Here is a 111,943-nt window from a genome sequence, read left to right on the forward strand (position 1 = left end):
GGCGCACGGTGATATCCTCACTCATGCTATTTGGTAGCATCGCCGAATCACTTCACTGTTACTCTCACTTCCCACTGTTCGTCCGGATTTAAACCACACTGCTTGCCGGCGATTCCGACGGGCGGGCCGTCGAGATAAGAATCTTTTTACGATCGAACTCCGATGAATCTCACGATGAAAATTCTCGTTACGGTCAAAGAGGTAGCGACCGTCGAAGACGAGTTCGAAATCGAGGGAACGGAAATCGCCGACCAATACCTCGGTGCCGATCTCAATGAGTGGGACGACTACGCGATCGAAGAGGCCGTTCAGCTTCAGGAAGACGGTATCGCCGACGAAGTCGTCACCGTCACCATCGGTCCAGAAGAGTGCGAACAGACCATCCGCCAGGCGCTCGCAAAGGGTGCCGACCGCGCTGTCCGCGTCTGGGACGACTCCCTCGAGGGCGTCGACCTGCTCGACGTCAACGCCAAGACGGAGATCCTCAGCGCCGTCATCGAAGCGGAAGATCCCGACCTCGTCCTCTCGGGCGTCCAGGCCGGCGACGACAGCTTCGCCGCGACCGGCGTTTCCGTCGCCGAGAACCTCGGCTTCCAGTGGGGTGCGGTCGTCAACCACCTCGAACACGACCTCAACGACGGCGTCGCCTCCGTGCGACGCGAACTCGAGGGCGGCGTCGAGGAGCTCACCGAACTCGAGCTCCCGGCCATGTTGACGATCCAGACGGGGATCAACGAGCCACGCTACGCCAGTCTTCGCGGTATTCGGCAGGCACAGCGGAAAGAACTCGACGTCAAGGCCCTGGCCGACATCGGCGTCGACGAGGCGACCGTCGAATCCGAACTCGACTTGACGGCCATGTACGAGCCCGAAAGCGAGAGCGACGCGACGTTCTGGGAGGGCAGCGCCGACGAAACGGCGTCTGAGCTGGGTGAACTGCTCCGTGACAAGGGGGTGGCACAATGACGGATGTCCTCGCGGTCACGGACCACCGCCGCGGCGACCTGCGCGACGTCAGCTACGAGATCATCACCGCCGGGCGCGAACTCGCCAACGAAACCGGTGGCGACCTCCACCTCGTGGTCATCAGCGGCACCGTCGACGACTTCGCCGACAAGTGCAATCGCGACGGCGTCGACGCCATCCACACCGTTTCCCACGGCGAGGAGTTCAACCACGACGTCTACACGCAGGCGATCACGCAGCTCTACGACGACCTCGCCCCGCAGTACGTCCTGACGCCCAACAGCGTCAACGGACTCGACTACGCCCCTGCCGTCGCGAACCAGCTCGATCTCCCCGTCGTCACCGACACGATCAACCTCGAGACGGACGGCGAGACGCTCGTCGCGACCCGCGAGATGTACGGCGGGAAGGTCGAGACGACCAACGAACTCGAGGGCGAGGCGGTCGTCACGATCCGAAGTGCCGAATGGCCCCAGGCCGAAGGCACTGGCGACGCCTCGATCGAGGCCTTCGACGCCGACATCGACGAGGACGCCATCGGCTCGACGGTCAGCGGCTTCGAAGAGGTCGGCGGCGGCGACGTCGACATCAGCGAGGCCGAACTCCTCGTCTCGATCGGCCGCGGGATCGAAGAAGAGGAGAACCTCGACCTGATCCGCGATCTGGCGGACGCACTCGGTGCGACGCTGTCCTCCTCGCGTCCGATCGTCGACAACGGCTGGCTGCCCAAGAACCGACAGGTCGGCCAGTCCGGAAAGGTCGTCACGCCCGACGTCTACATCGCCATCGGTATCTCCGGCGCAGTCCAGCACGTCGCCGGCATGAAGGGCTCCGATACGATCGTCGCGATCAACACGGACCCCAACGCGCCGATCATGGACATCGCCGACTACGCGATCGTCGACGACCTCTTCGACGTCGTTCCCGAACTCATCGACGAGTTCGAAGGCTGAGCAATTGTACCGCGAGCGTCAATGACGCTCGCGGGTTTTTTGGTCCAGATTTTTTGTACGAGGGTAAGTAGCGCGGGACCTCCGGTCCCGCAGACCGTTCGCGCAGCGATACCGCGCGAAGACGAAGCGAACTCGAGTGGAAAAAGGGTCTGACTGAATTCTCGTCGGACTATAGTAGCCACTGAAACGAGTTACACACTGATCGGACAGCTGTCGTTCGATCAGGTGTGCAATGACTGTCAGTGGCTACTATAGGTGTGCAGTGACGGTCAGTGGCTACTATAGAGGGACACTGTCGAGTTGGGTGCAGGGCCTCTTACTGGCGGTAGTCGTATGGAATCGCGTTGCATCCCTGAATCACTCAAAATAGATGATGATTGTGAACACAGCGAACGATCCATAGTCGGGATGTTACTCTGCCAACACTCTCTGGACCGAACTGGAGACGGCGCTGTTTGCCACCGCTAACAGGGAGAGGATACCCGCTGTTGCTGCGATCTGAACCACGAGCGGACCCGCGATTGCGAGGGCAGAGAGGACGAGATAGATCGCTCGTCGCGGCAGGCCGATCCGTTCGCCCCCGTCGTAGCCGATCGTGGCGACCGAGAGTGCGACGACGCCAGTAAAGACGAAGACAACGGCAACGATCGTCTCCGGGAACGACCAGGAAATAAGCGACTGGTTCGCGATGAACGAGTAGGGAATGACGAACCCGGGTGCACCGATACGGAGCGCCTGTTTACACGCTGCCGTAAAGCTAGCGCCCGATATCTGCGACCCGATCGCCACGGCGACGGCAACGGGCGGCGTGATCGCAGAAAGCATCGCGAAGTAGAAGACGAACATATGGGCCGTAAGCTGGTCGACGCCGAAGCTGACCATCGATGGTGCCACGAGGATGACGACGAGAATATACGCTGCGGGCGTTGGCATCCCGAGTCCGAATAGAACGCTCGTTACCATCGAGAGAACGAGGAGCAAGATGAAAATCCCAGCGGCGAGATCGAGCATCTGCGTGCTGATCTTCTGACTGAGCCCCGTCTGATTGACCAGGCCGAGGACGACGCCGAGCGATGCGAGCATCCCGACGAGCGGGGCCATATCTACTGCCCCCTGTCTGAAGCCATCTATCGTCTGTTTCGTCGTGGCGACGGCCGTTCCCGACTCGAGACCGTCGACGACGAAGTTCCGGAGATACATCGTGACGACCAGCGAGATAATCGTATACAGACCCGCTCCCAGCGGGGTGAGTTCCAGTACGACGAGCGTGTATATGAGGACGAAGAGCGGGACGCTAAAGTGGATCCCCTCGGCGATCACACTTCTGTCGAACGTTCCCCGTTCGGGCACCGTCCATCCGAACCGGAGTATAACGAGGTGTACTGCGACGAGGACGCTGAAGTAAAAGAGAAGCGCCGGAATCAACCCCGCTCGGATGACAGTGAGGTAGGAAACCCCGAGAATATCGGCCATCAGGAAGGCCGCGACGCCCATCACCGGCGGCATCATCTGGCCGCCGCTAGATGCAACGCTCTCGATCGCGGCCGCATAGTCCGGCCGGACGCCCTGGTCTTTCATCATCGGAATCGTGAAGCTTCCGGTCGTTGCCGTATTCGCGGCCGCACTCCCGGTGATCGAGCCCATAGCCATACTTCCGAGCACGGCGACGTGAACGACACCACTGTGGAACACTTTCCGTACTTCACGGCTGATCTGCGTGATGAAGTCCATCAGGCCGTAGGCTTTCGCCATACCGGCGAACATGATGAAAATCGCGACCCAGGTCGTCCCAACGCCGAAGATAAAGCCATACGCGCCGCTGAGACCAATCGCACCCTCGCGGCTGATCTGTTCCCAGCTCATCCCCGTGTGTCTAAATATCCCCGGAAACCAGGGGCCCGCAAATGCGTAGAACACCGAACTCACCACGACCAACCCGATCGATTTTCCGTACGCCCGCCACGTCGCGTCGATCACGAGATAGATTATCAACCCGCCGACGATCAGATCCAGTTGCGTCCAGCCGAGGATCGATGCCTCCTCCTGCAGTCGAGTGAAGTGAAATTCGACGTATCCCGCTGCGAATACGGATGCGAGGGCTAACAACCCATAGACGAACGGGTTCAGTCGTTGGACGAGCGAACGGACGGACGACGGAACGGTGACCCACGACTGCGTCTCTCCGTCGTCAGTCGATCGCGTCGAAGAGCCCGTTTCGTTCGAGACGGTCGACCTGATCTGTAGGAGGTAAAACAGGGTCAGTCCCGCCCCGAGAAATATATTCGAGTATCTGAGTCTCGACATCGGGTATTCGTACGCGTAGTAGATCGTAAATAGCGTGAGCAGTACGCCGATACCGTAGATAGCGGAGTTTAGAAACCGGTCCGTCTTCGTATCAGGGGCAGCATTCATCATTGTTATCGGAAGGACGGCAGTCGTTGCTCTCCTTACTCCTCTCCGCGTACGAAGTCATCACTCCAGATGCCCCACTCCTCGTATAGATCGGCGGCAGCGGGATGGAACGGGACATCTTGGTACGAGCTCTCGACCCAGTACTCCGGCTCCTGCATGAACGCCAGAAGGTCGTGGTACTCCGCCAGTCCCTCGCGGTTCTCGTAGAGGATTGTCAGTGCTTCCGTAAGCGTGTCGTAATCGATGTCATTACGGACGACCCAGTTATACGAGAGTCGGAGCGTGGTCACCTCGTCTGGGGTGTGTGCGTAGCCCTCGAAGCCGGTCATATCCAGTTGGGAGACCTCAAGCAATGAGTCGTCTTCGAGTTCGCTCACAGCGTCGTCCGGCCACTCCAGCACGCGGAGATCGACGCTACTCTTCTGTTCTTCGACGTACGACGCCTCGATGTTACCGTTAATGATCGGAAGGGCACCGACGTCGAGCCGTCCTTCTTGCATCGGGCCGGACTGTTGGGTGTAGGAGACGCTGACTCGGTCGTAGTCGTCGACCGCATAGTCGAGACCCAACTCCAGATAGGGTGCAGTTCCGGCACCTTCTTGGGTCGGCGAGACGCGCGTGTCTGACTGGATATCGGCGAGTGACGTCAGATCTTCGTTCGCGGTCACGAAAACCCAGTCGGTATCGAGGAAGTGCAGGAGTTGATTGATATTGAACGAGAGCTGATCGAACGGTTCGATTCCCTGATGAACGCGTTGTACGGTGTAGTTCTGGTTGTACGCGACCTGCGCTTCCTCGCGCTGTAGCCGTCCGATATTCGCGTCCGTTCCATCGCTCGTCCGGGCCTCCATGTAAACGTCGTCGCTGTTCTCGTTTACAACGGCAGCCATTCCCGTTGCACCCTGATATCCACCGCTGCCTTCGGACGTCGTCGTCCAAATCAGGTTTCCATCGTCCGAATTAGAGCCGCCCGAACAGCCGGCGAGGCCAGCAATTCCTGCGACACCAGCTGCTTTAACGAAGTTTCTCCGGTTCGTATTGCTGTCGGCCATTCCTGTCTACCCCATACAATTGTGTGATAATAATTGTTTTGGTCGCTGTTAGCATGTGATGACTGCGCCGTGCGAGAGAGCGGTTCTACGGAGAAACGAGCCGGCGAGTGATTTCGAACGGCTGGACGGTGGGATAGCTGTAGTCGGCAGTCTAGGCGTCGAGTTCCGACCGCTTGATCTTCCCGCTCGACGTTTTCGGAAGTTCGTCGACGAATTCGATTTCGCGAGGATACTCGTGCTTTGAAAGCCGAGACCGAGCGAACGACTGCAGTTGTGATGCGAGCGATTCGGAGGGAGATGCACCCGAGGCGGGAGCGACGATTGCTTTAACGACTCGCCCGCGCGTTTCGTCCGGTACGCCGACGACTGCGACTTCCTCAATAGCGTCGTGTTTCAGGAGCGTTTCTTCGACTTCCTCGGGGCCGATTCGGTAGCCCGAGGAGATAATGACCTGATCTGCCCGTGATACGTACCAGAAGTAGCCGTCCTCGTCGCGTTTTGCGAGGTCACCCGTCCGCCACCACAGGCCGCTGTAAGACGTGATCGACGATTCCGGGCGTCCCCAGTACCCGCCCGTTCGGGCGTCTCGGTCACGTTTGACGGCGATTTCGCCGGTTTCACCCACTCCAACGTCCTCTCCGTCCTCGTCGAGCAGCGCGACCTCGTGGCCGGGAACCGGCTTTCCCATACTACCGGCCTTGACCTCCCAATCGGGAAAGGCGAAATTGGCGACGACCATTCCCGATTCGGTCTGCCCGTAGGCGTCGAGGGGCCGAGCCCCCAGTGCGTCCTCACACCAATTGACGGTCGCCTCGTCCAACGACTCGCCGGCGGAGACGAGTACTCGAAGGTCGACCTCGTACTCGTCGGGCGAAGCGGACGACGACCGGAGCTTGCGAAGTCCCGTCGGCGGTAACATCGCGTTCGTGATCTCGAAGTCCTCGAAGGTCGCCAGCAACTGCTCGGGATCGAACGGCCCGCGGTAACAGCCAGCAGCGGTACCGCGCAATCCCGCTGCGAGCGTGCCGGCAGTGAAGCCGTACGACCACGCCGGCGACGCGGCAACGAAGTAGTTGTCCTCCGGCTGCAGGTCTACGACGTACTCGAGGTACGCGTGAAGGTGAATCGTTCCTTCGTGCGTCGACGGACACCCCTTCGGTTGCCCCGTCGTTCCGCTCGTGTACTTGATTGCGTAGACGTCGCTCGGATGGCTCTCGACCGACTGAAAATCACCGTCTGCCCGTTCGATCACGTCGTACGATTCGAGAGCGACGTCCGCCGGTCGGTCGTCGGGATCGAGACCGTCAGTTCCGTCGACGACGATCACGGTCTCGAGTTCGGGGAGCGCCTCACCGTCGAGTTTCGACACGTGTTCGGACGACGTCACCAATACCGACGCGCCGGAGTCGGCGAGTCGATACTGCAACGCCTCGTCACCGAACAGCGGTGCCAATGGCACGTACACTCGCCCGGATTTAATAGTGCCGTACGCGGCGGCGTAGAGTTCTATCTGCGCGGGAAGCATCGCAGCAACCCGGTCACGCGAGCCGACGGTCGCTTCGAGATAGGTCGCGACCCTGTTAGCGGCAGTGTCGAGCTCCGCAAACGAGTACGTCTCGTTGGCGCCGGTTTCGAAATCCCGCAGTCGGAGGCCGGTTTCATGCGAGTCACCGTGACGGCCGAGGGCCTCTTCAGCGATGTTCACCGACTCTCGATCACCGACCGTGACGAGTTCGTCCCAGCAGCGGTCACGATCGTACAGTTCGGAAACGGATCCGTGGATGCTTTCATATGTCATCGCTTGGGTGTGGTATTCAATGTCGTTTGTTTTCGGAAGGGTGTCCGGGAATGCCTCTGCAGCAATCGGTTTCGTACGATCACAGTGACTGGCATTCGCACACACGCACATAACGTTTCGGAATGGATCGGCGTTCGTCGCGACGAAAAAACGCCGTCGACCGCCGACATCACCGTCGTCGGTCGCTGTCTCGTCAGCTGGCCGGATCGTGACGGCACGCAGCTCCCGGCCGAGCTAGCCTCGGATATAGCCGCCGTTGACGCTCACGACCTCTGCGGTGATCCACTCGGCGGCGTCGCTCGCGAGGAAGGCGACCGTGTTAGCGATGTCCTGTGGCTTCCCGAGTCGGTTCAGCGCATACGACTCGAGGACCTTTTCCCGATACTCTGCGAGCCACTCCTCGGTCGCGGGCGTCTCGGTTGTTCCGGGAGACACGACGTTCATCCGGATACCGTGTTCACCGACTTCCTTGGCGACGTTCTTCGTGAACGCGACGTTCCCGGCCTTCGCGCCGCCGTAGACGGCGAGGGACGGATCGTTCCCCTTGTACGAATCGCTGGCGTAGTTGATGATGCAACCGCTTTCCTGGTCGACCATGTGCGAAAGGGCGGCGTGCGTACAGTTCATCGTCCCGAAATAGGTCACGCCGACCGCTCGATCCCAGTCTTCGGGCGTCGACTCGAGGAACGAAGACGTGCCCGTACTCAAGCCAGCGTTGTTAACGAGGACGTCGATCGAGCCGAACTCGTCGACGGTCGTCTCGATCATCTCGGTGGCGTCGTCGTACGACGAGACGTCCGTCTCGATCGCCAGCGCTCGAGTATCGTACTCCTCTTCGATGGTCGCCGCGACCGTTTCGGCGGCATCGATGTCGACGTCGGCGATAGTGACGTTCGCGTCGTGTGCGGCGAAGGTTTCACAGACTGCCCGACCGATACCGCTCGCACCGCCGGTCACGGCGACACTGTCATCTGTAAAGTCGAACTTCTCGGCAAGTGATTTTTCAGACACGATTCGTATTTTATTGCCTTCTCACATAATAGTACTGTTGCGAGTCATCGCGGCCGGAACAGCGGATCCCGACGAGATACACATCGGCCATCCGAACCCGGTGAATCGTTAGAACGTATTCCCACCAGTAGCAGCGCCGATCGCGGTCTACGAAACGCGTTCAGTGTGAATGGGGCTCCAATATGCGTTCCGTATTACGGAACTACTATCGTGATAGAGAGTTGCGACTGACGGACCCCTCGCCTCGTTACTCCGGCAAGTACGGGTACTGTGCGTATCGACGGCCGACCTCGACGAGAGACGACCAGTACTTTACAATCATATACTTGGAAAGGAGATGGGTAGAACGAGCAACGGAGGGATACTATTGATATGCATGCCATTCTGTATCAGGGAACAGAGATTGGAGTGACGAACATCCCGAGAAAGCGACGAAGAGTGGCTCTTGGACGGAATGAGAACGGAATCATGGGAGAAATTCCGTTCCGTACTCCGGAATGCCGAGAGAAGGGAATGGCTGCCCCACTCGAGTCGGTCCACGGTGAGTGGCCTCGGTCGTTCGCTCGAATCGACGACCGAAACTCGAAATACTATCAGCGTGCATACGAGTTGGTTGAACGTTCGACGCTGTCGTCCGTGTCCGGGCGCGCTTCCGAGATCGGTTCTCGAGAGTTCGCGATATCCCCCGAAACGGCGCCGTGAGTCGGAAGTAACCCAACACAAAGTTTTAGGATAACCGACCCTCTCAGTAGACGTGATGACAGAACGCGAACCAGCGTACATAGCTGGAGCCTTCGAACATCCGACGCGGGAGGCACCGGACAAATCGACGATGCAGTTACACGCGGAAGTAGCCAAAGGAGCACTCGCTGACGCGGGCCTGTCGAAAGACGACGTCAACGGGCTCTTCACCGCTGGCGTCCCCGAGTATCAATCCGGACTCTCCCCGCTCGTTATCGCGGATTACCTCGGTGTTGACGCGTCGTACGTCGACACGACCGACTACGGTGGTTCGTCGTACATCGCGCACGTCGGCCACGCGGTCAGCGCGATCCGTGACGGAAAGTGCGACGTTGCGCTCATCACGCTTGCCGGCCGGCCGCGGTCGCGCGGCCAGGCGACGGGGTCCGGAGCGCGAGAGATACGGACCGTCCAGGACAGCTTCGAGCGGATCTACGGCGCGACGAACATCACGATGTACGGCATGGCCGCACAGCGCCACATGCACGAGCACGGGACGACGGCCGAACAGCTTGCGGAAGTCCGCGTCGCTGCGTCCCAGCACGCCCAGTACAACGACGACGCGATGTTTCAGGACCCGGTGACCGTCGAAGATGTCGTCGAGTCTCGAGTCGTCGCCGATCCGCTCCATCTGCTCGACTGCTGTGTCATCTCGGACGGCGGCGGCGCGCTGGTACTCGTTTCCGAAGACGTCCGCGACGATCTCGATCGCGAGGCCGTCGAAGTACTCGGCCACGGTGAAGCGCCCTCACACCACGATGCCGGACGCATCGATATCACGCGTACCGGGGCCGAGTCATCCGGCGAACGCGCCTTCGCGGAAGCCGGTCTCGGTCCCGCGGACATCGACTACGCGTCGATCTACGACTCCTTCACCATCACCGTTCTCGAGGCGATCGAGGATCTAGGGTTCTGCGAGAAGGGCGAGGGCGGCGAGTTCGTCGAAGGCGGCACGCTACAGGCACCGGACGGAGACCTTCCGTTCAACACCGACGGTGGCGGCCTCTGCTCGAATCACCCCGCGAACCGTGGCGGGATGACCAAAGTCATCGAGGCCGTTCGCCAGCTCCGCGGCGAGGCGAACCCCGAAGTGCAAGTCGATGCCGACATCGCACTCGCCCACGGAACGGGCGGCAGCATCGCGACTCGTCACGGTGCGGCGACCGTCGTTCTCGGAGGGGAAGGCCGATGACCTGGGAACCCCGGCCCGTTCCCGAAGTGAACCCCGAAACCGACCGCTACTGGCAAGCCGCCTCAAGCGGCGAGCTGCTGGTCCAGGAGTGTGCCGATTGCGGACTCGTGTACCACTACCCGCGATCGCTCTGTCCCGACTGCTTCAGCGAGAAGGTGGAATGGCGTGAAGCCTCGGGCCGCGGCGAGGTCTACTCGTACTCGACCGCTCGAACGATGAGTGGCTGGCCCGAAGACGACCTGCCGCTCGTCGTCGCCTACGTGGAACTCGACGAGGGGCCCCGGATCATGACGAACATCGACGCCGACCCCGAGGACGTCGCCATCGGAGCGCGCGTCGAGGTCCGGTTCGTCGATACCGAGGACGAGGATGTCTCGATTCCCGTCTTCGTTCCGGCGGACGCGTAGTCGAAACCCGGCTCGAGCGTCGCCTCGAGCCGAAACCGCCGACCGAGAGAAGTGACGACCGAGAGAAGCGTCGGGAGCTGGGAACTGCGATACCAGCGGCGGACGATCGCGATACCGTCGACCCCCTGCGGAAGGTTTAATCGGTGTACCGGTGAGTAGGAGACGAGGTACGTGATATGACAGATGCCAGTCCCGCGGTGTTACGAGAGTTCGAAACGTGGTTGAGTCTGTTCACCGACGGTGAGCTGCCGGAACGACACCGGTGGAAAGCGTGGTTCTGCGTCGCAGAATACGAACTGGCGGACTTCAAGCGGGTCTCGGCGCTGCTCCGGGAAAACGGTGCGACGGGGAGCTTCGCGTTCCTTGGCCGGGATGCGGAGGAACAGGCCGAGATCATCGAAACGCTCGACGCCGACGGCCACGAGATCACGTTTCACTCTCATCGACACCACGCGTACGCCGACCTGTCGTACGACACGGCACACGATGCGATCACCACCGGAATGGCGGCCATCGAGGATGCGACGGGTATCTCGCCAAGCGGGTTCTTCGTCCCGTTCCGGCGACTCAGCGATGGTGCAGTTCGGGCCGTCGAGGACGTCGGGTTCGACTGGGTACTCGGACGAGCGGATCGGGATCTCACGGACGTCGAACTCGTGGAACCGGTAACGCCGTTCGACACGAGGCTACTCGAGGAGCATCCTCCCGCGGAGGCGACGAGCCGACTGCGAGCGAAGGCCGAAGCCGGCGAGACCCCGTTTCTCTTCCACCCGCCGGTCCTCGAGTATCACGAGGGGCTTCCAGCGCTCGAAGACTGGATACGCGCCGTCGAACCCGTCTCCGTCGCCGAACAGATCGAACGAGGTGGGACGGGAATCGTCCTCGACTGCGTTCGACCGGTACGCGTGGAATAAGGGCGGTCACACCTCCATGTGAACGAGCCCCAAATACTTTTGTCCGTTGAGCGAGTCCTCTCCGTGAGATGTCGACACAAACACGCGGGAAGTACTACGAAGAGCTAGCCGTCGGTGACGTGTACGAACACCGGCCCGGTCGAACCGTCACCGAATTCGACAACACGCTGTGGTCGTTGCTATCCGTCAACCTGCAACCCTTGCACCTCGACGCTCACTACGCGGCGGGGACCGAATTCGGGCAGCGTCTCGTCAATAGCATGTTCACGCTCTCGACGGTCGTCGGCCTGCAAGTTCACGATCTCACGCTCGGAACGACCGTCGCAAACCTCGGATTCGAAGAGATTGCATTTCCACATCCCGTCTTCATCGGCGATACGCTCTACGCCGAGACCGAGGTGCTCGAGAAGCGACTGAGCGATTCCCGAGACGACAGCGGCATCGTCACGTTCGAGCATCGGGGCCACACACAGGACGGAGAACTGGTCTGTGAGTGCACGCGGATCGCACTCATGCTCCTCCAACCGGAGGACGAGTGACGATGCGTCCGATTCGATCGATTCTGTACATCCCCGCAAACAACGAGGACTGGGTGCTCGAGGCGCCCGAAAAGTACGACGCCGACGCGTTCATCTTCGACCTCGAGGATTCCGTCCCCCCCAGCGAGAAGGAACACGCACGCGAGGTCGTCGCCGATGCGTACGAGCAGTGGGACACTGACAAGACCATCACCGTCCGTCTCAACGCACCCGATACCGGGCTGTTCGAAGCTGATCTCGACGCGGTCGTTCACGACCGACTGGACGCCGTCATCGTCCCGAAACTCCCGCGAACGGAGTATATAACGCGCACCGATCACGTCCTCTCGTATCTCGAAGCGAGGCGCGGAATCGACAGTCCAACCGAAATCATCGCGCTCCCGGAGACGCCGCGCGGGTTCTACAACGCTCACGAACTGTGTCAGGCGAGCGACCGGGTCGCCGCCATCGTCGGCGGAACCAGCCGCGGTGCTGACGTCGAGCGGGCGCTCGGCTGGGAGTGGACCGAAGAAGGAACCGAAAAACTCCACATGCTATCGAAAGTTCTCCTCGACGGCAAAGCGGCCGGCGTCGAGCAGTTCTTCGGCGGGGCGTGGACGAACGTCGAGGACGTGGACGGGCTCAGAACGGAAGCAGAGCGGCTTCGGTCGCTCGGCTACACCGGCTACCAGGTCATCCATCCGAGCCACGTCGAGCCGATCAACGAGATTTTCACCCCCGACGAGGACGACGTGGCGTTCTGGCAGCGGGTGATGGAAGCGATGGAGACGGCGGAACTCGAGGAGTCCCGCGGCGCTGTCCGGTTCGAGGGGGAGATGATCGATATCGCACACATCAAGCGTGGCGAAGACATTTTAGAGCGCGCTCGAGCGTTCGGTATGATCGATTGACAGCGCAGCGACCGTCGGGTGACACTGTCTCACCACTCCGGTTCCCTGCCCTCGACGTAGGCTCGGAGGCCTTCCTGTGCCTCGTCGGTCTCGACGATGTTGCAGATCGTCTCGACGACGTTCTCGATGTTCCGTCGGTAGTCTAGATCCTGCGAGCGCATGTAGGAGTCTCGCGCGAGTTCCATCACGAGCGGCGATTTCTCGTTGAACGACGCCGCCAGCTCGCGGGCGGTCTCGAGGACCTCGTCCTGCGGGACGACGCGATTGAAGATCCCCCTGTCGGCGGCCTCCTGTGCCTCCATGGGATCGCCCGTAAACAGCAACTCGAACGCCTTGTGCCGGCCGATCTGTCGCGGCAGGTGGACGAAGTGCATCGCCGGGATGAGCCCGACGTCGATCTCGGGATAGCCGATCGACGCCGTTTCGCTGCCGACGATCACGTCGCACGAGACCGCCAGCGTCACCCCCGCCGCCCGTGCCGGTCCGGTGAGCGCGGCGATCGTCGGCTTTCCCATCCGGTATTGGAGATCGTGCATGTCGAAGTACAGCGTCTCGAGGAACCGACGCAGTTCGAGACCCGAGCCGCCCGCCATCATCTCGAGGTCCATACCGGCGCTGAACGCGCGGTCGAAGGCGCTCGTCAGAATGATCGATCGGACCGAATCGTCGTCGGCCGCGAGCCGATACGCGTCGTTGACCTCCTCGGTGAGGTCGTGATTGATCGCGTTGACCGGATCTCGGTGCATCGTCAGTTCGGCCGTGTGGTCGGTGACTTCGTAGTCGATGAGTTCGAACGACATCACTCGAGGTACAGCGAAGCGTCCCTTAACCGTTTTGTTGTATGTTATCAGTTACCACTTACTTTGATCTGTCTTCACCCACCTAGCTCCTCGTTTTGAGCGGAAGAGAGCACGGGGCGCCACGACGCCATCGGAGTGACTGTGCTGGTGCTGTTGTATAAATAACACAAGTGTGATATGGACGCATTGGGTAGGGAACCCATGACAGTTGGCCTGATGCTACCGACGTATCTCGACCGCGAGGAACGACTGCCGCTCGCCGAGTCCGCCGACGAACTCGGCATCGACGCGGTATTCACCGGCGAGTCCGCGAGTTCGAACCTCTTTATCGACCTAACGTGGATCGCCTCGAAGACGTCGACCGTCACGATCGGAGCGGGGATCGCCAACGTGTTCTCGCGTTCCCCCAGCCTCATCGCCCTCAGCGCGGCCGAACTCGACGGAATATCCGACGGTCGCGTCGTCCTCGGCCTCGGAACGAGCACTCCGCCGCTGATCGAAGGCGTTCACGGACTGCCGTTCGAAGGGCCGGTGTCACGGACGGCGGAGTACATCGACATCATCCGAGCGGGGTGGACCGGCGACCGTCTCGACTACGACGGTGACTTCTACTCGCCGTCCGGCGGCCGGCTGCTCGAGACCCCGGTTCAGGACGAGATTCCGATCGCGGTCGCGGCCCTCGGTCCGTCAAACCGCCGGCTGACCGGTGCGAAGGGCGATATCTGGCTTCCCCACCTCGTTCCGAAGACCGTCCTCGGCGATCTGGCCGAAGACGTGTACGGCGCCGCTCGAGATCGCGAGCGGTCGGCCGACGCCATCGACGTCTACGCATACGTTCCGACGGCCATCGATGAGGACATCGACGCGGCCTACGATCGCGTGCGACGACACGTGGCCACGTACGCCGGCTCCGCGGAGCCCTACCGTGACGCGATCGCCGACGCGGGCTACGACGTTGTGATGGAGGTCCACCGAACGTGGCAAGACGGTGACCGTGACGCTGCGGCGCAGTTGGTCACCGACGAACTGGTCGAGGACATCGGCCTCGTCGGAACGCCCGATGATGCGTCGAGCGCCTGCTCGCAGTGGCACGACGCCGGCGCCGATATGGTCGTGATGAACTTCCCGCCGGGCTCGAGCGCGGACGACATTCGGACCGCGCTGGCCGCCGTCTCGTAGACCGAGCCCTCGGTCTCGGTGCGTTCGACAACCAACCAGCGTATCGGCTACCGATCAGCCAATCGGCCATGAGACGACGGACCATCGAATTCTGCAGCAATTTTCCCGCCGTACGGGCCCGGAAGCAGTCACGTGAGATCGAGAACGCAAACGTCGTCGAGGAACGGTTACATGGTCTTGAGAAACACACTCGTCGTCAAATGTGTTCGCATCGGACCGTCGCGGACGGGTTCGTATCGGATTCCCGCGGACGTCGAACGGAACCCGACGCCCAAACACGTAATTGGGTCCGGGATAATCCACCGTCTATGAGCTTCCTGAACGGGATCAAAGTGGTCGATCTGTCTCAGATGGTGTCCGGACCGGTGGCGACGATGCACCTCGGCGACATGGGTGCAGACGTGGTGAAGGTCGAACGGCCGGAGTCCGGGGACATCTCCCGAAATCTGGCGCCGTTCGTCGACGGCGTGAGCTCCCAGTTCGTCGCCCTCAATCGCAACAAGCGCTCGATCGAGGTTGACCTCCGCTCGGATCGCGGGCAACGCCTCGTGATGGAACTCCTCGAGGAGGCGGACGTCTTCGTCGAGAACTACAAGGCCGGCACCGCCGAGGGGTTCGGCCTCGATTACGACGCCGTGTCGGCGGCGAACCCGGAGATCGTCTACTGTTCGATCAAGGGGTTCGCATCGGATTCGATTTACGAGGACAACCCCGCGTACGACATGGTGGCACAGGCGATGAGCGGTTCGATGAGTATCAACGGCTGGCCCGACGGACCGCCGACGAACACGTCCATCCCAATCGCCGATATCGCGGCGTCGATGTACGCCGTCCAGGCGATCACCGGTGCGCTGTACGATCGAGACGTCAACGACGCCGGCGGGGAGTACATCGAGGTCTCGATGCTCAACTGCATCATGTCCTGGCTGGGGATTCGGGCGACTGCGAGCGGCGTGGAAAACGAACCGTACCCCCGTGTCGGAAACAGACACTCGACCGTCGCGCCGTACAAGGTGTACGAGACGGCCGACTCGTACGTCGTCGTCGCCGTTGCGAGCGACGGACTCTGGCCGAAGTTCTGCCGCGCGATCGACCGAGAGGACCTTATCACCGATCCGCGATTCGAGACCGGAGCCGATCGAACGGCGAACATGGACGAACTGTACGAGATCACGGACGACATCATGCGGCGGAAAACGACTGCGGAGTGGTTCGACATCCTGCAGGAACACGGCGTTCCGTCGGGCCCCGTCCGGAATACCCTCGAGGCGCTCGAGGACGAGTACACCGAACAACAAGGGTTGGTGCAGGAACTCACCACCGCTGCCGGCGACGACTCGATTCCGGTGATCCGCTATCCGGTCGACTTCGGCGAGTTCGACGCGCCGGTCCACACTGATCCGCGGCCGCTCGGTGCCGACACGTCTCATGCCCTCCGCGAACTCGGCTACGACGACGCCGAAATCGAGGCGCTACACGAAGCGGGAATCATTGGCTGAGCGGAGTGCAACCGTCGAAAACGGTCGTTCGATCACTCCGTCACAGAACGAGTCGAACGACCGGGCTGCTCGTCGGATGCCGATCGAATACTTCTGATTTCATCCAAACGCGCGAGTGACTCGAGCGGATCGGCGACCAGTCCGTGGTCGGAACCCGATTGCTCCGACGCGCGGAGACCGATGGGTCGGACTAGTTGCTCGGAAGGTTTATTCCGATCTCCGATGACGGTACACGCGTGAAGTTTGACGCAAATCTCGCCTCACCGGCCATCACGGAGGCGGACGACCTCTCTGGGGCGGCGGAGGATGTGGGTTTCGACGGCGCGTGGGTCACCGAGACGACACACTCGCCGTTCACGCTGACGACGCAGCTGGCGAACGGGAGCGATCGAATGGATCTCGGAACGGCCATCACGGTCGCGTTCCCCCGCAGCCCGATGGTGACAGCCTACACGGCGTGGGATGTCCAGTCCCTGGCGGACGGCCGATTCGTGCTGGGGCTCGGGACGCAGGTCAAGGGTCACATTGAACGACGGTTCGACGTCGAGTGGGATTCGCCCGGCCCGCGACTCCGCGAGTACGTGGAGGTGCTTCGGGAGATCTGGGCGTCGTGGGAGGAAGACCGCCATCCCAGCTACGAGGGTGAGTTCTACTCGATCACGCTCTGTCCGGCGGACTGGCGTCCGGAACCGATCGAGCACTCCCACGTCCCGATTTACATCGCGGGCGTCAATTCCTACAACGTCACGCTCGCGGGAGAGTGCTGTGACGGACTGCACGTGCACCCGCTCAACTCCCCAGAGTATATCGAACGGGAAGTCGTTCCGGACATCGAAACGGGTGCGGCTCGAGCCGATCGAGACCCGGACGACGTGACGCTGGTGACCAACGTGTTCGCGATCACCGGCGAGACCGACGCGGAGCGAGAGCAGGCGCGGGAGGAGATCCGACGGCAAATCGCGTTCTACGGGTCGACGCGGACCTACAAGCGAATCTTCGCAGTCCACGGCTGGGAGGACGTCTGCGACGACCTCCACGAGCTGTCGGTCGAGGACCGCTGGGACGAGATGCCCGCGCTCGTCACCGACGAGATGGTCGAGACGTTCTCCGTCGAGGGGACGTACGACGAACTCAGAGACGAGATCGAAGAGCGGTACACACACATCGATCGGATCTCGCTGTACGCGCCGTACCGCGGCGAGGAACACTGGCAGCGCGTCCTGTCGTAGTTCGCGGCCGACGACCGGACTTGTGCTTAGATGGCGACCGCCCGCGCCGACCGGCTGTCGCTTGCGTCGTCTCGTCCGTTTCAGGCCTGCGGGTCGCTTCGCTCGGTCGAACGATGTTTTACTCGGTCGGACGGACGACGAAGCACTAACGAAACGGTATTAGTAGACGTTACCCTATCACATAGAACGATGATGCGAATCGAGCAACTCCTCGAGTCGCGGGTAGAAAAGACGCCGGAAAAACCGTTCGTGACGGTTCCCGACGACGACGGACCGGCCGACTGGACGTTCGAGGCGGTTGCCGACAGATCGAAACGATACGCGAACGCGCTCTCGGCGTTCGGTGTGGAATCCGGTGATCGGGTCGGCGTGTTCCTTCCGAACCGGCCCGAATTCGTGTTTTTGCTGTTCGCGAACGCCTACCTCGATAGCGTTACGGCCCCTGCCAATCCCCAGTACACGGCGTCCGAACTCCGTCACTCGGTCGAACTCTCGCGGCCGTCGGTTCTGGTGACGACGGCCGACCTGCTCGAGGTCGCCGTCGAAGCGACGGACGAGACGACCGTCGAGCGAATCGTGACAGTAGACCCCGTCGAGGGGTACGACGCGTTACCGGCGGCGGCCGACGAGCAGTCGCCGGCGCGTCCGACCCACGACGGTACCGCCGAGTCGATCGGCCTCCACATGTACACGTCGGGGACGACCGGCCCGCCGAAGGCCGTCGAGTGCCAGCACGAAAACTGGACGGTGAGCGCCGTCGATTTCCAGAAGCGGATGGGACTGACGGGCGCGGACACGCTACTGACGGCGCTTCCCCTCTTCCACGCGAACGCCCAGGTGTACTCGCTGCTCGGAGCAGCCGCGGCGGGCGCGGCGGTCGTCATTTACGAGCGGTTCTCCTCCTCCCACTGGTGGGAGTGGTGCCGAGCGCACGACATCACCGAGTTCAATGCCATGGGAAGTATGTTGAAGATGTTGGACAACCGCCCCGAATCCGGCGATGACGCGGACAACCCCGTCGAACGAGTCTTTTCGGCGGGGACGCCGCCGGAACTCATCGAATCGTTCGAGGAGCGATTCGGTCTGCGGGTCGTCGAAGGCTACTCCCTCACCGAGGATCCGCTGTTGGTGCTCAACCCCGTCGACGAGGGCAAGCGCCGCATCGGTAGTATCGGATTGCCGCCGGCCGAAAAGGGAATTCGAATAGTCGACGAGGACGGAACCGACGTTCCGCGCGGTGAACGGGGCGAAATCGTCCAGCGGTGCCCGGCGGTGATGGCCGGTTACCATCGCCAGCCGGAGAAGACCGCCGAGGCGATCGTCGACGGCTGGTTCTACACCGGCGACTACGGAAAGATCGACGAGGACGGGTTCGTCTACTTCCTAGACCGGAAGAAGGACATCGTCCGACGAGGGGGCGAGAACATCTCCTCATACGAGGTCGAGGGCGTCATTAAGTCCCTCGACGCGGTCGACGAAGTCGCCGTCATCCCGAGCCCGGATGAGTTCTACACCGAGGTCGTGAAGGCGCTCGTTCGAGTCGAGGCGGATCGCGAACTCTCCGAAGCGGCGATCGTCGACCGGTGTCGAGATGACCTCGCACCGTTTAAATTGCCGCGGTACATCGAGTTCGTCGAGGAGTTTCCGTACACGCCGACGGGCAAAATCCAGAAGGAGAAGCTTCGAACTCGAGAGAAGGCGGAGAACCCCGTTCACTGGGATCGGGAGGCGAAAGACGACTGATTTCGACGCTGAAGCGGCGCCATCGTCGGTTTCAGTCGATTCGGTTCCACGCTGTCAGTAACTGGTTGCAAATCGGGGATCGCGATCGGCACTGGAGCACCCCGTTCGGAACCCACTCGCAACGCGACCTCGCCTTCACCGTACTCACGCCCAACGGTCGATCGATAATGCGAATCGTCTCGGATCCCCCATCGCGGTTCGAGGGTAACTGGCGCGGAACGCCGGAAGGTCTGCGCCCCCGGTATCAACGCCCCTCGAAGGCCGGATCACGCTTCTCGAGGAACGCTTCTGCGCCCTCCTGCTGGTCCGCCGTCCCGAACAGGAACGCACACGCGATCCGCTCGAAATCGAGCCCCCCTTCGTCGTCCAACCCGCGGTTGATCGACTCCTTCGCCAGTCGGAGCGCCAGGGGCGCGTTCGCGGCGATGGTTTCCGCCAACTCGCGGACGGAGTCGTCGAACTCGTCCGGTTCGTAGACGCGGTTGACGATCCCGAGAGTCGCGGCCTCCTCGGCGTCGACCGCACGGCCGGTGAAGATGAGATCCTTCGCGACGCCGGCACCCGCGACGTGAGCGAGGCGCTGGGTGCCGCCACCGCCGGGGAGGATCCCGAGGCCGACTTCCGGGAGCCCGACCGTCGCGTCCGGCGTCGCGACGCGCAGATCACAGGCGAGCGAGACTTCGAGGCCGCCGCCGAAGGCGTAGCCGTCGATCGCGGCGATCGTCGGCTTGGTGAGATCAGCGACGTCGTTGTACAGCCCCTGTCCGTAGTTCGTCAGGTACTCGAGCGCGTCGACTCGGTCGAACTCGGCGAACGCCTCGATGTCGCCGCCGGCGATGTACGAGTCGCCTTTTCCCCGGAGGACGACGACCCCGATATCGTCGTTCGCGTCGATATCGTCGAGCCGGTCGCGGAGCGCGGTCCGTGTTTCCTGATCCATCGCGTTCCGTTTGTCCGGATTGTTGACGGTCAGCGTAGCTATTCGATCCGAAACGTCGAGCAGGACCTTCTCAGACATCAGTGGCCCTACGACCGGTCGCTAGTTAGTCGTTAGCATTGCCAGCAGTACGGTTCGGAGGTCCCGAAACGGGCGTTCGGCGTTCCGACCACCGGTGCATATAAGTCCTCTTCCCGAAACTGACACAGTATGGACTTCGAGCTCAGCGATGAGCAACGACTCATCAGAAGCGAGATTCAGGACCTCTGCAACCAATTCGGCGACGAGTACTGGCGCGAAAAAGACATGCAACACGAGTTCGGGTGGGAGTTCTACGAGGAGTTCGCCGACGGCGGCTGGTGCGGCGTCACGATTCCAGAGGAGTACGGCGGACAAGGGTACGGCGTTCAGGAGGCGAGCATCATCCAGCAGGAGATCGCCCGCTCCGGCGCTGCGATGGCCGGCACGTCGATCACGTCACACCACGTCTTCAGCGCCGCCCCGCTGGTGGAGTACGGGTCGGACGATCACAAGGAACGGTACCTGCCGGATATCGCCGATGGAGCGGTCATGGTCTGTACGGGCGTCACGGAACCGAACGCGGGGACCGATACGTCACAGATCGAGACGTTCGCGGAGCGAGACGGCGACGAATACGTCGTGAACGGCCAGAAGATCTGGACCTCGAAGGCGCAGGAGGCGGACGTCATCATGCTCCTCGCGCGGACGCAACCGCGCGAGTCGAGCGACCGATTCGGCGGCCTCACGCTGTTTTTCACCGAGTTCAACAAGGACATGGACAGCGTCGACGTGAGCGAGATCCCAAAGGCCGGCCGCGGCGCAGCGGACTCGAACGAGGTCTGGTTCGAAGACTTCCGCGTTCCGGCCGCGGATCGAATCGGCGAGGAAGGAAACGGGTTCAAATACCTCCTCTCGTTCGCGAACTCCGAGCGGATCAGCATCGCTGCGAACGCCGTCGGAACCGGACAGGCCGCACTCGAGACAGCCGCATCCTACGCCAGGGAGCGCGAAGTCTTCGACAACTCCATCGGCAGCTATCAGGCAATTCAGCATCCGCTCGCGGACTCGTGGACCAAACTGACGCAGGCGGAACTGATGATTCGGAAGGCCGCGTGGCTGTACGACAACGACAAAAATTCGGGTCCAGAGGCTAACGCCGTCAAACTCCGCGCGAGCGAGGACGCGATCGAGGCCTGCGAGCGCGCCGTTCGCGTTCACGGCGGAATGGGGTACGCGAGGGAGTACGACGTGGAGCGATACTGGCGCGAAGTCATGATCAACGTGCTCGCACCGATCTCGAACGAAATGGTCAAAAACTACATCGCACAGCACGTCCTCGATCTTCCGCGCTCTTACTGAGTCGGTCACGGATACCGATATTTTCCGTCAGAGACGCATTATCGGTCGTTTTGACGGCTTCAGGCCTTCGATCGGGAACGGGGATTCGAACCGCCCCACGACTTCGAGGGGGAAGAACCTCGAGCGGTATCGCACCGGACTGACAGCGGACCCCCGCTCGTGGACGGTCAGCTGTCCTCGTCGGCTGCTCGTCGCCGAACGATGTTGTGCGAGATGACCGACATCACTTCGTCTCCGTCGTCGTTATAGACCCGGCGCTTGAAGTCGACGTATCCGCGATCAGGGTGGCTGTCGCTCGGTGTCTTCTCGAGAATCTCCGCGCGAACGGTGAGCGTGTCGCCGGGACGAACCGGCGTGTACCATCGAAGTTCGTCCATGCCGCTACCGCCCATGTTTGCTATTTCGCTGAGACAGTCGTCGACGGTCAGCCGGGTTGCGAGACTGAGCGTGTGCAGTCCGCTGGCGACTAACCCGCCGAACATCGAGTCCTCGGCCGCCGCTTCGTCGACGTGAAACGGCTGCGGATCGAACTGTTCCGCGAACGAGACAATCTCCGATTTCGTCACCGTGTGCGTTCCGCTCTCGAACGTCTCTCCTTCGTCCAGGTCTTCGAATAACTTCGACATGGACGGTCCGACGAAAGCGACCGATAAATAGCTAGCGTCGTTTCCGTCGTCGCGTTCGGATCGCCGGACCGCTTACCGCCCCTGAAACTCCGGCTCCCGGTTCTCGAGGAACGCCGTCATCGCCTCCTGTTGATCGTACGTATCGAAACAGGCGGCGATCGTCTCGAGGCTGTGATCGATACCCGATTCGACGCCGTTCGATCGGAGCGCCCGAAAGACCTGCGTCTGCCACTGGATGATGCGCGGACTCTTGCTCGCCAGCGTTTCGACGAGGTGGTCGACGGTCTCGTCGTACGCGTCCGGCGCGACCGCCCGGTTGACTAACCCGAGTTCCTCGGCGTCCAGCCCGGAAACCGGTTCACCCGTGTAGACGATCTCCTTTGCGGCCTGAAGGCCGACCAGTCGAACGAGGAGTCCGCCCTGGATGCCGGTGACGAGCCCCGCGTCGATCTCCGGGAGTCCGAGCGCGGCGTCCTCGGTCGCGACGCGAAAGTCACACGACATCGCGAGCTCGAGCCCGCCGCCGAGTGCGTACTCGCCGCACCGACAGACGGTGACTGCGTCGAGGTTCCGGACCCCTTGCATGAGTTCGTACAGGTTCGTCAGCATCGCCCGTGCTTCGGAGACGGAATAGTCCTTCACCTCGTCGAGTTTCAGACCGGCGGTCAGTCCCCCGACGCCGTCGTCGGCATCGGGGCCGATAGTGAGGACCGAAACGTCGTCGGGGACGGTTTCGACTCGGTCACGGAGGGTAACGATCGCGTTGGGGGAGAACAGGTTCAGATCGCCGAAGTCCAGTCGGAGGTGGGCGACGCTATTCAGGTCGGTGTCGCGGTCGAGGGTTACGGACATGCACACGAGTTCACGGGAAACGCACGTTAACCTTTGTGCCGCGGTCACGCGAGTCGCGGACGAGCGGACGTAGATTGCGGCGGCGTCAGTCCGATCACGGCGTTGTCAGCCTGTCCGGTCGACTCAAGGGGCGATAGTCGCGTGTACAGGACCATCTCCCCGATAGCGATCGAATGGGACAAAGTAATTATTGCGACGGCTACCGTGACCTCTATTGTATGTCATCCTTTGACAATATATCGGTGACGACGGCCGAGGCGAACGACAGAGTCGCCCGCGTCTCGCTCGACAACGAGGCCGAGCACAACACGCTCGATCTACGAACGATCCAGGAGTTAGACGACGCGTTCACGGCGGCCGACCGCGACGCGGAGATCGATGCAATCGTCCTCGGGACGACTGGCGATGTCTTCTGTTCGGGAGCCGACCTCGGCGACCTGACCGAGATGGCGTTCGAGGAGGGAACGCGCTGGATGAGCCAGTACTTCGAGACGATCGACGTACTCAGGGATACGGGCAAGCCCACGGTCGCCGCCATCGAAGGGGTTTGCGCCGCCGGCGGCAACGAGCTCGCGATGGGGTGTGACCTGATCGTCGCGGGCGAATCGGCCAAGTTCGGGCAGCCCGAAGTCGGTGTGGGCTCGACCGCTGCCGGCGGCGGCGTGCAACTGCTCCCGCTGCTCGTCGGTGAGAAACGGGCGCGAGAGATGCTGCTGCTCGGGGAGATGTACCCCGCGTCGCAGATGCAGGAGTGGGGCCTGGTCAACCGCGTCGTCGATGACGGGGCCGCTCGAGACGAGGCGGTTTCCCTCGCGAACGAGATCGTCTCCACGAAAAGCCCGCAGGCGTACCGCGCCATCAAGACGATCATGAAGACCTGGACGAACATCGGCATGGTCAATCAGGAGATGGCTCGAGACATGACGGCCGCGGTCTGGGACTCCGATGAATTCCGCGACCGCGCCGAGGCGTTCGTCGACAGGGAGGAGCAAACCTCGCGATCGTTCACCGGATCACAACCCGTGGAGAAGGAGTGACGCCGCGGTCGGGAGCGGAATTCGATCGGCTGCCGTCCAGACTCGAGCGATCGTATTCCTGTTCGATCGACCGTAATCGGGTTCTATCGCCGCATATGGGCTTGAACGTTGGACTTTCGGCGTCGGGTTTTCGTTCGACCGCAATCGTTATGCGGTGTGTTATCATTGACGAACGGCATGCGTTGACTCAGCGACAAGCGCGTCATCGTCACCGGGAGCGGCCGCGGTATCGGTCGCGGTATCGCACGGCGACTCGCCGAGGAGGGCGCGGTCGTCGTGGTGAACGACATCGACGAAGCGAACGCCGACGAAACGGTCTCGTTGATCGGGAACTGGGGGACAAGATCCTCGGTAGCATGGCGGATCAGATCCCCTTCGGACGGATGGCAGAACCGGAGGACATCGCGGGTGCCGTCGCGTTCGTGGCATCGGACGACGCGGCGTTCGTCACCGGCCAGGTGCTGAGCGTCTCCGGCGGGCTGACGATGGTCGGATAGGTTACTCGCCCCGGAACTCGGGCTCTCGTTTTTCGTCGAACGCGGTGATGGCCTCCGCGTGGTCGTCCGTTTCGCGACACTCGCCGAGCGCCTCGATCGCGTGCTCGAGCCCCGTCTCCATGTTGACGTCGTGGGCCTCGTTGACGAGTTGCTTCGCGTTCCCGAGCGCGACGGTGGGCCCGTCCGCCAGCTCGCGGGCCCGGTCGAAGGCGACCTCTCGAGTGCGCTCGGCGTCTCCATCGATGACCGTCGAGGCGATACCCAGTTCCTTGGCCTCCGTCCCGGAGATGCGGCGACCGGAGAAGATCAGGTCCTTCGCGACCTCTTCGCCGACGAGGCGGGGAAGCATGTACGCGCCGCCGTCCCCCGGCGACAGCCCCACGTTCACGTACGATTGGCTCAGTTCGGCGTCGGCTCGGACCACTCGGATGTCACAGCCCAGCGCGAGATCCATCCCAGCACCCATCGCGTAGCCGTTGACGCCGCCGACGACGGGAAGCGGCGTGCGTCGGAGCGCCTTGAGCACGCGCTGTGCTCGGTGGACGGTATCCAGCGCCTCCGGCGTCGATTCCGAGAGCCCGCCTTCGTCCCCGAGATCGACGCCGGCGCAGAACGCCTTGTCACCGGCGGCCGTGAACAGGATCGCACGGACGTCGTCGTCCGCTTCGAACGACCGAATCGCGTCGTGTAACTCCTCGAGAACGCGCGGGGTGAACGCGTTCAGGCTCTCCGGACGTTCGATTTGCATGCGACCGACTCCTTCCGTAACGGTGGCGGTAACTACGTCATCGGACATGAGAGAGTCCACGGAACGTCGAGGAATAACGTTTTCCCTCGATCGCGATCGCTGCACGATCGGGACCGTCGTCTCGAACTCGAGTGGCGCTCGTGCACTGTCCCGCGTCGCAGGGAGTCGTGACGCATACCGGCGGCAGCGTAACAGATATGGTTCCGGTCGCAGAACGGTACACTGTGATAATTGATAACAATCCATCCCTCCGAATGTGGCGGGACATCGTCCACGAGTTCATGGATGAGAAAATCGGCGTCGAGTACTGTCGGGAGTGCTACGCGAACCGGGAGTATCCACACCGAATCTACGACGGTGTCGTCGAAAACGACTGGATCGGGTTGCTCGTCCCGGAGGAGTACGGCGGGCAGGGCGGCGATATGATCGAACAGGTGATCCTGCTCGAGGCGCTGGGCAAGTACGGCTACGATCTCGGCATCCCGGTCGCTATCTCGTCGTTTTCATACGGGAACCTCATCGAGTATGGGACCGAAGAACAGAAACAACGGTTCATTCCGAAGTTGCTCGACGGCGAGGTCCGGTTCTCAATCGGCGTCTCCGAATCCGGCACCGGAAGCGACGCCGCGAGTCTGCAGACGAGAGCTGAACGGGACGGCGACCACTACGTCGTCAACGGCGAGAAGATGTGGCAGTCGGCCGCTCACGTCGACGGAAACATCATCAACTTGTACGTTCGAACCGATCCGGACGCGGAGAAGCACGAGGGGATCAGCGCGCTCCTCGTTCCGAACGACCTCGACGGTATCGAGATGACCAAACTCGACACCGTCGTTCGCAAGGCGACCGGCACGAACCAGGTCTTTTTCGACGACGTCCGGGTGCCCGCCGAGAACCGGCTCGGCGCGGAAGGACAGGGCTGGGAGATACTCACGGACCATTTCGCGAACGAACGGACCCAGATTTCGGCCGCGATGGTTGGCAACGCCCAGACGGTCGTCGACACGGCGCTCGAGTACGCGCTGGAACGGGAACAGTTCGGTACCTCGATCGCTGAGTTCCAAACCATCAAACACCGGCTCGCGGACATGCAGACGGAGGTCGACGCCGCGCGCCAGCTCGTGTACCACGCGGCGGAACACATCGATCATGGCACCAGCCCTCGTCGCCTCGCCGCACAGGCCAAACTCAAGGCCAGCGAGACGTTTCAGACGGTCGCGCAGCAGGGGATGCAGATCATGGGCGGTGCCGGATTTCTCCCCGAGAACGACATGGAACGCTACTGGCGCGAGGGGAAGATTTCCACCGTCGGCGGCGGAACCAGCGAGATCCAGCGAACCATTATCGCGAGCGATATGCTCGAGAATCGATGAGTCGCCGTTCATCGGAACGCCGCGAAGCCGAACGCCGACGGGCTACCGACCGACCGACGAGTACAGTACGATTCAACACCGAGAACCACATCGTCAGAGACGAACACGCATACGATGACAACTACTGAATCAGCAAGGCAACTTCCGCTGTCCGGAATCACCGTCGTCGAACTCGGCAACCTCGTCGCGGCACCCTTCACGGGACTCATGCTCGGCGACCTCGGTGCCGACGTGATCAAAGTCGAACGGCCCGGAACCGGCGACATGATTCGCCAGTCCGGCGACTCCGGCGACGCAATCTTTACGGCGCTCAACCGGAACAAGCGCAGCGCGACGATCGATCTCCAGAGCGACGCCGGACGCGAGGCCTACCACGAACTCGTCGCGGTGGCCGATATCGTCGTCGAGAACCTCCGACCCGGCGTCACCGAACGACTGGGTATCGGGTACGACGCGCTCAGCGACGATCGCGACGACCTGATTTACGTCTCCATCGCCGGCTTCCTGCAGGGGGGCCCGTACGAGGACCGGCCGGGGATGGACGTTGTCGGCCAGGCCATGTCGGGGATGATGCGGATGACCGGCCAGCCGGGCGGAAAGCCGCTTCGGGCGGGAACGTCGGTGATCGACATCGGAACCGGCGTCTACGGTGCGTTCGGGGCGATGCTGGCGCTGTGGATGCGCGAAACGACCGGGACTGGCCAAAAGATCGACGCCGGGCTCTTCGAAACGGCCTCTCACTGGTCTCACTACTGGACGATCTTCGCGCAGCTCTTCGGCGACCATCCGCCGCTGGGCTCCTCCCATCCCGCGTTCGGCCTCTACGATGTGTTCGAGACCGAACCGGACGAGTGGCTGTTCGTCGGCGTCATCACCGAACGCCACTGGCCCGCGTTTTGCGAGGCCATCGACGCGCCGGAGTTACTCGCGGACGAGCGCTTCGAGACGAACGAGGGGCGACAGGAGAACGACGACGCGCTCTACGATCTGATTCAGAAGACGCTTCGCGGCCGCGATCGGTCAGCTGTGGTCGACGCGCTACTGGACGCCGGCGTCCCATCAGCTCCCGTCAATCACCCGTCGGAACTGCTCGACGATCCACACCTGACTGCGCTGGACCTCCTCGTGGAGACTCAGTCGGACGACGACGAAACGGTTCAGGCGATGCTCACGCCGTTGGCGGGGACCGACATCGGCGTCTCACACCGTCGCGACCCCCCGAATCTCGGCGAGAACACGGCGGCTGTTTTCGAATCGGTCGGACTGAGCGATCGGTACGCCGAACTCGAGGCGAACGGCGCGTTCGGCGACGAGTCGGCGAATAACGAGTGAGGTCAAGGTCGTCCGATGACTGAGTCGGACGAGCAGTTCCAGGGGTAAACGCGTGCCCTCGATCGAGAGTTGCGACCTACTCGTCGTCGCGATCGTACGTCTCGATCGTCTCGTCGTCGGGCTCCCAGCCGACGAACGCGGTCTCCGGACGCAACGAGAGCGCGTCGATGACGACGGCAGTGCCGAGGTAGTGGCCGACCAGCGACGCGATACCCGCGATCGTCTCGTCGTCGAAGTGGGCACCGATCTCCGCGTGCGCCTCGTCGTCGACCGTCCGTCTCACAGCGAGTTTCGCGTACCTGAGCAACGCGCTGTCCGCGGTGTCGAACTCGTCGACGCGGTCGGTGCCAATCGCTCTGATCTCCTCGTGCTCGACGCCGACGTCTCGAGCGAGTCCGACGTGCTGGTGCCACTCGTACTCGTTTTCCAGTTCTCGAGCGATCGTCAGAATAACCAGTTCGACCTCCCGTGAGGTGAGTCCGGCGTGTTCCCACAGTGCGGTCCCGTGGCGCATGTACGTCTGGAGGACCGGCGGGTTGGAGCCGATCGCCTGCAGCAATTCGAGTTCGCCGAGCGCGTCTTCGCTCAGGAGATACTGATACTTCGCCGGGAGATCCGACTGTCGCGGGAGCGGGATGCGAGCCATACCTGAGAGGGGCCGCAAATCGACTTAGTTCTTCGGTCCCGAGCGGAATGGGGCCGATCGACGCCAGACGCGGTCATGGGTCACCGTCAGTCACTCCGGAATAGCTGCGGGCCTCCGTCACCTCGTTACGGCCCCGGTTCCGGTCTCGGTCTACTACTGGATGACGCCGTCCTCGCGAAGCTGGGAGAGTTCGTCCGCCGAGTAGCCGTGGCGCTCGAGGATCGAGTCGGTGCTCTCTCCCAACTGCTGGGGTGCGACCTCGAGTCGGGTCCCGAGCTGGGCGAAGTGGACGGGTTGATCGATCACATCCGCGTCCTCCCGGTCGTCGCGTTCCATGACCCGATGGAGTTCGCGCTGTTTCACGTGTTCGTCCTCCCAGACCGTTTTCGTATCGTAAATCGGGCCGGCGGGAACGGTTTCCGCGTGAAGGCGATCGATCCAGTACTCGCTCGGTTCCGATTCCAGAATCGGTTCGAGGATGTCGTCCAGTGCCTCCCGGTTTTCGACCCGGTCTTCCATCGTGGCGAACCGGTCGTCCTCGAGCAGCTCCGGCCGCTCGAGCGCGCGGCAGAAGCCGCGCCAGAAGTCCGGCGTCCCCGCTGCGATGATGATCGGCCCGTCGGCGCAGTCGTACTTTCCGAAGGGGACGATCGACGGGTGGTGCGTGCCGAGTCGCGGGAACGGCTCGTCGTAGCCGAACGTGTAGCCGGCGCGAGCGGTGAGCCAGGTGATGGCGGCGTCCAACATGGGAACTTCGATCCACTCGCCGTCGATGCGGCCTCGCTCTCGAGCGTACAGCGCGGCGAGAACGCTCTGGCTGGCGTAGGAACCGGCGATGAGATCGCCGCTGGGTAGTCCCGACCACAGCGGTTCTCCGCCTTCTTCACCGGTGATGCTCATGATCCCGCTCATTCCCTGGATCAGCATGTCCCACGCCGGCAGGTCCTCGTACGGGCTGTCGCGGCCGAATCCGGAGATCGAACAGTAGATGAGCTCAGGATTCAGTTCGGCCACGGTCTCGTATCCGAGTCCGAACGACTCGGCGCGTCCCGGTTTCGTGCTCTCGATGAACACGTCGGCGTCGGCGACGAGCCGCTGAGCCGCTTCCTGCCCCGCGTCGCTCTTGAGGTCGATGGCGACGCTGTACTTGTTCCGATTCAGGGTGTCGAAGTAGGCTGGTGTGGGCTGAATGTCCCGGCTTCGGTCGCCGCGTCCGACCGCTTCGATCTTGATCACTTCCGCGCCAAGGTCGCCGAGGGCCATCGTCGCGAACGGGCCGGCTGCGACCTGGGTCAGATCGACAACGGTGATTCCGTCGAGGGGTAACACGTCCGTCTCAGGGGATTTCGATGCCTCCATACCTGTCCCTACTCTTGATCTGGGGTAAGTGTTTGGGAGCGACACCCACTGGTCGCCGTGTCGGGGCCGTGATACCGACGACACCGATCGGGATGGGTATCGACTCCGTCAGTGCTGGACGGAGAGTCTGAAAAATCGACAGCGATCACTCCGCGAGTTCGAACTGGTACAGCTGCTGGTCGCCGCGTTCCTCCCAGATCAGCTCCACCGGATCACCGACGGAGACGTCCGCCGGCTCCGCGAGGACGTTCGCCATCACCGTCACATCAGCCCCCATCGCGACGAGCGCGACGACGTACGGCGTCTCTCCCTCGAACGCCTCCGTCGGAGCGCGGTGGACGACGGTGAACGATTCGACGGTTCCGCTCCCGTCCAGTTCGACTTCTTCGGACGCCGTGTGCCAGCAGTTCGGACAGGCGGCCGCCGGGTAAAATCGCTCGTGACCGCAGTCGGTACATCGCTGGACGACGAACCGCCCGTCGTTGCAGGCGTCCCAGAATCGGGTCGTGTCTTCCGACGGCGTCGGGACGGGTTTGTCGGCCATTTTACCACGCCTCCATCAGCAGCGTCGCGTTCGTAGACAGGACGCCGCCGACGCCGTGAGCGAGCGCGAGGTCGGCGTCCACCTGCGTCTCCGCTGCATCCCCTCTGATCTGGCGTGCGGCCTCGAGAATGTGAAAGACGCCCGCGCCGGCGTAGGAGAGTTCCCCGCCGTGCGTGTTCACCGGTAGTTCGCCGTCGATCGTGATCCCCCGCTCGCGAACGAACGAGCCGCTTTCGCCTTTCTCGCAGAATCCGAGATCCTCGAGGAGGAGGAGCGGCGTGATCGTAAAGCAGTCGTACAACTGCGCGACGTCGACATCGTCGGGGGTGCGATCGGCCATCTCGAACGCCGTGGTCCCGCTCGCTGCCGCGGGCGTCTCCAGCAGGTCGTCGCGCCGGTGGATGTACTCCGACCCGTGTCCCTCCCCGTAGCCGGTCAGCTCGACTGGGGCTCGCGTCTCCTCGGCCGCATCGGCCGAGGACACGACGACGGCGCCGGCACAGTCGCTAATCAACGCGCACTCGAGTTTGTGCAGCGGCGACGAAATCAGCCCCGAGGAGAGGACATCGTCGACGTCGATCGGTTCGGTGTGCTGTCCGGCCCCGCGCATCGACGCGTGTTCGCGGCAGGCGACCGCGACCGTTGCGAGCTCTTCCGCGGTCGTTCCGTACGCCGCCATGTGCTTCTGTGCGATCAGCGCGTACATCGACGGCACCAGCGGCCCGAACGGGTTCTCGAACTCGGGGTGGCCGACCTCCGTCGCGAGACTGCTGACCCCGTCGTCGCCCTTGGAGAATCCCGTTCGCCGATTATCGCCGAACGCGACGACGACGTTTTCACACTGACCCTGTCGGACGGCGTTCGCAGCGTGACAGACCCCGACGAACGGCGTCGCACCGCCGAGTCGAAGGCTCTCGTTGTACGTGAGATTCAATCCCAGGTAATCGGCGACGACCGTACTGTGCATCAGCTTCGGATCGACGAGTGAGTACCCGGTGACGAGTCCGTCGATATCCGCTTTCTCGAGGCCGGCGTCGTCGACCGCCTCGAGACAGGCGTTCGCATAGAGGTTGATCGAATCCATATCCGGTGTCTTCCCGATCGGCGATTCCCCGATACCGGTCACTGCGACCCGCTGTGTCGAACCCATGTACTGTTACCCGCCACATGTCCACATAGTTCTTGTTGAAGCGAGGGTCTCGCTCGCGAAAAACGGGCCAGAGAAGTCGTTCGGATCGACCCGGTGGTCGCGACACCGCCGATCGGCTCGGTTACTCGTCGTCGGCGTACTGGACCATCTTCCGATGGTCCCAGACGACGCAGACATCGTCGTCCTGATTGGAAACGGTCGTCCGGAGCGTGACGACGCCGCCTTTCTCCTTCTCCTCGAGGTCGGTGACTTCCTGGACCGTTCGAACGGTATCGCCCGGGAAAACGGGGGTCGGGAACCGCATGTTGTCGATCCCGTAGAGACCGACGACGGTCCCCTCCGTGTAGCCAATCTGCGTCGTCAGCCCGAGCCCGATACTGAACACGAGCGGGCCGTGGGCGATCCGAGAGCCGAAGATCGTCTCCTCGGCGTACTCCTCGCTGACGTGTATCTCGTTGTAGTCACCCGAGAGACCCGCGAAGGACGTCACGTCGGCTTCGGTGATCGTCCGGGTTCTCGATTCGAACGTTTCTCCGATCTCGAACTCCTCGAAGTATTTGCCGCTCATCTACGCGTCGACTCTAGCGGGGAGGGGGTATAGAGCTTGGTGCGACTGGTCCGTCGGCCGTCACTGAGCGTGCGATCAGCAGCGGCCGAGCTGAGATCGAATCGGCATCCTGCGCCTTCCCGATACCGGCGAGTAAGAAGTGATAACCCATTGCGCCACGTGGATCGAACTGTTCGCATGCAACCACTGAGAGGAATTGACGTGCTTGACTTTACCCAGTCGATCGCCGGCCCCATCTGCACCCAGTCGCTGGCCGTCCTAGGCGCAAACGTTGTGAAGGTCGAACCGCCCGAAGGAGACGCCTTCAGACCCCTTATCGAGGGCTCGATGTTCGCGTCGTGCAATCGGGGAAAGAGAAGTATCAGTCTCGATCTGAAAAGCGAGTCGGGGCGGGCGATCGCTCGCGACCTCGCGGCCGACGCGGACGTCGTCGTCGAGAGTTTCCGACCGGGAGTGATGGAGGGCTTCGGCCTCGGATACGAGGACCTCAGCGCGGAAAACGACGACATCGTCTACTGTTCGATCACCGGGTTCGGGCAGGACGGACCGTACGAGGAGTACCCGGCCTACGACCCGGTCGCACAGGCGATGTCCGGCCTCATGAGCGTCACCGGTCCCACCGACGGCGACCCGGTTCGAGTCGGAACGAGTGCGATCGATTACTCGACCGGGCTGACCGGCGCGATGCTCGTCATGGGCGGATTGATCGGCGACGGATCGGAGAGCGGGACCCACATCGACCTCTCGTTGTTCGACGTCGCCACGACGTGGATGGGGTACTGGGTCGCCCACTATACGTCGACCGACGAACTCCCCAAACGCGCCGGAGCGGGGCTCTACGGAATGGCCCCGTACGGTATTTTCGAGGCCGGAGACGGACAGCCGTTTTACCTCGCGACGGCCTCGGAGAAACTGTACGGCCGACTCTGTGACACCCTCGAGCGGCCGGACCTGCTCGAGGACGATCGCTTCGGGACCGCCGAGGACCGATGGGAGAACCGCGACGTCCTCCGGGCGGAACTCGAGTCCGAGTTCGGTGCGTTCGATCGCCGGGAACTCGTCGAATCGCTAGCCGACTCCGGCATTCCCGTCGGACCGCTTCAGTCCATCGACGAACTGGTCGACGACGACCCCCATGCCGACCACCGGGACCTGTTCGTCGAGACGTACAATCAGCACCTCGAGACTGAGTGTCGGACGACGCGAATGCCGTTTCACTTTGCCGAACACTCGCTCGAGCCCGCGTCGTCGCCGCCGCGAAACGGCGAACACACGCGAGCCGTCCTCGGCGAAAACGGCTACGACGAGGAGACGATCACCGAGCTACTTGATGCGGGTGTCGTGGGAGACTCGGCGTAATTCGGTCTCGCTGACGGCACTGCCCGTTACTGGCCGCCGTTCGAACCGAGTAGACTCCGATTGCCGGCCGAGAGACCAGCTCGAATCGCGTCGGAAACGGTCCGCATTCCGCTCGCGATGCTGTCGATTCGCTTCTTCGAGACACGGTCGAAACGGGAGAGGATTCTCGCGTTCGAATCGGTACGGATCACGGTCGACGGAGCACTGTCGACCGTCCGTCGGTTGACGCGTTCGTCCCGCAGTGTTCCAGCGGACGTATCCAATGAGCCGCACTCGAAAAAAGAGAGGTCTTCAGGCGGGAGCGGCCGTTGCCGACTCCTGACGTTCCATATAATGGAACGCGACGACAACGAGGACCGCCAGAACGAATCCGCCCGCCTGGATGGTGGACGTTCCCCAGAACATGATGGCAACGAGCACGCCCACTCCGACGGTTTTGATGCCGACGGAGACGTACCTGTTGTAGTCGATGTTGAAGTGGATGATGGTGACGATCGCGATGAACGTCGCGAGCAGGTAGATGAACGTCAGCGGTGTGTCACTCCCCCACTGAGCGATGCTTGGGTGGTAGATAATCGTGTACGGGAGGATGAACAGCGGCGCTCCCATGATCATCGCCTTCTTCGCCACCTGGGTGAAATCCGCTTCGGCGATACCGCTGGCGATGACGGCCGCGAGTGCGACCGGTGGCGTGATTGCCGACAGGATCGCGAAGTAGAACACGAACAGGTGCGTGTTGAACTCCGAGATGCCGAGGTCTCCGACGGCCGGTGCGACGAACACCACGACGACGACGTACGCGGCGACGGTCGGCATCCCCAGGCCGAACATGATCGACAGGATCATCGCCACGAGGAGTAGCGGGAAGAGGAGTTCTCCCGAGAGGCCCAACATGAGGAACGACAGTTCCTGCACGATGTTTCCGCTGCCGAGCATACTGACGAAGATCGCAATCGCACCGAGGACGACCATGATCTCCGCGCTGGCTATCGCACCCTTCTGGAGGCCAACCAGCAGGTTACGACCGTAATCCTGGAGCGCAGACCGTCTGTCACTCATGAGGATCATGTTCCAGACGAGTTGGAGTCCGATGAGGGAGATGACCGAGTGGAAGCCGGCGGTAAGCGGCCCGGTCTGTCGGATTCCGAGGTCGTAGATGAGGATCAGCACGGACGCGAGCAGAGGCAAGTAGACGTACCACGGTTGGTCCGCGTCCTGCGTCGTCTCCAGGACCTGCTCGTCGTCCGCGTCGGACTTGCTGAGATCGTACCCTTTACTGACGTAGTAGACGGTGATCGACACGGTGAGGTAGAAGATAACCGCCGGGAGCAACGCCCCCACGACGACGTCGAGGTAGCTGATGTTCAGGAAGGAGGCCATGACGAACGCCGAGGCCCCCATGATCGGGGGAAGGACCTGGCCGCCCGACGAGGCGTTCGATTCGATGGCCGCAGCGGTTTCGCCGTCCATCCCGTAACTCTTCATCAGCGGAATCGTCACGGCACCCGTCGTCGCGGTGTTGGCCGCTGCACTGCCCGATATCGATCCCATGACGAAGCTCGTCACGACCGCCAGTTGCGGCACGCCTGACTGCAGGTGTTTGTTCATCCGTCTCCCGAAGTCGATGGCCAGTTGCAGCGCACCGAACTCGATCAGGAGACTCGCGTAAACGAGGAAGATGACGATCCACTGCGCGCCGACGCCGGGGAGGAATCCGAAGAGTCCGATGTCGAACACGAGGGAGGACCGCTCGAGGACACGCATTAGCGTGATGCTGCTGTGACCGAACGTCCCGGGAATGTACGATCCGAACATCGCGTATCCGACCGACAAAACGACGATCCCGGAGACGAAGAACCCGTATCTGAGGTACGTGAAGAGGAGTATTAATACGACTAATACGAGCGCGAACATGTACTCCATCTGCGTGTAGTTGAGAATTCGAGACAGCATCTCGGAGTACGTCGTCACGAAATAGTACGTGATGTAGAGCATCAACGCTGACGTGGCCAACTTCGCGACGAACAGCACCTTGCCGGAGATCACATCCAGATCGGCTTCGACCAGCTGGACCATCAAAAACACCGATAGGCACAGCGAAATGATGGTATGTTGGTCGCTATTTACGAGATACGTATACCCGTATGCGATGTGATAGACAGAGAAGACGAGTGCGCTGAGGGTGAGTAACAGCCATTGTGCGTTCTCGAGCGTGAAATTCAGTGCCGGTAACTGGTCCCCTTTCTCTTCTAAACTCAGCTCCTGATCGGAAGATGTGTTCGACATAATTGGAGAGTGAAAGGACTGCTACTTATCCTTCGATCAGGTCTTCGTTCCAGAGATCGTTCTCCTGGTACCACTCGACGGCTCCCGGATGGACCGGCGACTGCGTGAGCCCCTCTACCGCGTACTCCTCGTTGAACAGTCCGAGGGCGTCGTGGACCTCCTGTATCTCGTCAGTGTTGCTGAACGAGATTTCACAGAACTCCTTGACGAGTTCGTTACTGAGGTCCGGGTGAACGTACCACTGGTACGGCGCCGTCGGCGATTGGACCGTGTCGATGTTCGTTTCGAACCCGAAGACCTCGTTGACCGGCACCTCGGTGACGTTGAGGTACGGGTCCTCTTCGATCGTCGAAAGCTGATCGTCGCTGAACTCGAGGACTCGCAGGCTGTCCATGCTGTTCAGCTGTTCGGCCCACCCGGGAAGCGACGTCCCGCTCGCCATCACGTACGTGTACGCGGCGTCGACACGCCCTTCCTCGAGAGCGAAGGGAATGTCCGACCAGTCGCCCTGTGTGAGTTCGATGTCTTCGTAGAGTCCGACGCTGTCGAAGGGAATCGCACCGACGAAGCGGGACCCGGCAGCGCCGTTGTGAACGGTCTTCCCCGCTAAGTCGTCGATCGATTGGATGCTATCGTCCGCCGTCACCCAGAACGGACGGATATCGGCGATCGCCATGACCTGTTGTGGGACGGTCGGAACGGTGTTGTCACCGCCGAACTGGGCGCCCGGTCGACTCTCTTCGTTATAAGAGGCCATCCCCATCGCGCTCGTCCCCCGAGTGATGTGGTTCTCACCCGCGGCACAGAGCCTGTAGGCCTCTTCCGACCCACCAGTCGTGTTGAGGGTCAGGTTGATATCTGTATCAGCGTTCTCGAAAAGCTGGGCCCACCCGCTTGCCTTTATGTATCCGATCGTTCCCTCGCGCGTAATCCCGAAACTCCAATCGGTGGTATCACTCTCAACGCTACTATCACCGTTCCCCCCACCGATGCAGCCCGCTAACCCTGCTAGTCCCGCTACACCTGCGGCCGTCATAAAGCGCCGTCTGTTGTACGACATCCGTGTCATGATGACCCAACCCAGACCATATATACTTATTTGTATATATTATATGTATTCTCCCAGAATGGAAAGGGACGATAAAAGTCTTCGCCAGTTCGTTGGAGACAGGACCGATCTGGAAAAAGCGAGCGTCCCGCCACAACCGATTGATATCGTACTCCTCGGTCACCGACCAGCCGCCAAACGTCTGCATTCCGTGGTTCGCCGCCTCGTATGCGGCGTTCGATGTCGCGACTTTCGCCGAATTCACAGCGATCCCGACGTCGTCGCCGTCGTGTTCGTCGCGGTCGACGAGAAACATCGTGATCCCGTGGGTCCGGTCCCCCTCGTCGGGCGGACTCGTCCGGGCCACGACGAGTAGAAGATCGGCTCGAACCGCGTTCGAAATGTAGGTTTTTTCGCCCTCGATTACCCATTCATCGCCGTCTTTCGCGGCCGACGTCTGCATCGAAAGCGTATCGAATCCAGTCCCCGGTTCGGTCAGAAAGAACGCGACGTTCGCCTCACCGTCCGCTAATCGCGGGAGATACGCTTCCTTCTGGGCCTCCGTTCCGTTCCCCGCGAGTGCGAGCTGTGCAAGCCCGTGAATGCTATCTCTCGTCGGCTATCGGACGCCCGTCCGATCGGCGCTCACGCGTGGGCGATCTCGAGTTCGAGTTCGTTCACCGTCTCCAGCAGTGTCGTCGAAAGCTCGTCTTTCACGCCGGGTCGGCCGAGTCGGTTCGCCGGCACCGAGACGCTCATGCTTCCGAGGACACGCTTCTCGTCGTCGAACACCGGAGCGCCGACGGACCAGAGTCGCTCGACGTATTCGCCGTCGTTGAACGCCAGTCCCCGCGAACGGACGTTCCGAAGCGCTTCCCGGAGCGCGTCCAGGTCGGTGATCGTGTTCGGCGTGACCTGCCGTCGATCGGATTCGGAGACGATCGTCTCGATTCGTTCCGGCGGGAGGTTGGCGAGTATCGCCTTGCCGCTCGCCGTCGCGTGCAACGGCACGAAATCACCCGTGTGAACTCCGGTTCGGACGGCGTTCTCGCCGGTTTCCGAGTAGAGGAACACCGCGTTCGTTCCCTCCCGGACGACGTAGTGGGCGCGTTCACCCGTCCGTCGAGCCAGTTCCACCACCTTCTCACGGGCGGCGATCCGGTGTGGTTCGCGACGGCGCGTGTCCAATCCGAACTGAAGAAACCGAAGCGAGAGTTCGAGATCGTCGCCGGACTGGACTAGGTAGCCGGCGCGTTTGAGCGTCTCGACGTGGCTGTGAACGGTGCTTTTTGCGAGGCCGGTCTCGTCGGCGAGCGCCGTCACGCCGGCCCGGTCGTTTTGGTGAACCGCCTCGAGGATCGCCAGCGAATTCTCGGTTGCGTCGATCATGTGTTCCTCCGGCGGGGTCTCACGGCCCGTCGATCGGTAGTTCGCCCCTGCCGAACGTGATGAGGTTCGACCAGTTGCCACATAACGGTGCTGTTTCCCGTTCGGGAGGCCCTGCCGAACGAGTTCCGGGTGGACGTTCGTCTCGCATCGATGCGCGTCGTCGAGAATTCGGTCCGAAGATGTACGCTGGCGGTCGACAGCGGGCAAATTCCGCCGAACGATCGTTCCGTGGACGCGTTCACGCCTCCCGAACACCGAATCCTCACGAACCCTGTCCCGTCGCATTATTTTCGAGTGTTTCTGGCGTTTATTTTCTGAAACACTTATGATCGTGGGTCATGTCAGATGAGGCATCCGCTATGATCGGGGAAGACACGGTCCTGACAGACGAGGAAGAGGAGTATCTGGCCGACGCGATAACCACCCTCGAGACCGAGGTGTTCGTCGATGGGCTCGGCCACGACCACTTCCGAGCACTCGACGAGAACGAGGGCTCTCGAGAGGAGTGGCAGGAGTACGTCAGTCGCATGGGAGACGCCGGCTTCAATGCGATCTCGGTCCCCGAAGCGCACGGCGGTCCGGGCGGGACCATCATCGAGACGGTGCTGGCCGAACAAGCGATCGGCTACTGCGGCAACATCGTCCACGCCTGCCAGACATCGCTGACGCAACACGTCGGACGGACGATGTACGAACACGGCAACCAGCACATCACGAAGAACTATCTCGAGCCGATGGCCGCGGGCGACCTCGTCGTGGCGCAGGCCTATACGGAACCCCGGAGCGGAACAGATCTCGCCCATCTCGAGACTGACGCCGAGAAGGACGGCGACGAGTGGGTGATCAACGGCGAGAAGCGATTCATCGACTTCGCGCCCTACGCTGACTTCTACTTCACGCCCGTGCGTACAAGTGGCGAAGACGGCGACCGTGAGGGCGTCTCGATCATCGTGATCGATCGTGATACCGACGGTATCGAACTCCTGCAGGACCAGTCCGATTGGCACGGCTTCCGGGGGACTGGAGCGTCGTGGATGCAGTTCGACGACGTCCGCGTGCCCGAGACCAACCTCGTGGGGAACGAGGGCGAGGCGTGGTCGTACATCACCGACGAGCTCAACCTCGAACACCTGACCGTCGCCCGTTACTGCCTCGGGGCGAGCCAGCAAGCGCTCGAGATTGCCGCCAACTACACCGCCAACCGAGAGGTCAACGAACGACCGGTCTCGCGGTACCAGGCCGTCAATCACAAGGTCGCCGAGATGGTGACGAAGCTCGACGGGGCGTACCTGCTTAACACCCGTGCAGCCCGGATTATGGACGATCGCGGCGTCTCCGCCGGCCGGATGGAGAGCGCGATGGCGAAGTGGCTCGGCAACGAGTTGGCTCACGAGATCGCCGACACCTGCATCCAGATCATGGGCGGAATCGGGACGACCACGTCGTATCCGGTCGAGCAGACCCAGCGCGACGTCCGCGCTGGCAGGTTCATGGGCGGTGCGACCGAGGTCATGAAGAGCGTCGTCCAACACGACGCCTACCAGCTGCTTCTGGACGAGGAGTTCGACGCCGACTTCGTCGGCAACGAACGCGAGGGGCTCCCCTGGTTGACCGAAGACGAGCAGCCGGCCCGGATAGCGGACGAGTAGCACCGCCCAACCTCACCGCAGACGGATCGAAACGATCTATCGCGCCGTTTGCACGGGAAAACAGCGGGCTGCGAACTGTGACGCCAAACCACCGACTCATCGACTCGCCCCGTCCGGTCACTCGACGAGCTCGTTCAACAGGCCGCCGGGTTCGGTCTTCGACCGCGGCTCCCCCTCGAGCAGGTCGTCGAACGCGGCAGCGAGGTCCGACGGATTCCAGCCGCCTTCTGTCGTCAGCGATCGATCCAGTTCGGGATCGGTGACGGTGAAGACGGTATCGCCGCCGATCGCGAACGTCCACCCGGTGACGTCGGTTGTGGCGTCGGACAGCAATACGATGGGCAACGCGACGACCTTCTCGGGACCCAGTTCGTCTCGCGGCAGTCGCTCGAGAACGTCGTCCGGAACGTTCGCGTCGAGCATTCTGGTGATCGCCGCCGGCATCATCGCGTTGACGCGGACGTTGTACTGATGGAGTTCGCGGGCGGCCGTTCGAGTGAGCCCGAGCACGCCCGCCTTCGCCGCGGAGTAGTTGAGCTGTGCGGGACTCCCTCTGGACGACGCAGACGATACCGAAACGAACGAGCGCTGGGTCTCGAGCCCCTCGGCGTTGCTGCGTTGACGCCAGTGACTCCCCAGGTGGTGAACGAGGTTGAAGTGACCGGTGAGGTGGACGTCCGTCACCGCGCTCCAGTCCGCCGGGTCCATATTGAATAGCATGTCGTCCCGAAGGAAGCCGGCGTAGTTGACCGCGCCGTCGATGCGGCCGTACGCCGCGACCGTTTCCTCGACCAGCGAGCCGACGTACTCGTAGTCCGTGATGTCCCCGAAACTCGCCGTCGCCTCGCCGCCGTTCTCGGTGATTTCGTCGACGACGTCGCGAAGCGGTTCCTCGTTCGCTCCCTCGCCGTGGGGCTCCGAACCGAGGTCGCTGACGACGACGCTCGCCCCCAGCTCGGCCATCCGAACCGCCGTTTCGCGTCCGAGACCGCTGGCACCGCCCGTGACGATGACCACCTTGCCGTCGATCATCACGGCTCACCCCGGTAGTCGACGTTCTCCTCGACGACGTCCCAGATGTCGCGGGCCATCGGCTCACGGGCCTCCTCGTTGAGATGGCCGACGAGTCCCGCCGAACGGGAGACCAGCGCGATTCCGCGGGCGACGAGCGGATCGAGCCCGAGTTCGGACACCCCGACGCCGATCGCTCCCGTCGCATTGATCAGCGGACGAGACCCGAACCGTTCTTCGGCCGCATCCTGAACGTCGAAGATGAACTCGAGGTATGGACCGTCCATCCCTTCGGCCTCGAGAATGTCGAAAATTCGCTCGGTCCGAGGGTCGGTCGGGTCGTGTTCGGGATGTCCGAATCCCGGCAAGCGGTCGTGCGTGGCAACGATGTCACGTGCGACCGCGTCGCTCGGCTCGCCGTCGTCGATCCGCGAGACGCCGTCCTGGACCATTTCCGCGACGTCCTGCATCGATCCGAGGAACGTCTTTCCCGCGCCGAGCAGACCGCTCGCGACCGCACCCTGTACCGCCTCTGGCGCGGAGTCGTACGTGAGCCGCGCCGCGATCACGCTCGGAGTGATTCCGTGTTCGACGACCGTGACCAGGAGCGTGTTGAACACTCGGGACTCCGAGTCGGTCGGCATCTCGCCCGTCAGGTGGAAGTAGAAGAACTCGCCGAAGTCGAGGGTTCCCATCAGGTCCGCCGTGAGATCCGCCCCTCTGACGGTGATACGCTGCTCGTCCGACGTCGCAATCGATGTTTGCAAGGGTTTCTCACTCATGCGAAGACCGTCTCCGAACTGCGGCTTATATCTACTCCCCGTGGAACTCCGGATCGCGGTCCTCGAAGAACGCGTCGACGCCTTCGCGGTGGTCTCGAGTCGACTGGAGTAACCCCTGTGACGTCGCTTCGTTCCGAATCGCCGTCGCGAAGTCGGCGGTAGCCCCCGCGTTGAGGTCTCGCTTCGCCAACGCGAGCGCCTCCGTCGGCGCCGATGAGAGGTCCGAAACCCACTCGTCGACCAGATCGCCGAGGTCCCCTGGCGGGACCGCATCGTTAATAAGTCCGATGTCGGCCGCCTCTTCGCCCGAAATCGGTTCGCCGGAGAACACGAGTTCCTTGGCTTTGTGGAGACCGACGAGTTGCGGAAGCAGGAACGAACCGCCGAAATCGACCGACAGTCCGACGTTCTTGAACACCTCGCCGAACGTCGCGTCCGTCGCGGCGAACACCAGGTCACCCGCCAGTGCGAGGTTCGCGCCGCCGCCCATCGCGACGCCGTCGACTTTGACGATCACCGGCTTCTCGAGGGAGAACACTCGCTCGACCGTATCTCTGACCTGATACAGGACTTCTCGCCGCATTTCGGGCGGCGTGACGTTCCGTTCGCGACGGCCCTTCATCCGGCCGATGTCGCCGCCCGCACAGAACGCACCGCCGGCGCCCGACAACACGACGCAGCGGACGTCGGGATCGCGCTCGACCGTCTCGAGGACGGCCGACAGGCGCTCGACCAGGGCGTCGTTCAGCGCGTTGTACTTGTCCGGTCGGTTCAACTCGACGCGTGCCGCGCCGTCGGTCACGTCCAGGAGAACGGGTTCATCAGTCATTGCGTCTCGCCTCCGTCTCGGAGCCGGTTTCGTTTTATCTTGCCGGTTATCGTCTTCGGCAGGTCGTCGACGAACTCGATCTCGCGGGGATACTGGAAGCGGGCCAGATTCGATTTGACGTGTTCCTGGAGCTCCTCGACCAGGTCGTCGGACGGCTGGACGCCCGCCGCCGGCTCGAGGACGGCTTTGACGACGTTCGTCCGCTCGGCGTCGGGAACGCCGACTACCGCCGCCTCCTTCACCGCCGGATGTGCGTTCAGGCTGGATTCGACTTCCGCCGGGCTGATCCGATAGCCGGAACTGATGATCATGTCGTCCCTGCGACCGAGGTACCAGACGTACCCGTCGTCGTCGATCCTCGCCGAATCGCCGGTCCGATGCCACCGTCCCTCTCTGACGGCCGCCGTCTCCGCCGGTCTGTCGAAGTATTCGAGATACATTGTCGGGTTGTCGTCCGTCGCGACCGCCAGTTCGCCCGCCTCGCCCGCGGGGAGTTCGGTCCCGTCGTCGTCGAGGATCGTCACCTCGCAGCCCGGCAGCGGCTTGCCGAGCGCGCCGAGCTTCTCCGCTCGCTCGTCGCCGAGCGGCGGATACCCGACGCTGTAACACTCGGTCTGGCCGTAGCCGAGCGTCCCGAACGCGTCGAAGCACTCCTCGGCCCACTCGAGCATATCGGGCGTGACGCGCTCCCCGCCCGCCGAGACGACGCGAAGGGAGAGATCGTACGAATCGATCGTCTCACGGGGCAGATCCATCATCTGCCGGAGGGCTGTCGGCGCGGTGACGAAGATCGTCACGCCATAGGCCTCGAGTAGCGCCAGCGCGCGCTCCGGATCGAACTTGCCGTCGTACTTCACGATCGGCATCCCGAGCGTCCAGGCCTCGAGCAGGTTCGCGAAGCCGCCCGCCCAGGCGAGGTCTCCCGAGTGCCAGAGGAGATCGGTCTCGTGGAAGTCGCGCATGTACTGGCCGACGTACCGGTGTCCCAGGGCGTACCGGTGAGCGTGGAGGACACCTTTCGGATCGCCGGTCGTTCCGGACGTGTAGAACAGTTGAGCCGGATCGCTCGGCGACGTCTCGACGGGGTCGAACGAACTCGAGCGATCGGCGAGCAACTCCGCGAACGGAATCGGCCGGTCGTCGAGAGCGACTCCGGTATCGGTCTCTGCTCCATCGTCGGAAGCGACTCCGTGACCGTCGTCGCCCCGAACGACGACGACGTCGAGCGACTCGGGAGTGTCTATTTCCGCGAGTTTCTCGAGGCCGCGCTCGTCGGTGACGACGAGTTCGGGCGATGCGTCTCGGATGCGGTCCGCGATCCCGTCGGGCGCGAACAGGTGATACAGCGGCATGTTGATCGCGCCGAGCTTGTGACCGGCCAGCGTCGCGATCAGGGATTCGGGAAGCGTCGGGAGGAAGATCGCGACGATATCCTCGCGGCCGATCCCGCGGTCGCGAAACGCGTTCGCGCACCGATTCGACAGCCGAGAGAGTTCGTGAAACGTGTAGGACTCCGCATCGCCAGTGTCGTTCTCCCAGTAGAGGGCTACGGCGGACCGGTCGGCGGCCCACCGATCGCAGACGGCCTCCGCCATGTTGTACGTCTCCGGGCTCTCCCACTCGAACGACTCGTAGATCTCGTCGTAACGCCCCGGTTCCAGGTGCCGCAGGTCGTACGCGCTCTCGGTCATTCCGGGCCTCCCGCCGACGCGATCGGCTGAAGGCGAATCTCGGAAAACTCGCCCGGTGTCAGCGTTACCGGTTGTCTCTGCTCGATAAGTTCGAACGGTGCCATCGTGACACGATTTCACACACCAGCGCATAAAACTAGGTCACGACCGGCTCCGAGCGGGGCTACTGGTGGGAAACCGACGAACACCTCGGAGACCGCTCGTCGGTGACATCGGATAGGTTCGCCTCGACGGTGCCGCCGGCACAGTGTGGCCGCTGACGGAGAGCGGACCGGACTCGTCGCCTCGTGGTCGAACTCGCGCCGGAGCTTACTCGATGACGCCGTTGTTTCGGAGGGTTTCGATCCGTTCGTCGGAATACGCGAACTCCTCGAGCACTTCCGTCGTGTGCTGCCCCTTCGTCGGCGGTGGACTGCTGTATCCGGGCCGTTCGCCGTCGGACTCGAACGTGAACGGGAGGGCCGCGATGTCGACCGGCTCGTCCACTTCCGGGTTGTACGATTCGGTGAGCATGGATCGCGCCTCGAGATGCGGCAGTTCGACGACCTCGTCGATCGAGCGCACCGCGGCCGCGGGAACGCGCGCCTCTAACAGGAGCTGCTCGAGTTCCTCGGCGGTGTACGAGGCGAACGCCTCGTGTAGTTCCTCCCGCAACTTCGGCCGGTGTTCGATCCGATCGTCCATCGTTTGATACTCGGTTCTGTCGAGCAGATCGGACCGATCCACGGCCTCACAGAGTCGTTCGAACATGGTCTGGGTCATCGTGATCAGATACACGTAGCCGTCCGCTGCCTCGAAGAGTCCGTTGGGGGCGCTTCCGATTCCCAGCTCGCCGTTCCGTTCCGGCACCTCTCCCGTCGTGTCGTAGTTGGCGATCCAGTAGGACATCCAGGAGATTCCGACGTCGAACAGCGAGACGTCGATGTGGTCCCCCTCGCCCGTCTTGTCGCGCTCGCGGATCGCGGCCATGACTGCGAAGGCGGCGTTGGTCCCGGTGCCGCAGTCGATCAGGCTCGAGCGGATTCGGACGGGCGGTCGGTCCGGGTAGCCCGTCGTCGCCATCAGGCCCGACATCGCCTGAATGCACGGATCGTATCCGGGAAAGCTGCGGTTCGGACCAGTCTGTCCGTACCCCGACAACGAGCAGTAGACGATGTCCGGATTGTCCGCGGAGATTGAGTCGTAGTCCAGACCGTACTCGTCCAGGACGCCCGGGCGGAAACTCTCGATCAACACGTCGGCTTTCGCGGCGAGGTCCGTGAGGAGCTCCTGTCCTTCGTCGGTCTTTAGATCGACGCAGATGCTCTTCTTCCCGTTATTGTAGGCGGAAAAGAGGCTCCCCTTCATCAGGGGTCGAAAAGCGTCCCCGTTCGGCGGCTCGACCTTGATCACTTCCGCACCCATCTCACCCAACATCTGCGTGCAGACCGGCCCGGCGATCGACTGGGTAAAGTCTATGACATCTATGTCTGCTAACGGTTGCATGCGAAGTAGTCGCAGAGATGGATATATAAACATTCGGTCGCGGCCGCTTCGGAGCGTTCGTCCCGCCGGGCTGATCGTCCGCGTTCGGACTGCGGGCCGATAATTCCCACGTCACTGACGGACTGCTCCCTCTCTCGAGCACACCGGCCGACGGGACGAATATCGCCCCGCTCGAGACGGGATGGACCGTGCTCACCGGTAGTACGATAACGGTGGGGGCCTAGTATCGAGGAGAAGATCATGAAAGTCCACGACGCAGTCATCAGACTGTTCAACGAGGAGGGGGTCGAGACGCTATTCGCGCTGATGAGCGAAGATACGATGAGTACGCTCTCGACGATACAGGAGCAGTGGAGCGAAGAGATGCACGTCGTCCACACGCGCCATGAGCAGGGTGCCGTCGCGATGGCCGACGGCTACTCGCGGGCAAGTGACGACGTCGGCGTCTGTCTGATCGGTCGAGGGCCCGCCGTCGCACAGACCGGTACCTCGCTCGTCACGGCTCAAAAGAAGGGGTCGAAGTTGCTCGTCATCGTTCCGGAGATGTCCGTGTCCGACTCCTACGATATCAAGGACTTCGAACAGGAGTCCTTCCTGAAGTCGACGGTCGGTACCGTCCGTACCGCTCGAAGCCCCGAAACACTGCTTTCGACGCTCGAGGAGGCCTTCCGGAGCCTCCGAGTCGGAGAGGGGCCGATAGCGGTCCAGGTTCCGTGGGACGTACTCGACGGCGAACTGCCCGACTCTGACGTCGAGACCGACCGAAATCGATCGGTAGCGGCGACGGACGCCGCCACATCGAACGCTCGACTCCACCCCGACGACGACGCGATCGATGCGGCCGTCGACCTGTACCTCGATTCGGACGCGACCAAAGTCCCGATAGTCGTGGCCGGTCGCGGCGCGATTGCGGCGGACGCGAAGGATGCGATCGAGTCGTTCGCCGAGCGGACGAACGCCGTGCTCGCCACCACCCTGCAGGCTCGAGGCTACTTCGACGATCATCCGTTCTCGCTCGGGTTCGTCGGCGATTTCGGGAGCAATATCGCGAACGAACACCTGCACGAGAGCGACTTCGTGCTAGCGGTCGGCTGTAGCCTGAACCCGTATACGACGGATTCCGGCCACCTCGTCGAGGACGAGACCAAAGTCGTCCACGTCGATACGGACCCGAGCGCCATCGGGCGGTACGAGCCCGTCGATCTCGGCGTCCGAGGGGACGCCCGGCTGACGGTCGACGCGCTGACCGAACGGCTGGAGGCACACGGGATCGACCGAAGCGACGAGTTCTGGACCGATCGGTTCCGGAACCGGATCGCGGACACGCCGTCGCTAGACGAGGACGAGTTCCCCGAACAGGAGGGGCGAATCGATCCGCGAGAACTGGTCCGGGGTCTCGATTGTATCCTGCCCGAAAACCGCGTGGTCGTCAGCGACGGTGGACACTTCTCACGATGGGTCCTCGACGGAATTTCGACGCCGGAGCCGGCCGATTTCCACTGGACGCTCGACTTCGCGGCGATCGGACAGGGACTGTCCCACGGGATCGGCGCGGCGCTGAACTCTGGCGACCGCACCCCCGTCACGTTCTGTGGTGATGCGGGATTCATGATGGCGCTTCAGGAGGTGGACACCGCCGTCCGCCACGAGATCCCCGTAACGATCGTCGTCATGAGCGACAGCGCGCTCGGAACTGAGTATCACAGTCTCCAAACCGCCAACAAGTACGCCGACGTCGCTCTCCTGGAAGCACCCGACATCGCGGACGTCGCACAGTCGCTCGGCGCGGACGGCTACACCGTTCGCTCGAGCGATGATCTGGACGCTCTCAGTGACGTTCTTGACCACCGACCGGACGGACCGGTCGTCGTCGACTGCAAGACCAACAGCGCCGTCCGCCATCGAAGCAAGATGTAGTGGATGCTGAAAGCGTGTGACGCCGAATCGATGTCGTTTCCACCGTCTCCCCTGTCGAACCCACATCGTCCGTCCGACCACATCCGTCAGTAAACCGAGTGAGGTCGTTGGCGGATATCCGCCATAGTTCCGTTTCAGCGCCGGCACCGGTACGTTTTCGTTCGTGTGCAGTCATGGTGACGTATGGATCTCGGACTGGACGGTACCGTCGCGCTGGTTACGGCCTCAAGTAGCGGTCTCGGAAAGGCGTCCGCGAAAGCCCTCGCGAGGGAGGGTGTACACGTGGTTATCAACGGGCGAGACGAACAGCGGTTGGCCGACGCCGCCGAGGAGATTCGGGCGGTCGCCTCGGGAGACGTGATCGCACAGTCGGGCGATCTCACGGACCCCGAGGACGTCGAAACGCTCGTGGCGCGACCCGTCGAGGAGTTCGGACGATTGGATCACCTCGTGACGAGCGCCGGCGGACCGACGCCGATGCGCCCGCTCGAGCCGGACGACGACGAGTGGTACGAGGCGTTCGACCTGCTGACGATGAGCGTCGTTCGGGTCGTCCGCGAAGCGGCGGAACACCTCCGGAGCGGTGACGGCGGCTCCATCGTCGCCATCGCCTCGATAGCCGCCAAGCGAGCGGACGGTGGGAACGTCCTCTCGAGTTCGGTGCGGACGAGCGTCGTCGGCCTCGAGAAGGTGCTCTCGAAGGATCTCGGTCCCGACGTTCGCGCCAACGCTGTCTTGCCGGGCGTCCACGAAACGCCGCGTCTCCAGGACGTGTTCGAAGCGGCGGTCGAACGGGGCGAGTACGACTCCTACGAGGAGGCGAAGGCCGCTAGAGTGGCATCGATTCCGGTCGAGCAGATCGGCGATCCGGACGCCTTCGGCGACGCCGTCGCGTTCCTCTGCTCCGACCGGGCAGGCCAGATAAACGGTGCGGCGGTCCCGATCGACGGCGGGGAGAGCGACTCCATTTTCTGAGGGGGTAACCGTTTGCAGTGGGTTCGACTACGGAACACCGGTTCGCAGCCCTACGCGGTCGGAGGTGGCAGTTGTTTCTGCCTCATCGGCAATCCACGTCGGCGGTTTCGTCCGTCGCTGAGATCGTGATGCGTCGCTGAGACGGGAGCACTCGAAATACTCGCGCCTGACACTGGAACCCGCTCCACTCGATCCGGAGCACGGAGTACGAGCGTTCTATTCAGGGTGGAAGCACAGATAGTTACAAAACCGCCCGAATTCTCCGGAATAGTTCGGAAAGTGTGGGTCTCGATCGGGGCTGATGGGTGTTCGAGTATACGGAATATTTATGCACCAAGATACGCTATCTGTTCCCATGGAAACGTACACCGATCCGGGAACGGTGAAGGCGACGCGGACGACGTTCGAGATCATCGAAACGCTCGCCGAAGCGGACGGCGGTCAGGTCACCGAGATCGCGGACGAACTCGGCCTCGCGAAGAGCACCATCCACCGGCATCTGGCGACGCTCGAGGACCTCGAATACGTCGTCAAAGACGGGAACAGGTATCGGATCGGCTTTCGGTTCCTGAAGCTGGGTGAAGAGACGAGAAAGCACACCGATACGTACCAGATGGCGAGTCAGAAAGTCGAGAAGATCGCCGAGCAAACCGCCGAGCGAGCGCAGTTCGTTGTCGAGGAACACGGAAAGGCCGTCTACGTCTTTGGAGCGACCGGTGAACACGCCGTGCAAACGGACTCCGTGATCGGCAAGTACCGGCCGCTTCAATCGATGGCCGCGGGAAAGGCGATCCTCGCACACCTCCCCGAGGAGCGCGTCGAAGAGATCGTTCGGCAGCACGGATTGCCGTCGCTGACCGAGAACACGATTACGGACGAGGACGAACTCTACGAGGAACTCGCGGAGATCCGAGAGCGAGGGTACAGCATCAACAATCAGGAGACGATCCCCGGGCTCCGGGCGATCGGCGTCCCGATCGAGTGCCCGGACGGCGGCGTTTTTGGCGCGTTCAGCGTGTCCGGCCCCACACACCGCGTGCAAGGCGACCGCCTCGATGAAACGATTCCGAACGTTCTCCTCGGGACGGCGAACGAACTCGAACTGGATATGAAATACTCCTGAACCCGGACTGTAACGTTCGTTTCCGGGAGAACACCGTGGTCCGAATTTCGGCCCGATCTGACCGTCTCATCCCAAAACACGTCCCGATCGGTCCGTAGCGTCTCTTCCCCAAACCCGTTCTAATCGGTCCGCAGCCGTTCGATTTACCGACACGGCGCTATCGCTGGGTTCTCGATAGAGAACGGAATCCCGCTGTCGCGTCGGGACGGGCTAGCCGGAAAACTTGTCGCGACGGTACAGGTCCAGTTCGCTCACCGTGTTCGGCGTCTCCTGACGCGCGGCGAACGCGATCGCGTCGGCGACTGCTCGAGGACCGGTGACTTCGTCCCGTTCGTAGCGTTCCTCCGAGGTCTGTTCTCGGAACTCCTTGCCGAACTCCGTCCGGACTTCCGACGGGTTGACGATGCTGACGGCGATATCGTCCGTCCCGACCTGTCCCGCGAGGCTCTTCGCGAACCCCCGGGTCCACCACTTCGTCGCCGCGTACAGCGGCGCGTCCGGACGGGGGTTCTTGCCCGCGTAACTCGCGACGAAAATCGCCGTTCCGTTCGTCTCGCGCAGGTACGGAATCGCCGCCCGGGCCGCGTAGAACATCCCGTCGACGTTCACCCCCATGACGGTTCGATACTGGTCGGTCGGAAACTCTTCGACGGGCGTCTCGGAATCGGTCGCGATCCCCGCGTTGTTCACCAGCACGTCGAGATGCCCGAACTCCGAGACCGTCTTCTCGACGGCCGCTTCGACCTCGTCTTCGTCGCTCACGTCCGCGGGACAGACGAGCGCCGACGCGTCGGTCTCGGATTCGATTTCGGCAGCGAGTTCCGTCAACCGATCCGCTCGACGGGCGACGAGTGCGACGTCGGCACCGTCGGACGCGAGTGCGCGAGCCGTTTCCCGTCCGATTCCCGCACTCGCGCCGGTAACGATCGCTCCGTTGTCTGCCAGTGGGTTGGTTGCCATCGGTGAGACATTGTCGCAGTGATGCTAAACTCTACGTGTTACTGCTGTGACCGTATTCAGCCCCGTGTCGTTTCCGACGGGGCCGCTCGAGGGGCTTTCCCGACTCACGGCGCATGCGTTCCATCAGCGGTGGAGATCCGATGATCGACCGCCGGAAGAGGATGAAACGGTCGGCTACAATCCGAGCCGAAAGAGACGGTTCGCCACGAGGATACCGAGTCCGAGGATCATGATTCCGGCGAGCAACGTGAACGAGACGTCCCACCCGTACAGGTCGGCGAGAATACCGACCACGACGCTCCCCGTCGCGCCCGTCGTCATGTACGCGGTCCTGACGAGCCCGAATCCGGTACCGCGCTCGGACGCCCCAAGGAGATCCATGAATCGCGACTGGATCGGCGCTCCCCAGCTCATCGCGAGGCCGATGAACAACACCCCCGCGACGAACTGTGGGAGGCTCCCGGCGACGACGAGCAGTCCGTACCCGACGATGCCGGCGCTCATCGTCACGATCGCGGCCGAATCGCGACCGATTCGATCCGAGAGCCCGCCCATCAGCGGTTGCGTGAGCCCGTGGACGACGAAATACAGCGAGAAGAGCGCGCTCGCGATCGCCGGCGAGAGTCCTTGCCCCTCGGCGAAAAACGTCGGCAGGAACGACGCCGTCGCCTGCCAGACGAACGCACAGAGAAACGAGAGCAGCGTCGTGTACGCGATCGACGGCCGGGAGAGCAGTTCGACCATCGCGCCGAGTTCGGCCCGTTCGCGCATCGGCTGCTCGGGTCGGTCCGGCTCCGTCGGGCGGATTCGCCACGCGAACAGGACGAAAATCGGGGCTGCGACGAAGAATCCGAGTAACACGCCCGCTCGCCACCCGTACCGAACGGCGATCAGCGTCGCGGCGATCGGCGCGACGAGGCCCGCAACGGGGCCGCCTGCGATATGCAACCCGATCGCGCGACCCGTGTTCGCGAACTGCTTCGTGAGATATGTCGTTGCGACCGTGTAGTGGAGCCCAGCACCGACGCCGAGAACGATCGTGAAGAGGACGAAAAATTCGTACGACGGAGAAACGGCGAGCAGCAGACTGGCGATCGCGGTCAACCCGAGTGCGACGAGGATGACCCGTCGTTCTCCGAAGCGATCACCGAAGATACCGCTCGGAAACTGGGTGAGCGCGTACGTCGCCCACATCAGCGATAACGCGGTTCCGAGAGCCGCGTTCGAAACGGCGAAATCGTCGGTAATAGCGGGAACGAGCGGACTAATCGCGAGACGAGCGGCCATCGTCGCCATGAACGCAAACGTACAGAGAAGGAGTGCCGTCTGTTGATATCGCCAGTTCACAGGCACTCTACAGAGAGCCGATGAAAACGATTTGCGGTATCGGACTATCTGGCCGAATTACGAGTCGCCGCCGGAACGCATTGTGCCGGTCCGTACGGACGGGCTCGAGACGGACAGTGGCGGACTCGAGACGGACTGGATTCGACGGCGGTCATTACGACGACAGCAGGTCGTCGGCGATGATGCGTTTCTGTATCTCGTTGGTTCCCTCGAAGATTCGAGTCACTCGAGCGTCCCGCCAGTATCGCTCGACGTCGAAGTCAGTCGTGTAGCCGTAGCCGCCGTGAATCTGAATCCCCTCGCTGGTGACCTCCTCGGCGATATCGCTGGCGAAGAGCTTCGCCATCGCGGCTTCGGCGTCGGCTCGCTCGCCGGAATCGACCGCGTCGGCGACGAGCAGCGTCAGCGCCCGCGCGGCCTCGACCTGCGTCGCCATGTCCGCCAACTTGAATCGAATCGCCTGAAACTCCGAGATCGGTTCGTCGAACTGCACGCGTTCCTTCGCGTACTGCACCGAATCCTCGATCGCGCCGCGGGCTAATCCCACCGACCGGGCGGCGGTGTGGACGCGGCCTTCCTCGAAGAAATCCATGATCTGATAGAATCCGTTCCCTTCCTCACCGCCGACGAGCTTGTCGGCGCTAACGCGCACGTCGTCGAAATTCACCTCCCACGTTTTCCAGCCGTGGTAGCCGATCTTATCGATCGCCTGGCCGCTAAGGCCGTCGCGATCGAACGTCCCGGCCGGCTTCTCGACGATGAAGCCGGAAATACCGCGGTGTGCTGGCTCCGCGTCCGGGTCAGTGACCGCGTACGTCAGAATGAAATCCGATCCCTTCGCGAACGTCGTCCACGTCTTCTGGCCGTTGAGGACGTATTCGTCGCCGTCGCGCTCGGCGCGGGTCTGCATGTTCGCGACGTCGCTGCCCGCGCTCGGCTCGCTGATCGCGATACTCTTGAGCGCGTCTCCGGACGCCATCTTCGGCAAATATTCCTCTTTCTGCTCGTCCGTCGCTCCCGCGAGGCTCTGTCCGCGGGCGATGATACTGCCGACGCTGAGCCACCCTCGAGAGAGTTCTTCGGCGATAACCGCGTACGACTTCAGGTCCATCCCGAGTCCGCCGTACTCCTCGTCGATGAGAACGCCGAAAAACCCCATCTCCCCGAGCTGGTCGACGAGTTCGGCCGACATCTCCGCTTTCTTCGGGTCGCGTTCGCTCGCCTCCGGGCGAACCTCGTTCGTGACGAATCGCTTCGTTTCGTCGCGCAGTAGCTTGTGTTCATCTGACAATATTGTGTCCGAGATGTTGTTCATACACGTAGAACGTCGCGCCGATATTTATTAAACCTTCTACTATATTCCAGATGCGTCACGTAGTGAGTGACGAACAATGTCGATTCGATGGTGGCATTTGTTCTCACATGACGTTCGAGCGGCGGCCGACTAAACGAATATAAGCGAGGTTCGCATTGGCATACCACGATGGATGAAATCGATCACATCGCACACGCAGTCTGGGACCTGTCGGACGCGCTCGAGACCGTCACCGCCGCGGACGGCGTCGAACACGTCTGGACCCTCGAGAGCGAGAAGTGGCAGTACCGAACGGCGTACCTCCTGTTCGGTAGCGATATGTTCACCCTGCTCTCCCCGACGAGCGAGGAGAGTTTCGTCGCCGACTACCTCGAGCGAAACGGCCAGGGGCTTCATCACATCGGTGCCACCGTTGCGGACCTTGAGACGGCCGTTGCACAGCTGACGGCGGCCGGCGGGGAGGTCGTCATGGAAGACGTGGTTTCGGGCGTCCGAAGCGAGGCGACCCTGCATCCCAAATCGCTGTTCGGTCTCCAACTGCAACTCATCGAGTGGCACGACGATGTCGGTCCGACCGCGCGCGATCACATCGAGGCGATGCGCGACGCCGCGGCGGACGATCGACTCTGAGTCGACGAGTTATGCGACCGTCTCGCCGACGTTGTCGATCGTCTCGTGTATCTCTTCGACGGTGGCGGTGGTCGGCGGAAGCAGCGCGAGCGTGTCGGCGATCCCCTCGTACCGCTCGAAGAGGTGCTCGACGGCGTCCGGACTGCCGGCGATCGCGATCTCGTCGAGGAGGTCGTCGCTGACGGCCGCTCGGGCCGCGTCCTTCTCCCCGGCCTCCCACTCGTCCTGGATCCGGTCGGCAGCGTCCCGGAACCCGTGATCGGCCACCGCATCGTAATGGAAATCGCCCATCGCGCCGACGTAAAACGCGATCATCTCCCGGCACCGCTCTCGGGCCCGCTCGCCGTCTTCGAGGACGCACGTCGTCACCCACGGGATCGTCGCGACCGCTCCGGGGTCGCGATCTCGCTTTCGAGCGCCGCGATCGACGTGTTCGCGCTTCGCCGGGAGCGCCGACACCGGAATGCGGTTCGGCATCCATCCGTCGCCGAATCCGCCCGTCAGTTCGGTGTTCGTCTCGCCCTGTGCGGCGACGTAAATCGGAACGTCCGACCGAAGGGGTCCGAATCGGAGACGGAAGTGCTGGAGGTCGAACAGTTGGCCGTCGTAGGTCACCTCGGTTCCGGAGAGGACGCGCCGGACGATCTCGATCGTTTCGCGCTGGCGGCGCAACGCCGGCTGAAAGTCCACGCCGTGCCAGTTCTCGATGACCTTCGGCCCCGACAGGCCAAGCCCGAGTACCGCCCGTCCGTCCGTGAGTTCGTCCAGCGTCGCCGCTCCCTGCGCGATCAGCGCGGGCGACCTCGAGTAGACGGGGATGATTCCCGTTCCGAGCCCGATCGTTTCCGTACGGGCCGCGAGGTAGCCGAGACGGGTGAACGCTTCCCGGCCCCACGTTTCGGGGACCATCACGAGGTCGTATCCGGCGTCCTCCGCCGCGATCGCGAGGTCACACTGCTCGATTGTGGTGACGTCGCCGGTGGCTGGCAACGGTAGCGCGAGGTCGTACGATGGCATACTGTGACAAACGAGGAGAGACCGTGTTAGCTGTTTCCCACTCGAGAATTCGCCGTACATTAATGAGGCCACCGCTCGCTCTAGTCGGTACGATGTCGAACGAAGGAACGTCCAGAGTGCCGTATATCACCGCCAAAGAGCAGCTTTCGGACGACTGGCACGACCACTACGATCGGATCGCGGCCAGCCGGGGCCACGTTCGGGGTCCCTTCAGCGTCCTCATGAACAGCCCGGAGGTCGCGACTAGAATCGCAGACGTCGGAACGCACGTGCGCTTCGAGGGTACGCTCCCGGGCCCGGTGCGAGAACTCGCGATCATCACGACGGCCCGGGAACTCGACTGCGCCTACGAGTGGGCGATACACGAGCCGCTGGCTCGAGAGGAGGGGGTCACTGACGACACGATCGATATCGTTGCCGCTCGAGCGCCGACGGATCCCCTTCCGGCGGTCGACGCGCTCGTCGTCCGCTACGGTCGCGCGTTGTTCCGCGAAAACGAGGTCCCGGAGTCGCTCTTTCGGTCGGCGAGAGATCGGTTCGGCGTCGAAGGAGTCACTGAACTGACGGTGACGTTCGGCTACTACAGTATGCTGGCCTGCGTCCTGAACGCCTTCGCGGTCGACCCGGGAGAATCGCTCGAGCAGTGGTGATCCCGTCTCGAGTGCGTGTCTCACAGGTATCGACGCGCCAGTGCGAGCCACATTCTCAGCAGGTAGCTCTCTCAGTCGTTCGAGCGAGCGACCAACACGACGGCGAGACCGGCACAAAGTACCGTCACGCAGGTGAGCACTGTGAATAACGCTGGCGTACCGCCGTAATCGAGCGTGACGCCAGCAACGGCCGAGCCGACCGCGCCGATGCCGAACAGTCCCAGATAGATGTACCCGAACGAGAGGCCGTGGCTCTCCGCCGGGACGTACTCCGCGATGAGACTCTGTGCGATCGGTGCGAACATGTAGATGAAAAATCCGAGTGCGACGCAGACGGCCAGCAGCGGGGCGACGCCGATTGCGGAGGCGGGAACGAACAGCGCGGATGCGATACCGAGCGCGATGAACGTTCCGAGAAGGGCCGTCTCGGAGCGTCCCCTGTCGCTGATCTTGCCGCCGGTGTACTGCCCGAAGATACCGACCAGCAGGAGTCCTGAGTAGGCGATCTGGCCCGCTTCGATCTCTCGATCGCCGACTGCGACGGTCTCGAACATCGGCAAGTCCGTGAGGACGTCGGGGAGGAACGTGAAGATCCCTCGATAGTAGACGCCGTACAGGATCTGTATCGCGAACACGAGAACGAACCCACCGATCAGCAGGGTCCGCGTGTTCATTACGACGTTACGAAGCGACGCGACGAGGGTCGGATTCGCCGTTCGGTCCGAATCGGGCTGCGCCGAGGCCGCCTCGGAAACGGTGTCGTCGAACGAGACGAAGAGACCGACAATAACGCAGATCGCTGCCGGGGCGGTGAGGAGGAGCGCGACCAGTCGCCACTGGAAAAACGCGAGCAGGACGATCGCAGCGAGCGGAACGACGACCATTCCGACGTTTCCCCCGGCGCCGTGGTACGCGAGCACCGTCCCTCGTTGCTCCGCGCTCCGACTGATGAGCGACAGTCCGGACGGATGGTAGAGACTCGCCATCGCGCCCCAGATCATCAGCGTCACGGTGAGCGCCGCGACGGACTGAAGCACGCTCAGCGCGGCGAACGAGAGACCCATGCCACCAGTGGAGAGCAAGACGAGCCGTTTCGATCCGTATACATCCGCCAACACGCCCGCGAGGGGCGCGAACAGTCCGATGAGGGCGTACCCCGCCCCGACGACGAGTCCGAGCGTCGTCGCCGAGACGTCGAACATCGAGAGCCAGATCGGGACGAAAAGCGGAATTGCCAGCTCGAATCCGTGAAACACCCCGTGACCGAGACCCGTGAAGACCGCAATAGAGGAGTCGTTGTTCTTCATCGTCCGTCTCTCACGAAGGCAATGTTCAATATTCTACTGATCACGGAACGGTGCCGCGTCGCCGTGTCCGATTTCGACGTTCCGGCCCCCTCGAGACTCAGTCACTCGTGGCGACGATCACGGGGCGGTCGGCAGAGAGGAGCAGGGACTGTGTGACGCTTCCGAAGATGGCCTTCCCGGCGGGGCTGCGCTTTCGCCCGCTGACTGCGATACTGTCCGCGTCGATTTCCTCGGCGACCGAGAGGATCACTTCGGTGGGTTCGCCGTGTTCGCGTCGCTTCACCGGATCGATACCGGCCGCCTCGAGGATGCCCTCCGCGGCCGTCACGCTCTCCGGGAGATCGTCTTCGTCGTATAGTTCGGACGAATCGATCCGCGCATCGCCGTCGGTTACGTTGAACTCTTCGAACACGTTCAAGAGGACGACCTCGATCTCTCCCGGGAGATTCGCGACGGCTTCGGCCGCCAGCGTGGAACGATCTTCGTTCGTATCGACCGCTAGTAGTACCTTGTACATAGTTGTGCTACCAGTTCCACCTACTTATCTCTCCGGTAAGTTCCACCGACGGTCGCCCGCGAGTCGGTGAGTTCGGGTCCAACACGCAGTTCCACCGACGTTCCCAGCGACGATGCTCCCACCGAGTTCGAGCGACGAGGGCTCGAAAAGACGCGTCGCACGGACGGAACCGATACGTTCGACCGGGTATCGACGATTCGGCGGACGGTGGCGGTCGGGAAGGCGTCGATGCGCGAACGACGACTCGCCGCGGAAATCCGGATTCGGTATCTGACTAAACAGAAGACTTTACTGTGAGAGCCGTAGTATTCGTGGTAATGCTGTCGCTATCGGCGGAACAGGAGATGGTCGTATCGTCACTGGAAGAGCTCGCCCAAAACGAATTTTCCGACGCTGCGTTCTCGTGGGACGGGGACATTCCGTTGGAGAACATCGAACTGCTCGCGGACCGCGGCTATCTCGGACTGAACATCTCCGAGGAGTACGGCGGCGGCGGCATGGGCGAATTCGAGGCGATGCTCAGCATCGAAGCCGTCGGACAAGTCTGTCCGGATACGGCCGAATACCTCTACAACCAGCAGATGGTCGCCCCTCGCGGTATCGAGATGTTCGGGAGCGACACCGTGAAAGACCGGTACCTCCCCGGCGTCACCGCGGGCGAAGACGCGATCGCGATCGCCATTTCCGAACCCGAAGCCGGATCGGACGTCGGTGCGATGAGTACCACGGTCGAAGAGGAGAACGGCGAACTCGTCCTGAACGGCGAAAAAGTGTGGGTGAGTAATATCCCGCACGCGTCTGCCTGCGTCGTCTGGGCGAGGTTCCCGGACGGACTCGGCTCGGTCATCATCGACCTCGATGACAACGAGGACAGCGTCGAGATCGAGCAACACTACACGAACATGGCGAACCACACCCAGACGCAGTTCCGCATGCACGACATCGTCGTTCCAGAAACGCACGTCCTGACTCGAGGGAAGGACGGGTTCAAACAGCAACTCCAGGCGCTGAACTGGGAGCGTCTCGGAAGCGCGACGCTCTCGAACGCCATCGGCCGGTGTGCCCTCGACAAGGCGCTGGAGTACGGCCAACAGCGCGAACAGTTCGATCAGCCGATCGCGGATTTCCAGGGCATCGAGTGGAAGCTCGCCGATATGGTCAAGGAACTCGAGGCGTCGCGCTCGCTCACGTACCGGGCAGCGCTCAACGCGGAAGAGCAGGGACGGATCCCCGATCGGATGGACGCGTCGCTGGCGAAGCTCTACTCCGGGGAAATGGTCGAAACGGTGGTCAGCGAATCGCTGCAGATCCACGGTGCAAACGGCTATCAGCAGGGACACGCGTTGGAGTACCTCCACCGACTCGCGCGAGGTCGCCGGCTCGCGGCGGGGACCGACGAAATCCAGAAGAATCAGATCGCGGCGGCCCTCAAACGGGACGGCCTCCCCTCGCTCACGTAACTCCCCTCGCGGAGACGCTGCTCCCTCGTCGATCGAGTCCTGACGTGTCTTCGCGGTCGGCGTTGGCCGCCGCATCGGTGTTTCCTTCTTGACCACCGACGAACGCCCGTAGTACCACGAGACGTTTTACTTCGGTCCAACGTTCCAATAGCCGTCGATACCTCAACCCCGGCCCGGTTCGGACTCGTCCGACGCTCGGCAGGAAACCGGTACGTCGTTCGAATCTCGAACCGCGTCGGTCAAAGCGTTTCGAACAGTGTCGATCGAGGCGTTTCGAATCGTTTCGAAACGCTCTCGAGTCGGCTTCCGCAAGACGGTTTCGGATAGCAGAACAGAACCGCCAGACGGGAGCGGTCGCCTCCGTGACGGACGGGGATATCGATCAATCGGAGTCGACGTGCCCGGGCTGGTGTGGAAGCGGTGACGCCGTACGGGCGACGACGAGACAGGCGATACCGACGAGGCCGCCGCCGACGCCGATACCGCCGACCATGAGCTGTAACGACTCCGTCTGGGGAACCGACCCGTCGAGGTACTCGATCCCGAACCCGACGACGATTGGCGCTGTGGTCGCCGAAAGCCGACCCGCCGATTCGAATACGCTCACGAGGCCACCCCTGAGTTCCGTGGGTGCAAAGCCGGTCGCGACGCTTCGGAGGAGAGATAGCGACATGCCGAACCCGACCCCGAGTGCCAACGCGCCGACGGTCGCCAGGGCGACCGTCGGGACGAACGCGACGATCACGAGGCCGACCGCCATGAGCGATATCGCGGTCGCGAGGGGAAAGATCCGTCCGGCGAACGACGAGCCGAATCGTCCGGCCTGCGTCGCCGCGACGGCGTAGGTGGCGCTGGCCAACGCGACCAGGATACCGGCCTGCCCCGCCGTGCCGCCCATCGATCTCACGACTAACAGCGACACGTACGTCATGAACGTGATATACAGGAGTATCGGTATCATGCGGAACACGAGAACCGAGGCGACGCGCGGTCGGAGCAGGACGGCAGTCAGTTCGCGAACATAGGTCCCACGGTCGGCTCGATCAGCCGCTGACGCGGTCTCCCGAGACGGTGCCGTCGGTTCGGTAAACCACAGCGCGAGAACGATCGAGATCGGGATACCGATCGCGTACAGCAACAGGGGGTACTGCCACGCGACGCCGACCAGTACACCGCCGATCAGCGGGAAGAACCCCTGTGTCAGGCCGGATACCGAAAACCGCAATCCCTGCCCCGTCGCTTCGGCACGACCGGTATAGAGGTCGCCGATACTCGTGATGATAACCGGTGTCACCGCGGCGAAGCTGACGCCCTGACAGAACCGAAGGAACAGGACGACGCGAAAGCTCGTCGTTACCGCGAGTGCGGTTCCGGCGACCGAAAAAACGAACAATCCGACGACGAGGAACGGCTTCCGCCCGTATCTGTCGGCCAGAACACCGACCACCGGAATCATCAGGATGCTCGGGGCGGTGAACACGGTCATCAGCAATCCGATGGTCGCGTCCGTCGCACCGTAGGGGTGCTGGAGGGACTCGAGAAGCGGAGAGATAAGTGCCGTTCCGAGTGGCGCGACGAGGTTTGCCAGCAACAGAAGCTGAAAATTCGTGTCGCGTAAAACCGCCGCTTTCTCTCCGAAGAGCGACTGTATCATCGGCACGTCGCCGAGTTTCTCGGCGAGGCTCAAAAAGATTCCCTCACCGACGCCGTCGGAAATCGTGTCGATCGCAGGGCGGGAGGACGATTGCATACGATGTCCTCGGTGCCCATGCTTTGGTACAGTTTCAGCGCCGCCGGGCGCTCGACGTCCCCTCCGAACGGCGCGGCCAAGAGCCCGGCCTCCAGGAGAAACAGTTCCCGGAGGACGTGTTGGAAATAGTAGCCGTTCGTTCCGCCCTACAACAGTTCTCGAAACCGACGGAGTTGCGCGTGCTGATCCGTCGTCGCGAACCGCGTGACGAACGTCTCGACGCCCGCGTCGGCATACCGTTCGAGATGCTCGGCGACGACCGACGGCGGGCCGAACGCGCCCCGACGCTCGAGTTGCTCGTCAGACATCTGTCCCCATTCGGGATAGTACGCTGCGATGAAGTCGCGAGCCTGATCGAGGGCCGCCTCGCGCGTCTCGTCGATGACGATGTCCTGATAGTACGCGGCGCCGAACGCCGACGGATTGCGGCCGGCGTCGTCGACGATCTCTCGAGCGCGGTCGATTCCGCCGGCGTACATCTCCGGTGACTTCGAAATCGGCAGCCAGCCGTCGCCGTGGTCCGCGATCCGCCGACGGATCTGTTTCGGATATCCGTCGCGCGGGTCGAACGTCGCCGATGCGACGTAGATGGGAAGCTCCCCGGTCGGCCGTAATCCGATATCGGCGTCCTCGAGCGTGACGAAGTCGCCGTCGTACGTGTCTATCGCGCCGTCCCACAGTCCGCGAATCACGTCGAGGGTCTCGTCGAGCACGCGGCCGCGTCGGTCGAACGGCACGCCGAGTTGTTCGTGTTCGGTCGCGACCGACGCACCGCTTCCGACGCCGACCCCGAGCGACAGACGGCCGCCAGAGAGCAAATCGACCGTCGCCGCCTGTTGGGCGACGGCGACCGGACGCCGGAGATGCGGGAGGTGGATCGCAGTCCCTAGTTCGATCGCGTCCGTCTCGGCCGCCACAGCCGCGAGCGTCGACAGCGGATCGAGGCGCGGTTTCGCGAGGACGCTGTCGCCTGCCCAGACCGATTCGAATCCCATCGACTCGGCCGCTCGAGCGAGCGTCGAACACGACTGCGTGCGTGCGAGCTGGTCCTGTGCCCCATCGGAATCGAGTACGATGCCCCGCGTCGGAAGGACGTATCCATGATCGACCATACAGTCCGTCTCTCGAGTTCCTCCTTAACAGCTCCGTCGGTCGAATATGCTTCTCGACGGTAATTTCCGAACGGCCCCGCTTTCGACACCGTTCTGTAGAAAGGAACGTTAGAATAAACGCATTAGATGAGGGTATATATTCCAATATCTCTCGAATAGAGGTACATATGTACAAATTATAGGGGAAAAGAAGCTAGTTATCTATTCAAATATGTGTGGTATATATTACCAGAGGAGACGGATCGTTCGAGATTATCGAACGTAATTATCGACGCACGAGCGGAACGACAGGAACGATCACTACTCGGTGACTCCTCGAGCCGTCAGTCGCGACGGCAATACAATGACTGAATTCACGGTGGCTCGCGTGGTATCGATCAGCAACAATAGCCGTTCGACGCATTCCTCGGAACGGAAAGACGGATGGGAGCGGAGCCGCGCACCGAGGGTCGCCAGCCCAGGGATAGATCGGCGAGTTTCGTCTCGCGGAACGAACCGTGACAGAGCCCGCTACCGACGGCGTGGTTTACAACAGTACGACTGGAAAGCAGGTGCTGCACGAACGTGACGAGAGTCGTCATAAGGGAGACGGTCTTCCCCGCGATACACCATGAACGACAAAGATAACATGTCAGGGTTCGGGCGATCGCGGGAGCTATCGGAGGGCGAAGCCGGAACGAGTGATGCGATCGAACTATAGTAGCCACTGAAACGATTCACAGACTGATCGTACAGCTATCGTTCGATCAGATGTGCAATGACTTTCAGTGACTACTATAGGGGTGGAACGGTAATAAGTGATGCTCTCGAGAACGAATACCAGTGCCCGTGCAAAATCGGCGGCGCCATCGATCGGTACGATCTCGACGGACTAAACGGAGAACTCCTGCACCGACGCGACATGGCGGACGCGAGTCTTCTGACGCTCGCGGAGTATAGCAACGAGCGGATCCTCGAGACGGCGCTCGCCGAGGCAGAGACTGATCTAACGGACGTCGGTACGGGGCAGTTAGCGCCGAAAACGTCCTCTCAGCGGTGTATGAAACGCTGACGAGCGACACAGCGCCGGCCGATCGGAAGCGCGAGTCCGAAAACACTTCGAACAGAACGGCTGCGTTAAATCACTAGACTGCGTCGGGGAAGGTCAGTAAATCAAAGGAGTGGAAACGGGAGACGTCAGTTGTTCATGACCCAAATCTCCCGCTTCACCGAGCGTTGCGTCTCGATAGCACAAAGCGTTACGGGTGAACGAGGCGAATCCGCTGCCCCGAGCGGTGGCGGCGGATTCGCCGACTATGCCCTCGTTTCGCTGCATTGTCTCCGGATTTACCTCGATACGTCCTATCGAATGACGATCGATCTCCTGCAGGAAATGCCGCAAATAACAGGGAAGATCGGCCTTACTGTGGCCGATCTTCCCGCACCTTCTACGCTGTGTAAGGTGTTTGATCGAATTGAGATGAGCCGCTGTCGAGTGCTGCTGCGCCAGTCGGCGCAGCTGCACGATCCGTCTGAACACGCTGCAATCGACGCTACGTTCTATGAACGAGATCGTGCAAGCCGCCACTACTGTCACCGAACGGAGTATCGCGTTCAGACGCTCAAAGTTACAAAACTCGTCGATACAGCAACGCAAGCTGTGCTCGATTTTCACTGCTCGACGACGGTAGAAGGCAGCGACGCAGACCTCTGTGAGCAGATCGCCCGCCGGAACGCGGGCGATCTGCGGTCTCTAGCTGCTGATACGGGCACGACAAGCAACAACTCCGCGAACAACGCCGTGAACTCGACATTCGCCCGCTGATCAAACACCGGATCTTCGCTCCATGCGATCACGCACACAACGCCCGTATTGACGGATATCGTACGCTCAGCGGTCAATCACCGAAACCGTCAACTCCGCCGTCAATCGCTCGCTCGGCTCCGCCGTGCGAGCGCGAACTTGGTACGAGAGTCCGTGAAATTGCTCTGATGTGTGTCGTCTACAACAGCAAGCGTGCCGTTAAACAGTGAAATTCACCGCCTTACAGCGATTCAACAGAAGCGAAAAAAGCTACTGCTCCGACGGTGACGGCTCCCCGGACCGAGACGTTGTGTGGGCGAAACACGCATTGGAGCACCGTTAACGCAGTACTCTCGGTGCCGTCTATCCGCTGAATGACTCGTACCGCTACGACGCGCCGTCTATAGTATGCGTTAGAAGTAATCACTCACTCCTGAGCTGAGAGTTGAGTAAGCGCAGTGCAGTCGCTGTTAGTAACTCGCTAGGGATGTCAGAACCGATTCCTGAGAGGGGTGCAGCCGTCGTCACCACGCCCGACTGGATTCGGTTCCGGCGAATACGCCGGAAACGTGGCGAATGCAGGGTCGTCACGGTCCTCGAGGACAGTGACGACCGATGCCAGGACGGACGGCGCTCCCTCCGGAACGACAATCGAGTTATCATTATACCATTGTATAATTCGAAACTGACATTCTTTGAGTAATGCTCAGTAACGTACATCTCTGATCGAGAGAAAAAGTGAGTACCGCCCTCGGTGGTCGCGCCCGAGAGAGGCATCCAGCCGCGTTGTCTGGATAATTCGACAGACGGCCGCGACCCGCACGGAAACAACGTGGCACGCGGCTCGACGTGGACGGATTTCTCGGTTTGATCGAAAGAGACTACTGTGGCGTCCATTTCCCGCCGCTTTTTTCGGGTCCCTCACGAAACGGGTCTTGCTCGTCAACATCAGATTCAGCGGCTGTCTGGCGAGGTTTTTGATAGCTCAATCCCGCTTGGTTGAGCAGCCGCCGACAACTCGGGATCGAGTATTCGACGGCATAGCTCTCGTCGAGATATTGCTGGACGAGCACCGGCGTCCACGTCGTCGCATCGAAACCGACCTCCTCGGGTGATTCGTGGAAAGCTTCCTCGAATTTATTTTATCTTTCCTGATAACTTTCGTTTTCTCTCAGATCGATGAGCATCAGTTACTGCTACTCGAGCGACTCGTCGGTGTCGAGTCGTTTGAGCCAACTGTAGATCGTCCGTCGTTGAACGTCGTACCACTCGGCTAGCTCGGTCTGCGTGAGGCTATTTTTGTACGCTATTGCCGCTAATAGCCGTTGTGTCGGTTCCTTTCCACGCTGTCGAGAGCATCTTGCAATTCCTCGACAGAGATCTCGTCGAGGTGAGCCACTGTGTTCAGTACCAATTTTTGAGTAGAAAGTTCTAACGGATACTATGAGACCATGTTCAGTTTCGTTGACTCCATACGTACGCGTAGTTCTGGAGCCACGTTTCGGCGGTATTCGGTTCGGCGTTTCTGAAGAAATTTCCGAACTGGTAGGTTCACTGTTTTACTTCTTGAAAGAGACGTTCAACGGCGTTCCGATTTCCGCGTGTCTCGTGTCGAAATCGGAGGCTGTGTTGGTTGCGTGTAGCTTTCAGCCACGGTCCAGAACCGACGAGAAACACGGCGTCATCACGGTCATATTTCTCGGCAATCTCCCGCAAGAACGTTCTGTCATCGCGGTCGTAATCGTCGGATATAGCCGTTTATGGTGTAGTGTGTTCGATTCTGGGTTGACGGCAGTATACAACCAATAGCGATGTTCGTCAAGGTGAATCACCATCTCGTCGAGCGCAACGTGATTCGGCCTCTCGTCAACTGCCGGCTGTAGTTCGCAATTGTGAACCCAACCGTGGACTGCCTTTCGACTTCGTCTGACATCAAAATCATCCAATTATTGAACTATATCCGAAAGCAAGAGGCTGGCAAGATAAAGTCGAATACCAAGCTCCATCAGCTGACGCGATGTCCGCTCTCGTTCCACAAAACTCAGATCAATCCAGTCGATATACCCCTGAGGCGGCCGATTTTTGGCAGAAAGACTACAAAATCGAACCCGGCTCACTCTTCACGCGTAACGAAACAGCCCCTACTGCCCCTACTTACTGGACATGCGGCGGCAGGTAATCGAGAGAATCGGGCACGCTGTGGGACTCACAGGCACTACTCAAATGAGAGCGACCGCTGTCGGCCATCGATCGCAGAGAAAATTCGGGGTTGACTGGCTCGTCTTCGAATCGACTGCCCTACTCGAAGTGGCCGAGGCAGGTCTGGTACTCCTCTTCGGCCTTCTCCCAGTTGACGACGTCGAAGAAGGCGTCGATGAAGTCTCCGCGGTCCGGTCCGTAGTCGTAGTAGTAGGAGTGTTCCCAGACGTCCAGCGCGAGGATGGGGTGAGAGCCCCAGAGTGCGCCCTGGTCGTGCTTGTCGACCGCGACGTTGCGAAGCTGCTTGGAAACCGGGTCGTACACGAGCAGTGCCCAGCCACCGGCGGCACCGGCGGCGGCCTCGAACTCGCCCTTCCAGCCCTCGTAGGAGCCGAAGTCCTCCTCGATGCGGTCGGCGAGGTCGCCCTCCGGCTCCCCGCCGCCGTTGGGGGACATGTTCTCCCAGAACAGCGTGTGGAGATAGTGTCCACAGCCGTTGTGGGTGACGTTCTTGAGGGCTCCGGGCGTGGAGCCGAAGTCGCCCTCCTCGCGGTTTTCCGCGAGGGTCTCCTCGGCGGAGTTCAGTCCGTTAACGTAGCCCTGGTGGTGGGTATCGTGATGCCAGGTCAGTACCTGTTCGGACAGTGCCGGTTCGAGCGCGTCGTAATCGTACGGAAGCGGTGGAAGTTCGTGATCAGCCATAGTATGCACCTCACGTTCTGTATCGGTATCTCGCCTGTTAAGTTTTGAGGAGTGAGACGATATCACACCTCATCGCTCGACGACCTTCTCGTCGTGCGATTTACCGACACCTCAGTCGATTCACAACGAATGGGGTATTAAAACTTTCAGCGATCGGCGGCTGCCCGCTCCCCCAGCGGTCGTTCGTGGCTGCTGGCCGGTTCGATATCCCCGCGACTACGCTGTTTCCTTGTGCTGTGCATGCTCGAGCCACTCCTCGACCGACGGCTGGCTCCAGTATCGAACCGTCTCGCTCCGTGGATCCTGTTCGAGGATTCCCGCGTCCTCGAGTTTCGGAAGGTGGATGTGCTGGAGTTCCATTCGCACGCTCGCTCGTTGGTCCGCCGAGCCGTCCCCCGGATCGTGACCGGATACCGTCTCCGTCTTGGCCGTCGTCTCCTCGTCGGCGCCGGCCGACCGTTCGAGGGCGATAACGTTTTTCGTGAGGTTTTCGATCGTTGCGACGCCGTCGGGCTGATCGTTCAGGTAGTACAGTGCGTATCGCCGTCGGCTGTCGGAGAGGAGATCGAAAACGAGATCTAGCGACGGTGTCGCGTCCGGCGCCAACGCTGTCGCCTCTCCCTCCGTTTCACGCATCCACGAACCACCTACCGTGTGTTACCATTCGAAACCACCACGGGCCTCTACTGCAGCCGACACATTAGATGTTACGTCTACCTAGAAAAATAGATGTTTAAAATACATCATTATTCTGCGATAGTATAATAGAAATGATAAGAGAACGCGATCTACTGACAAACGTCTCAACCGTCGCCGAACAGTGATTGTCGGCGAGCAGTCGGAACGCATTCAATTGAGCGAACCACGACGATCGGGACTCGTCGGCCGATCGAGACCGGTTACTCGTAGAGCCACTCGGCGTCGTGCTGATCGTAATCGATCAGTTCGTCGTCGTCGAAGTGGATCCCGATTTCGCGCTCGTTTGCGCCCTCGTCCTCGTGGTCTGCGGCGTGAACGACGTTTCGACCGAGATCGAGCGCGTAATCTCCCCGAATCGTTCCGGGAGCTGCCTCGAGCGGGTCGGTCTCGCCGATCATCTGGCGGACCTGTCGGGTCGCATCCTGTCCTTCCCAGACCATCGGGACGACAGGTCCCGAGGTGATGAAGTCGACGAGGTCGTCGTAGAACGGCTTGTCCTCGTGTTCGCCGTAGTGTTCTTCCGCCCGTTCGCGGGGCATCGTTTCGACTTTGATACCGACGAGCTTGAGCCCGCGGTCCTCGAGTCGAGAGACGACAGTTCCCACGAGCCCGCGTGCGAACGCGTCGGGCTTGACCATCACGAACGTGCGCTCGTGATCACTCATGCTTCCTCGGCTTCGGTCTCGGTTTCTTCAGCGTCGGTTTCCTCGGCGTCGGCGTCTGCGTTGGTCTCCTCGGCGTCGGTCTCCGCAGTGTCGTCCTCGGCAGCCACGTCTTCTTCGGGCTCGTCGACGGCGCCTGCTTCCGTCTCGAGGTCCTCGTCGTCATCGACTGCAACCTGCTCGGCTTCCTCGTCGGCAGGTGCGTCTTCTTGGGCGGGACCCTTGCCGCGACGACCGTCCTCGGTCCACTCGAGGTCGCGTGGTTCGCGCCCGAGCTTGAAGTTTTTCTCCGCCTTGGAGTCGACGAAGTGGAGCACGGTACCGTCCTTCTGGACGTACATGATGCCCGTGCCGGGTTCGATCTCTTCGCCCGTGTAGTCGCAGGTACGTTTCTCGACCATTGGTTATTGTCCTCCGATGGAGTCCGCCTCACGGGCGGTCTCGCGAAGCTGGAGTACGTCCCCTTCGCGGACCGGCCCGAGGCAGTTTCGGGTAATGATTCGTCCCTGATTCTCGCCCTCCTTGATCCGGCACTTGACCTGCATGGCTTCGCCGTGCATGCCGGTCTTACCGACGACCTCGATGACCTCGGCGGGCGTAGAGCCGCTTTCTTCCTCTTCAGCACTCATCTCTGATCACCTCAGTCGAGGTCCTCGACCTTGTCGGCGATGTCCTCGACGTCGTCTTCGGCTTCGCCGGCGTCGACGATTGCCGCGGCGGCCGAGCCGACCTCGAGGCCGGCGGCGTGGCCGACGTCGTCCTGGGTCTCGATGAAGACGACAGGAATACCCTTCTCGTCTGCGAGTTCGGGCAGATGCATGACGATCTCCTCGGGGGAGACGTCTTCGGCGACGTAGACGAGCTCGGCGTTGCCGCGCTCGATCGCCTTCGTGGTTTCGTTCGTTCCTTTCTTTACTCGACCGGTGTCTCGTGCGACCTCGAGCGCCTCAAGGGCGTCGTCGGCGAGGTCGGCTGGGATGTCCGTAGTTACGTAAACTGACATTGGTTGTTCACCTCTCCTACACGTGGGCTCGCGCTCCCCTGCCGTCCGGGCACTGGGTACCCGTGCCGGGTCGATCCCGGCGGAAGTCCTGTGAAGCTAGGAGCATCATCAACCCCGCGTAGGGTGTACACTCGAATAGCGTTGCCCCCCTTAAAAGCGTGTTCAAACGCGTGAGGCTGTGGGACGCCACCACACGGATTGTTCGCCATCGTGAACCCTCCAACACGAACACCCATACATATATTTGAACTGACAACCACACGGCGGGCCGTCGCGGGTCGGTGCCTATTACTCCCGAGGCACCAAGCCGAACGCATGAACGTCGATGTCGTCGGACTCGTCGAGTCGCTCGCCGAGGAGGCGACGCGAGCAAACGAACGACGAATGCTGGTGCTCGCGGGCGATCGCGAGCGGGGGTACGACGCGCTCGAGTCGATCCTCGATACGCTCCCAGTTGGGATCACCGAGACGACGCTCGTCGGTCCCGACGACCGATTCCGCTGCGAACAGATTCCGCAGGTCAACGCGGGCGACCTCCTCGGGACGACGCGGGACGTAATCGCTATCGACGCTCACGAGGAACTTCAGCCGAACGCGCTCGGGAAAGTCGTCGGCGCGGTCGACGGTGGGGGACTCCTCGTGGTACTCACACCGCCGCTCGAGGCGTGGCCGGACCGCCGCGACGGATTCGATGCCTCCCTCGCCGTCCCGCCGTTCGAACTGGACGACGTTACCGGTCGGTTCAGACGCCGTCTCGTCGAGACGCTGCGAGAACACCGCGGGATCGCTATCCTCGACCTCGATACTGATCAGATCGAGGCCGACGGACTGACCGACTCGGCCCCGCGGCTGTCACCGAAGACGCCGACTCCACCCCCGGACCACCGGTTTCCGGCCGCCGCCTACGAAGCCTGTCTCACGGCGGATCAGATCGACGCCGTCGCCGCATTCGAGTCGCTACTCGATAGCGACCGGGCCGTCGTCCTCGAGGCCGATCGCGGTCGCGGCAAGTCCAGCGCGGCGGGTCTGGCTGCGGGGGCGTTCGCCATCGATGGCGAGGACGTCCTGGTAACCGCTCCCGCCGCGCGGAACGCGGCGGAACTGTTCAACCGCGCGGGAGAACTCTGCAAACGCCTCGAGGGCGATACCGCGATCGTCGAACCCCGCCGAATCGAGACGGCTACCGGAGGCTCGATCGGATTCCGCGAACCTCCCGACGCGATCGCGGACCTCGAGTCGGCGGACGTCGTCGTCGTCGACGAGGCGGCCGCGCTCCCGGTCGCGACCCTCGAGTCGCTACTGACGGCCGATCGCGTCGCGTTCGCCACGACAATCCACGGCTACGAGGGAGCCGGACGGGGGTTCTCGGTCCGATTCCGCGATCGGCTCATCGAGAGCGACCACGCCGTTACCGACTGCACGCTCGTGGAACCCATCCGGTACGCGGCGGGCGATCCGATCGAAGTGTGGGCCTTCCGTGCGTTGTTGCTCGACGCTCGTCCACCGGTAGAGCCGCTCGTGGACGCCGCCACACCTGAATCGGTCGACTACCGGCGACTCGAGGCGGCCGAAGCGCTCGCGGACGAACGCCTGCTCCGCGAGGCCTTCGGGCTGCTCGTCCTCGCACACTACCGGACCGAGCCGAACGACCTCGCTCGATTGCTCGACGCGCCGAACCTCGAGGCCCGCGCACTCACCCACGACGGTCACGTCGTCAGCGTCGCGCTGCTCGCACGCGAGGGAAACCTCTCGGCGGAGACCCGAGCGATGATGTACGAGGGCGGCCGTGTCCGCGGAAACATGCTGCCCGACATACTGACGAGTCAGCTCCGGGACGAGGCGGCGGGCGAGCCGGCGGGACTCCGCGTCGTCCGCATCGCCACCCACCACGCTGCCCGCTCGCAAGGACTTGGCTCGCGGTTGCTCGAGCGGGTTCGCGAGGAGTTTACCGATAGCTTTGATAACACCGCTAGCACCGATAGCGCCGGTCGAGATCGCGGCGAGGGTGGCGACGACGCCACAATCGACTGGCTCGGAACCGGCTTCGGCGCGACCCCCGGCCTCCTCGAGTTCTGGCGCGAGAACGGCTACCGGACGGTCCACGTCTCGACGACGCGCAACGACGCCAGCGGCGAGTACTCCGCACTCATGCTCGCGCCGACCAGCGACGCGGGCCGGGCGTTACACGACCGCCACGCCGACTGGTTCGCCGCCCGGTTCGCCGCCCTCTGTTCGGACGCGCTCGACGATCTCGAGCCAGATATCGCCCGCGCGGTGCTCCGAAGCGTCGACGCCGACGCCGGGCCGCCACTCGTGCTGACCGACCACGAGTGGCGCGTCGTCGCGGGTGCCGCCTACGGACCGGGGCTGTTCGATGTCGATCCCGGCCCGTTCAGAGATCTCGTCGTGCGGTACTTCGTCGACGACCCCGCCACCGTCGACCTGGCCGATCGCGAGGAACGGCTGCTCGTCTCGCGCGTTCTCCAGGGACGAGACGCGGAGACCATCGCCGAACGGCTCGAGTACCACTCCTCGGGACAGTGTATGCGGGCGCTCGGCGACGCGTTCCGTCCGCTCGTCGATCGCTACGGGACGGACGCGGCGCTCGAGGTCCGGAAGCGATTCAACGATGGCTGATTTCGATCCCGCTACGATCGATGGGAGAAACGGAGGGGAGACGCTCAATATACCGTACCGTCGTATCGAACCAAACTGATCAACTGGCATGCGGTGGCGCACGCTGTGCCGCGGTGAGTGCCAATGAACCGCGGCTCGAAGCCGTGCGAGGTCTTCGCGAACTCGTGAGCGAAGGCTTGTCAGAGCAAGCTCTGACAGTGGATGAGCGAAGGGACGAAGTGACTGAGCGAATCGGTTGGGGAGGGCGTGGCGATTCCCAGTTGCCACGATAGCAGGACGCTTCGTCTCACCTAATACCCATCAGTAGCCCACTGTTCCGTTCACTGGTACACTGAGCGCGCCTCGAGCGTCGACCTCACAACAGCCGTCGAAGCAGCGCTTCCGGAGCCAGATCGAGAAGCCACGCAATCGCTCGCCAGCGCCGAGTGACGTAGGCGTGGGTTCGTTTCTTAGCTATCGCTCGAGCGATCTGTTCGGCCGCCGTCTCGGGCGAACACTCCCAGAACCCGCCCATCGAAAGTTCGGTGTCGACGAACCCCGGTTCGATGGTCGTGATCGTCACGTCGGCGTCGCGATCGGTCTGTCGGTAGCGCAACCCCTCGAGGTAGGTCGACACGTACGCCTTCGAGGCGTTGTACGCCGGGGCGTCGTCGTTGCCGACGTGGGCCGCGACCGAGGACAGTCCCACGAGGTGGCCGTTCGCCTCGCTCGCGTGGTCCGAATTCTGCTCGAAGTACTCCATCGCGGCCGTCGCGACGGCCGTAAAGCCCCGGACGTTGACGTCGATCGTTCGTCGCTCGGGTTCCCACTCGAGGTCGCGATTGCGGGCCGCGGTCCCGGCGCTGATGACGACGAGGTCGACCGACGGCATCGCTTCGGTGAGCTCGAAAAAGCCCGCTCGAGCGTCCTCCGTCGCGGTGACATCCATCGTCGCGACGTAGGATTTCGTCGGGAGGGCCGCGCCGATCCGCTGCATCCGCTCCGTTCGCCGGGCCGCCATGCCGATCTCGTAGCCGTCGTTGGCGAGCCGCCGGGCCAGCGCCTCGCCGATACCCGACGACGCGCCGACGATGATCGCTCCGCGCTGGTTGGCCATATCCCACACGTTCGGTCCCCGATACGTATACCGTTCGCTGTCTTCCCACGACCGACTCCTGACGACCGCCTCCCGACGACCGACTCCCGACGACCGACTCCCGACGACCGACTCCCGACGACCGACTCTGCCGGCACGCTGTGGATCCGCGAACTCATTCGAGTGACAGACATACCAGTACCGAAGGCAGTACGCCTTTGTCGCGGTCCGTTGTCACCGCCGGTATGGTCGATGTCGTCACCGTCGTCGCGGTCGCGTTGCTCGTGGGTGCCATCGCCGGAGCCGCCGTCCCGATGGTCCCGAGCGGCCTCCTCTCACTTTCCGGGCTCGGCGTCTACTGGTGGGGGGCCGGACTCGAGGAGCTGAGCGTTCTCACCTTCGCCGTCCTCGTGTTCATCGCCGTCATCACCGCACTCGTCGAGTTCTTCGGCGGCTCGATCGCCGCCCGAGCCGGCGGTGCCTCGTGGCTGACGACCGCAGCCGCGGCCACCGTCGGCATCATCCTGATGGTCGTCACCGGCCCGCTGGGGTTGCTCGTCGGCCTCTTCGGCACCGTCTTCGTCCTCGAGTTCGTTCGCAACGGCGAACTCGAGGGGAGCACGCGCTCGGCGGTCTACACGACGATCGGCGTCCTCGCGTCGACGGCGGTGCAAGTTCTGCTGACGGTGTCGATCCTACTCGGATTCCTCGCGGCCGTCTTTCTCCTGTGATCTCGGGGAAACACTGAAGCCGTGGGTGTCGTTGGCACGACTAGATGGAGTGTTCCGAGGCCGATTGCGAGCGCCCCGCCGCGGTCGAGTTGCACATCCCCTGGGACGAGAATCGACTCGTCTGCGCCGCCCACGCCCGCGTGCTGGGGCGTCAGGACGGCGTCGTGGCCGACCCGGATCCCGAACGAGGGGACGCGTTGCTCGAGGAAGAGTAATCCGCTGAGGTGCGAGCACCGAATGGGGAACCGATCGGTTCGGGGACGGTCGCTCGACGAGCGACGGACCCGTTCAGGGATGCGCGTAGTACGCGACCGTCTCCTCGTCCGCCTCGTCGTGCCGATCGATTCTGGCGAAGCCGACCCGCTCGAATTGCACCATCTCGTCGCTCTCGAGGTCGCCGACGCCGGGTTCCGCGTGGCCCCGAACGTCGCCGTCCATCGTTCGCATGCGGACGGGGACGCGCTCGTCGGCCGGCACCCAGTGGATCACGTCCACGTCGCCCTCGCGGACGACTTCGATGTCCTCGCCCGTGTACTGGAGGACGTCGCGGGTGAACTGGAAACAGCCCAACCCCTTGAGCCAGATGCGCTCCTCGCGCTCGGGGAGGTCGTCGGGCTCGAGCATCACCGAATCGCCGACGGGGATCTCGCGAACGCCGCGCTCCTCGTGGTTGGGATGAAGCGGCGGCGTCCCCACGTCGGGCGGGCTCCCGCCGAGGGGGATCTGGTTGCCGTCGCGGACGAGGAATCGGCGGTCGGTCTCCTCGTCGATCAGGTCGCGGTTGTTCGCGTAGATCGAACTCATCGCGAGGTCGACGTCGGTGGTCGAAGTGCCGAGCCCGGTCATCGCCTCGACGATTGCCTCGCCGCGGATACCGCGCCGGCGAAGGCTCTTCAGCGTCGGCGCTCGCGGGTCGTCCCAGCCGTCAAGTTCGCCGTCTTCGATCAGCTTCGAAATCGTCGACGTGCTCATCTTCACGTCGTAGTCGTCGAGTTGGACGTGGCCCCAGTGGATGACCTCGGGGTACTCCCAGTCGAAGTAGTCGTAGACGAAGCGCTGTCGTTTGGCCGAATCCTGCAGGTCGATCCCGCGAATGATGTGCGTGATCTCGAGGAGGTAGTCGTCGACCCCCGACTGAAAGTCGAGCATCGGCCAGCAGCGGTACTCGCTGGCCTCTTCGCGGGGGTGGGGCGTATCGATCATCCGGAACGCGACCCAATCGCGCAGCGCGGGGTTCTTGTGCTCGATGTCGGTCTTGACCCGCAGGACCATTTCGCCGCTGCTGTACTCGCCGTCGATCATCCCGTCGAACTCCTCGAGCACGGTCGCCTCGTCTTTCTGTCGGTGGGGACAGGCCTCACCCGAGTTCTTCAGCTCCGAGAATTCCTCGCCCGAACACGAGCAGGTGTAGGCCCCGCCCATCTCGATCAGGTCGCGGGCGTGGTCGTAGTAGGTCTCGAGGCGATCACTCGCCCTGTAGGTCGCGTCCGGCTCGAAGCCGAGGTAGTTGAGGTCCTCGAGGATCGCGTCGTAGGCCTCGAGATCCGGCCGTTTGGTCTCGGGGTCGGTGTCGTCGAAGCGCACGCAGAACCAGCCGTCGTAGCGCTCGCGGTAGGTGCCGATGACGGCGGGCATCCGGGCGTGGCCGACGTGCCACGGACCGTTCGGGTTCGGCGCACACCGCATCCGGATGGCGTCGTAGTCATCGGCGTTGGGAAGCTCCGGAAGATCGTGCTCGTCTTCCTCCTCCTCGGCCTCGATCTCAGCGAGTTCCTCAGGTGCGAGTTCCTCGAGCCGTTCGCGTTTGTCCGTGTAGTCGAGGTCGTTCATTCGACCCACGACGCCGCCGACGATACCCGGAATCTCGTCGCCGTGCTCGCGGAAGTCGGGGTTGTCGCCCATCAGCGGTCCCATGATGGCACCGACATCGGCGTCGCTCTCGTGTTTCACGGCGTTCAACAGCGCGTGCTTCTCGGCCTCGCGCTCGACGCGCTCGCGTAACTCGTCGTTCATTACCCAGCGGTAGTCGCGCCCGTCCCAAAACCTTCGCGATTCGCCGTCTCGTTCGGCCCGTGTTCGACTCCGACGTTAGCGTCCTGAGCCGCTGATCCGGTTTCCGGTACAGTCCCCGACGACATCCTTAGTTCTCGATGTCGTCATCGTACACCCGCGTGTTGAGGACGTTGCTCATGAGGACCATCGCGGCCCGGCCCACCGAGGACGTGCCATCCTCGGTACTGTTGCCGTCATTATCCGTTGTGTCGGTACTATTTCCGTCGCTCTCCGTTGTATCGGTACTGTTGTCGTCGCTCTCGGTTTCGTTGGAGCCGTCGGACTCCTCGGTATCGCCCTCTGCATCGGTCGACCCATCGTCATCACTGCCGGTCTCGGTGTCGCCGCCCTCGCTGTCGGCGACGGCCGTGTTATACTGCTTACACCACTCGGTCTTGACGCCCCAACCGTAGGCCTGCCCGTCGAACGGGTTCGTGACCTCCGCGTAGAGCATGTCGACCTCGGCGTCGTTTTTCACGAGGTTCTCGTTGTAGACGGTCGTGATTACTTCGATCTCCGTCGTCGACTCCGATTCGCTCGAGGCACTCGAGTCGTACTGGAGAACCAGATCCGATCCGTCCCACCGGAGCGATTCAACGGGGATGTCGTTTCGCTCGACAAGCGTGTAGAACTCGCCGGGCGTTCCCTTCCGGGGCTCGCTGGGCGCTTCGGGTTCGATCTCGTTCGAATCGGACGTGTCGAGCAGCGATCCGACACAGCCGGCGGTCGCGGCCATGCCAGTGGCCACGGCCGTGCCGAGAAATCGTCGTCGAGAGGAGGAAGCGGCGGGTACGTCCGAGGAGTCGTCAGTCATGTCCTTCGCTCAGTGTGGGACCCGCAAAAAGACCCGGACGATATCGAACGTTGAGTTCGGCCGAGAACGAACCCGTTCCGCCCGACTCGAGCAGGAAGCGCACGGAACACGACTCGAGCGAGGAATATGCAGAAACTCCGCAAAACAGGGCCGCGGCTTCGTTCAGTAGCCGCGTTCGATCAGGTAATGGGCAATTTCACAGAGGAGTTCACGGGCCTCGTTGTCCGGCAGGACCTCGAGTCGCTCTTTCCCTTGCTCGACTAGCTCCTGGGCGGTCTCGTTCGCATAGGTGATCGAACCGGCTGCCTCGAGTTCGGCGACCGCCTCGTCGATCTCGGCCTCCGTGACCGCGTCGACGTCGTCGGTGTCGACCAGTCCGTCGATATCGACACCCTGCTCGCGAGCGTGAACGGTGATCAGTGTCTGTTTGTTCTCGACGAGGTCGCTCCCCCGCTGTTTGCCGAGTTCCTCGCTAGGGACCGTCAGATCGAGCACGTCGTCTTGAATCTGGAACGCACGGCCGATGTCGAGTCCGTAGCCGTAGAGTTCGTCGATCGTTTCGTCGTCGGCTCCGAGCAAGATCGCCGGAAGACAGGCCGAGGCCGCGTACAGGACGGCCGTCTTCTGTTCGACCATCTCCAGGTACTCGTCGGGGGTGACATCGGTGCGCTGCTCGAAGGTGACGTCCAGCGATTGGCCCTCGCAGATGTCCGTGCAGGTGGTGGCGAGGACGGAGAGCGCATCGACGATGCGATCGGACTCCGCTCCCGTCTCGAGCATGATCTCGAAGGCCTTCGAGTAGAGCGTATCGCCCGCGAGAATGGCCGTCTCGAGGTCGTACTCCTTGTGGACAGCGGGAACACCGCGGCGGAGGTCGTCGTCGTCCATGATGTCGTCGTGGATCAGGGTGAACGACTGGATGACCTCGACGCTGACCGCGGCGGCCATCATGTCGACCGGACCGCTCTCGTCGAGCGGAGCGAACGACCGATACGCCGCCGAGAGCGGATGGATGTCGGTCAGCGCCTCCGCCGTCGTCAGGAGGACGGTCGGGCGGAGCCGCTTGCCGCCCGCGTCCAGCAGGTATCTGGATGCCTCGTAGAGCCGTTCGGGCCGCTGGATCGGTAGCTCCTCGGGAATCGCGTCGTTAACCAGCTCGCGGCGCTGCCGGACCGCCTCGAGCACCGCCTCTTCGCGTGCCTCGGGACTCGTCATATCAGTCGACTAATTGGATGAGGTTCCCGTTGCGCGTGACGTGGAGGTCTCGTCCCATCTTGTACCCCTCGCTCTCACAGAGATCAACGTAGCTCGAGTAGCCTTTCATGTCCTGGTGTGCGGGGATGATGTTCTGGGGTTGTAGTGCGTCGAGCATCTCGTAGTGACCCTCTTGATTGAGGTGGCCCGAAACGTGGATGTCGTCGTAGACCCGTGCGCCCTGCATGCCGAGCAGTTTCTCGGCCTGGTAGCGCTGACCCTCGTTGGTCGGTTCCGGAATCACGCGGGCGGAGAAGACAACCTTGTCGCCGTCTTCCAGTTCGTACGGCGTCTCGCCGCGGGCCATCCGAGTGAGCATCGCGCGAGGCTCGCCCTGGTGGCCGGTGACGATCGGCAGGTAGTCGCCCTTGCCCTCGTTCATGATCCGCTTGAACGTGCGGTCGACGGACTTGCGGTGGCCGAACATCCCCAGATCGGAGGGGAAGTCGATGAAGTCGAGTCGTTCCGCGGTGCCCGAGTACTTCTCCATCGACCGACCCAGCAACACGGGCTGGCGGCCGATGTCGTCGGCGAACTCCACCAGCGACTTCACGCGAGCGATGTGGCTCGAGAAGGTAGTGGCGACGATGCCGCCGTCGTAGTCCTCCATACTGTAGAGCACGTCCCGGAGGTGTTCGCGGGCGACGCTCTCGGAGGGGGTTCGCCCCTTCTTGTTTGCGTTGGTACAGTCCTCGATGTAACAGAGGACGCCCTCACCCTCGCGGCCGATCTCGCGGAAGCGCTCCATGTCGATCGGATCGCCGATGACCGGCGTGTGATCCATGCGCTTGTCGAGTCCGTAGACGACCGCGCCTTCGGGCGTGTGGAGAACGGGGTTGATCGCGTCGATGATCGAGTGCGTGACGTTGACGAACTCGAGGTCGACTTTGCCGGAGTCGCCGATCGACATCGTCTCGCCGGCCTCCATCTTGATGAGGTCGTTCTCGACGCCGAACTTCTGTTCGCCCTCGATCTGCTGTTTGACCAGCTCGATCGTAAAGGGCGATGCGACGACCGGCGCGTCGTACCGGTGGGCCAGCTTCGAGATGGCACCGATGTGGTCGAGGTGGCCGTGCGTCGGGACGATGGCCTTCACGTCGCCCTCGAGGTCGCTCATGACCCGGTCGTCGGGAATAGCGCCCATATCGATCAGGTCGAGGCTGTGCATCCGTTCGGTTTCGACGTTGTCGTGGATCAGAACCTGTGAGAGGTTCAGACCCATGTCGAAGATAACGACGTCGTCGCCTGCGCGGACGGCAGTCATCTGCCGTCCGACTTCTTCGTAGCCGCCGATGGTTGCGATTTCGATTTCCATGGTTCCTCGTACTGAAAGTCACTGCCTGGACTCTCGTCGAAACGGTCCGCGGACTCCCGGTTGTGCGGCCCCGGCGTCTTACAGCACGTCGGCCATCCCGCTATGCGCTCGGTGCGACGGCGGTTCCGTCTTCGATAGCTCGCGACATCGCAAGCCCCGAACGCACTTGCCCGCGGGTTTCGCTAGTGGCTTCTACACGCCCGGGTGTTAAAAACGCAGTGGGTTGGCTTGCCCGTCGTCGCATCGCCCCTACCGTCCATTGAGGGCACTCCCCGGAGAACGCGCAGACTCTTTCATACGGATTGCTGTGACGGTGTTCCGGTGCAAATACAGGAGTCGCAGTCGCGCCGAAAACGACTGACAGTAGTCAGTATCAGGCACCGAAATCCATTTCCCCGTCGCCTCGAAACGGATCTCACTAACTATGATTTCGGAGGGACCGTCGTGTACGTAATCATCGTCGGGGCCGGCGAAGTCGGTCGATCGATCGCCGCCAACCTAGAGGACACCCACGACGTTGCCCTGGTCGATCGCGACGGCGACGTTACCGAGGAACTCACGTACTCGCTGGACGTGCTCACGATCCGCGGTGACGGCACCGACCTCGAGACGCTGCGCGAGGCCGGTCTCGAGCAAGCGGGTCTCGTCATCGCCTGTACCGACAACGACGAGACGAACGCGGTCGTCTGCGGCGCGGCGAAGGCTACGGGCGACGTCTTTACCATCGCGCGAGTGCGTCGCCGGACGTTGCTCGAGACGTGGCAGGGCTCGAAGGGGGCCTTCGGCGTCGATTTCATGGTCTGTACCGACCTTTTGACCGCACAGGCAATCTTCCGGATTTCCGGGTTGCCGAGCGCGCACGACGTCGATACGTTCGCCGGCGGGCTCATTCGCATGGCCGAGTTCGACATTCCAGTGGACAGCCCGATCGCAGATCGGACCGTCAGGGAAGCTGACTGTTACGATTCGCTCACGTTCGCCGCGATCTTTCGGGACGACGAGATGGTCGTCACCAGAGGTGACACCGTTATTCAGGCCGGGGATCGGGTCGTCGTGATCGGGAGCCCGACTTCGATCAACGACTTCGCCAACGAAGTCGCTATGACGCCCGAGGAAGCGGAGGAAGTCGTCATCGTCGGTGCCAGCGAGATCGGATTTCAGACCGCCCGGGAGTTCGAGGATCACGGCTTTCGTCCGCGGCTGATCGAACGCGACCACGGACGGGCTCGCGAGGTCGCCGAGTCGCTCCCGAACACGATGGTCATGGAGAGCGACGCGACCAATCAGGAGTTCCTCGCCCGCGAGCACGTCGGCGAGGCCGACGTCGTGATCGCCGCCCTCGACAGCGACGAGAAGAACCTCCTCGTCTCCCTGCTCGCCGACCGCCTCGGCGTCGACCGCACCGTCGCGATCATCGAGAATCCCGAGTACGCCGACCTCTTCGAGACCGTCGGCGTCGACGTCGCGATCAACCCGCGAGAGGAAACCGCGGAGGAAATCATCCGGTTCACCCGGACGGACAACACCGAGAAGGTTGCGATGCTCGAGCACGATCGCGCGGAAGTCATCGAGATCGAAGTCGATTCGGAGAGCGTTCTCGTCGGGCGAGAGATCGTCGATGCGACGAATGACCTTCCTGAGGGCGTCGTCATTGGTGCGATTTCGCGGGACGGGGCGCATATCACGCCGCGCGGATCGACAGTCGTCCAGTCCGGCGACCACGTGATCATCTTCGTCGCCGCGGACGCTCTCGACGAAGTCATCGAAGTGATCTAGGACTCGAAGGGACCGCGTGAGTTCTCCCTTTCGAAGGCAGTCGAACGGCCCTTAGCCACGCACACCGCGGTAGAGGACGTATGCGGTGAAGAAAACGACATAGGAGAGTGCGAGTCCGGTCGTGAGGATCGACCGTCCAACGAGGGCGATAAAGAGGATCAAAAGCGGGCCGACGAGCAAGAGCGAATCGAAGACCCGATCTTCGGCACCCGATTCGAGCAGCTCACCGACGATCGGGAGGTCGTTGGCTCTCATCGGTAGATCCCTCCGCGGCGGAAGACCGCTCGAATCGTCACGAGGACGGGAATAATCTCGAGGCGACCGATCCACATGTTAAAGAGGAACATGATCTTACCGAGCGTCGGTAGCGATTCCGGACCGGTGATCCCCGCGGAGAGGCCGACGTTCCCCTGTGCGCTGGCGACTTCGAAAATAACGTTCTCGAGCGTGTACGCTCCCTCCGGGAGTAGCAAGAGGAGAACGAACGTGCCGATACCGAGGAAGACGAACCAGAGGAACGCGATGATCGCTGCTTCCTCGAACTCCTGGCGCATTTCCCGTTCGTTGAGGCGGCGACCGTTGATTTTCAGTCGCCGGACGGCCGTTTCGGGGTAGAACACATCCGAAATCCGGAACCCGATCCCCTTCAACAGCGTGAGCGCCCGAATTAGCTTGATTCCGCCGACCGTCGATCCGGCGGCACCGCCGACGATCATCCCGAACGTCACGGTGAGCTGGGCCTGTGCCGGCCACCGTCCCAGCGCCACGTTGGTCGAGTCGACGGCAGTCTGGAAACCGGCACAGGTGGCGGCCGAGACGAACTGGAACGACCCGTATCGGAACGCCGTGAACAGGGAATCGTACGTGTCGCCGACGTACACTAATGCGGTGAGAGCGAGCGTTCCGAGGCTCATGTACATGAACACCCACCGGGTCTGTAGGTCTGCGTAGAGGTTCCGCAGATCGCCCTGCAGAATGAGATAGTGGATCGGGAACGCGATACTGCCCAACAGCATGACTGGCAGCAGTGCAAAATCGATAGCCGCACTGTCGTAGGTGGCGATCGAGTTGTCGGTGATCGAGAACCCGCCGGTTGCCAGACCCGTCATCCCGTGGTTGATCGCACCCCAGATCGGCATTCCAACGGTCCAGAGGAGCAAGATCGAGACGAACGTAAAGAGGATGAAGATCCACCAGATCGTCTGGACGGTAGAGACGATGCTCGGATGGATCCGCTCGGAGCGGGCTTCGCTCTCGTACAGGGTCAACGAACCGCTCCCGGGTCGCGCGAGAATCGCCGTCGTAAGGACGATCACGCCCACGCCGCCGACCCACTCGATGAACGACCGCCACCACTGAAGCGTCCGTGGCAGGACCTCCTCGTTGTCGGTCATCGTCAGTCCCGTTCCGGTAAAGCCGCTCATGCTCTCGAACAGCGCGTTGAGCGGATCAGTAAACGCCGCGAGCGTCGTCGTCTGTGAGGGTGTCCCCAAGAGCGTCGGCGAGAACTCAACGGTCCACGCGATAAAATAGAAGGGCAACGATCCGAAGATCGCGACGCAGAACCAACCGACCGCGGCGATAATCATCCCGTGTAGCTTCCCGGGTTTGGTCGCCTCTTGAAACTTAGTCGTGAAAAAATAGCCGATGGCCAACGGAACCAGTCCAGAGACGATCAGTGCAGGAATCGCGTAGTATTCGGCCCAGACGATCGGAATGAGAAGGGAGACGAACATCAGGACGGCCAGCGCCTTGAGTATCCGCCCCAGGTCCCGACCGATCGTTTCTATCGCCTCGTTCATGTGTCGCTCACTGCCCGAGCCCGGGCCATATACGCGTTGAAATCCTGCCGGTATGTTCGAATTCCGGCATCCGGTACCGACCCGCGCGGCCGACGGGTACATGGCCGTCGTCCGCTCGTTTCGCTCGTCATCGTAACTGGTCTTCTTGATGGCCGAACACGTCCGTAAGCGACGGCTCTGCCCCGAATGCCGAATACACGGTGAGTAAATCGCCGGCCTTGATACGCGTATTCCCCCGCGGCGTAATCGGTGGATCTTCCCCTTCGCGTTCGATAGCAACGATCAGGACGTCCTCGGGAAGGAGATCCTCGTCCGCTGCTTCGATGAGGTTCTTCCCGTCGATCGGCGCGTTTTCAGTGACGCGGATCTCGAATACCTCCGCTTCCTCCCCGATTCGCATGTAGTCGACGATCGCCGGGCGAGCCACCGATCGGTAGAGGTACTCGGCGATGAGTTCCTGGGGGTTTTCCATTGTGTTCACGCCGATCTGGCTGAACACGTTCATATGCTGCGGGTCGTGAACGACCGAGACGATATTGGGGACCTCATGTTCCTGTGCGAGCAGACAGACCATGATGTTGGTCGCGTCCCGGTCGGTCGTACTGATCATGGCGTCCGCGTTCTCGATTCCAGCGTCTCGAAGCGCGTTGTGGGCCGTCGCATCGTCGTTGAGAACCAGACAGTCGTATTCACCGGCGACCTGGTCCGCTCGTTCGGAATCGTTCTCGATAACGACGACCTCGTTTCCCGACTGGGTCGCGATATCAATGAGGGGTATTCCGATATCGCCCGCACCGACGATGACGATATACATTGCGTCGGTATTCTTGCCTGACCATTGAAAATATATCGTTTCAGTAACCACGATCGGCCCCCGTTATCTCGTGACAGGAGCGAAGCGTCAGTCGATCGTTCGTCGATACTCGGATTGTGGATGCCGGGTTTCTATCGCAACGATATCATTTCCAGGGAGGGCTTCGCCGCTGTCGCCGTCTCGATCGTTCTCTGGATTCCGCTAAAATCCGTTCGATTGCCCAGCCAGCCCACAGAAAGACGAGCGTCATGAAAACGACTATTTCTAACCGGATGACCCATCCGTACCGAACGGCGAGAACGAGGGCCGTGATCGCCACCGCAGTGATGACGACGCCGAACACGTCGTAAAAGGAGTGCGGATGGCGAACGCTTGGTAATCGAACGCCCATGAGTCAACGTACGCACAGTTCGTATATAGATCCTCGTCTCAGAGCGGAGTGTCGGAGACATCTGCTCCGAGATGATCGATCTCCGACGTTATTTCCGGCCGATCCGAACGAGGGCGACTCGCGACGGAGTGGCGCCTTACGATGGATTAATACGATCCAATCAAAATTCCATTAGATACCGTGTCCAGACGTGACTGCGCAAACGTGGTGTTCCATGCGGATCCGAACTGACTGGCGCGCCAGTTTCGCGCTCGTCGGGATCGTCCTCAAATATCTCGCCGTCCCACTGGTGATTCCGCTCATCGTGGCGCTCTTCTACGGCGATCCCGTCTTCCCGTTCGTCGCAACGATCGCCCTCACGATCGCTGTCGGCTACGGCCTCGAGCGACTCAGTCCCGATCCGGACCTGCAGGTCCGCGAGGCGATGCTCTTCGTCGCGATCACGTGGCTCGCAGTGGCGATCATCGGTGCAGTGCCGTACGTGCTCGCGGGTTGGGGGACCGAATCAACGCTCGCCCATCCTGTCAACGCCTTGTTCGAGTCGATGTCTGGGTTTACGACGACAGGGGCGACCGTGCTGGGGGAGATCTCGCTCGAGCAACATTCACACGCCGTGATGATGTGGCGACAGCTGACCCAGTGGCTCGGCGGAATGGGGATCATCGTCCTGATGGTCGCGATCTTGCCGGAGCTTGCGGTCAGCGGTGCACAGCTCGTCGAGTCCGAAGCGCCGGGACCGCAGTTACAGAAACTCACGCCGCGAATCGCCGAGACAGCACGCATCCTCTGGCTCGTCTACTTCGCGTTCACCGTCATTTACATCGCTATTCTCTACGGGTTCCACCTCGCTGGGATGGCCCCCAATATGGGTCTATACAATGCCATCGCCCACGGGTTCACGACGCTTCCCACGGGCGGGTTCTCGCCGGAGGCAGACAGCGTCGCGGCGTTCTCTGCGATCGTTCAGTGGACCGCCATCCCGTTCATGATTATCGCCGGTACCAACTTCGCCCTGTTCTGGCACGTCTTTAGCGGCGAGGGCCACCGCTTTGTCCGCAACTCCGAGTTCCGTGCATACGTTAGCGCGATTGCCGGGCTGACGATCCTTCTCGCCGGGATGCTCTACGTCGGTACCGCTCCGGCACTCGCAGAGCTCGGTGGCCTAACGGAGGGCGTGCTCGAGAACTCACTGCGACAGAGCGCCTTCCAGATCGTGTCGCTGTTGACCTCGACCGGCTACGCGACAAGCGATTTCGCGGCGTGGTCCGCGACCGGCAAGGTCGTCCTCCTGTTCGCCATGCTCGTCGGCGGCTGTGCTGGCTCGACCGGCGGCGGAGTCAAAGTCGTACGATGGGTGATCGTGCTAAAAGTGCTCCGGCGTGAACTGTTCACGGCTGCTCACCCCGAAGTCGTCCGGCCGATTCGACTCGGCGGAAACGTAGTCGACGAGGACGCCATCCGCGGCGTCCTCGGGTTCTCCTTCATGTACCTCTTCATCTTCGGCATCGCAGCGCTGCTCATCGCGCTCGACGCCAGCCGAATCGGGTACTCGCTGACGCCACTCGAGGCGTTCAGCGCGAGTCTGGCAACGATCGGGAACATCGGTCCCGGGTTTGGCTCACTGGGCCCCTTCGGGAGCTATCTCGAGTTTCCGATGAGTTCGAAACTCCTGATGATCTTCCTGATGTGGATCGGCCGCCTGGAGATCATCCCCGTGCTCGTCATGTTCACCGGCGGGTTCTGGACCCGCTAAGAGAAGCGTCTCGTCGTTCTGTTTTGCTCCGGCGGTCCGTCGGTCGTTCGTCGACCTCAATCGATCGTCGTTCCCGAATCTGCACCGTCGAGGAACGACTCGAGCGCGTCGAGGCCGAAAATCGATGCCTCGGCCTCGAGATCGAGCAGCGTTCGGACCTTGCCTGCCATCCCGCCGGTCACGTCGGTCGCCTCGCTGGCCCCGAGCACCGCGGCCACCGCGTCGAAGTCGTCGATCCGATCGATCACTGCGTCGTCTTCGTCCAGTACGCCGGGAACCGTCGAGCAGAGACCGACGCGGTCCGCAGTGAGGTCGCGGGCGAGTACCGCCACGAGTTCGTCGCCGCTGATCACCGTCGCACCCGCGCCGGCGTGGGCGATCACGTCACCGTGGAGGACGGGAACGAACCCCTCCTCGAGCATCGTTTCGATCTGCCCAGTCGCTAGATCGAGGTGCCCCTCGCGATCGCGATGCGCCGCCGAAAACGGATGGACCGGGACCGCGTCGACGTCCCGCTCGAGCAATCGAGTCAGAACGAACTGGTTCAGCGTTTTCATCGCCCCGTGGATGTCCAGCACCGCAGTCGCGTCGTGGGTCCCGTCGGTCGTACTGACGCCGTGTTCGCTGGCGTTGTAGTGCCCGAAGCTCCCGCCGCCGTGGACGACGACGAGCTCGTCGAGCCCCGCCTCGAGCGCCGCAGCGATAGCGTCCGCCGCTCGCTCGAGCGCGTCGCCGTCGAGCGTCTCCGGCCGGTCCTTCTCGGTGATGACGCTGCCGCCGAGTTTCAGGACGATCATTCGAGTCGCGCCACCCCTTCGTCGGCGAGTTCGGCGCGGAACGCCTCCTCACACCCCGGCGTAAAGGAGAGGGCCGTCTCGGTTTCCGGCGTCGGGTCCAGCGCGACGATGCAGCCGCCGCCGCCGGCACCGGTCAGCTTCGCGCCGTATGCGCCCGCGTCGCGGGCCGCCCAGACCATCGTATCGAGCGAGCGCGAGGAGACCCCCAGCGCGGAGAGCAGACCGTGATTGAAGTCCATCAGCCGACCGATCTCCTCGATGTCGCCGTCGGCGAGCGCGTCCTCGCCGTTCCGGACCACGTCGCCGATCGCTTCGACCGTGTCGGCCGCGAAATCGTACTCCGCGCGGAGTTCTCGAACGCCCGCGACCAACTGGCCGGTATCCCCCGCGCCACCGTCGAAGCCGATCACGATCGGTAGATCGGGCGCCTCGAGCGTGCGACAGTCCTCGCCCTCGACGCGGACCGCGCCGCCGGTCGCGGAACAGAACGTGTCGGCCCGGGAGGCCTGGCCGTCCTGAACCCGGGACTCCGTCTGATAGGCCCGCTCGGCGAGTTCGGCGGTCTCGAGGGTGACGCCGAGTTCTCGAGTCGCGGCGTCGATCGCGGCAACGACGACGGCCGCTGAGGACCCCAGTCCGGCACCGAGGGGAATGTCGCTCTCGATCGTCACGTCGAAGCCGGCGTCGTCCTCGCCGGTGACCTCGCGAACCTGTTCGATCGCGCCGTCGACGTACCCCATCGCCGCGCTAACGAGCGATTTCGAGACATCGATGTCTGGTCCGTCCTCCGTCGTCCCGTCGTACTCGACCGTGAATCCGTCCAGACTGAGATCGTCCGCCCGAACGCGGAGCTTGCCGTCGTCGCGTCGTTGCACGCCGACCCGCGCCCGCCGCTCGATCGCACATGGGACAGCGGGCTCGCCGTAAACGACCGCGTGCTCCCCGAACAGGTACACCTTCCCGGGAGCGCTCGAGAGTGTCATGCCCGGCCGTTTGTCCGAAGACAAGTAATACCTGTCTGTGTCGTCGCTGTCGTCCGCGGTGATACGGTCTGCTGTAACGATGTACCGGTGCGACCGCAGGCCGGATCACGGTCGCGCCGGAACTGACTGACAGCAGACCGTATGAGCCGTCGGCCGTTCGCTCGGAGTCGGACTTATGCCCCTGCAGTCGAACGTCGGTCGTATGTCGCTCGTTCTCCCGAGTGAACTCGTCGTCGAACGGTTCCTGCCGACCGTGCGGGCGATGTTGGCCACCCGACTCGCCGACCGCGGGATGACACAACAGGAGATCGCCGCCGAACTCGGCGTGACCCAGGCCGCGGTCAGCAAGTACGTCAGCGGTGACGGCGGCGGTGACGATCGGTTTCGTGACGACCCCGAAACCGTCGCCACCGTCGATCACATCGCGGACGGACTGGCCGGCGGCGAGCTGGACGCCTACGACGCGCTCGCCGAACTCCTCTCGCTGGTCCGGAGCCTCGAGGACCGCGGCCCAATCTGCGAACTTCACGAAGAAGCGATGCCGGAGCTGCGGGGACTCGGCTGCGACCTCTGCGTGCGCGGGCTCGATCCAGATATCCGTGCCGAACGGGACGTTCTCGCGAACGTCCGCACCGCCGCGCGGACGCTCGCCTCGATCCCCGGCATGGCCGACTCCGTCCCGAACGTGGGGACGAACGTCGGTATGTGCTTGCCCGAGCCGCGCGACGAGACCGATATCGCCGCGGTTCCCGGTCGGATCTACGCGATGGGCGGCCGGATCGAAATTCCGGCCAACCCCGAGTTCGGCGCCTCGAAACACGTCTCGACGGCGATACTCGCCGCCAACGACGCTGATCCATCCGTTCGCGGCGCGATCAACGTTGCTACTGACGACGATTTACTCGAGGCCGCGGCGGCGATGGGGATCGATCCGCTCGAGTTCGATGCCGACTACGAGGACCGCGGGGACCACCTCCGAAATCGGTTCGCGGACCGCGGCGAGGTTCCCCGCATCGCCTACCATCGAGGCGCGTTCGGGATCGAACCCGCGACCTACGTCTTCGGTGCGACGGCGACGGACGCCGCCGAACTGATCGAGGCGATGCTATAGTAGCCACTGAAAGTCATTGCACACCTGATCGAACGACAGCTATACGATCAGTGTGTGAATCGTTTCAGTGGCTACTATAGATATGGCGTCTTCGTCGTGAGGCCCCTCGAGCCACCCCCGAACGTCAGGAGCGGCTCGCGTTGATCGTCACCGTAACGGCGTCGATGACGGTCGCGTTTGCCCCGCGTTCGACCCGGATCTGATACGTCGGGTCGGGTTCGTCCGGAAGCGGCGACCCGACGGAGAATTCGGTGTGATACCTGTTCGGGTCGAGGCTGTAGGTACCGTCCCATTCAAACGAGTCGTTCCGGCGCTCGTAGACGACGAGAGAGTAGGTTTCGTTCGCGGTCGCGTCGATAGAGTAGTCCACGTCGAAGCGAGCGCCGTTTTGCTGGTCGATAGTATCAACGGAGACGTTGTCAATCACGTCACCGGTCGACGGATCGCTGATCGTCGAGTTGTATTCTCTGCTCGTAGTATCGGTACAGCCGGCAATGAGAAGCGCGCTGACGACCATCACGGTCGCGATAACGGCCCGCCAGTCCCGGTCGAAGGGTGCCGAGGACATTATCGCTTCTTTCTACTAGTTGTGTATAAGTCTTATCATACAGTTGACTTCTTTACGCCGATCCGAACGCCGATGGAGTGGCCGTCGAATTGCCCAGAAGAAGTCTCACCGATCACACACCGTTTAAGGGCAGTGATAGTCCGTCGCCACGCGCTCGGAGATCGGGCTCGAGCGAAAGTCGGCGAGAAAACGAACAGCGTCGATATCTACAGCGTTAGACCGTACTTTCGAAGTCCTCGAGCGAGTACGACGGCTCGGCACCGCGTCGATCGAGGACCTCGTTGGCGAGGAGCCAGTAGACGACCGAGAGGGCCTTGCGACCCTTGTTGTTCGTCGGGATGACGAGGTCGACGTTACTGACCTGGTTGTTCGAGTCACACATCGCGATGACCGGGATGCCGACCGTGATAGCCTCTTTGACGGCCTGGGCGTCACCGATCGGGTCGGTGACGACCAGCACGTCCGGCTCGATGTAGCCATCGTACTTCGGGTTCGTCAGCGTGCCCGGGATGAAGCGGCCGGTGCGGGCGCGAGCGCCCACGGCATCGGCGAACTTCTCCGCCGGGAACCGACCGTACTGACGACTCGAGGTGACCAGGATCTGCTCCGGGTCGTAGTTTGCGAGGAAGTCCGCGGCCGTGCGGATGCGGCCGTCGGTCTTCGAGACGTCGAGCACGTAGAGGCCGTCGGTTCGGACACGGTGGATGAACCGACCCATGTCCTCGGTCTTCTGTTGGGTCCCGATGTGGACGCCAGCGCCGAGGTAGTCCTCGACGGGGATCAACAGGTCCGCCTCCTCGTCGGACATGACGTCGTCGTCGAGGGTTGGACCGGCGTCTTCTTCCTCGGCGTCGTCGTCGGCTGGTTCTGCGTCGGCCGCGGGCGCTCCCTCGGCGTCGGCGGGCTGTTCGTCTACTGGCTCGACATCCTCCTCGGCGGCGGGGCCAGCCCCTTCGGCTGGCTCCTCGTCGATTTCCTCCTCGGCGGCGTCGAGCCCTTCCTGGGTTGCGTCGTTTTCTGTCATGTCGCGTCGTCTGCGATTCGAATGAGCTCGTTGAGCTTTGCGGTTCGCTCGCCGCCGACAGTCCCCGTTTTGATGAAGGGAGCGTCGGTCGCAACGGCGAGGTGTGCGATCGTCGCGTCTTCGGTCTCGCCCGACCGGTGGGAGACGACCGAGTCGTAGCCGTTCTCCGTCGCGAGTTCGATCGCGTCGAACGCGTCCGACAGCGTCCCGATCTGGTTCGGCTTGATCAGGATGCTGTTGGCCGCGCCGCGGTCGATTCCCTCGACGAGACGGTCGGTATTGGTGACGAACAGGTCATCACCGCAGATCAGCGTCTGGTCGCCGACTTCCTCGGTCAGTTCGGCGAAGGCATCGTAATCGTCCTCGTCGAGGGGATCCTCGACGTAGACGAGGTCGTACTCCTCGACGAGTTCGGCGATGTACGCGATCTGCTCGTCCGTATCGCGGCTCCGGTCGCTGTACTCGTACGTTTCCGACTCGGAATCGTACAGTTCAGCGCCGGCGACATCCAGCCCGAAGCCGACGTTGAAGCCGACCTCGTCTTGGACCATCGAGACCGCCTCGGCGACGATTTCGAAGGCCTCGCCGTCGTCGATCGACGGTGCCCACGCGCCCTCGTCGCCCTTGCCACAGGGAACACCGCGTTCCTCGAGCAGGTCGGCGACTGCGGCGTGGACGGCCGCGTTCGCGAAGACCGCATCTTCGACGCTCGGCGCGCCGACGGGTGCGGCGAGGAACTCCTGAATGTCGGTCGCGTCGGCGGCGTGTTCGCCGCCACCGACGACATTACCGAGCGGAATCGGGAAGCTCTCGCCGCGGAACGTGCCACCGAGGTGCTGAAAGAGCGGCGCACCCAGCACGTCGGCACCGGCTTTTGCAGCGGCCATCGAGATCGCGACCGCGCTGTTTGCGCCGATCTCCGAGAAGTCGTCGGTGCCGTCAGCAGCGTGGAGCGCGGCGTCGACGTCGCGCTGATTGCCCGCATAGATCTCGCCGACGAGCCGGGGAACGGCGCGCTCCCGGGCCGCCGCGATCGCCTCGCCTGGGGGTCGTTCGACGGCTTCGTACTCGCCCGTGCTGGCCCCGCTGGGTGCTGCGGCGCGGCCGAAACCGCCGCTCTCGGTCACGACATCCGCCTCGACTGTTGGATTCCCTCGCGAGTCGAGGATCCGACGCAGCCGGATGTCGGTGATGAGCGTCATTTCCGGTCGTACCCCCGCTTGACGGTAAAGGGCAACACGCCGGCGTCGTACTCCTCGGCGGCGATGAGGATCGGTTGGGTCTGCTCCGTCTCGATCAACACCGGCGCGCCGTAGGAGACCTGCAACGCTCGAGCGCCGAGGATGCGTGCCTTCTCGTAGCGGTTGTGCTGTTGTTGTTGCATGGTTACTGGTACGGGGAGACGACGTCGACGAGGTCCTTGTGACTGACGAGCATGCGCCGACAGCAGTAGCGCTCGACGCCGAGTTCGTCCAGAACCTCTTCCGGATCCTCGTCGCCCTCGTTCGCTCGCTCGTCGAACGCTTCCCAGTGTTCGGCGACGACGTTGCCACAGGTGAAACACCGGACCGGTACCATCATGATTGAATCACCTTAGCGGTAGGACTTCTGGTAGCGCGCCCGAGCGCCTGGGCCGCCCCACTTCTTCGGTTCAGACTGGCGAACGTCGTTGACCAGCAGCGATCGGTCGAACTCCATGAACGCGTCGCGGAGTTCGGCGTCGTTGGAGTGCTGGACGATCCCGCGTGCGACGGCGGTGCGGACGGCGTCTGCCTGTCCGCTGATACCGCCACCCTCGACGCGAACATCGATGTCCATCTCGCCGCGCAGATCGTCGCCGACGATGCGAAACGGCTCGAGCATCTTGAGTCGGGACGTCTCCGGTTCGACCAGTTCGACAGGTTTCGAATTAATTCGAACGCGACCCTCGCCCTCGCGCACCGTGGCGCGGGCGACGGCCGTCTTTTTCTTGCCACTCGTGTTGGTTACCATGTGACGTTAGCACCTAACTGTTCGGACACTTCGTGTAGGTGGACGAAGCGGATGTTCGACAGCCGATCCAGTGACGTCCCCTCGAGCACTTCCAGCTCGTGATCGTCGTCGTTCTCGTAGGGGTTGCCGACGTAGACGCGGACGCTGTCGAGTGCCTCGCGGCCACGGGTTTTCTTGTACGGCAACATCCCGCGAACGGACCGCTTGAAGATCGTGTCCGGTCGCTTGGGGTAGTAGGGTCCGCGGTCCGAACCCAGCTGTAGCCGCGTGCGGTACGTCTCGAAGATGTCTTCCTTGTCGCCGGTGATGACCGCGTCCTCTGCATTGACGATCGCGACGCGATCGCCGTCCAGCGCGCGCTGGGCGACCTCGCTCGCGACTCGTCCAAGGATACAGTCACCGGCATCGACGACGAGATCTGCGTCAAACTCTGCGAGACTCATCGAATCACCCGGACATCTGATCCGTCGGGGTTCTCTTCGAGCACTTGCTCGAGCGATACCGGCTCGCCGACCTGGTCGATCTTCGTCTCTGCGGACGAAGAGAACTTGACGGCGGCGACGGTGACGTTCTTCTGTAGTGCGCCAGATCCCAGCACTTTGCCGGGAACGACGACAGTCTCTTCTTCGCGTGCGTACCGCTCGATGCGGCCCAGATTCACCTCAGCGTGGGTGCGTCGGGGCTTCTCGAGTCGATCCGCAACGTCTCGCCAGACATCGGCGTCCGTTTCGCGGGACGTCGACTTCAGCTCGGCGATGAGATCGTTGAGCCTCGGATTAGTCTTGCTACTCATTGGTTTCCTCCAAATACTGCAACTGCCGGCACGTCGGCGACGCGGGATACTGCGCCGTCGACGGTGGAATCGAGTTTAGAGAAGTGATGCAGGGAGCAGGATTTGAACCTGCGGACTCCTACGAGACAGCGCCCTGAACGCTGCGCCGTTGGCCTGACTTGGCTATCCCTGCTCGCACTTCCGTCTACCCGTCGCCCCTTCAAACCCCTTTCGATTCCAGCAGGAACGCGATCGCCGGTCTCGTCGCTCACGGCGTCGGCGAACGGCGTTCCTTGATCGGGTCGGGGGCGTCGGTTCATATCTATAGCTGTACTGCGTCTTCGAGGTCGGTCGCGCGTTCGGTGAGCGTCTCCGCTGCTCGCGTCACGAGTTCCTCGATGGGGAACGAGCCGTCGGTCTCCACGTGGAAGACGAAGGCGTTCGGCACGTCCTCGACCCGGACCTCCTTGCCCGGGTAACGATTCGAGAGGTCGTGGTCGAACTCGCTCGTCGACACGAGTTCGCCGTCGTCCTCAATGACGCCGCGGATGATCCGGCTCTCCTCGTCCTCGAACTCGGGAAGATCACCGTCGACCGCCACGCGCTGGAGGTGTCGATACCCGACCGCGACCCCACCCTGATGCTTGGCGTGGTTTCGTCCGCGGTCGATCACGGTATCGGCCTCGGCTTCGAGGCGCTGGCCGTCCTTGAGGTCGATGATCGGAATGTTCTCGTCCGCGGGACGGACGAGGTCGTCGCTCGAGACGAGATCGCCGGAGTAGGCGGTCGCCGGCCCTTCGACGTCGATCGAGAGCGTAACGGTGTCGTCCTCGGTGAACTCGCCGACCGGCGGGGTCGTCAGCGGGACGAGCCCGAGTCGGAGCGCGAGTTGCTCGTCGAACATGACCGACGAGTTCTCGACGAACCGGACGGTGTCGATCGCCATCGTAGGTACGTCGGCGACCATCGCGCGGCGGATGCCGTTCGCGAATGCGGGCGTCACGCCGCGAACGAGGAACCGTGCCTCACGATCCTCGCGTTCGACGAACTCGACGTCGTACTCCTCTGTCATGGTCTAGTAGCCGCCCTTGCCTTTCGGTGCGCGCGATCCGTCGTGGGGGATCGGCGTGACGTCCTCGATTCGCCCGATCTCGATGCCCGAGCGGGCGAGCGCGCGGATCGTCGCCTGCGCGCCGGGACCGGGGGATTTCTGGAGGTTGCCGCCGGGGCCGCGCACGCGAACGTGGAGGCCCGTGATACCGGCTGCTTTGACCTCTTCGGCGACGGACTCGGCCATCTGCATGGCCGCGTACGGCGACGCCTCGTCGCGGTTTTGCTTGACCGCCGTCCCGCCGGAGGACTTGGCGATCGTCTCCGCGCCCGTGAGGTCGGTCACGGTCATGACGGTGTTGTTGAACGATGCGTGTACGTGGGCGATTCCCCATTTATCGTCGTTCTGGCTCATTGGTTACCCTCCGCGCGTTCGGGGTGGAGTTCGTCCGCGAGCGGACTGTTCTCGTCGAAGGCCACCAGATCCTCCTCGTCGGTGTCGACGACGTAGGACGGAACGAGGTGGCGCTGCCCGTCGACCATGACGTGGCCGTGGACGATGAACTGGCGGGCCTGCTGGGGTGTGTTCGCCAGTCCCGTCCGGTAGACGACCGTCTGAAGTCGGCGCTCAAGGATGTCCTCGATCTCGAGCGACAGGATGTCGCCGAGTTCGTCCGTCTCGTTGAGGATGCCGACGCGTTTGAGTCGGTTGAGGAATTCCTCGGAGCGTCGGATGACGGTTTCGTCGTCCTGGGCCTGGCCGAGCAGTTCTCGAGCCTCGCGCCGGTAGGAGCGAAGTTCGGACTGCGCTCGCCAGAGCTCTTCTTTGTTCGAGAGCCCGTAGCGGTCGACGAGGGAGTGTTCGGAGGCAATGCGCTCACCCTGGTAGGGGTGGTTCGGCGTCTCGTATTGCTTGGTGTCAGTGCCGAGTGGCATTATTCACCCTCGTCCTCTTCTTCTTCTTCGGCGGCTGCGGCCTCTTCGGCCTGTTCTTCGCGGATCTCTTCGACGTTGACTCCGATGGTGCCCTCCGTTCGGCCGGTGGACTTGGTTCGCTGACCGCGAACCTTCTGGCCTCGCTTGTGGCGAGAGCCCTTGTAGGAGTCGATCATCTTCATCCGGTTGATGTCGTGCTGTCGGGTCAACTGGAGATCGTTCCCGATCTCGTGGGTCGTTTCGCCGCTGTAGAAGTCTCCCTGACGGTTGTTGAGCCAGTCGGGGACCTGTTCGGCGTAGTTCTCCACGGCCTCGATGACGCCGTCGATGACGTCGTCGTCGAGTCGACCGAACGTCGCGGTTCGGTCGACGCCCGCTTCCTCGGCGATGAGTCGGGCGGTCCGGCGACCGATCCCGTTCATCTCCGAGAGCGAGCGCTCGACGGACTTCGTCCCATCGAGGTCCGTTTGTCCGATGCGGACGAAGTATCGGAGGTCTTCGTCGTCTTCTTGTTCTTGAGGTTCTTCCGCGCTCATGTATCGTGTATCTGTCTCTGGTCTGCCTGCGATGCAAATCGACTGGCGGGAAAACGCCAGCGAAGTGTCCGACGTTGTGGCGGGGATTTGAACCCCGGAGGCTTGACGCCACATGGTTAGCAACCATGCGCCTTGGGCCGCTTGGCTACCACAACACCGTTCCGTCTATCATCGCCCTCTCGGACTCGGGGATCACTCCCCTACACGTATTGCACCCGAACCTACCCCCGTCGACTACTTAAGGGCAACGAAAGGTAGCCGCTCCTCGTTCAAATCGATTCCACTGTTGATCGCACTCGAGTCCGACTATTCGGCTCGACCCGGTGCCGGAACGGATATGACAAAAACGGAGACGTGGGGTGAAATCAGGCTCCGGCGTACTCTTCGATGTACTTCTCGTTGATCTCCCACTGCCCCTCCTCGTTCTGGATCATGTACTCGCCGTAGTAGGGAACCCGGTTCGCGACGGTATTGCGGAATGCCTCGCGGATCTCTGACTTAGTCATCTCGCCCATCGACTTGAGGTCGTCATTGCGGTTGAGACAGCCCTTCAGGTAGCCCTCGTGGGTGACCCGAACCCGATGGCAGTTCGCACAGAACGTCGGGTTCTCGACGGGGTCGACGATCTCGACCATGCCACCGCCGCTCCCATCGTCGCCGCCGATCCAGTAGCGCTTTCGATCGTGCATCTCCCGGTGTTCGATTTCGTCGGCCTGCTCGGCCAACCAGTCGTGAACCCGCTGGATGTCGATGTTCCACTCCGGCTTCCCCGTCAGCTCCGGCATGTACTCGATCAGCTGGAGCTGCAGCCCCTCGTTCTCGGCGACGTGATCGACCATCTCCGGCACGTACCCCGCAGTGTGCTCGAAGACGACCATGTTGAGTTTAACCGGGTCCAGGCCAGCCTCGAGCGCCGCCTCGACGCCCTCGAGGACCTTCTCGTAGGCCCCGCTCTTGGTCACCGCGGCGAAATCCTCCGGATCGAGCGCGTCCTGCGAGACGTTGACCCGCTCGAGGCCGGCGTCCACGAGCGCTTCGGCGCGGCCGGGGAGGAACGTCCCGTTCGTGGTCAGCGAAACCTCCATCTGGTCGGGTGTGCGCTCGATGATCTCTTCCAGGTCCTGTCGAAGCATCGGCTCCCCACCGGTGAACTTGACCGCATCGACGTCGAACTCGGCGGCGACCTCGAGGAATCGGACGACGTCGTCGGTCGACATTTCGTCGTCCTGCGGATCCATCGGTCCGCGAGTGTCCCCGAGCCCCTCGTTGTGACAGTAGACGCAGTCGAAGTTACACCGATCGGTGAGAGAGACGCGAACCCCGGAGACCTCTCGCCCGAACTCGTCGGTGAGCATGCCACTGGGTTGCAGCCGGATCCGCTTAAACACGCCGGGGATTTTAGCGGCTCGTAACCGATTTCGGTTTCTAGATACTGTCAACAAGGTTGTGGGATGACGTTCGACTCGAGAGTTCGCACCGAATTATCAGGACCGCGAGATCAGACGGGGCGGGTGTCCCACAGAACGGGACCTCTCACCTTCCGACGGAAGACATACCTCTCCGCCGCTCGAACGAGACGCTATGGACGAGGACATGCTCGCGGACCAGCGCCGGCTCGTGGAACTCGTCGAGGAGGAGGGATGGGACGTGACCGACCTCGAGATTTCGGCCTACGACAGCCCGTGGGCCGACGAGGACGACCCCGAGGCGACCGTGACGATCACGGCGCGGAAGCCGTACGAGAGCGAGGACAACGATGACGGTCGCGAAACGGACGAGGACGACGAGAGTCCGTTCCGCGTAAAGTAGCAATCGAGCGCACCGACAGATAGTTTCGTTCTTCTCATTCGACCCGGTCAGCGTCGCCGTCGCAATCCGATTCTATCGAACTCGGTTTCAGTGTTTCACTCGCCAGCTTCTTCGAGCGCCTCTTTCAGTGCGCTCTCCTCGAGTTGTGCTACTGTTTTCTCGCTCGCAGCGGTCTCGTCTCGAAGCGCCTCGAGCGGCTCGTCTGGAACCGGGACGAGAATCAGTCGGTCGCTACGCTCGATGAGTTCGAATTCCTCACCGAACTGTTCCCGAATCGATTTCGGGAGAGAAAGATGACCGTCGTCGGCACTGACGCGCATATCCCGTGTATTCTACAGAAATACGTGATTCTTCTGCTTGTCCGAAGTAGCGGATGTAACCCGATTAGCCCTTGATGTTACAGACGGGGAACGTCCGTGCCACCTTGTCGCCGATACCGAGTTCGTCGGAGACGCGGACGACCTCGTCGACGTCCTTGTAGACGCCCGGCGCTTCCTCGGCGATCGTTGCTCCCGACTGGGCCTTGACGTAGATCGCCTGCTGGTCCTCGAGGCCCTGCTGGACGTCGCCGCCCCAGAACTCGTTTTTGGCCTGCGTGCGACTCATCAGCCGACCCGCACCGTGAGCGGTCGAGCCGAAGGTCAGCTCCATCGAGTTCTCGCCGCCCCGGAGGACGTAGCTGCCCGCGCCCATGCTGCCGGGGATGATCACCGGTTGGCCGACATCGCGGTACGCCTTCGGAACCTCCGGGTGGCCGGCGGGGAACGCTCGCGTCGCGCCCTTGCGGTGAACATAGAGTTCGCGCTCGTCGCCCTCGTCGTTCACGGTATGGGTCTCCTTCTTCGCGATGTTGTGTGCCACGTCGTACAGCAGGTCCATCTCCATCGACTCCCAGGATCGATCGAAGACGCGCTCGAAGACCTGCCGCGTGCGGTGCATGATCAGCTGCCGGTTGACCCACGCGAAGTTGATCGCCGCGTTCATCGCGCCGTAGTAGTCCTCGGCGAGTTGTGATCCCGCGGGCGCGGCCGCGAGTTCCTTGTCGGGCAACTGGTCCAACAGCCCCTTGTGTTGTTGCTCGATCTTCCGCAGGTAGTCGTTGCAGGTCTGATGGCCCAGTCCGCGGGAGCCACAGTGGATCAACACGACGATCTGGTCTTCCTCGAGCCCGTAGGCCTCGCCCACGCCCGAATCGAAGACGTCGGTCACGCGCTGGACCTCGAGGAAGTGGTTCCCAGAGCCCAGCGAGCCGATCTGGTTCTTCCCGCGGTCTTTCGCTTTCTGGCTGATCTTATCCGGATCCGCGCCCTCGCGCATCCCTTCGTCCTCGCAGTGCAGGAGGTCGTCCTCGACGGCGTGGCCGTTCTCGAGCGCCCAGTCGACACCGCGGGCGAGGATTTCGTCGATCGTATCGACGCCGGCTTCGACGATGCCGCCCCCGCCGAGACCTGACGGGATGTTGGCGAATAGCGAGTCGACGAGCTCCTCCTCGTGGCCCTGCACTTCGTCGTAGGTCAGGTTCGTCCGCATCATCCGTACGCCGCAATTGATGTCATAGCCGACCGCTCCCGGCGAAATACAGCCGTTCTCGGCGTCGAGCGCGCCCACCCCACCGACCGGGAAGCCGTATCCCTGATGGGTGTCGGGCATACAGATCGCGTGGTTGGTTATTCCGGGCAAATGGGTCGTGTTTTTGATCTGCTCGAGGGAGTTGTCCTCCTTGATCTCCTCGAGCAGTGCTTCGCTCGCCAGTACCCGCGCTGGGACGCGCATGTCTCCCTCCTGGGGGATCTCCCAGACGTGTTCGCGCACCCGCTCGAGCGTGATGCCGTTCGCGTCAAACGTGGTCATACGCGAAACTCGGACTGCAGCGATGAAAGATGTTCGTCTCGCCTCGCGGCTTCCCTTGGCAGTCGATTTCGCGTCGCCGGATCCACCGACCGCTCAGACGTCGAAGACGACGTACGCCTCCCAGCCGTCGTCGGTTCGCTCGAGGCGCATCTCCGAATACGTCACTGCTTTTACTTCTCGTGCGTCGATCTCGGCGAGTGGGACGCCGCGTGCGCTGGCCTCGAGACGGAACGCCTCGGAACCGTCAGCCGACTCGGTGCGTTCGATCGATTCGACCCGATGGTCGACGGGGAGTTCCACTCGGGTGTCTCGCAGGTAGATCAGTTCGTCGAGGAAGTCGAACAACAGTGCTTCGCGGTTCTCCGCGGTCACGGTCACCGAAAACCGATCGCCGGCCTCGTCCGGAATCTCGTCGCACGACGCGGCCGCGAGGCCGTCGGCTACCGAGCCGAAAACCCCCTCGAGCGATTCGCCGGTCGCCGAGACCGCGATATCGGCCGTATGATCGCGGAGTTCGAATCCCATGTCCAATTGGGATTTTACGTCCGGCCCCCTATGTCCGTCGTTTCGGCCCCATCGCCCGCAGTTTCTTCTGGTCGGGAGTCACGTTCAGGTAGAACTGCCAGCGAATACATTGCTGTCTGACGTTCCGGAGCGTTGACTGCCGGTGGAATTATATTGACCACGATGGTATGCTGTGGTAGTGAGCGTCAACATCGACAGTCGCGTCGTCGCCCCGGGGAGCGACGATTACGTCGACGAAGCCTGGCAGCTAAAGGAGGAGATCAATCGTCAGGAGGATGTGCTCAAACAGCGGTACGACTTCTTTACTGATGCGTATCGCCGGTCGAAGGTACACTGTTACGTTCAGGACAGCGACCTCGTCGGATTCGCCGCCGTTCGACGCGACGGGTACATTCTCTTTCTGGCCGTGGACCCCGAATTCCGCGGCCAGGGCGTCGGCAAACGGCTCGTCGCCCACGTCGCGGAGGACCACGATACGATTACGTGTCACGCCCGGACGAGCAACGAAAACGCGTTACAGTTCTACGAGTATCTCGGCTTCGAGATCAAACGGCGGATCGACGACTATTACGAGGACGGCGGCGACGCCTACTACCTGAAACTCGGCTCGGACGTCGGTATCGCCGATCGGATTTCCGACCTGATCCGGCGGTAACGAGCAGGTCGTGGTCTCGGCGGCCCTCAACGAGTCGGTGGGTCGTCCCTCTCGTTCCGGACGGTTCCCTCGACGAACGCTCGACGGAGAACCGTCAGCAGCAGGTACGTTTCGTACTTCTGGCTCCGACAGTGCGCACAGGGCGCCATCTCGTCAGCGATCCGATCTATGGTTTCGCCGTACTCCGCTTTGAGGTCCGCCACGAGAGCGGCCACGTCGGGTGCGAGAGCGTGGGCCATTTCCCCGATATCGTCCCGTGCATCGTCGGGAAGTGCGTACGAGAGAACGATCGTGTTCGCACGGTAGTACTTGGTCGTCCCGCCGTTGTGTTCCTCGAGCCGGGCGACCTCGACGAGACCCGCGTCGCGGAGTTCGTTGACGTGGTGACGAACCGTATTGAGCGTCCGGTCGTAGCCCCGTCCTTCCAGGTCGTCGTCGATCTCCGCCACGGAGAGCGTCTCTTCGGCGAGCATGTCGAGGATCATCGCACGGACCGGTTCGTCGACGGCGCTCGAGACGTTCGTGTCCCGGACTGCGATGTCTTCGATCGTCACGTCAGACGTGAATTCGGGCATCGGTTACCCGGCCGTTAGGCCGCGACCCGTATAAGTCGCTCAGACCGCGCGACCGTCTAGACGAGTCGTTTCACCGGTGGAATCGACCGTGATGGAACTCAAACAGGTCATTTGAGTGATATATTTACGGACGGGGTACGTAGGCCTATTCGAGACGCAATGACCCGAACCGAAGAATACCGCGTGACCGACTTCGACTGCCCGACGTGTGCGAGCAACGTCGAACGATCGCTTTCGAAAACTGACGGCGTCGAGCGCGTCGAGGTCCATTACACGACCGGGCGCGTCGAAATCGAGTACGACGAGGGCACCGTCGATCCCGACGTCTTCGAACGGACGATTTCGAACCAGGGGTATACGCCCCAGGAACGGTGACGGCTAGTGAATCTTAACCGATACTTCCGGAAACACCGACAGCCGGTCATCGTCGCCGCCAGCGGCCTGCTCCTCGCGGGTGGCTGGATCCTCGGCTACGCCCACGACCTCGATCAGGCAAGCGCGGTGCTCGTGATCCTCGCGGCGGTCGTCGGCGGGTACGACGTCGCGAAGAAGGCCTCCTATACGCTACGCAGCGGCACCGTCGGCATCAACATCCTCGTCACCCTGGCCGCGATCGGCGCGATCGTCATCGGCGAGTACTGGGAGGCCGGCGCCGTCGTCTTCCTGTTCGCGCTCGGGAACTACCTCGAGGCGCGGACGATGAGCAAGACTCGAAACGCGCTCCAGGAGCTACTCGAAATGACACCGGACACAGCGGTCGTTCGCCGGAACGGCGAAGACCTTGAGGTACCGGCTCGCGAGGTCGAACCGGGCGAGACAGTGATCGTCAAGCCCGGCACAAAGGTCCCCGTCGACGGCGAGGTCACCGACGGCGAGAGTGCGATCGATCAGGCCCCAGTCACCGGCGAAAGCGCGCCCGTCCACAAATCGGCCGGCGACGAGGTTTACGCCGGGACGGTCAATCAGGAGGGGGCACTCGAGGTCGCCGCCACGGACACCGGCTCGGACACGACGCTCGAGCGGATCGTCCGCCGGGTCGAGGAGGCCCAGGAGGCGAAAGCGCCGACGGAGACGATCATCGAGCGCTTCGCGAAATACTACACGCCCGCGATCATCGTGCTGGCGGTCGGGACGTACGCGAGTACCGGGAGCGCCATCGTGTCGCTGACGCTGCTCGTCATCGGCTGTCCCGGGGCGCTCGTCATCGGCCCGCCGGTCAGCATCGTCAGCGCCATCGGCAACGCCGCGCGCTCGGGTGTGCTTATGAAAGGCGGCGAGCACCTCGAGACGGCCGGCAAGATCGACCTCGTCGCGTTCGACAAGACCGGGACCCTGACGAGAGGCGAGACGACCGTTTCGCACGTCGAGGGGTTCGGTACCGCCGACGACGAGGTGCTCCGCTACGCGGCCATCGCGGAGAAGAAGAGCGAACACCACCTCGCGGACGCCGTTCTCGAGGCTGCCGGGGCGGGGGACGGAGCCGGTACTGTCCACGCGACCGACGGCGGTGAGTCGACCGTCGCGAGACGACCCTCGTCGGAGCACCGCACCGATGGCGGCGCGGTCGTCGAACGTCCGACGATTCCCGATCCCGACGAGTTCGAAGTCGTCGCCGGGAAAGGCGTCGTCGCCCGGTACGACGGCCGTCGGATCCTCGTCGGCAACCGCGCGCTCCTCGAGGACCGTGGGATAGATGTTCCGACCCGGATCACCGACCGCCTTCGCGAGCGCGAGGCGACCGGTGAGACCGCGGTTCACGTCGTTCTCGACGGGAACGTCGTCGGCATCGTTTCGCTCCGGGACGAACTCCGTCCCGACGCGGCCGGCGTCGTGGCGGCACTGAAAGACGCCGGCGTCCGCACGGTGATGCTGACCGGTGACAACGAACGAACGGCACGCAGCGCCGCCGAAACGGTCGATATTGACGACTACCGGGCGGCGCTACTGCCCGAGGAGAAACAGGACGCCATCCGGTCGTTTCAGGACGAGGGCCACGTCGTGGCGATGGTCGGCGACGGCATCAACGACGCGCCCTCGCTGGCGACCGCCGACGTCGGCATCGCGATGGGTGCCGCCGGAACCGACACCGCGATCGAGACGGCGGACATGGCGCTGATGGCCGACGACCTGACACGCATTCCGTACGCCGTGACGCTCAGCAAGGCGACCCGGTGGAACATCTTCGAGAACGTCGCCGTCGCCGTGGCGACGGTCGCCCTGCTGCTGGCCGGCGTCTTCGCGGGCTACGTCCACATGGCGGGCGGCATGCTCGTTCACATCGGAAGCGTGCTACTGGTCATCCTCAACGGGATGCGGCTGCTGCGGTACTGACGACGACCACTGCGATCACAGATCCGATAATGACTCAATCGACCCACGAAACAGACCGAACGAACTGGACCGTCGACTACACTGACATCGAGCCGATCCGACTTCGAGACCCCGTTGCAGAAGCGCTTGCCGTCCTCGAGCCCGGCGACCCGTTCGTCGTCACGTACAGGGACGTCGTAAAAATAGCCGGTCACTCCTGTCCCACGGCGGCCGGTGCGTACCGGATTGTCACGGACGGACTCGAGGCACTCTATCCGGACGAACTCCCCGTCCGCGGCGAGGTCGCTGTGCTCGCGGGCGGACCACGAACCGATCCGAGTTACGGCGTCACGTCGCGACTGATCTCGTACGTGACGGGTGCCGCCGGCGAGGACGGCTTCGGCGGTCTAGCCGGAGGCCACGGCGGCCGGACGGACTTGCTGCGGTTCGGGGCCATCGGCACGGAGGGCATCACGTACGAGTTCACGCGAACCGATACGGACGAGACGGTCCGCGTCACCTACGATACTTCGAAGATTCCGGATGCCGGACCGGCCACACGGCACCTCCCGTCGCTGATCGACGGCGAGGCGACCGCGGACGAACGCGCGGCCTTCGCCGAGGCCTGGCACGGCCGAGTCGAACGGATCTTGCGCGGTGACGGGTTCGTCACGGTCGACGGACCCACGGAGCGGAGCGCCGACGGATAACCGTCGTCGACCCGTCGGTCCCGTTCGAACTCACACGGTCAGTCCAATACAATTATACCCGGCCCACGATGAGTAGGCGAAGCGTATGGAAGAGCGAACGAGGGCCTACCTCCGCGGGAGATTCCGCGATCACTACCGGCGGACAGAGATCACGCCACCGCCCGCGGCCAACGAACGCGAGTGGGGGTTCATCCCCTGGACAGACGGCCCCGACACGACGATGGTCCGCCACCGTTCGCTCCTCGAGTTGGGCGATCTGTCGGAGTTTCTCGTCCGAAAGCGCCCGCGACACGTGTATTTCTCCGCGGGGCGATTTCGGGATCCCGGCGCGAGTTCGATGAGCGAGAAAGACTGGCAGTCCGCGGATCTCGTCTTCGACCTCGACGCCGACCACTTGCCGAGCGTCACGCTCGGCGAGGACACGTACGCCGAGATGCTCGCGAAGTGTAAGGACGCCCTGTTTCGACTGCTCGAGTTTCTCGAGGATGACTTCGCATTCGAGGACCTCGAGATCGTCTTTTCGGGCGGCCGCGGCTATCACGTTCACGTCCGGGACGAAAACGTCCTGCACTTAGAGCGGGAACACCGCCGTGAAATCGTCGACTACGTCCGCGGCATCGGCCTCGAGTACGACGAACTGATCGAGACCGAGACCGTCGCGGGGCTCGGGCGAAAGACGCCGACCGAACGCCGCACGCTCCGGATCGAGGGCGGCTGGGGGGGCCGGACGCACGCCCACTTCATGGAGTTCGTCGACGAGTTGCTCGAGTTGGACGACGACGCGGCCCTCGAGCGCTTGCAGGAGTTCGACGGCATCGGCGAGGGGAAGGCAGCGGCCACGCTGAACGCGGCCCGCAACAATCGAGAGCAACTCGAGGCCGGTAACGTGACCGTCCACACTGCAGTCTCGCAGTTGGCCGAACGGTTCGCGAGTCAGGCCGTCGAGCGGGACAACGCGCCCATCGACGAGCCGGTCACCACCGACACGAACCGCCTCATTCGCCTGCCCGGGAGCCTCCACGGCGGGAGCGGGCTGAAAACGGTCCGCCTCGAGCGCGACGAGATCGCAGACTTCGATCCGCTCGTCGACGCCGTCCCCGAGACGTTTACGGGCCATGAGATCACCGTCGACGTCACCGACGGCGGGGAGATCGAACTCGGTGGGGATAGCTTTACGGTCTCCGAGGGAGACCAGTCACTACCCGAGTACGTTGCCGTGTTCCTGATGGCACGCGGCCGCGCCGAGAAGGAGAAAGAATGAATCTAGACGAGTTGCGTTCGGTCCAGAGCAAGGAGCGCCAGAAGGATAGCCTCCAGAATCTGCGCCCCTCGTTCTACCAGGAGGTCGGCGACTACATCGCCGACCTCGAGGACGAACGCGACCGCGCCGCCGAGCGGGCCGACAACCCCTTTTCCGCGCCCGAGGTCGGCCAGCTGACCGACGAGATCGAGACCGCGAAGGACGTCGTCGAGGCAATCTACGAGCGACGGATGGGAAAACTCGTCAAGCAGGCTAGCCTCGCCGCGGCCGGCATGGCGGCCGACGACGAGGGGCTGACGGCAGAAGAAGCCGACCTCTTCGACGATCTCGTCGACCGAATCGGCTCGAACAAGACGCGCGTCCTTGACGTCCTCGAGGGTGTCGAAGGTGGCGCTGGCGCTTCGGGCACCGACGCGCCCGCGGCGACCAATACCGGACCGACACCGGCCGGTGAGTCCACCGATCCAGCGGACCAGCCCGGAGAACAGTCGTCCGGTCGATCGCCCGCGGACGACGCTTCACCGGTGCCGTCCGAAGATCGATCGGCGGACATCGGTCCCGCCGCCGACCCGGATCCGGGAACGGGCGACTCCGGCGGCGTCTCCCCTGCGGACGTCATGGGCGGAGAGGGGCTGGGCGGAGACGGTCCGGGCGGAGACGGTCCGCCGGTCAACGAGGCGGACCGAACCGATGGGAACGACGCACCGGATTCGACGGCCGACCGGCCGGATCAGTCAGCGGCCGGCCCCGATTCGGATGCCGGCATCGATTCGGAACCGACGGAATCCGCTGCCGGTTCGGGGATCGGCGGGCAGGCCGATGACGTCGATCGCACGACCGTCAGGATCACCAGCGATATCGGCGACATTCTCGGCGTCGACGACCGCGAGTACACCCTGAGCAGCGATGACGTCGTCACGCTCCCGGAGCAAAACGCCGCCCCCCTCGTCAATCGGGAGGCGGCCGAGCGCCTCGAGTGAGCGCGCCTCGAGCCCTATTGTGAGAAACGGCTTCGTCTCGACGACACGCTGTTCGCGAACCGCAGTGTGAAATCGCAACGCATACATGAGCGCTCGCTAACTCCAGTGCATGCTCGATGTCGGCGACGAGGCACCGGAGTTCGAACTGCTCAATCAACACGGCGAGACGGTCAAGCGCTCCGATTTCGAGGGGCAGCGACTCGTCGTCTACTTCTACCCTCGCGCCAACACTGAGGGCTGTACGACCGAGGCCCGCGGGTTCAACGACGCGCTCTCGCAACTCGCGGACCGCGACGCCGCGGTCGTCGGGATCAGCGACGATCCGGTCGACGACCTCGCGGACTTCGCGGCCGACTACGATCTCGAGTTCGACCTGCTGTCCGACGAGTTCGGCGAAGTCGCGACGCTGTATGACTCCTACGGCGAGAAACAGATGTTCGGCAACACCTTCGACGGCGTCTTCCGGAACACCTACATCGTGGATCCGGACGGGCGGATCGAAGCGGTGTACGAAGGGGTCTCCCCGGAGGGCCACGCCGACGAGGTACTGGCGGATCTCGAACCGGTCGACGTCACACACTGAGGAAGCCGCTTGCGAGTTGGCTGAATCACGCAGCCCACCCTCGCTATCCACCGGGGACCGCGTGCAGGTTCAGAGTCTGTACTCACGAGTGCTGGCCGTCAGCAGAAGTACACCCAGAACCTGTGACCGGCAGAACACTCGACGGTCGTATGATCGCCGTAAAGTGCGACGGATCGTCTGACCTCGAGTTCTACGTCTCCGTCCGGAACCGAAATGGTCGTTTCCTGCTCGCAGTACGGACACGGTATCGCCGCCATCTCCTGGTTTTGTGTCGTCGCCATCGTTATTCACCCATTTTGGCCGCCATATGTTCGAAGACGTCCGTGTGCTCCTCGTGCGGGCTAAAGAGGATGAACTCCGTGTCTTCGTCCACCCAGAGCGTGTGGCCCGGCGGCCAGTAGACGAGATCTCCGGCGTTGTCGACCGCCTCCGAGCCGTCGGCGTACCGAACGGAGATCGCTCCGTCTATCACGTACCCCCAGTGGGGACACTGGCACGTGTCATCCTGAAGCCCCTCCAGCAGGGGCGTGAGATCGGTTCCCGCGCTCACACGGAAGTGTTCCGCGGCCAGGTCATCGTGTTCGGTTGCCACACCGAACCCCGCCTGCTGTTGGATCGTCGCGCCCGGCGTTTCCATACCGACTGTCAGCTCCGCTTTGGATTGATGCATTGGAATCGGCTCGCGTTCCGCTATAGTAGCCACTGCAAGTCATTGCACGTCTGATCGAACGACAGCTGTCCGATCAGTGTGTGAATCGTTTCAGTGGCTACTATAGGAGAACTACGAGCGAACGGAATATGTAGGTACCTCGTGGTATGCTGCCAGTCACTGACCGCCGTGCAGACGATGACCGGCGGTCACCGACTGCAAGCGGGAACGATTACTCGCAAAGAAGAATTGCTATTCGCGGACCGAACGACGACTGTGGCCGTCGACCTTACTGGAAGGTGCGGCCGAGCTGTTCGTCCTGGCCCGGTTCGGCCTGCTGGAACTGCTCTTCGAGTTCCTCGTATTGCTCCCGGGTTTCGGGAGCGACGCTCGGGTTGACCTCCTCGAGCGCGTGCTCGAAGTGGTCGCGGCTGATGCGGACGTTGCCGATGGTGTCAGCCATCTCATCGGGGTCGACCGAGTTGATGAACTCGCGGCTGGCGGCCATCGAGGCCTCTCGGCAGACCGCTTCGATGTCGGCACCGACGTAGCCGTCCGTCCGACCGGCGAGCCACTCGAGGTCGACCGATTCGGCCAGCGGCTTGTCGCGGGTGTGGACCTCGAAGATCGCCTTGCGAGCGTCCTCGTCGGGGACCGGCACGTGGACGTGGCGGTCGAGTCGACCGGGACGGAGCAGGGCGCTGTCGATCAGATCCGGCCGGTTGGTCGTGGCGATCACGACGACGTCCTCGAGTTCCTCGAGGCCGTCCAGTTCCGTCAGGAGCTGAGAGACGACGCGTTCGCCGACGCCGGAGTCGCCCTGTCGCTGGCCGCGTTCGCCAGCGATCGAGTCGATCTCGTCGAAGAAGATCACGGTCGGTGCGTTCGACCGCGCCTTCTCGAAGACCTCGCGAACGCCCTTCTCGGACTCCCCGACGTACTTGTTCAGCAGTTCGGGGCCTTTGATCGAGATGAAGTTCGACTGGGCCTCGTTGGCGACAGCCTTGGCGAGCAGGGTCTTCCCGGTGCCCGGCGGGCCGTACATGAGGACGCCCTTGGCGGCCTGCATGTCCATCTGCTCGAACACCTCGGGGTAGTCGAGCGGCCACTGGATCGTCTCGCGCAGTTGCTCTTTGGTCTCGCCGAGTCCGCCGACGTCGTTCCAGATGACGTCGGGGACTTCGACGAAGACCTCGCGCATCGCAGAGGGCTGGATGCCCTTGAGCGCCTCCTTGAAGTCCCGTTCAGAGACCTCCAGCGAGTCGAGCACGTCGGCGTCGATCTCCTCGGACTCGAGATCGAGTTCGGGGCGGATCCGCCGGAGCGCGTTCATCGCGCTCTCGCGGGCGAGCGACTCGAGGTCGGCACCGACGAAGCCGTGCGTGTTCTCGGCGTACTGATCGAGGTCGATCCCCTCGTCGAGGGGCATCCCGCGGGTGTGGACCTGCAGGATCTCCTTGCGACCCGCCTTGTCGGGGACGCCGATCTCGATTTCGCGGTCGAAGCGACCGCCGCGTCGGAGCGCGGGGTCGATGGCGTCGACGCGGTTGGTTGCAGCGATGACCGTGACGCGGCCGCGCTCCTCGAGGCCGTCCATCAGGCTGAGCAGTTGGGCGACGACGCGTCGTTCGACGTCACCGCCGGCCTCTTCACGTTTGGCGGCGATGGAGTCGAGCTCGTCGATGAAGACGATCGCGGGAGCGTTCTCTTCGGCGTCCTCGAAGACCTCCCGGAGTTTCTCTTCGCTCTCGCCGTAGTACTTCGACATGATCTCCGGCCCGGAGATTGTCTCGAAGTGGGCGTCGATCTCGTTTGCGACGGCCTTGGCCATCAGGGTCTTCCCCGTGCCCGGCGGGCCGTGCAGGAGGACGCCCTTCGGCGGCTCGATGCCCAGCTGTTGGAACAGCTCGGGGTGGCGCATCGGCAGTTCGATCATCTCGCGGACCTGGTCGAGTTCGTCGTCCAGGCCGCCGATGTCCTCGTAGGCGACGTTCGGGACGCCCTCCGCGGACGCACCGCCGCCGGATTGGACCTGCTCGGCGGGCGTCTCGGAAATCTCGATGCTCGTCGAGTCCGTGATGACGACGGTACCCGACGGTGAGGTGCTCGCGATCTTCAGCGGGACCGACTGACCGGAGCTGGCCATGGGCCCGAACGAGAGCGAGAACGGTACCGTCTGGCCCTCGGTAACGGCCTGCCCGCTCAGCTTGTCGCGGACGAGTGGCCCGATGTCACCGCGGATCCGCAGGTTCTGTGGCAGCGCCACGGTGACCGATTTGGCGGGTTTGACGTCAGCGGGTTCGATGGTGACGTTGTCGTCGATCCCGACGTCAGCCTCCTGACGCAGGCGGCCGTCGATCCGGACGATACCGCGTCCCTCGTCTTCGGGGTAGCCGGGCCAGACGCGAGCGACAGCCTGTGCCTCGCTCTTGCCCTTGATGACGATGTAGTCCCCGTTCTCGAGGTCGAGTTCGTTCATGGAGACGCGGTCGATCGCGGCCAGTCCGCGGCCGGCGTCCTTCTGTTTGAGTGGTTTGACAGTGAGTTTCATCGTTCCTCCTCCAATTCGACAGTGAGAACGCCGTTTTTGATAAACGTGTGCGGGTTCTCGCTATTCGCAGGGAGTTCGATTTCGTACTGATCGTCGGTGAGGACGACAATAACCGTGTCGTCGACAACGTCGACCGACGCATCGGCTTCTTCGGTACCGAAGTCGACAGCCATCACCGTGCTGTCGTCGTATTCGTACCGGCGGGCCACCTGCCCCTCGTCGAGGGTGAATTGTTCGAGAGTCATGCTGTAACTAACCCAAGGTAAGCGCCACTCACATATATATGTTTCGCCGACAGACCGCATGAGGGCAGCGTATCGGCTGGAAAGTGATTGTTCGTAGTTCACGTTCATACTGTGAGTTCACGCGGTTATGCGATCGGTCCAGTGATACCCGATTGGTTCGGAACGATAATATCCTCGTTGCTGGCGTACTCCGGTCTCCACCGAATCGAGTCTTTATGCCGGTTCCGGTTGTGTCGTTCCGTATGGAAACGGTAACACACTACGGACGGGAGACGGCGTACGAGGTCGTCGACCGGGGCAGCGACGGACCACCTATCTGTTGTATCCATGGGAGCGGCGGGTCTCACGACGTCTGGGACGGACAGCGGCCGCTCGCGGATCACGCACCGCTCGTCACGGTCGACCTCAGCGGCCACGGTGAGTCGGATGACATCGATGCCAGCGCGGGGTACTCGGCGCTGTCGGCCTACGCCGACGACGTGCTGGCCGTCGTCGAGGCGACCGACGCGGCGGTCCTCGTCGGAAACTCCCTCGGCGGTGCCGTCGTCCTCCACATCTTGCTCGAGCGCGAGTTCGATCCCGCGGCGGCCGTCCTGACGGGGACCGGCGCTCGACTCGGCGTGCTCGAGGATCTCCTGGCGTGGCTTCGGTCCGATTTCGAGCGCGCGGTCGAATTCCTCCACGGCCCGGATCGGCTCTTTCACGACCCCGACTCGGGTCTCCGCGAGCGATCAATGGAACGGATGCACGATACCGGCCAGGCGGTCACGCGCCGGGACTTTCTAACCAGCCACGAGTTCGACGTTCGCGATCGCGTCGACGAGATCGACACACCCACGCTCGCAGTGTATGGGGAGTACGACCAGTTGACCCCGCCGTGGTTTCACGAGTACCTCGCCGATGAAATCGACGAGGCCAGACTCGTCGAGATCGAGGACGCTGCACATCTGGCGATGATCGAGCGGCCGACCGCGTTCAACACGGTCGTCGACGAATTCCTGTCGGAGATCGACGGTGACCGAAATCGAGACTGGTACTGAGAACCGACTCGAGATCACGAGGGGGCCGATCTCCGCTATCGGGCCGGGCGACGACGGCTCAGTAAATGTCCTCGAGATCGCTCTCCTCGTGACTGTGTTCGTCGGCGGGGAACTCGCCGGATTCGACCGCTGAGACGTACTCCCCGACCGCGGACTCCATCTCCTCGCGGACGTTCCCGAACCGTTTCGAGAAGGAGGGCGACCACTCGCTGAGCCCGATCGCGTCGTCGACGACGAGCACCTGTCCGTCGCAGTCCGGGCCGGCACCGATCCCGATCGTCGGAATGTCCAGCGCCGCGGTCACGTCGGCCGCGAGATTCGACGGCACGTGCTCGAGGACGAGCGAGAACGCCCCGGCCGCCTCGTGGGCTTCGGCCAGTTCGAGGATGCGCTCGGCTCCATCCCGATCCGTCCCCTGCCGCGGATAGCCGCCGTACTGGTTGACGTGCTGGGGCGTCAGTCCAAGGTGGGCCATCACGGGAATTCCGAGCCGGACCAGTTTCTCGGTTAGCTCGACGGTGTGGGGCCCGCACTCGAGTTTGACCGCGTGGGCGTCCTCCTCTTTGAGCATCCGGCCCGCGTTCTCGACGCTCGCCGCCTCGTCGACCCCGATCGAGAGAAACGGCATGTCGGCGACGACGAGGGCGTCGTCGGTCGCGCGGGCGACCGCACCGGTGTGGCGAGCCATGTCGTCGACGGTAACCGGGAGCGTCGTCTCGTACCCCAGATTGGTGTTTCCAAGGCTGTCACCGACGAGGATGATGTCGACGCCAGCCTCGTCGACGACCGCCGCCGTCGGCGCGTCGTACGCGGTCAGCATCGTGATCGGCTCGTCACCGGCCTTCGCTCTGAGATCCCGCACGGTAGGCATACCCACAGCTTAGCCGCCGAGAACTAAACAGCGTTGTTCTTCCGCCAGTGACGGTCGAGGGTCCGCTGGGGCCGTATCCGCGGCGCTTAAGAGGAGTCGGTCGCGATACTCACA

111 protein-coding genes, 2 tRNA genes and 4 pseudogenes (1 of these 117 running past the window's edge) are annotated in these 111,943 nt (G+C 62.6%); 43 read left to right on the plus strand and 74 right to left on the minus strand.

The annotated features are described in order from the left end of the window. Positions 1–25, minus strand: partial view of a hypothetical protein gene (locus tag ACEWFR_RS02140; RefSeq protein ID WP_374059487.1) — the 5' portion only. It extends 185 nt beyond the left edge of the window; the window shows 25 of its 210 coding nt (coding positions 1–25); it begins with the start codon at positions 23–25; the stop codon falls past the left edge of the window. 149 nt (positions 26–174) lie between these two features. Between ACEWFR_RS02140 and ACEWFR_RS02145 the strand changes: the two genes are divergently transcribed. Together ACEWFR_RS02145 and ACEWFR_RS02150 are read left to right on the plus strand one after the other, a co-directional pair. Further along, positions 175–966 carry an electron transfer flavoprotein subunit beta/FixA family protein gene (locus ACEWFR_RS02145; protein WP_374059488.1) on the plus strand — a complete coding sequence of 264 codons (792 nt, stop codon included), beginning with the start codon at positions 175–177 and terminating at the stop codon, positions 964–966. Then, a complete protein-coding gene (locus ACEWFR_RS02150) occupies positions 963–1,919 on the plus strand; it encodes an electron transfer flavoprotein subunit alpha/FixB family protein (protein ID WP_374059489.1) in 957 nt (318 codons plus the stop codon). Before ACEWFR_RS02145 ends, ACEWFR_RS02150 begins: the two co-directional genes overlap by 4 nt. A gap of 411 nt (positions 1,920–2,330) precedes the next feature. Here ACEWFR_RS02150 and ACEWFR_RS02155 read toward each other — a convergent pair whose 3' ends face one another. The 4 genes from ACEWFR_RS02155 to ACEWFR_RS02170 form a co-directional block, all read right to left on the minus strand. After that, on the minus strand, positions 2,331–4,334 hold the full coding sequence (locus ACEWFR_RS02155) for a TRAP transporter permease (protein WP_374059490.1): 2,004 nt from the start codon (positions 4,332–4,334) through the stop codon (positions 2,331–2,333). Positions 4,335–4,366: 32 nt separating this feature from the next. Further along, positions 4,367–5,383, minus strand: a complete 1,017-nt coding sequence (locus ACEWFR_RS02160; protein WP_374059491.1) for a TAXI family TRAP transporter solute-binding subunit — start codon at positions 5,381–5,383, stop codon at positions 4,367–4,369. Between the two features lie 151 nt (positions 5,384–5,534). After that, entirely contained in the window at positions 5,535–7,181 is a 1,647-nt protein-coding gene (locus ACEWFR_RS02165; protein WP_374059492.1) for an acyl-CoA synthetase, read from the minus strand. A gap of 234 nt (positions 7,182–7,415) precedes the next feature. Further along, complete coding sequence (locus ACEWFR_RS02170; protein WP_374059493.1) at positions 7,416–8,192, minus strand: SDR family NAD(P)-dependent oxidoreductase; 777 nt, start codon at positions 8,190–8,192, stop codon at positions 7,416–7,418. A gap of 757 nt (positions 8,193–8,949) precedes the next feature. On the opposite strand from ACEWFR_RS02170, the gene ACEWFR_RS02175 reads away from it, so the two are divergent. From ACEWFR_RS02175 to ACEWFR_RS02195, 5 genes are all read left to right on the plus strand, one after another. After that, positions 8,950–10,125 (plus strand): thiolase domain-containing protein, encoded by a 1,176-nt coding sequence (locus tag ACEWFR_RS02175; RefSeq protein WP_374059494.1) that lies wholly within the window; start codon positions 8,950–8,952, stop codon positions 10,123–10,125. Further along, positions 10,122–10,532, plus strand: coding sequence for a Zn-ribbon domain-containing OB-fold protein (locus ACEWFR_RS02180; protein ID WP_374059495.1), 411 nt, complete (start codon positions 10,122–10,124; stop codon positions 10,530–10,532). Before ACEWFR_RS02175 ends, ACEWFR_RS02180 begins: the two co-directional genes overlap by 4 nt. 176 nt (positions 10,533–10,708) lie before the next feature. After that, complete coding sequence (locus ACEWFR_RS02185; RefSeq protein ID WP_374059496.1) at positions 10,709–11,446, plus strand: polysaccharide deacetylase family protein; 738 nt, start codon at positions 10,709–10,711, stop codon at positions 11,444–11,446. 68 nt (positions 11,447–11,514) lie between these two features. Beyond that, positions 11,515–11,985 carry a MaoC family dehydratase gene (locus ACEWFR_RS02190; RefSeq protein WP_374059497.1) on the plus strand — a complete coding sequence of 157 codons (471 nt, stop codon included), beginning with the start codon at positions 11,515–11,517 and terminating at the stop codon, positions 11,983–11,985. 2 nt (positions 11,986–11,987) lie between these two features. Next, positions 11,988–12,875 (plus strand): CoA ester lyase, encoded by an 888-nt coding sequence (locus ACEWFR_RS02195; RefSeq protein WP_374059498.1) that lies wholly within the window; start codon positions 11,988–11,990, stop codon positions 12,873–12,875. Between the two features lie 29 nt (positions 12,876–12,904). Here ACEWFR_RS02195 and ACEWFR_RS02200 read toward each other — a convergent pair whose 3' ends face one another. Further along, the gene (locus ACEWFR_RS02200) at positions 12,905–13,675 is read right to left on the minus strand and encodes an enoyl-CoA hydratase/isomerase family protein (protein WP_374059499.1); all 771 of its coding nucleotides are present in this window, start codon (positions 13,673–13,675) and stop codon (positions 12,905–12,907) included. Between the two features lie 201 nt (positions 13,676–13,876). Between ACEWFR_RS02200 and ACEWFR_RS02205 the strand changes: the two genes are divergently transcribed. From ACEWFR_RS02205 to ACEWFR_RS02220, 4 genes are all read left to right on the plus strand, one after another. Beyond that, positions 13,877–14,854, plus strand: a complete 978-nt coding sequence (locus tag ACEWFR_RS02205) for an LLM class flavin-dependent oxidoreductase (RefSeq protein ID WP_374059500.1) — start codon at positions 13,877–13,879, stop codon at positions 14,852–14,854. A 308-nt stretch (positions 14,855–15,162) separates the two neighbouring features. Next, entirely contained in the window at positions 15,163–16,353 is a 1,191-nt protein-coding gene (locus ACEWFR_RS02210; protein WP_374059501.1) for a CaiB/BaiF CoA transferase family protein, read from the plus strand. 236 nt (positions 16,354–16,589) lie between these two features. Continuing rightward, the gene (locus ACEWFR_RS02215; protein ID WP_374059502.1) at positions 16,590–17,582 is read left to right on the plus strand and encodes a TIGR03617 family F420-dependent LLM class oxidoreductase; all 993 of its coding nucleotides are present in this window, start codon (positions 16,590–16,592) and stop codon (positions 17,580–17,582) included. A 189-nt stretch (positions 17,583–17,771) separates the two neighbouring features. Next, the gene (locus tag ACEWFR_RS02220) at positions 17,772–19,325 is read left to right on the plus strand and encodes a class I adenylate-forming enzyme family protein (protein WP_374059503.1); all 1,554 of its coding nucleotides are present in this window, start codon (positions 17,772–17,774) and stop codon (positions 19,323–19,325) included. Between the two features lie 244 nt (positions 19,326–19,569). On the opposite strand, the gene ACEWFR_RS02225 is transcribed toward ACEWFR_RS02220, so the two are convergent. After that, the gene (locus ACEWFR_RS02225) at positions 19,570–20,343 is read right to left on the minus strand and encodes an enoyl-CoA hydratase/isomerase family protein (protein WP_374059504.1); all 774 of its coding nucleotides are present in this window, start codon (positions 20,341–20,343) and stop codon (positions 19,570–19,572) included. A 129-nt stretch (positions 20,344–20,472) separates the two neighbouring features. On the opposite strand from ACEWFR_RS02225, the gene ACEWFR_RS02230 reads away from it, so the two are divergent. Then, entirely contained in the window at positions 20,473–21,642 is a 1,170-nt protein-coding gene (locus ACEWFR_RS02230; protein WP_374059505.1) for an acyl-CoA dehydrogenase family protein, read from the plus strand. A 167-nt stretch (positions 21,643–21,809) separates the two neighbouring features. On the opposite strand, the gene ACEWFR_RS02235 is transcribed toward ACEWFR_RS02230, so the two are convergent. Both ACEWFR_RS02235 and ACEWFR_RS02240 read right to left on the minus strand, forming a co-directional pair. Beyond that, entirely contained in the window at positions 21,810–22,268 is a 459-nt protein-coding gene (locus ACEWFR_RS02235) for a MaoC family dehydratase (protein ID WP_374059506.1), read from the minus strand. Positions 22,269–22,340: 72 nt separating this feature from the next. Beyond that, on the minus strand, positions 22,341–23,120 hold the full coding sequence (locus ACEWFR_RS02240) for an enoyl-CoA hydratase/isomerase family protein (protein ID WP_374059507.1): 780 nt from the start codon (positions 23,118–23,120) through the stop codon (positions 22,341–22,343). Positions 23,121–23,338: 218 nt separating this feature from the next. On the opposite strand from ACEWFR_RS02240, the gene ACEWFR_RS02245 reads away from it, so the two are divergent. The 3 genes and pseudogenes from ACEWFR_RS02245 to ACEWFR_RS02255 all read left to right on the plus strand — a co-directional run bounded on the left by ACEWFR_RS02245 (position 23,339) and on the right by ACEWFR_RS02255 (position 24,654). Then, positions 23,339–24,157 (plus strand): enoyl-CoA hydratase/isomerase family protein, encoded by an 819-nt coding sequence (locus tag ACEWFR_RS02245; protein ID WP_374059508.1) that lies wholly within the window; start codon positions 23,339–23,341, stop codon positions 24,155–24,157. Between the two features lie 204 nt (positions 24,158–24,361). Beyond that, positions 24,362–24,484: pseudogene (locus tag ACEWFR_RS02250) on the plus strand (SDR family NAD(P)-dependent oxidoreductase); the annotation flags it as partial. Between the two features lie 17 nt (positions 24,485–24,501). Further along, complete coding sequence (locus ACEWFR_RS02255) at positions 24,502–24,654, plus strand: SDR family oxidoreductase (protein WP_374059616.1); 153 nt, start codon at positions 24,502–24,504, stop codon at positions 24,652–24,654. Between the two features lies 1 nt (position 24,655). On the opposite strand, the gene ACEWFR_RS02260 is transcribed toward ACEWFR_RS02255, so the two are convergent. Continuing rightward, the gene (locus ACEWFR_RS02260) at positions 24,656–25,450 is read right to left on the minus strand and encodes an enoyl-CoA hydratase/isomerase family protein (protein ID WP_374059509.1); all 795 of its coding nucleotides are present in this window, start codon (positions 25,448–25,450) and stop codon (positions 24,656–24,658) included. 176 nt (positions 25,451–25,626) lie between these two features. Here ACEWFR_RS02260 and ACEWFR_RS02265 point away from each other — a divergent pair, with 176 nt between their 5' ends. The 3 genes from ACEWFR_RS02265 to ACEWFR_RS02275 are packed head-to-tail and all read left to right on the plus strand — an operon-like array spanning position 25,627 to position 28,107. Beyond that, positions 25,627–26,775, plus strand: a complete 1,149-nt coding sequence (locus ACEWFR_RS02265; RefSeq protein WP_374059510.1) for an acyl-CoA dehydrogenase family protein — start codon at positions 25,627–25,629, stop codon at positions 26,773–26,775. After that, positions 26,772–26,903: a hypothetical protein gene (locus tag ACEWFR_RS02270; protein WP_374059511.1), complete on the plus strand. Its 132-nt coding sequence runs from the start codon at positions 26,772–26,774 to the stop codon at positions 26,901–26,903. Before ACEWFR_RS02265 ends, ACEWFR_RS02270 begins: the two co-directional genes overlap by 4 nt. After that, complete coding sequence (locus ACEWFR_RS02275; protein WP_374059512.1) at positions 26,890–28,107, plus strand: CaiB/BaiF CoA transferase family protein; 1,218 nt, start codon at positions 26,890–26,892, stop codon at positions 28,105–28,107. Before ACEWFR_RS02270 ends, ACEWFR_RS02275 begins: the two co-directional genes overlap by 14 nt. A gap of 76 nt (positions 28,108–28,183) precedes the next feature. Here ACEWFR_RS02275 and ACEWFR_RS02280 read toward each other — a convergent pair whose 3' ends face one another. The 5 genes from ACEWFR_RS02280 to ACEWFR_RS02300 all read right to left on the minus strand — a co-directional run bounded on the left by ACEWFR_RS02280 (position 28,184) and on the right by ACEWFR_RS02300 (position 32,374). After that, on the minus strand, positions 28,184–28,753 hold the full coding sequence (locus ACEWFR_RS02280; protein ID WP_374059513.1) for a carboxymuconolactone decarboxylase family protein: 570 nt from the start codon (positions 28,751–28,753) through the stop codon (positions 28,184–28,186). A gap of 153 nt (positions 28,754–28,906) precedes the next feature. Further along, positions 28,907–30,112, minus strand: a complete 1,206-nt coding sequence (locus ACEWFR_RS02285) for a CaiB/BaiF CoA transferase family protein (protein ID WP_374059514.1) — start codon at positions 30,110–30,112, stop codon at positions 28,907–28,909. Between the two features lie 145 nt (positions 30,113–30,257). Further along, a complete protein-coding gene (locus ACEWFR_RS02290) occupies positions 30,258–30,656 on the minus strand; it encodes a Zn-ribbon domain-containing OB-fold protein (protein WP_374059515.1) in 399 nt (132 codons plus the stop codon). A 1-nt stretch (position 30,657) separates the two neighbouring features. Continuing rightward, entirely contained in the window at positions 30,658–31,806 is a 1,149-nt protein-coding gene (locus ACEWFR_RS02295) for a hypothetical protein (protein ID WP_374059516.1), read from the minus strand. Positions 31,807–31,927: 121 nt separating this feature from the next. Beyond that, positions 31,928–32,374, minus strand: coding sequence for a MaoC/PaaZ C-terminal domain-containing protein (locus tag ACEWFR_RS02300; RefSeq protein ID WP_273740523.1), 447 nt, complete (start codon positions 32,372–32,374; stop codon positions 31,928–31,930). A 177-nt stretch (positions 32,375–32,551) separates the two neighbouring features. On the opposite strand from ACEWFR_RS02300, the gene ACEWFR_RS02305 reads away from it, so the two are divergent. Continuing rightward, complete coding sequence (locus ACEWFR_RS02305) at positions 32,552–33,733, plus strand: CaiB/BaiF CoA transferase family protein (RefSeq protein WP_374059517.1); 1,182 nt, start codon at positions 32,552–32,554, stop codon at positions 33,731–33,733. A gap of 291 nt (positions 33,734–34,024) precedes the next feature. Here the strand turns inward: ACEWFR_RS02305 and ACEWFR_RS02310 are convergent, their stop codons facing one another. The 4 genes from ACEWFR_RS02310 to ACEWFR_RS02325 are packed head-to-tail and all read right to left on the minus strand — an operon-like array spanning position 34,025 to position 38,456. Next, entirely contained in the window at positions 34,025–36,019 is a 1,995-nt protein-coding gene (locus ACEWFR_RS02310) for a TRAP transporter permease (protein WP_374059518.1), read from the minus strand. A 25-nt stretch (positions 36,020–36,044) separates the two neighbouring features. Beyond that, complete coding sequence (locus tag ACEWFR_RS02315; RefSeq protein WP_374059519.1) at positions 36,045–37,055, minus strand: TAXI family TRAP transporter solute-binding subunit; 1,011 nt, start codon at positions 37,053–37,055, stop codon at positions 36,045–36,047. Beyond that, positions 36,991–37,671, minus strand: a complete 681-nt coding sequence (locus ACEWFR_RS02320; RefSeq protein WP_374059617.1) for an acyl-CoA dehydrogenase family protein — start codon at positions 37,669–37,671, stop codon at positions 36,991–36,993. Before ACEWFR_RS02320 ends, ACEWFR_RS02315 begins: the two co-directional genes overlap by 65 nt. Positions 37,672–37,712: 41 nt before the next feature. After that, entirely contained in the window at positions 37,713–38,456 is a 744-nt protein-coding gene (locus ACEWFR_RS02325; RefSeq protein WP_374059520.1) for an IclR family transcriptional regulator, read from the minus strand. Positions 38,457–38,794: 338 nt separating this feature from the next. Here ACEWFR_RS02325 and ACEWFR_RS02330 point away from each other — a divergent pair, with 338 nt between their 5' ends. Further along, positions 38,795–40,105: an acyl-CoA dehydrogenase family protein gene (locus ACEWFR_RS02330; protein WP_374059521.1), complete on the plus strand. Its 1,311-nt coding sequence runs from the start codon at positions 38,795–38,797 to the stop codon at positions 40,103–40,105. Between the two features lie 117 nt (positions 40,106–40,222). Here the strand turns inward: ACEWFR_RS02330 and ACEWFR_RS02335 are convergent, their stop codons facing one another. The 5 genes from ACEWFR_RS02335 to ACEWFR_RS02355 form a co-directional block, all read right to left on the minus strand. Then, positions 40,223–41,137 carry an SDR family NAD(P)-dependent oxidoreductase gene (locus ACEWFR_RS02335; protein ID WP_374059522.1) on the minus strand — a complete coding sequence of 305 codons (915 nt, stop codon included), beginning with the start codon at positions 41,135–41,137 and terminating at the stop codon, positions 40,223–40,225. Next, positions 41,137–41,898: a citryl-CoA lyase gene (locus ACEWFR_RS02340; RefSeq protein WP_374059523.1), complete on the minus strand. Its 762-nt coding sequence runs from the start codon at positions 41,896–41,898 to the stop codon at positions 41,137–41,139. The genes ACEWFR_RS02335 and ACEWFR_RS02340 overlap by 1 nt, the downstream gene beginning before the upstream one ends. A 31-nt stretch (positions 41,899–41,929) precedes the next feature. Further along, on the minus strand, positions 41,930–42,727 hold the full coding sequence (locus tag ACEWFR_RS02345) for an enoyl-CoA hydratase/isomerase family protein (RefSeq protein ID WP_374059524.1): 798 nt from the start codon (positions 42,725–42,727) through the stop codon (positions 41,930–41,932). After that, on the minus strand, positions 42,724–44,418 hold the full coding sequence (locus ACEWFR_RS02350; RefSeq protein ID WP_374059525.1) for an acyl-CoA synthetase: 1,695 nt from the start codon (positions 44,416–44,418) through the stop codon (positions 42,724–42,726). The genes ACEWFR_RS02345 and ACEWFR_RS02350 overlap by 4 nt, the downstream gene beginning before the upstream one ends. A gap of 309 nt (positions 44,419–44,727) precedes the next feature. Next, complete coding sequence (locus ACEWFR_RS02355) at positions 44,728–45,903, minus strand: CaiB/BaiF CoA transferase family protein (protein WP_374059526.1); 1,176 nt, start codon at positions 45,901–45,903, stop codon at positions 44,728–44,730. A 240-nt stretch (positions 45,904–46,143) separates the two neighbouring features. Here ACEWFR_RS02355 and ACEWFR_RS02360 point away from each other — a divergent pair, with 240 nt between their 5' ends. The 3 genes from ACEWFR_RS02360 to ACEWFR_RS02370 all read left to right on the plus strand — a co-directional run bounded on the left by ACEWFR_RS02360 (position 46,144) and on the right by ACEWFR_RS02370 (position 49,918). Then, positions 46,144–47,820: a thiamine pyrophosphate-binding protein gene (locus ACEWFR_RS02360; protein WP_374059527.1), complete on the plus strand. Its 1,677-nt coding sequence runs from the start codon at positions 46,144–46,146 to the stop codon at positions 47,818–47,820. Between the two features lie 183 nt (positions 47,821–48,003). Then, positions 48,004–48,795 (plus strand): SDR family oxidoreductase, encoded by a 792-nt coding sequence (locus ACEWFR_RS02365; RefSeq protein WP_374059528.1) that lies wholly within the window; start codon positions 48,004–48,006, stop codon positions 48,793–48,795. Positions 48,796–49,150: 355 nt separating this feature from the next. Beyond that, positions 49,151–49,918: an IclR family transcriptional regulator gene (locus tag ACEWFR_RS02370; RefSeq protein WP_374059529.1), complete on the plus strand. Its 768-nt coding sequence runs from the start codon at positions 49,151–49,153 to the stop codon at positions 49,916–49,918. Positions 49,919–50,128: 210 nt separating this feature from the next. Here ACEWFR_RS02370 and ACEWFR_RS02375 read toward each other — a convergent pair whose 3' ends face one another. The 3 genes from ACEWFR_RS02375 to ACEWFR_RS02385 all read right to left on the minus strand — a co-directional run bounded on the left by ACEWFR_RS02375 (position 50,129) and on the right by ACEWFR_RS02385 (position 53,540). Beyond that, complete coding sequence (locus tag ACEWFR_RS02375) at positions 50,129–50,878, minus strand: SDR family oxidoreductase (protein WP_374059530.1); 750 nt, start codon at positions 50,876–50,878, stop codon at positions 50,129–50,131. A gap of 174 nt (positions 50,879–51,052) precedes the next feature. Then, positions 51,053–52,225 carry an MFS transporter gene (locus ACEWFR_RS02380; RefSeq protein ID WP_374059531.1) on the minus strand — a complete coding sequence of 391 codons (1,173 nt, stop codon included), beginning with the start codon at positions 52,223–52,225 and terminating at the stop codon, positions 51,053–51,055. Positions 52,226–52,379: 154 nt separating this feature from the next. Next, complete coding sequence (locus ACEWFR_RS02385; protein WP_374059532.1) at positions 52,380–53,540, minus strand: acyl-CoA dehydrogenase family protein; 1,161 nt, start codon at positions 53,538–53,540, stop codon at positions 52,380–52,382. 168 nt (positions 53,541–53,708) lie between these two features. On the opposite strand from ACEWFR_RS02385, the gene ACEWFR_RS02390 reads away from it, so the two are divergent. After that, the gene (locus ACEWFR_RS02390) at positions 53,709–54,170 is read left to right on the plus strand and encodes a VOC family protein (protein WP_374059533.1); all 462 of its coding nucleotides are present in this window, start codon (positions 53,709–53,711) and stop codon (positions 54,168–54,170) included. A 9-nt stretch (positions 54,171–54,179) separates the two neighbouring features. On the opposite strand, the gene ACEWFR_RS02395 is transcribed toward ACEWFR_RS02390, so the two are convergent. Beyond that, positions 54,180–55,187, minus strand: coding sequence for an LLM class flavin-dependent oxidoreductase (locus ACEWFR_RS02395; protein ID WP_374059534.1), 1,008 nt, complete (start codon positions 55,185–55,187; stop codon positions 54,180–54,182). 92 nt (positions 55,188–55,279) lie between these two features. On the opposite strand from ACEWFR_RS02395, the gene ACEWFR_RS02400 reads away from it, so the two are divergent. Then, a complete protein-coding gene (locus tag ACEWFR_RS02400; RefSeq protein WP_374059535.1) occupies positions 55,280–55,837 on the plus strand; it encodes a carboxymuconolactone decarboxylase family protein in 558 nt (185 codons plus the stop codon). Between the two features lie 71 nt (positions 55,838–55,908). On the opposite strand, the gene ACEWFR_RS02405 is transcribed toward ACEWFR_RS02400, so the two are convergent. Both ACEWFR_RS02405 and ACEWFR_RS02410 read right to left on the minus strand, forming a co-directional pair. Next, complete coding sequence (locus ACEWFR_RS02405) at positions 55,909–57,144, minus strand: MFS transporter (RefSeq protein ID WP_374059536.1); 1,236 nt, start codon at positions 57,142–57,144, stop codon at positions 55,909–55,911. A gap of 97 nt (positions 57,145–57,241) precedes the next feature. Beyond that, a complete protein-coding gene (locus ACEWFR_RS02410) occupies positions 57,242–57,661 on the minus strand; it encodes a universal stress protein (RefSeq protein ID WP_374059537.1) in 420 nt (139 codons plus the stop codon). Positions 57,662–57,978: 317 nt separating this feature from the next. Between ACEWFR_RS02410 and ACEWFR_RS02415 the strand changes: the two genes are divergently transcribed. Next, positions 57,979–59,121, plus strand: a complete 1,143-nt coding sequence (locus ACEWFR_RS02415) for an acyl-CoA dehydrogenase family protein (protein WP_374059538.1) — start codon at positions 57,979–57,981, stop codon at positions 59,119–59,121. 382 nt (positions 59,122–59,503) lie between these two features. Here the strand turns inward: ACEWFR_RS02415 and ACEWFR_RS02420 are convergent, their stop codons facing one another. Further along, on the minus strand, positions 59,504–60,871 hold the full coding sequence (locus ACEWFR_RS02420; protein WP_374059539.1) for an MFS transporter: 1,368 nt from the start codon (positions 60,869–60,871) through the stop codon (positions 59,504–59,506). A gap of 146 nt (positions 60,872–61,017) precedes the next feature. Then, positions 61,018–61,983, minus strand: coding sequence for an LLM class flavin-dependent oxidoreductase (locus ACEWFR_RS02425; RefSeq protein ID WP_374059540.1), 966 nt, complete (start codon positions 61,981–61,983; stop codon positions 61,018–61,020). Positions 61,984–62,740: 757 nt separating this feature from the next. Between ACEWFR_RS02425 and rdfA the strand changes: the two genes are divergently transcribed. Together rdfA and ACEWFR_RS02435 are read left to right on the plus strand one after the other, a co-directional pair. Next, complete coding sequence (gene rdfA / locus ACEWFR_RS02430) at positions 62,741–63,034, plus strand: rod-determining factor RdfA (protein ID WP_374059541.1); 294 nt, start codon at positions 62,741–62,743, stop codon at positions 63,032–63,034. Positions 63,035–63,169: 135 nt separating this feature from the next. Next, positions 63,170–63,996 (plus strand): annotated as a pseudogene (locus ACEWFR_RS02435) (IS5 family transposase). 260 nt (positions 63,997–64,256) lie between these two features. On the opposite strand, the pseudogene ACEWFR_RS02440 reads toward ACEWFR_RS02435, so the two are convergent. From ACEWFR_RS02440 to rpl7ae, 8 genes and pseudogenes are all read right to left on the minus strand, one after another. After that, positions 64,257–65,165, minus strand: a pseudogene (locus tag ACEWFR_RS02440) (IS630 family transposase). A 56-nt stretch (positions 65,166–65,221) separates the two neighbouring features. Then, positions 65,222–65,883: pseudogene (locus tag ACEWFR_RS02445) on the minus strand (IS6 family transposase). A gap of 181 nt (positions 65,884–66,064) precedes the next feature. Continuing rightward, positions 66,065–66,667, minus strand: coding sequence for a superoxide dismutase (gene sod / locus ACEWFR_RS02450; protein ID WP_098726846.1), 603 nt, complete (start codon positions 66,665–66,667; stop codon positions 66,065–66,067). Positions 66,668–66,883: 216 nt separating this feature from the next. Next, positions 66,884–67,303 carry a hypothetical protein gene (locus tag ACEWFR_RS02455; protein ID WP_374059542.1) on the minus strand — a complete coding sequence of 140 codons (420 nt, stop codon included), beginning with the start codon at positions 67,301–67,303 and terminating at the stop codon, positions 66,884–66,886. 263 nt (positions 67,304–67,566) lie between these two features. Continuing rightward, a complete protein-coding gene (gene ndk, locus ACEWFR_RS02460; protein WP_098726848.1) occupies positions 67,567–68,031 on the minus strand; it encodes a nucleoside-diphosphate kinase in 465 nt (154 codons plus the stop codon). After that, positions 68,028–68,429, minus strand: coding sequence for a 50S ribosomal protein L24e (locus ACEWFR_RS02465; protein WP_374059543.1), 402 nt, complete (start codon positions 68,427–68,429; stop codon positions 68,028–68,030). The genes ndk and ACEWFR_RS02465 overlap by 4 nt, the downstream gene beginning before the upstream one ends. A gap of 3 nt (positions 68,430–68,432) precedes the next feature. Further along, positions 68,433–68,657, minus strand: a complete 225-nt coding sequence (locus ACEWFR_RS02470; RefSeq protein WP_006184658.1) for a 30S ribosomal protein S28e — start codon at positions 68,655–68,657, stop codon at positions 68,433–68,435. 11 nt (positions 68,658–68,668) lie between these two features. Continuing rightward, positions 68,669–69,031: a 50S ribosomal protein L7Ae gene (rpl7ae, locus tag ACEWFR_RS02475; protein WP_098726850.1), complete on the minus strand. Its 363-nt coding sequence runs from the start codon at positions 69,029–69,031 to the stop codon at positions 68,669–68,671. Positions 69,032–69,346: 315 nt separating this feature from the next. Between rpl7ae and tmcA the strand changes: the two genes are divergently transcribed. Next, positions 69,347–71,668: a tRNA(Met) cytidine acetyltransferase TmcA gene (gene tmcA, locus ACEWFR_RS02480; RefSeq protein WP_374059544.1), complete on the plus strand. Its 2,322-nt coding sequence runs from the start codon at positions 69,347–69,349 to the stop codon at positions 71,666–71,668. A gap of 355 nt (positions 71,669–72,023) precedes the next feature. On the opposite strand, the gene ACEWFR_RS02485 is transcribed toward tmcA, so the two are convergent. Then, the gene (locus ACEWFR_RS02485) at positions 72,024–72,764 is read right to left on the minus strand and encodes an SDR family NAD(P)-dependent oxidoreductase (RefSeq protein ID WP_374059545.1); all 741 of its coding nucleotides are present in this window, start codon (positions 72,762–72,764) and stop codon (positions 72,024–72,026) included. A 224-nt stretch (positions 72,765–72,988) separates the two neighbouring features. On the opposite strand from ACEWFR_RS02485, the gene ACEWFR_RS02490 reads away from it, so the two are divergent. Then, positions 72,989–73,474, plus strand: coding sequence for a DUF456 domain-containing protein (locus ACEWFR_RS02490; protein ID WP_374059546.1), 486 nt, complete (start codon positions 72,989–72,991; stop codon positions 73,472–73,474). 44 nt (positions 73,475–73,518) lie between these two features. After that, the gene (locus ACEWFR_RS02495; RefSeq protein ID WP_176548237.1) at positions 73,519–73,689 is read left to right on the plus strand and encodes a hypothetical protein; all 171 of its coding nucleotides are present in this window, start codon (positions 73,519–73,521) and stop codon (positions 73,687–73,689) included. 73 nt (positions 73,690–73,762) lie between these two features. On the opposite strand, the gene ACEWFR_RS02500 is transcribed toward ACEWFR_RS02495, so the two are convergent. The 4 genes from ACEWFR_RS02500 to ACEWFR_RS02515 all read right to left on the minus strand — a co-directional run bounded on the left by ACEWFR_RS02500 (position 73,763) and on the right by ACEWFR_RS02515 (position 78,909). Further along, the gene (locus ACEWFR_RS02500; RefSeq protein ID WP_374059547.1) at positions 73,763–75,487 is read right to left on the minus strand and encodes a glutamate--tRNA ligase; all 1,725 of its coding nucleotides are present in this window, start codon (positions 75,485–75,487) and stop codon (positions 73,763–73,765) included. A 127-nt stretch (positions 75,488–75,614) separates the two neighbouring features. Next, entirely contained in the window at positions 75,615–76,340 is a 726-nt protein-coding gene (locus ACEWFR_RS02505) for a hypothetical protein (RefSeq protein WP_374059548.1), read from the minus strand. A gap of 162 nt (positions 76,341–76,502) precedes the next feature. Further along, the gene (gene idsA3, locus ACEWFR_RS02510; protein ID WP_374059549.1) at positions 76,503–77,555 is read right to left on the minus strand and encodes a geranylfarnesyl diphosphate synthase; all 1,053 of its coding nucleotides are present in this window, start codon (positions 77,553–77,555) and stop codon (positions 76,503–76,505) included. Between the two features lies 1 nt (position 77,556). Further along, complete coding sequence (locus ACEWFR_RS02515) at positions 77,557–78,909, minus strand: RNase J family beta-CASP ribonuclease (protein ID WP_374059550.1); 1,353 nt, start codon at positions 78,907–78,909, stop codon at positions 77,557–77,559. Positions 78,910–79,353: 444 nt separating this feature from the next. Between ACEWFR_RS02515 and trkA the strand changes: the two genes are divergently transcribed. Further along, complete coding sequence (gene trkA, locus ACEWFR_RS02520) at positions 79,354–80,685, plus strand: Trk system potassium transporter TrkA (RefSeq protein ID WP_374059551.1); 1,332 nt, start codon at positions 79,354–79,356, stop codon at positions 80,683–80,685. Between the two features lie 51 nt (positions 80,686–80,736). Here the strand turns inward: trkA and ACEWFR_RS02525 are convergent, their stop codons facing one another. From ACEWFR_RS02525 to ACEWFR_RS02535, 3 genes are all read right to left on the minus strand, one after another. Beyond that, positions 80,737–80,940: a hypothetical protein gene (locus tag ACEWFR_RS02525; RefSeq protein WP_374059552.1), complete on the minus strand. Its 204-nt coding sequence runs from the start codon at positions 80,938–80,940 to the stop codon at positions 80,737–80,739. Continuing rightward, positions 80,937–82,487, minus strand: a complete 1,551-nt coding sequence (locus ACEWFR_RS02530; RefSeq protein ID WP_374059553.1) for a TrkH family potassium uptake protein — start codon at positions 82,485–82,487, stop codon at positions 80,937–80,939. The genes ACEWFR_RS02525 and ACEWFR_RS02530 overlap by 4 nt, the downstream gene beginning before the upstream one ends. Positions 82,488–82,614: 127 nt before the next feature. After that, positions 82,615–83,301, minus strand: a complete 687-nt coding sequence (locus tag ACEWFR_RS02535; RefSeq protein ID WP_374059554.1) for a TrkA family potassium uptake protein — start codon at positions 83,299–83,301, stop codon at positions 82,615–82,617. Positions 83,302–83,906: 605 nt separating this feature from the next. On the opposite strand from ACEWFR_RS02535, the gene ACEWFR_RS02540 reads away from it, so the two are divergent. Next, a complete protein-coding gene (locus ACEWFR_RS02540) occupies positions 83,907–85,445 on the plus strand; it encodes a TrkH family potassium uptake protein (RefSeq protein WP_374059555.1) in 1,539 nt (512 codons plus the stop codon). Positions 85,446–85,501: 56 nt separating this feature from the next. Here ACEWFR_RS02540 and ACEWFR_RS02545 read toward each other — a convergent pair whose 3' ends face one another. After that, positions 85,502–86,242, minus strand: coding sequence for an isopentenyl phosphate kinase (locus ACEWFR_RS02545; protein WP_374059556.1), 741 nt, complete (start codon positions 86,240–86,242; stop codon positions 85,502–85,504). After that, the gene (gene mvk / locus ACEWFR_RS02550) at positions 86,239–87,225 is read right to left on the minus strand and encodes a mevalonate kinase (RefSeq protein ID WP_374059557.1); all 987 of its coding nucleotides are present in this window, start codon (positions 87,223–87,225) and stop codon (positions 86,239–86,241) included. The genes ACEWFR_RS02545 and mvk overlap by 4 nt, the downstream gene beginning before the upstream one ends. Before the next feature lie 202 nt (positions 87,226–87,427). Here mvk and ACEWFR_RS02555 point away from each other — a divergent pair, with 202 nt between their 5' ends. After that, a complete protein-coding gene (locus ACEWFR_RS02555) occupies positions 87,428–88,336 on the plus strand; it encodes a thiamine-phosphate synthase family protein (RefSeq protein WP_374059558.1) in 909 nt (302 codons plus the stop codon). A 124-nt stretch (positions 88,337–88,460) separates the two neighbouring features. Here the strand turns inward: ACEWFR_RS02555 and ACEWFR_RS02560 are convergent, their stop codons facing one another. From ACEWFR_RS02560 to moaA, 15 genes are all read right to left on the minus strand, one after another. Continuing rightward, the gene (locus tag ACEWFR_RS02560; protein ID WP_374059559.1) at positions 88,461–88,904 is read right to left on the minus strand and encodes a hypothetical protein; all 444 of its coding nucleotides are present in this window, start codon (positions 88,902–88,904) and stop codon (positions 88,461–88,463) included. A gap of 214 nt (positions 88,905–89,118) precedes the next feature. Further along, positions 89,119–89,928 (minus strand): 30S ribosomal protein S2, encoded by an 810-nt coding sequence (gene rpsB / locus ACEWFR_RS02565; protein WP_374059560.1) that lies wholly within the window; start codon positions 89,926–89,928, stop codon positions 89,119–89,121. Beyond that, complete coding sequence (gene eno / locus ACEWFR_RS02570; RefSeq protein WP_374059561.1) at positions 89,925–91,130, minus strand: phosphopyruvate hydratase; 1,206 nt, start codon at positions 91,128–91,130, stop codon at positions 89,925–89,927. The genes rpsB and eno overlap by 4 nt, the downstream gene beginning before the upstream one ends. Further along, positions 91,127–91,312 carry a DNA-directed RNA polymerase subunit K gene (locus ACEWFR_RS02575; RefSeq protein WP_006184680.1) on the minus strand — a complete coding sequence of 62 codons (186 nt, stop codon included), beginning with the start codon at positions 91,310–91,312 and terminating at the stop codon, positions 91,127–91,129. The genes eno and ACEWFR_RS02575 overlap by 4 nt, the downstream gene beginning before the upstream one ends. A 2-nt stretch (positions 91,313–91,314) precedes the next feature. After that, entirely contained in the window at positions 91,315–91,509 is a 195-nt protein-coding gene (locus ACEWFR_RS02580) for a DNA-directed RNA polymerase subunit N (protein WP_098726865.1), read from the minus strand. 12 nt (positions 91,510–91,521) lie between these two features. Next, positions 91,522–91,920 (minus strand): 30S ribosomal protein S9, encoded by a 399-nt coding sequence (locus tag ACEWFR_RS02585; RefSeq protein WP_374059562.1) that lies wholly within the window; start codon positions 91,918–91,920, stop codon positions 91,522–91,524. Continuing rightward, positions 91,914–92,363 (minus strand): 50S ribosomal protein L13, encoded by a 450-nt coding sequence (locus ACEWFR_RS02590; protein ID WP_098726867.1) that lies wholly within the window; start codon positions 92,361–92,363, stop codon positions 91,914–91,916. The genes ACEWFR_RS02585 and ACEWFR_RS02590 overlap by 7 nt, the downstream gene beginning before the upstream one ends. Continuing rightward, positions 92,360–92,713 (minus strand): 50S ribosomal protein L18e, encoded by a 354-nt coding sequence (locus ACEWFR_RS02595; RefSeq protein ID WP_098726868.1) that lies wholly within the window; start codon positions 92,711–92,713, stop codon positions 92,360–92,362. The genes ACEWFR_RS02590 and ACEWFR_RS02595 overlap by 4 nt, the downstream gene beginning before the upstream one ends. An 87-nt stretch (positions 92,714–92,800) precedes the next feature. After that, a tRNA-Leu gene (locus tag ACEWFR_RS02600) sits at positions 92,801–92,885 on the minus strand. A 129-nt stretch (positions 92,886–93,014) separates the two neighbouring features. After that, complete coding sequence (locus ACEWFR_RS02605; protein ID WP_374059563.1) at positions 93,015–93,764, minus strand: DNA-directed RNA polymerase subunit D; 750 nt, start codon at positions 93,762–93,764, stop codon at positions 93,015–93,017. A 3-nt stretch (positions 93,765–93,767) separates the two neighbouring features. Then, positions 93,768–94,157 (minus strand): 30S ribosomal protein S11, encoded by a 390-nt coding sequence (locus ACEWFR_RS02610; RefSeq protein ID WP_226041847.1) that lies wholly within the window; start codon positions 94,155–94,157, stop codon positions 93,768–93,770. Beyond that, entirely contained in the window at positions 94,154–94,678 is a 525-nt protein-coding gene (locus tag ACEWFR_RS02615) for a 30S ribosomal protein S4 (protein ID WP_374059564.1), read from the minus strand. The genes ACEWFR_RS02610 and ACEWFR_RS02615 overlap by 4 nt, the downstream gene beginning before the upstream one ends. Beyond that, positions 94,678–95,214: a 30S ribosomal protein S13 gene (locus tag ACEWFR_RS02620; protein WP_098726872.1), complete on the minus strand. Its 537-nt coding sequence runs from the start codon at positions 95,212–95,214 to the stop codon at positions 94,678–94,680. Before ACEWFR_RS02620 ends, ACEWFR_RS02615 begins: the two co-directional genes overlap by 1 nt. 72 nt (positions 95,215–95,286) lie before the next feature. After that, positions 95,287–95,369 (minus strand) — tRNA-Ser (locus ACEWFR_RS02625). Positions 95,370–95,579: 210 nt separating this feature from the next. Continuing rightward, positions 95,580–96,569, minus strand: a complete 990-nt coding sequence (gene moaA, locus ACEWFR_RS02630) for a GTP 3',8-cyclase MoaA (protein ID WP_374059565.1) — start codon at positions 96,567–96,569, stop codon at positions 95,580–95,582. A 226-nt stretch (positions 96,570–96,795) separates the two neighbouring features. On the opposite strand from moaA, the gene ACEWFR_RS02635 reads away from it, so the two are divergent. Then, positions 96,796–97,023 carry a hypothetical protein gene (locus ACEWFR_RS02635; RefSeq protein ID WP_226041843.1) on the plus strand — a complete coding sequence of 76 codons (228 nt, stop codon included), beginning with the start codon at positions 96,796–96,798 and terminating at the stop codon, positions 97,021–97,023. Between the two features lie 95 nt (positions 97,024–97,118). Here ACEWFR_RS02635 and ACEWFR_RS02640 read toward each other — a convergent pair whose 3' ends face one another. From ACEWFR_RS02640 to ACEWFR_RS02650, 3 genes are all read right to left on the minus strand, one after another. Further along, positions 97,119–97,343: an AbrB/MazE/SpoVT family DNA-binding domain-containing protein gene (locus tag ACEWFR_RS02640; protein WP_374059566.1), complete on the minus strand. Its 225-nt coding sequence runs from the start codon at positions 97,341–97,343 to the stop codon at positions 97,119–97,121. Between the two features lie 64 nt (positions 97,344–97,407). Then, complete coding sequence (locus tag ACEWFR_RS02645) at positions 97,408–98,874, minus strand: RtcB family protein (protein ID WP_374059567.1); 1,467 nt, start codon at positions 98,872–98,874, stop codon at positions 97,408–97,410. A 93-nt stretch (positions 98,875–98,967) separates the two neighbouring features. Further along, complete coding sequence (locus tag ACEWFR_RS02650) at positions 98,968–99,399, minus strand: archease (RefSeq protein WP_374059568.1); 432 nt, start codon at positions 99,397–99,399, stop codon at positions 98,968–98,970. Between the two features lie 178 nt (positions 99,400–99,577). Between ACEWFR_RS02650 and ACEWFR_RS02655 the strand changes: the two genes are divergently transcribed. Next, positions 99,578–100,054 carry a GNAT family N-acetyltransferase gene (locus ACEWFR_RS02655; protein WP_374059569.1) on the plus strand — a complete coding sequence of 159 codons (477 nt, stop codon included), beginning with the start codon at positions 99,578–99,580 and terminating at the stop codon, positions 100,052–100,054. Between the two features lie 26 nt (positions 100,055–100,080). On the opposite strand, the gene ACEWFR_RS02660 is transcribed toward ACEWFR_RS02655, so the two are convergent. Further along, positions 100,081–100,629, minus strand: a complete 549-nt coding sequence (locus ACEWFR_RS02660; protein ID WP_374059570.1) for a winged helix-turn-helix domain-containing protein — start codon at positions 100,627–100,629, stop codon at positions 100,081–100,083. Between the two features lie 159 nt (positions 100,630–100,788). On the opposite strand from ACEWFR_RS02660, the gene ACEWFR_RS02665 reads away from it, so the two are divergent. From ACEWFR_RS02665 to bcp, 6 genes are all read left to right on the plus strand, one after another. After that, positions 100,789–101,004 (plus strand): heavy-metal-associated domain-containing protein, encoded by a 216-nt coding sequence (locus ACEWFR_RS02665; RefSeq protein ID WP_374059571.1) that lies wholly within the window; start codon positions 100,789–100,791, stop codon positions 101,002–101,004. Between the two features lie 6 nt (positions 101,005–101,010). Continuing rightward, entirely contained in the window at positions 101,011–102,960 is a 1,950-nt protein-coding gene (locus ACEWFR_RS02670; RefSeq protein ID WP_374059572.1) for a heavy metal translocating P-type ATPase, read from the plus strand. A 29-nt stretch (positions 102,961–102,989) separates the two neighbouring features. After that, positions 102,990–103,649 (plus strand): hypothetical protein, encoded by a 660-nt coding sequence (locus ACEWFR_RS02675; RefSeq protein ID WP_374059573.1) that lies wholly within the window; start codon positions 102,990–102,992, stop codon positions 103,647–103,649. Between the two features lie 85 nt (positions 103,650–103,734). Then, positions 103,735–104,910, plus strand: a complete 1,176-nt coding sequence (gene priS, locus ACEWFR_RS02680; protein ID WP_374059574.1) for a DNA primase small subunit PriS — start codon at positions 103,735–103,737, stop codon at positions 104,908–104,910. Further along, positions 104,907–105,890, plus strand: a complete 984-nt coding sequence (locus ACEWFR_RS02685; RefSeq protein WP_374059575.1) for a hypothetical protein — start codon at positions 104,907–104,909, stop codon at positions 105,888–105,890. Before priS ends, ACEWFR_RS02685 begins: the two co-directional genes overlap by 4 nt. 109 nt (positions 105,891–105,999) lie before the next feature. Further along, positions 106,000–106,473 (plus strand): thioredoxin-dependent thiol peroxidase, encoded by a 474-nt coding sequence (gene bcp / locus ACEWFR_RS02690; RefSeq protein ID WP_374059576.1) that lies wholly within the window; start codon positions 106,000–106,002, stop codon positions 106,471–106,473. 98 nt (positions 106,474–106,571) lie between these two features. Here the strand turns inward: bcp and ACEWFR_RS02695 are convergent, their stop codons facing one another. The 4 genes from ACEWFR_RS02695 to ACEWFR_RS02710 all read right to left on the minus strand — a co-directional run bounded on the left by ACEWFR_RS02695 (position 106,572) and on the right by ACEWFR_RS02710 (position 109,918). Next, positions 106,572–106,754, minus strand: a complete 183-nt coding sequence (locus ACEWFR_RS02695) for a hypothetical protein (protein ID WP_374059577.1) — start codon at positions 106,752–106,754, stop codon at positions 106,572–106,574. A gap of 2 nt (positions 106,755–106,756) precedes the next feature. Next, a complete protein-coding gene (locus tag ACEWFR_RS02700; RefSeq protein ID WP_374059578.1) occupies positions 106,757–107,143 on the minus strand; it encodes a cupin domain-containing protein in 387 nt (128 codons plus the stop codon). Between the two features lie 268 nt (positions 107,144–107,411). Continuing rightward, positions 107,412–109,673, minus strand: a complete 2,262-nt coding sequence (locus ACEWFR_RS02705) for a CDC48 family AAA ATPase (protein WP_374059579.1) — start codon at positions 109,671–109,673, stop codon at positions 107,412–107,414. Next, on the minus strand, positions 109,670–109,918 hold the full coding sequence (locus tag ACEWFR_RS02710; protein WP_374059580.1) for an Hsp20/alpha crystallin family protein: 249 nt from the start codon (positions 109,916–109,918) through the stop codon (positions 109,670–109,672). Before ACEWFR_RS02710 ends, ACEWFR_RS02705 begins: the two co-directional genes overlap by 4 nt. 242 nt (positions 109,919–110,160) lie before the next feature. Here ACEWFR_RS02710 and ACEWFR_RS02715 point away from each other — a divergent pair, with 242 nt between their 5' ends. Then, positions 110,161–110,958, plus strand: coding sequence for an alpha/beta fold hydrolase (locus ACEWFR_RS02715; protein WP_374059581.1), 798 nt, complete (start codon positions 110,161–110,163; stop codon positions 110,956–110,958). A 58-nt stretch (positions 110,959–111,016) separates the two neighbouring features. Here the strand turns inward: ACEWFR_RS02715 and panB are convergent, their stop codons facing one another. Then, a complete protein-coding gene (panB, locus tag ACEWFR_RS02720; protein ID WP_374059582.1) occupies positions 111,017–111,829 on the minus strand; it encodes a 3-methyl-2-oxobutanoate hydroxymethyltransferase in 813 nt (270 codons plus the stop codon). Between the last annotated feature and the right edge of the window lie 114 nt (positions 111,830–111,943).

Origin of the sequence: Natrinema sp. H-ect4, assembly GCF_041894845.1 — an archaeon.
GTDB lineage: Archaea > Halobacteriota > Halobacteria > Halobacteriales > Natrialbaceae > Natrinema.

Coding starts and splice junctions, on each gene's coding strand:
- moaA (WP_374059565.1), bottom strand. CDS start 96,569: ATGCTCACCGACGAGTTCGGGCGAGAGGTCTCCGGGGTTCGCGTCTCT.
- ndk (WP_098726848.1), bottom strand. CDS start 68,031: ATGAGTGATCACGAGCGCACGTTCGTGATGGTCAAGCCCGACGCGTTC.
- ACEWFR_RS02240 (WP_374059507.1), bottom strand. CDS start 23,120: ATGTCCGTAACCCTCGACCGCGACACCGACCTGAATAGCGTCGCCCAC.
- ACEWFR_RS02365 (WP_374059528.1), top strand. CDS start 48,004: ATGGATCTCGGACTGGACGGTACCGTCGCGCTGGTTACGGCCTCAAGT.
- ACEWFR_RS02530 (WP_374059553.1), bottom strand. CDS start 82,487: ATGAACGAGGCGATAGAAACGATCGGTCGGGACCTGGGGCGGATACTC.
- ACEWFR_RS02360 (WP_374059527.1), top strand. CDS start 46,144: ATGAAAGTCCACGACGCAGTCATCAGACTGTTCAACGAGGAGGGGGTC.
- ACEWFR_RS02490 (WP_374059546.1), top strand. CDS start 72,989: ATGGTCGATGTCGTCACCGTCGTCGCGGTCGCGTTGCTCGTGGGTGCC.
- ACEWFR_RS02545 (WP_374059556.1), bottom strand. CDS start 86,242: ATGATCGTCCTGAAACTCGGCGGCAGCGTCATCACCGAGAAGGACCGG.
- ACEWFR_RS02355 (WP_374059526.1), bottom strand. CDS start 45,903: ATGCAACCGTTAGCAGACATAGATGTCATAGACTTTACCCAGTCGATC.
- ACEWFR_RS02345 (WP_374059524.1), bottom strand. CDS start 42,727: ATGACTGATGAACCCGTTCTCCTGGACGTGACCGACGGCGCGGCACGC.
- ACEWFR_RS02540 (WP_374059555.1), top strand. CDS start 83,907: ATGCGGATCCGAACTGACTGGCGCGCCAGTTTCGCGCTCGTCGGGATC.
- tmcA (WP_374059544.1), top strand. CDS start 69,347: ATGAACGTCGATGTCGTCGGACTCGTCGAGTCGCTCGCCGAGGAGGCG.
- ACEWFR_RS02470 (WP_006184658.1), bottom strand. CDS start 68,657: ATGAGTGCTGAAGAGGAAGAAAGCGGCTCTACGCCCGCCGAGGTCATC.
- rpl7ae (WP_098726850.1), bottom strand. CDS start 69,031: ATGTCAGTTTACGTAACTACGGACATCCCAGCCGACCTCGCCGACGAC.
- ACEWFR_RS02700 (WP_374059578.1), bottom strand. CDS start 107,143: ATGCATCAATCCAAAGCGGAGCTGACAGTCGGTATGGAAACGCCGGGC.
- ACEWFR_RS02370 (WP_374059529.1), top strand. CDS start 49,151: ATGGAAACGTACACCGATCCGGGAACGGTGAAGGCGACGCGGACGACG.
- ACEWFR_RS02645 (WP_374059567.1), bottom strand. CDS start 98,874: ATGACCACGTTTGACGCGAACGGCATCACGCTCGAGCGGGTGCGCGAA.
- ACEWFR_RS02180 (WP_374059495.1), top strand. CDS start 10,122: ATGACCTGGGAACCCCGGCCCGTTCCCGAAGTGAACCCCGAAACCGAC.
- ACEWFR_RS02335 (WP_374059522.1), bottom strand. CDS start 41,137: ATGATCGACGGCAAGGTGGTCATCGTCACGGGCGGTGCCAGCGGTCTC.
- ACEWFR_RS02275 (WP_374059512.1), top strand. CDS start 26,890: ATGACAACTACTGAATCAGCAAGGCAACTTCCGCTGTCCGGAATCACC.
- ACEWFR_RS02350 (WP_374059525.1), bottom strand. CDS start 44,418: ATGACCGAGAGCGCGTACGACCTGCGGCACCTGGAACCGGGGCGTTAC.
- ACEWFR_RS02160 (WP_374059491.1), bottom strand. CDS start 5,383: ATGGCCGACAGCAATACGAACCGGAGAAACTTCGTTAAAGCAGCTGGT.
- ACEWFR_RS02660 (WP_374059570.1), bottom strand. CDS start 100,629: ATGCCCGAATTCACGTCTGACGTGACGATCGAAGACATCGCAGTCCGG.
- ACEWFR_RS02260 (WP_374059509.1), bottom strand. CDS start 25,450: ATGTCCGATGACGTAGTTACCGCCACCGTTACGGAAGGAGTCGGTCGC.
- ACEWFR_RS02665 (WP_374059571.1), top strand. CDS start 100,789: ATGACCCGAACCGAAGAATACCGCGTGACCGACTTCGACTGCCCGACG.
- ACEWFR_RS02390 (WP_374059533.1), top strand. CDS start 53,709: ATGGATGAAATCGATCACATCGCACACGCAGTCTGGGACCTGTCGGAC.
- ACEWFR_RS02535 (WP_374059554.1), bottom strand. CDS start 83,301: ATGTATATCGTCATCGTCGGTGCGGGCGATATCGGAATACCCCTCATT.
- ACEWFR_RS02325 (WP_374059520.1), bottom strand. CDS start 38,456: ATGATCGACGCAACCGAGAATTCGCTGGCGATCCTCGAGGCGGTTCAC.
- ACEWFR_RS02555 (WP_374059558.1), top strand. CDS start 87,428: ATGTCGCTCGTTCTCCCGAGTGAACTCGTCGTCGAACGGTTCCTGCCG.
- ACEWFR_RS02505 (WP_374059548.1), bottom strand. CDS start 76,340: ATGACTGACGACTCCTCGGACGTACCCGCCGCTTCCTCCTCTCGACGA.
- ACEWFR_RS02495 (WP_176548237.1), top strand. CDS start 73,519: ATGGAGTGTTCCGAGGCCGATTGCGAGCGCCCCGCCGCGGTCGAGTTG.
- ACEWFR_RS02715 (WP_374059581.1), top strand. CDS start 110,161: ATGGAAACGGTAACACACTACGGACGGGAGACGGCGTACGAGGTCGTC.
- rpsB (WP_374059560.1), bottom strand. CDS start 89,928: ATGACAGAAAACGACGCAACCCAGGAAGGGCTCGACGCCGCCGAGGAG.
- idsA3 (WP_374059549.1), bottom strand. CDS start 77,555: ATGACGAGTCCCGAGGCACGCGAAGAGGCGGTGCTCGAGGCGGTCCGG.
- ACEWFR_RS02195 (WP_374059498.1), top strand. CDS start 11,988: ATGCGTCCGATTCGATCGATTCTGTACATCCCCGCAAACAACGAGGAC.
- ACEWFR_RS02330 (WP_374059521.1), top strand. CDS start 38,795: ATGTCAGATGAGGCATCCGCTATGATCGGGGAAGACACGGTCCTGACA.
- ACEWFR_RS02685 (WP_374059575.1), top strand. CDS start 104,907: ATGAATCTAGACGAGTTGCGTTCGGTCCAGAGCAAGGAGCGCCAGAAG.
- ACEWFR_RS02590 (WP_098726867.1), bottom strand. CDS start 92,363: ATGAGTCTCGCAGAGTTTGACGCAGATCTCGTCGTCGATGCCGGTGAC.
- ACEWFR_RS02400 (WP_374059535.1), top strand. CDS start 55,280: ATGTCGAACGAAGGAACGTCCAGAGTGCCGTATATCACCGCCAAAGAG.
- ACEWFR_RS02280 (WP_374059513.1), bottom strand. CDS start 28,753: ATGGCTCGCATCCCGCTCCCGCGACAGTCGGATCTCCCGGCGAAGTAT.
- ACEWFR_RS02710 (WP_374059580.1), bottom strand. CDS start 109,918: ATGACTCTCGAACAATTCACCCTCGACGAGGGGCAGGTGGCCCGCCGG.
- mvk (WP_374059557.1), bottom strand. CDS start 87,225: ATGACACTCTCGAGCGCTCCCGGGAAGGTGTACCTGTTCGGGGAGCAC.
- ACEWFR_RS02420 (WP_374059539.1), bottom strand. CDS start 60,871: ATGCAATCGTCCTCCCGCCCTGCGATCGACACGATTTCCGACGGCGTC.
- ACEWFR_RS02210 (WP_374059501.1), top strand. CDS start 15,163: ATGAGCTTCCTGAACGGGATCAAAGTGGTCGATCTGTCTCAGATGGTG.
- ACEWFR_RS02305 (WP_374059517.1), top strand. CDS start 32,552: ATGCAACCACTGAGAGGAATTGACGTGCTTGACTTTACCCAGTCGATC.
- ACEWFR_RS02145 (WP_374059488.1), top strand. CDS start 175: ATGAAAATTCTCGTTACGGTCAAAGAGGTAGCGACCGTCGAAGACGAG.
- ACEWFR_RS02165 (WP_374059492.1), bottom strand. CDS start 7,181: ATGACATATGAAAGCATCCACGGATCCGTTTCCGAACTGTACGATCGT.
- ACEWFR_RS02375 (WP_374059530.1), bottom strand. CDS start 50,878: ATGGCAACCAACCCACTGGCAGACAACGGAGCGATCGTTACCGGCGCG.
- ACEWFR_RS02415 (WP_374059538.1), top strand. CDS start 57,979: ATGCTGTCGCTATCGGCGGAACAGGAGATGGTCGTATCGTCACTGGAA.
- ACEWFR_RS02560 (WP_374059559.1), bottom strand. CDS start 88,904: ATGTCCTCGGCACCCTTCGACCGGGACTGGCGGGCCGTTATCGCGACC.
- ACEWFR_RS02285 (WP_374059514.1), bottom strand. CDS start 30,112: ATGGAGGCATCGAAATCCCCTGAGACGGACGTGTTACCCCTCGACGGA.
- ACEWFR_RS02575 (WP_006184680.1), bottom strand. CDS start 91,312: ATGCAACAACAACAGCACAACCGCTACGAGAAGGCACGCATCCTCGGC.
- ACEWFR_RS02295 (WP_374059516.1), bottom strand. CDS start 31,806: ATGGGTTCGACACAGCGGGTCGCAGTGACCGGTATCGGGGAATCGCCG.
- ACEWFR_RS02525 (WP_374059552.1), bottom strand. CDS start 80,940: ATGAGAGCCAACGACCTCCCGATCGTCGGTGAGCTGCTCGAATCGGGT.
- ACEWFR_RS02155 (WP_374059490.1), bottom strand. CDS start 4,334: ATGATGAATGCTGCCCCTGATACGAAGACGGACCGGTTTCTAAACTCC.
- ACEWFR_RS02650 (WP_374059568.1), bottom strand. CDS start 99,399: ATGGGATTCGAACTCCGCGATCATACGGCCGATATCGCGGTCTCGGCG.
- ACEWFR_RS02610 (WP_226041847.1), bottom strand. CDS start 94,157: ATGAGCCAGAACGACGATAAATGGGGAATCGCCCACGTACACGCATCG.
- ACEWFR_RS02425 (WP_374059540.1), bottom strand. CDS start 61,983: ATGGTCGATCATGGATACGTCCTTCCGACGCGGGGCATCGTACTCGAT.
- ACEWFR_RS02605 (WP_374059563.1), bottom strand. CDS start 93,764: ATGACAGAGGAGTACGACGTCGAGTTCGTCGAACGCGAGGATCGTGAG.
- ACEWFR_RS02580 (WP_098726865.1), bottom strand. CDS start 91,509: ATGATGGTACCGGTCCGGTGTTTCACCTGTGGCAACGTCGTCGCCGAA.
- ACEWFR_RS02385 (WP_374059532.1), bottom strand. CDS start 53,540: ATGAACAACATCTCGGACACAATATTGTCAGATGAACACAAGCTACTG.
- rdfA (WP_374059541.1), top strand. CDS start 62,741: ATGACTTTCAGTGACTACTATAGGGGTGGAACGGTAATAAGTGATGCT.
- ACEWFR_RS02615 (WP_374059564.1), bottom strand. CDS start 94,678: ATGCCACTCGGCACTGACACCAAGCAATACGAGACGCCGAACCACCCC.
- bcp (WP_374059576.1), top strand. CDS start 106,000: ATGCTCGATGTCGGCGACGAGGCACCGGAGTTCGAACTGCTCAATCAA.
- ACEWFR_RS02485 (WP_374059545.1), bottom strand. CDS start 72,764: ATGGCCAACCAGCGCGGAGCGATCATCGTCGGCGCGTCGTCGGGTATC.
- ACEWFR_RS02675 (WP_374059573.1), top strand. CDS start 102,990: ATGACTCAATCGACCCACGAAACAGACCGAACGAACTGGACCGTCGAC.
- ACEWFR_RS02315 (WP_374059519.1), bottom strand. CDS start 37,055: ATGACGGCCGCAGGTGTAGCGGGACTAGCAGGGTTAGCGGGCTGCATC.
- ACEWFR_RS02585 (WP_374059562.1), bottom strand. CDS start 91,920: ATGGTAACCAACACGAGTGGCAAGAAAAAGACGGCCGTCGCCCGCGCC.
- ACEWFR_RS02395 (WP_374059534.1), bottom strand. CDS start 55,187: ATGCCATCGTACGACCTCGCGCTACCGTTGCCAGCCACCGGCGACGTC.
- ACEWFR_RS02190 (WP_374059497.1), top strand. CDS start 11,515: ATGTCGACACAAACACGCGGGAAGTACTACGAAGAGCTAGCCGTCGGT.
- ACEWFR_RS02310 (WP_374059518.1), bottom strand. CDS start 36,019: ATGTCGAACACATCTTCCGATCAGGAGCTGAGTTTAGAAGAGAAAGGG.
- ACEWFR_RS02500 (WP_374059547.1), bottom strand. CDS start 75,487: ATGAACGACGAGTTACGCGAGCGCGTCGAGCGCGAGGCCGAGAAGCAC.
- ACEWFR_RS02595 (WP_098726868.1), bottom strand. CDS start 92,713: ATGAGTAGCAAGACTAATCCGAGGCTCAACGATCTCATCGCCGAGCTG.
- ACEWFR_RS02705 (WP_374059579.1), bottom strand. CDS start 109,673: ATGAAACTCACTGTCAAACCACTCAAACAGAAGGACGCCGGCCGCGGA.
- ACEWFR_RS02205 (WP_374059500.1), top strand. CDS start 13,877: ATGACAGTTGGCCTGATGCTACCGACGTATCTCGACCGCGAGGAACGA.
- priS (WP_374059574.1), top strand. CDS start 103,735: ATGGAAGAGCGAACGAGGGCCTACCTCCGCGGGAGATTCCGCGATCAC.
- ACEWFR_RS02635 (WP_226041843.1), top strand. CDS start 96,796: ATGGACGAGGACATGCTCGCGGACCAGCGCCGGCTCGTGGAACTCGTC.
- ACEWFR_RS02455 (WP_374059542.1), bottom strand. CDS start 67,303: ATGCGTGAAACGGAGGGAGAGGCGACAGCGTTGGCGCCGGACGCGACA.
- ACEWFR_RS02235 (WP_374059506.1), bottom strand. CDS start 22,268: ATGTCGAAGTTATTCGAAGACCTGGACGAAGGAGAGACGTTCGAGAGC.
- ACEWFR_RS02245 (WP_374059508.1), top strand. CDS start 23,339: ATGTCATCCTTTGACAATATATCGGTGACGACGGCCGAGGCGAACGAC.
- ACEWFR_RS02185 (WP_374059496.1), top strand. CDS start 10,709: ATGACAGATGCCAGTCCCGCGGTGTTACGAGAGTTCGAAACGTGGTTG.
- ACEWFR_RS02175 (WP_374059494.1), top strand. CDS start 8,950: ATGACAGAACGCGAACCAGCGTACATAGCTGGAGCCTTCGAACATCCG.
- ACEWFR_RS02270 (WP_374059511.1), top strand. CDS start 26,772: ATGAGTCGCCGTTCATCGGAACGCCGCGAAGCCGAACGCCGACGGGCT.
- eno (WP_374059561.1), bottom strand. CDS start 91,130: ATGACGCTCATCACCGACATCCGGCTGCGTCGGATCCTCGACTCGCGA.
- ACEWFR_RS02300 (WP_273740523.1), bottom strand. CDS start 32,374: ATGAGCGGCAAATACTTCGAGGAGTTCGAGATCGGAGAAACGTTCGAA.
- ACEWFR_RS02515 (WP_374059550.1), bottom strand. CDS start 78,909: ATGGAAATCGAAATCGCAACCATCGGCGGCTACGAAGAAGTCGGACGG.
- ACEWFR_RS02620 (WP_098726872.1), bottom strand. CDS start 95,214: ATGAGCGCGGAAGAACCTCAAGAACAAGAAGACGACGAAGACCTCCGA.
- sod (WP_098726846.1), bottom strand. CDS start 66,667: ATGGCTGATCACGAACTTCCACCGCTTCCGTACGATTACGACGCGCTC.
- ACEWFR_RS02220 (WP_374059503.1), top strand. CDS start 17,772: ATGATGCGAATCGAGCAACTCCTCGAGTCGCGGGTAGAAAAGACGCCG.
- ACEWFR_RS02410 (WP_374059537.1), bottom strand. CDS start 57,661: ATGTACAAGGTACTACTAGCGGTCGATACGAACGAAGATCGTTCCACG.
- ACEWFR_RS02695 (WP_374059577.1), bottom strand. CDS start 106,754: ATGGCGACGACACAAAACCAGGAGATGGCGGCGATACCGTGTCCGTAC.
- ACEWFR_RS02150 (WP_374059489.1), top strand. CDS start 963: ATGACGGATGTCCTCGCGGTCACGGACCACCGCCGCGGCGACCTGCGC.
- ACEWFR_RS02340 (WP_374059523.1), bottom strand. CDS start 41,898: ATGAGTGAGAAACCCTTGCAAACATCGATTGCGACGTCGGACGAGCAG.
- ACEWFR_RS02230 (WP_374059505.1), top strand. CDS start 20,473: ATGGACTTCGAGCTCAGCGATGAGCAACGACTCATCAGAAGCGAGATT.
- ACEWFR_RS02405 (WP_374059536.1), bottom strand. CDS start 57,144: ATGAAGAACAACGACTCCTCTATTGCGGTCTTCACGGGTCTCGGTCAC.
- ACEWFR_RS02640 (WP_374059566.1), bottom strand. CDS start 97,343: ATGCGCGTCAGTGCCGACGACGGTCATCTTTCTCTCCCGAAATCGATT.
- ACEWFR_RS02290 (WP_374059515.1), bottom strand. CDS start 30,656: ATGGCCGACAAACCCGTCCCGACGCCGTCGGAAGACACGACCCGATTC.
- ACEWFR_RS02465 (WP_374059543.1), bottom strand. CDS start 68,429: ATGGTCGAGAAACGTACCTGCGACTACACGGGCGAAGAGATCGAACCC.
- panB (WP_374059582.1), bottom strand. CDS start 111,829: ATGCCTACCGTGCGGGATCTCAGAGCGAAGGCCGGTGACGAGCCGATC.
- ACEWFR_RS02200 (WP_374059499.1), bottom strand. CDS start 13,675: ATGTCGTTCGAACTCATCGACTACGAAGTCACCGACCACACGGCCGAA.
- ACEWFR_RS02225 (WP_374059504.1), bottom strand. CDS start 20,343: ATGTCTGAGAAGGTCCTGCTCGACGTTTCGGATCGAATAGCTACGCTG.